The organism is Sphingomonas sp. PAMC 26605, from assembly GCF_000241485.1.
Taxonomy (GTDB): Bacteria; Pseudomonadota; Alphaproteobacteria; order Sphingomonadales; family Sphingomonadaceae; genus Sphingomonas.
Window position 1 is genome coordinate 2,717,661 of sequence record NZ_JH584241.1, and the last position, 106,470, is coordinate 2,824,130.

General features: G+C 66.4%; 108 protein-coding genes, 1 tRNA gene, 1 other RNA gene and 1 other annotated feature. Of the genes, 70 read left to right on the top strand and 40 right to left on the bottom strand.

All coding sequences use genetic code 11. The features are described 5' to 3' along the window. The first annotated feature begins 105 nt into the window (after positions 1-105). The 3 genes from addA to RH90_RS12735 all read left to right on the top strand — a co-directional run bounded on the left by addA (position 106) and on the right by RH90_RS12735 (position 4,320). Positions 106-3,552, top strand: coding sequence for a double-strand break repair helicase AddA (gene addA / locus RH90_RS12725; protein WP_010186087.1), 3,447 nt, complete (start codon positions 106-108; stop codon positions 3,550-3,552). A 65-nt stretch (positions 3,553-3,617) separates the two neighbouring features. Beyond that, a complete protein-coding gene (trxA, locus tag RH90_RS12730) occupies positions 3,618-3,941 on the top strand; it encodes a thioredoxin TrxA (protein ID WP_010186088.1) in 324 nt (107 codons plus the stop codon). A gap of 34 nt (positions 3,942-3,975) precedes the next feature. Then, positions 3,976-4,320: a virulence factor gene (locus RH90_RS12735; protein WP_010186090.1), complete on the top strand. Its 345-nt coding sequence runs from the start codon at positions 3,976-3,978 to the stop codon at positions 4,318-4,320. On the opposite strand, the gene RH90_RS12740 is transcribed toward RH90_RS12735, so the two are convergent. The 3 genes from RH90_RS12740 to RH90_RS22105 form a co-directional block, all read right to left on the bottom strand. Continuing rightward, the gene (locus tag RH90_RS12740; protein ID WP_010186092.1) at positions 4,317-5,222 is read right to left on the bottom strand and encodes a glutathione S-transferase family protein; all 906 of its coding nucleotides are present in this window, start codon (positions 5,220-5,222) and stop codon (positions 4,317-4,319) included. The genes RH90_RS12735 and RH90_RS12740 overlap by 4 nt on opposite strands. A gap of 44 nt (positions 5,223-5,266) precedes the next feature. Beyond that, the gene (gene argJ, locus RH90_RS12745) at positions 5,267-6,493 is read right to left on the bottom strand and encodes a bifunctional glutamate N-acetyltransferase/amino-acid acetyltransferase ArgJ (protein WP_010186093.1); all 1,227 of its coding nucleotides are present in this window, start codon (positions 6,491-6,493) and stop codon (positions 5,267-5,269) included. Between the two features lie 71 nt (positions 6,494-6,564). Next, positions 6,565-7,020 carry a hypothetical protein gene (locus tag RH90_RS22105; RefSeq protein ID WP_010186094.1) on the bottom strand — a complete coding sequence of 152 codons (456 nt, stop codon included), beginning with the start codon at positions 7,018-7,020 and terminating at the stop codon, positions 6,565-6,567. A gap of 255 nt (positions 7,021-7,275) precedes the next feature. On the opposite strand from RH90_RS22105, the gene RH90_RS23490 reads away from it, so the two are divergent. From RH90_RS23490 to RH90_RS12765, 4 genes are all read left to right on the top strand, one after another. Beyond that, positions 7,276-8,100, top strand: a complete 825-nt coding sequence (locus RH90_RS23490) for a hypothetical protein (protein ID WP_010186095.1) — start codon at positions 7,276-7,278, stop codon at positions 8,098-8,100. Positions 8,101-8,196: 96 nt separating this feature from the next. Then, the gene (locus tag RH90_RS12755) at positions 8,197-8,460 is read left to right on the top strand and encodes a hypothetical protein (RefSeq protein WP_010186096.1); all 264 of its coding nucleotides are present in this window, start codon (positions 8,197-8,199) and stop codon (positions 8,458-8,460) included. Positions 8,461-8,546: 86 nt separating this feature from the next. Then, the gene (secA, locus tag RH90_RS12760; protein ID WP_010186097.1) at positions 8,547-11,282 is read left to right on the top strand and encodes a preprotein translocase subunit SecA; all 2,736 of its coding nucleotides are present in this window, start codon (positions 8,547-8,549) and stop codon (positions 11,280-11,282) included. A gap of 108 nt (positions 11,283-11,390) precedes the next feature. Then, positions 11,391-11,639 carry a hypothetical protein gene (locus tag RH90_RS12765; RefSeq protein ID WP_010186098.1) on the top strand — a complete coding sequence of 83 codons (249 nt, stop codon included), beginning with the start codon at positions 11,391-11,393 and terminating at the stop codon, positions 11,637-11,639. 119 nt (positions 11,640-11,758) lie between these two features. Here RH90_RS12765 and mtgA read toward each other — a convergent pair whose 3' ends face one another. Genes mtgA through RH90_RS12785 form a run of 4 tightly spaced genes read right to left on the bottom strand, consistent with a single transcriptional unit; the run spans position 11,759 to position 15,796 of the window. Beyond that, on the bottom strand, positions 11,759-12,502 hold the full coding sequence (gene mtgA / locus RH90_RS12770; protein ID WP_010186099.1) for a monofunctional biosynthetic peptidoglycan transglycosylase: 744 nt from the start codon (positions 12,500-12,502) through the stop codon (positions 11,759-11,761). A gap of 23 nt (positions 12,503-12,525) precedes the next feature. After that, positions 12,526-13,878: a flavin monoamine oxidase family protein gene (locus RH90_RS12775; protein ID WP_010186100.1), complete on the bottom strand. Its 1,353-nt coding sequence runs from the start codon at positions 13,876-13,878 to the stop codon at positions 12,526-12,528. Positions 13,879-13,882: 4 nt separating this feature from the next. After that, positions 13,883-14,788: an RNA polymerase sigma factor RpoH gene (rpoH, locus tag RH90_RS12780; protein WP_010186101.1), complete on the bottom strand. Its 906-nt coding sequence runs from the start codon at positions 14,786-14,788 to the stop codon at positions 13,883-13,885. A 57-nt stretch (positions 14,789-14,845) separates the two neighbouring features. Then, positions 14,846-15,796 (bottom strand): RluA family pseudouridine synthase, encoded by a 951-nt coding sequence (locus RH90_RS12785; RefSeq protein ID WP_029625292.1) that lies wholly within the window; start codon positions 15,794-15,796, stop codon positions 14,846-14,848. A 16-nt stretch (positions 15,797-15,812) separates the two neighbouring features. Between RH90_RS12785 and RH90_RS12790 the strand changes: the two genes are divergently transcribed. The 12 genes from RH90_RS12790 to RH90_RS12840 all read left to right on the top strand — a co-directional run bounded on the left by RH90_RS12790 (position 15,813) and on the right by RH90_RS12840 (position 26,177). Then, complete coding sequence (locus RH90_RS12790; RefSeq protein WP_010186103.1) at positions 15,813-16,208, top strand: Mov34/MPN/PAD-1 family protein; 396 nt, start codon at positions 15,813-15,815, stop codon at positions 16,206-16,208. A 129-nt stretch (positions 16,209-16,337) separates the two neighbouring features. Further along, positions 16,338-16,982, top strand: a complete 645-nt coding sequence (locus tag RH90_RS12795) for a histidine phosphotransferase family protein (protein WP_010186104.1) — start codon at positions 16,338-16,340, stop codon at positions 16,980-16,982. A gap of 102 nt (positions 16,983-17,084) precedes the next feature. Continuing rightward, entirely contained in the window at positions 17,085-19,376 is a 2,292-nt protein-coding gene (locus RH90_RS12800; RefSeq protein ID WP_010186105.1) for a chemotaxis protein CheA, read from the top strand. After that, on the top strand, positions 19,376-19,804 hold the full coding sequence (locus RH90_RS12805) for a chemotaxis protein CheW (RefSeq protein WP_029625293.1): 429 nt from the start codon (positions 19,376-19,378) through the stop codon (positions 19,802-19,804). The genes RH90_RS12800 and RH90_RS12805 overlap by 1 nt, the downstream gene beginning before the upstream one ends. Positions 19,805-19,869: 65 nt before the next feature. Next, the gene (locus tag RH90_RS12810) at positions 19,870-20,235 is read left to right on the top strand and encodes a response regulator (RefSeq protein ID WP_010186107.1); all 366 of its coding nucleotides are present in this window, start codon (positions 19,870-19,872) and stop codon (positions 20,233-20,235) included. A gap of 66 nt (positions 20,236-20,301) precedes the next feature. Then, positions 20,302-21,339, top strand: coding sequence for a chemotaxis protein CheB (locus RH90_RS12815; protein WP_010186108.1), 1,038 nt, complete (start codon positions 20,302-20,304; stop codon positions 21,337-21,339). A 68-nt stretch (positions 21,340-21,407) separates the two neighbouring features. Beyond that, positions 21,408-22,199 (top strand): CheR family methyltransferase, encoded by a 792-nt coding sequence (locus tag RH90_RS12820; RefSeq protein WP_010186109.1) that lies wholly within the window; start codon positions 21,408-21,410, stop codon positions 22,197-22,199. Between the two features lie 62 nt (positions 22,200-22,261). Beyond that, entirely contained in the window at positions 22,262-22,951 is a 690-nt protein-coding gene (locus RH90_RS12825; RefSeq protein WP_010186110.1) for an N-acetylmuramoyl-L-alanine amidase, read from the top strand. An 11-nt stretch (positions 22,952-22,962) separates the two neighbouring features. Continuing rightward, an RNA gene (gene rnpB, locus RH90_RS22180) (RNase P RNA component class A) lies at positions 22,963-23,341 on the top strand. Positions 23,342-23,405: 64 nt separating this feature from the next. Next, a complete protein-coding gene (locus RH90_RS12830) occupies positions 23,406-23,951 on the top strand; it encodes a J domain-containing protein (RefSeq protein ID WP_010186111.1) in 546 nt (181 codons plus the stop codon). After that, positions 23,948-24,319 (top strand): hypothetical protein, encoded by a 372-nt coding sequence (locus RH90_RS12835; protein ID WP_010186114.1) that lies wholly within the window; start codon positions 23,948-23,950, stop codon positions 24,317-24,319. The genes RH90_RS12830 and RH90_RS12835 overlap by 4 nt, the downstream gene beginning before the upstream one ends. A gap of 499 nt (positions 24,320-24,818) precedes the next feature. Further along, positions 24,819-26,177: a sensor histidine kinase gene (locus RH90_RS12840; protein WP_010186116.1), complete on the top strand. Its 1,359-nt coding sequence runs from the start codon at positions 24,819-24,821 to the stop codon at positions 26,175-26,177. On the opposite strand, the gene RH90_RS12845 is transcribed toward RH90_RS12840, so the two are convergent. From RH90_RS12845 to RH90_RS23495, 9 genes are all read right to left on the bottom strand, one after another. Then, positions 26,165-26,572, bottom strand: coding sequence for a SufE family protein (locus tag RH90_RS12845; protein ID WP_010186117.1), 408 nt, complete (start codon positions 26,570-26,572; stop codon positions 26,165-26,167). The genes RH90_RS12840 and RH90_RS12845 overlap by 13 nt on opposite strands. Before the next feature lie 160 nt (positions 26,573-26,732). Next, positions 26,733-26,975, bottom strand: a complete 243-nt coding sequence (locus tag RH90_RS12850) for a hypothetical protein (protein ID WP_029625295.1) — start codon at positions 26,973-26,975, stop codon at positions 26,733-26,735. A gap of 30 nt (positions 26,976-27,005) precedes the next feature. Further along, complete coding sequence (locus RH90_RS12855) at positions 27,006-27,287, bottom strand: hypothetical protein (protein ID WP_010186119.1); 282 nt, start codon at positions 27,285-27,287, stop codon at positions 27,006-27,008. Between the two features lie 185 nt (positions 27,288-27,472). Beyond that, positions 27,473-27,745: a hypothetical protein gene (locus RH90_RS12860; RefSeq protein WP_010186120.1), complete on the bottom strand. Its 273-nt coding sequence runs from the start codon at positions 27,743-27,745 to the stop codon at positions 27,473-27,475. Positions 27,746-27,764: 19 nt separating this feature from the next. Next, on the bottom strand, positions 27,765-28,061 hold the full coding sequence (locus RH90_RS12865) for a hypothetical protein (protein WP_010186121.1): 297 nt from the start codon (positions 28,059-28,061) through the stop codon (positions 27,765-27,767). 34 nt (positions 28,062-28,095) lie between these two features. Next, positions 28,096-28,473 (bottom strand): envelope stress response membrane protein PspC, encoded by a 378-nt coding sequence (gene pspC / locus RH90_RS12870; RefSeq protein WP_010186122.1) that lies wholly within the window; start codon positions 28,471-28,473, stop codon positions 28,096-28,098. A gap of 1 nt (position 28,474) precedes the next feature. Continuing rightward, positions 28,475-28,750: an envelope stress response membrane protein PspB gene (pspB, locus tag RH90_RS12875; protein WP_010186123.1), complete on the bottom strand. Its 276-nt coding sequence runs from the start codon at positions 28,748-28,750 to the stop codon at positions 28,475-28,477. Between the two features lies 1 nt (position 28,751). After that, positions 28,752-29,432 carry a phage shock protein PspA gene (pspA, locus tag RH90_RS12880; RefSeq protein WP_010186124.1) on the bottom strand — a complete coding sequence of 227 codons (681 nt, stop codon included), beginning with the start codon at positions 29,430-29,432 and terminating at the stop codon, positions 28,752-28,754. An 80-nt stretch (positions 29,433-29,512) separates the two neighbouring features. Further along, on the bottom strand, positions 29,513-29,662 hold the full coding sequence (locus tag RH90_RS23495; protein ID WP_157134590.1) for a hypothetical protein: 150 nt from the start codon (positions 29,660-29,662) through the stop codon (positions 29,513-29,515). 159 nt (positions 29,663-29,821) lie between these two features. Here RH90_RS23495 and pspF point away from each other — a divergent pair, with 159 nt between their 5' ends. Together pspF and RH90_RS12890 are read left to right on the top strand one after the other, a co-directional pair. Next, positions 29,822-30,868 carry a phage shock protein operon transcriptional activator gene (pspF, locus tag RH90_RS12885; RefSeq protein ID WP_010186125.1) on the top strand — a complete coding sequence of 349 codons (1,047 nt, stop codon included), beginning with the start codon at positions 29,822-29,824 and terminating at the stop codon, positions 30,866-30,868. 64 nt (positions 30,869-30,932) lie between these two features. After that, positions 30,933-31,538 carry a superoxide dismutase gene (locus RH90_RS12890; protein WP_010186126.1) on the top strand — a complete coding sequence of 202 codons (606 nt, stop codon included), beginning with the start codon at positions 30,933-30,935 and terminating at the stop codon, positions 31,536-31,538. A gap of 376 nt (positions 31,539-31,914) precedes the next feature. Here RH90_RS12890 and ispZ read toward each other — a convergent pair whose 3' ends face one another. The 4 genes from ispZ to RH90_RS12910 all read right to left on the bottom strand — a co-directional run bounded on the left by ispZ (position 31,915) and on the right by RH90_RS12910 (position 36,627). Continuing rightward, positions 31,915-32,529, bottom strand: coding sequence for a septation protein IspZ (gene ispZ, locus RH90_RS12895; RefSeq protein ID WP_010186127.1), 615 nt, complete (start codon positions 32,527-32,529; stop codon positions 31,915-31,917). Beyond that, on the bottom strand, positions 32,526-33,455 hold the full coding sequence (gene ftsY / locus RH90_RS12900; protein ID WP_010186128.1) for a signal recognition particle-docking protein FtsY: 930 nt from the start codon (positions 33,453-33,455) through the stop codon (positions 32,526-32,528). The genes ispZ and ftsY overlap by 4 nt, the downstream gene beginning before the upstream one ends. Further along, positions 33,452-34,813 carry a tRNA (N(6)-L-threonylcarbamoyladenosine(37)-C(2))-methylthiotransferase MtaB gene (mtaB, locus tag RH90_RS12905; protein ID WP_010186129.1) on the bottom strand — a complete coding sequence of 454 codons (1,362 nt, stop codon included), beginning with the start codon at positions 34,811-34,813 and terminating at the stop codon, positions 33,452-33,454. The genes ftsY and mtaB overlap by 4 nt, the downstream gene beginning before the upstream one ends. A gap of 176 nt (positions 34,814-34,989) precedes the next feature. After that, on the bottom strand, positions 34,990-36,627 hold the full coding sequence (locus RH90_RS12910) for a putative bifunctional diguanylate cyclase/phosphodiesterase (RefSeq protein ID WP_037492779.1): 1,638 nt from the start codon (positions 36,625-36,627) through the stop codon (positions 34,990-34,992). Positions 36,628-36,857: 230 nt separating this feature from the next. Here RH90_RS12910 and ffh point away from each other — a divergent pair, with 230 nt between their 5' ends. From ffh to rimM, 3 genes are all read left to right on the top strand, one after another. After that, positions 36,858-38,348: a signal recognition particle protein gene (gene ffh / locus RH90_RS12915; protein ID WP_010186131.1), complete on the top strand. Its 1,491-nt coding sequence runs from the start codon at positions 36,858-36,860 to the stop codon at positions 38,346-38,348. Between the two features lie 112 nt (positions 38,349-38,460). Next, positions 38,461-39,015, top strand: coding sequence for a 30S ribosomal protein S16 (rpsP, locus tag RH90_RS12920; protein ID WP_010186132.1), 555 nt, complete (start codon positions 38,461-38,463; stop codon positions 39,013-39,015). Continuing rightward, complete coding sequence (rimM, locus tag RH90_RS12925) at positions 39,015-39,533, top strand: ribosome maturation factor RimM (protein WP_010186133.1); 519 nt, start codon at positions 39,015-39,017, stop codon at positions 39,531-39,533. Before rpsP ends, rimM begins: the two co-directional genes overlap by 1 nt. Here the strand turns inward: rimM and RH90_RS12930 are convergent. Continuing rightward, positions 39,523-40,428: an NAD(P)/FAD-dependent oxidoreductase gene (locus RH90_RS12930; protein ID WP_029625297.1), complete on the bottom strand. Its 906-nt coding sequence runs from the start codon at positions 40,426-40,428 to the stop codon at positions 39,523-39,525. The two genes, rimM and RH90_RS12930, sit on opposite strands and share 11 nt — an antisense overlap. Positions 40,429-40,521: 93 nt before the next feature. Here RH90_RS12930 and RH90_RS22630 point away from each other — a divergent pair, with 93 nt between their 5' ends. Genes RH90_RS22630 through rplS form a run of 4 tightly spaced genes read left to right on the top strand, consistent with a single transcriptional unit; the run spans position 40,522 to position 42,359 of the window. Then, positions 40,522-40,866: an AbrB/MazE/SpoVT family DNA-binding domain-containing protein gene (locus RH90_RS22630; RefSeq protein ID WP_232280352.1), complete on the top strand. Its 345-nt coding sequence runs from the start codon at positions 40,522-40,524 to the stop codon at positions 40,864-40,866. After that, on the top strand, positions 40,863-41,237 hold the full coding sequence (locus RH90_RS12940) for a type II toxin-antitoxin system VapC family toxin (protein ID WP_010186136.1): 375 nt from the start codon (positions 40,863-40,865) through the stop codon (positions 41,235-41,237). The genes RH90_RS22630 and RH90_RS12940 overlap by 4 nt, the downstream gene beginning before the upstream one ends. Continuing rightward, the gene (gene trmD, locus RH90_RS12945) at positions 41,234-41,965 is read left to right on the top strand and encodes a tRNA (guanosine(37)-N1)-methyltransferase TrmD (protein ID WP_010186137.1); all 732 of its coding nucleotides are present in this window, start codon (positions 41,234-41,236) and stop codon (positions 41,963-41,965) included. Before RH90_RS12940 ends, trmD begins: the two co-directional genes overlap by 4 nt. 1 nt (position 41,966) lies before the next feature. Further along, positions 41,967-42,359 carry a 50S ribosomal protein L19 gene (rplS, locus tag RH90_RS12950; RefSeq protein ID WP_010186138.1) on the top strand — a complete coding sequence of 131 codons (393 nt, stop codon included), beginning with the start codon at positions 41,967-41,969 and terminating at the stop codon, positions 42,357-42,359. Between the two features lie 67 nt (positions 42,360-42,426). Here the strand turns inward: rplS and RH90_RS12955 are convergent, their stop codons facing one another. From RH90_RS12955 to RH90_RS12965, 3 genes are all read right to left on the bottom strand, one after another. Continuing rightward, a complete protein-coding gene (locus RH90_RS12955; RefSeq protein WP_010186139.1) occupies positions 42,427-43,905 on the bottom strand; it encodes a SulP family inorganic anion transporter in 1,479 nt (492 codons plus the stop codon). Between the two features lie 70 nt (positions 43,906-43,975). Next, positions 43,976-44,031: a sequence feature (sul1 is cis-regulatory element that is thought to sense ions involved in sulfur or methionine metabolism; They are found in Alphaproteobacteria), on the bottom strand. Positions 44,032-44,084: 53 nt separating this feature from the next. Beyond that, positions 44,085-44,771 (bottom strand): pentapeptide repeat-containing protein, encoded by a 687-nt coding sequence (locus tag RH90_RS12960; RefSeq protein WP_010186140.1) that lies wholly within the window; start codon positions 44,769-44,771, stop codon positions 44,085-44,087. Between the two features lie 35 nt (positions 44,772-44,806). Then, positions 44,807-45,667 carry an alpha/beta hydrolase gene (locus tag RH90_RS12965; protein ID WP_010186141.1) on the bottom strand — a complete coding sequence of 287 codons (861 nt, stop codon included), beginning with the start codon at positions 45,665-45,667 and terminating at the stop codon, positions 44,807-44,809. Between the two features lie 107 nt (positions 45,668-45,774). Between RH90_RS12965 and RH90_RS12970 the strand changes: the two genes are divergently transcribed. The 4 genes from RH90_RS12970 (at position 45,775) to RH90_RS12985 (ending at position 51,466) form a co-directional block, all read left to right on the top strand. Continuing rightward, positions 45,775-47,133 (top strand): DUF418 domain-containing protein, encoded by a 1,359-nt coding sequence (locus tag RH90_RS12970; protein ID WP_010186142.1) that lies wholly within the window; start codon positions 45,775-45,777, stop codon positions 47,131-47,133. A gap of 82 nt (positions 47,134-47,215) precedes the next feature. Then, positions 47,216-49,444: a S9 family peptidase gene (locus tag RH90_RS12975; RefSeq protein WP_010186143.1), complete on the top strand. Its 2,229-nt coding sequence runs from the start codon at positions 47,216-47,218 to the stop codon at positions 49,442-49,444. Between the two features lie 215 nt (positions 49,445-49,659). Beyond that, positions 49,660-50,376, top strand: coding sequence for an MgtC/SapB family protein (locus tag RH90_RS12980; RefSeq protein ID WP_010186144.1), 717 nt, complete (start codon positions 49,660-49,662; stop codon positions 50,374-50,376). 61 nt (positions 50,377-50,437) lie between these two features. After that, a complete protein-coding gene (locus RH90_RS12985) occupies positions 50,438-51,466 on the top strand; it encodes an aspartate-semialdehyde dehydrogenase (protein ID WP_010186145.1) in 1,029 nt (342 codons plus the stop codon). Positions 51,467-51,474: 8 nt separating this feature from the next. On the opposite strand, the gene RH90_RS12990 is transcribed toward RH90_RS12985, so the two are convergent. Together RH90_RS12990 and purB are read right to left on the bottom strand one after the other, a co-directional pair. Further along, positions 51,475-52,692: a cytochrome P450 gene (locus tag RH90_RS12990; RefSeq protein ID WP_232280353.1), complete on the bottom strand. Its 1,218-nt coding sequence runs from the start codon at positions 52,690-52,692 to the stop codon at positions 51,475-51,477. Positions 52,693-53,294: 602 nt separating this feature from the next. After that, positions 53,295-54,611, bottom strand: coding sequence for an adenylosuccinate lyase (gene purB, locus RH90_RS12995; RefSeq protein WP_010186147.1), 1,317 nt, complete (start codon positions 54,609-54,611; stop codon positions 53,295-53,297). 162 nt (positions 54,612-54,773) lie between these two features. On the opposite strand from purB, the gene RH90_RS13000 reads away from it, so the two are divergent. Then, positions 54,774-55,238 (top strand): EF-hand domain-containing protein, encoded by a 465-nt coding sequence (locus RH90_RS13000; RefSeq protein ID WP_010186148.1) that lies wholly within the window; start codon positions 54,774-54,776, stop codon positions 55,236-55,238. Positions 55,239-55,255: 17 nt separating this feature from the next. Here the strand turns inward: RH90_RS13000 and radC are convergent, their stop codons facing one another. Further along, positions 55,256-55,939, bottom strand: coding sequence for a RadC family protein (radC, locus tag RH90_RS13005; protein ID WP_010186149.1), 684 nt, complete (start codon positions 55,937-55,939; stop codon positions 55,256-55,258). Positions 55,940-56,131: 192 nt separating this feature from the next. Between radC and RH90_RS13010 the strand changes: the two genes are divergently transcribed. The 7 genes from RH90_RS13010 to uvrC all read left to right on the top strand — a co-directional run bounded on the left by RH90_RS13010 (position 56,132) and on the right by uvrC (position 61,074). Continuing rightward, positions 56,132-56,416: an AtpZ/AtpI family protein gene (locus tag RH90_RS13010; protein ID WP_010186150.1), complete on the top strand. Its 285-nt coding sequence runs from the start codon at positions 56,132-56,134 to the stop codon at positions 56,414-56,416. Positions 56,417-56,424: 8 nt separating this feature from the next. Further along, the gene (locus RH90_RS13015; RefSeq protein WP_029625300.1) at positions 56,425-57,207 is read left to right on the top strand and encodes a F0F1 ATP synthase subunit A; all 783 of its coding nucleotides are present in this window, start codon (positions 56,425-56,427) and stop codon (positions 57,205-57,207) included. A 60-nt stretch (positions 57,208-57,267) separates the two neighbouring features. Further along, complete coding sequence (locus RH90_RS13020; protein WP_010164404.1) at positions 57,268-57,480, top strand: F0F1 ATP synthase subunit C; 213 nt, start codon at positions 57,268-57,270, stop codon at positions 57,478-57,480. 16 nt (positions 57,481-57,496) lie between these two features. After that, positions 57,497-57,991, top strand: coding sequence for a F0F1 ATP synthase subunit B family protein (locus RH90_RS13025; protein ID WP_010186152.1), 495 nt, complete (start codon positions 57,497-57,499; stop codon positions 57,989-57,991). Further along, complete coding sequence (locus RH90_RS13030) at positions 57,984-58,538, top strand: F0F1 ATP synthase subunit B family protein (protein ID WP_010186153.1); 555 nt, start codon at positions 57,984-57,986, stop codon at positions 58,536-58,538. Before RH90_RS13025 ends, RH90_RS13030 begins: the two co-directional genes overlap by 8 nt. A 135-nt stretch (positions 58,539-58,673) precedes the next feature. After that, a complete protein-coding gene (locus RH90_RS13035; RefSeq protein WP_010186154.1) occupies positions 58,674-59,000 on the top strand; it encodes a hypothetical protein in 327 nt (108 codons plus the stop codon). 148 nt (positions 59,001-59,148) lie between these two features. Then, positions 59,149-61,074 carry an excinuclease ABC subunit UvrC gene (gene uvrC / locus RH90_RS13040; RefSeq protein WP_010186155.1) on the top strand — a complete coding sequence of 642 codons (1,926 nt, stop codon included), beginning with the start codon at positions 59,149-59,151 and terminating at the stop codon, positions 61,072-61,074. 46 nt (positions 61,075-61,120) lie between these two features. On the opposite strand, the gene RH90_RS13045 is transcribed toward uvrC, so the two are convergent. Further along, complete coding sequence (locus RH90_RS13045) at positions 61,121-61,324, bottom strand: hypothetical protein (RefSeq protein WP_010186156.1); 204 nt, start codon at positions 61,322-61,324, stop codon at positions 61,121-61,123. Positions 61,325-61,557: 233 nt separating this feature from the next. On the opposite strand from RH90_RS13045, the gene RH90_RS13050 reads away from it, so the two are divergent. Then, the gene (locus RH90_RS13050; protein ID WP_010186157.1) at positions 61,558-61,797 is read left to right on the top strand and encodes a hypothetical protein; all 240 of its coding nucleotides are present in this window, start codon (positions 61,558-61,560) and stop codon (positions 61,795-61,797) included. A 68-nt stretch (positions 61,798-61,865) separates the two neighbouring features. Then, positions 61,866-62,750, top strand: a complete 885-nt coding sequence (locus RH90_RS13055; RefSeq protein ID WP_010186158.1) for a bestrophin family protein — start codon at positions 61,866-61,868, stop codon at positions 62,748-62,750. Between the two features lie 7 nt (positions 62,751-62,757). On the opposite strand, the gene RH90_RS13060 is transcribed toward RH90_RS13055, so the two are convergent. Beyond that, positions 62,758-63,756 (bottom strand): 2-hydroxyacid dehydrogenase, encoded by a 999-nt coding sequence (locus RH90_RS13060; protein ID WP_029625301.1) that lies wholly within the window; start codon positions 63,754-63,756, stop codon positions 62,758-62,760. A gap of 97 nt (positions 63,757-63,853) precedes the next feature. Here RH90_RS13060 and RH90_RS13065 point away from each other — a divergent pair, with 97 nt between their 5' ends. Together RH90_RS13065 and RH90_RS13070 are read left to right on the top strand one after the other, a co-directional pair. Then, positions 63,854-64,357 (top strand): SH3 domain-containing protein, encoded by a 504-nt coding sequence (locus tag RH90_RS13065; RefSeq protein WP_010186160.1) that lies wholly within the window; start codon positions 63,854-63,856, stop codon positions 64,355-64,357. Next, positions 64,354-64,821: a GNAT family N-acetyltransferase gene (locus RH90_RS13070; protein WP_010186161.1), complete on the top strand. Its 468-nt coding sequence runs from the start codon at positions 64,354-64,356 to the stop codon at positions 64,819-64,821. Before RH90_RS13065 ends, RH90_RS13070 begins: the two co-directional genes overlap by 4 nt. 46 nt (positions 64,822-64,867) lie before the next feature. On the opposite strand, the gene RH90_RS13075 is transcribed toward RH90_RS13070, so the two are convergent. After that, positions 64,868-66,055: an acetyl-CoA C-acyltransferase gene (locus RH90_RS13075; RefSeq protein WP_010186162.1), complete on the bottom strand. Its 1,188-nt coding sequence runs from the start codon at positions 66,053-66,055 to the stop codon at positions 64,868-64,870. A 121-nt stretch (positions 66,056-66,176) separates the two neighbouring features. Here RH90_RS13075 and RH90_RS13080 point away from each other — a divergent pair, with 121 nt between their 5' ends. Genes RH90_RS13080 through RH90_RS13090 form a run of 3 tightly spaced genes read left to right on the top strand, consistent with a single transcriptional unit; the run spans position 66,177 to position 68,816 of the window. Then, positions 66,177-66,932, top strand: coding sequence for a prepilin peptidase (locus RH90_RS13080; RefSeq protein WP_010186163.1), 756 nt, complete (start codon positions 66,177-66,179; stop codon positions 66,930-66,932). After that, positions 66,929-67,393 carry a hypothetical protein gene (locus RH90_RS13085; protein WP_010186164.1) on the top strand — a complete coding sequence of 155 codons (465 nt, stop codon included), beginning with the start codon at positions 66,929-66,931 and terminating at the stop codon, positions 67,391-67,393. The genes RH90_RS13080 and RH90_RS13085 overlap by 4 nt, the downstream gene beginning before the upstream one ends. A gap of 10 nt (positions 67,394-67,403) precedes the next feature. Beyond that, a complete protein-coding gene (locus RH90_RS13090; protein ID WP_010186165.1) occupies positions 67,404-68,816 on the top strand; it encodes a coniferyl aldehyde dehydrogenase in 1,413 nt (470 codons plus the stop codon). Here RH90_RS13090 and RH90_RS13095 read toward each other — a convergent pair. From RH90_RS13095 to hppD, 4 genes are all read right to left on the bottom strand, one after another. After that, positions 68,797-69,414, bottom strand: a complete 618-nt coding sequence (locus RH90_RS13095) for a DUF1989 domain-containing protein (RefSeq protein WP_010186166.1) — start codon at positions 69,412-69,414, stop codon at positions 68,797-68,799. The genes RH90_RS13090 and RH90_RS13095 overlap by 20 nt on opposite strands. Further along, on the bottom strand, positions 69,411-70,118 hold the full coding sequence (gene gntA / locus RH90_RS13100) for a guanitoxin biosynthesis heme-dependent pre-guanitoxin N-hydroxylase GntA (RefSeq protein ID WP_029625302.1): 708 nt from the start codon (positions 70,116-70,118) through the stop codon (positions 69,411-69,413). The genes RH90_RS13095 and gntA overlap by 4 nt, the downstream gene beginning before the upstream one ends. Positions 70,119-70,181: 63 nt before the next feature. Beyond that, on the bottom strand, positions 70,182-71,465 hold the full coding sequence (gene hmgA / locus RH90_RS13105) for a homogentisate 1,2-dioxygenase (protein ID WP_010186168.1): 1,284 nt from the start codon (positions 71,463-71,465) through the stop codon (positions 70,182-70,184). 123 nt (positions 71,466-71,588) lie between these two features. Further along, a complete protein-coding gene (hppD, locus tag RH90_RS13110; RefSeq protein WP_010186169.1) occupies positions 71,589-72,665 on the bottom strand; it encodes a 4-hydroxyphenylpyruvate dioxygenase in 1,077 nt (358 codons plus the stop codon). 76 nt (positions 72,666-72,741) lie between these two features. Between hppD and RH90_RS13115 the strand changes: the two genes are divergently transcribed. The 13 genes from RH90_RS13115 (at position 72,742) to RH90_RS13175 (ending at position 94,289) form a co-directional block, all read left to right on the top strand. Continuing rightward, positions 72,742-73,194, top strand: coding sequence for a MarR family winged helix-turn-helix transcriptional regulator (locus tag RH90_RS13115; RefSeq protein WP_010186170.1), 453 nt, complete (start codon positions 72,742-72,744; stop codon positions 73,192-73,194). 71 nt (positions 73,195-73,265) lie between these two features. Next, positions 73,266-75,332: a malate synthase G gene (locus RH90_RS13120; RefSeq protein ID WP_010186171.1), complete on the top strand. Its 2,067-nt coding sequence runs from the start codon at positions 73,266-73,268 to the stop codon at positions 75,330-75,332. 137 nt (positions 75,333-75,469) lie between these two features. Further along, positions 75,470-77,467 carry an autotransporter assembly complex protein TamA gene (locus tag RH90_RS13125; protein WP_010186172.1) on the top strand — a complete coding sequence of 666 codons (1,998 nt, stop codon included), beginning with the start codon at positions 75,470-75,472 and terminating at the stop codon, positions 77,465-77,467. After that, complete coding sequence (locus RH90_RS13130) at positions 77,467-81,711, top strand: translocation/assembly module TamB domain-containing protein (RefSeq protein ID WP_010186173.1); 4,245 nt, start codon at positions 77,467-77,469, stop codon at positions 81,709-81,711. The genes RH90_RS13125 and RH90_RS13130 overlap by 1 nt, the downstream gene beginning before the upstream one ends. A gap of 77 nt (positions 81,712-81,788) precedes the next feature. Then, positions 81,789-83,270 (top strand): flavin-containing monooxygenase, encoded by a 1,482-nt coding sequence (locus RH90_RS13135; protein ID WP_010186174.1) that lies wholly within the window; start codon positions 81,789-81,791, stop codon positions 83,268-83,270. 86 nt (positions 83,271-83,356) lie between these two features. Next, on the top strand, positions 83,357-83,995 hold the full coding sequence (locus RH90_RS13140; RefSeq protein ID WP_010186175.1) for a CerR family C-terminal domain-containing protein: 639 nt from the start codon (positions 83,357-83,359) through the stop codon (positions 83,993-83,995). Next, a complete protein-coding gene (locus RH90_RS13145; RefSeq protein WP_010186176.1) occupies positions 83,992-85,215 on the top strand; it encodes an HlyD family secretion protein in 1,224 nt (407 codons plus the stop codon). The genes RH90_RS13140 and RH90_RS13145 overlap by 4 nt, the downstream gene beginning before the upstream one ends. Before the next feature lies 1 nt (position 85,216). Further along, on the top strand, positions 85,217-86,821 hold the full coding sequence (locus RH90_RS13150; RefSeq protein ID WP_010186177.1) for a DHA2 family efflux MFS transporter permease subunit: 1,605 nt from the start codon (positions 85,217-85,219) through the stop codon (positions 86,819-86,821). Then, the gene (locus RH90_RS13155; RefSeq protein WP_010186178.1) at positions 86,818-88,305 is read left to right on the top strand and encodes an efflux transporter outer membrane subunit; all 1,488 of its coding nucleotides are present in this window, start codon (positions 86,818-86,820) and stop codon (positions 88,303-88,305) included. Before RH90_RS13150 ends, RH90_RS13155 begins: the two co-directional genes overlap by 4 nt. Positions 88,306-88,342: 37 nt before the next feature. Beyond that, on the top strand, positions 88,343-89,521 hold the full coding sequence (gene argE, locus RH90_RS13160) for an acetylornithine deacetylase (RefSeq protein WP_010186179.1): 1,179 nt from the start codon (positions 88,343-88,345) through the stop codon (positions 89,519-89,521). Positions 89,522-90,014: 493 nt separating this feature from the next. Continuing rightward, on the top strand, positions 90,015-91,319 hold the full coding sequence (locus tag RH90_RS13165) for an EAL domain-containing protein (RefSeq protein WP_332306565.1): 1,305 nt from the start codon (positions 90,015-90,017) through the stop codon (positions 91,317-91,319). A gap of 264 nt (positions 91,320-91,583) precedes the next feature. Further along, entirely contained in the window at positions 91,584-93,839 is a 2,256-nt protein-coding gene (locus RH90_RS22635; RefSeq protein ID WP_232280354.1) for a sensor histidine kinase, read from the top strand. Positions 93,840-93,899: 60 nt separating this feature from the next. Beyond that, positions 93,900-94,289 (top strand): response regulator, encoded by a 390-nt coding sequence (locus tag RH90_RS13175; RefSeq protein WP_010186182.1) that lies wholly within the window; start codon positions 93,900-93,902, stop codon positions 94,287-94,289. Here the strand turns inward: RH90_RS13175 and RH90_RS13180 are convergent, their stop codons facing one another. Then, the gene (locus tag RH90_RS13180; protein ID WP_029625306.1) at positions 94,290-95,132 is read right to left on the bottom strand and encodes a class I SAM-dependent methyltransferase; all 843 of its coding nucleotides are present in this window, start codon (positions 95,130-95,132) and stop codon (positions 94,290-94,292) included. Positions 95,133-95,176: 44 nt separating this feature from the next. On the opposite strand from RH90_RS13180, the gene RH90_RS13185 reads away from it, so the two are divergent. The 6 genes from RH90_RS13185 (at position 95,177) to RH90_RS13210 (ending at position 97,980) form a co-directional block, all read left to right on the top strand. After that, positions 95,177-95,938, top strand: a complete 762-nt coding sequence (locus RH90_RS13185) for a ComF family protein (protein ID WP_051124799.1) — start codon at positions 95,177-95,179, stop codon at positions 95,936-95,938. 35 nt (positions 95,939-95,973) lie between these two features. After that, positions 95,974-96,231: a glutaredoxin 3 gene (gene grxC, locus RH90_RS13190; protein WP_010186185.1), complete on the top strand. Its 258-nt coding sequence runs from the start codon at positions 95,974-95,976 to the stop codon at positions 96,229-96,231. After that, the gene (locus RH90_RS13195) at positions 96,228-97,049 is read left to right on the top strand and encodes a carbon-nitrogen hydrolase family protein (RefSeq protein ID WP_010186186.1); all 822 of its coding nucleotides are present in this window, start codon (positions 96,228-96,230) and stop codon (positions 97,047-97,049) included. Before grxC ends, RH90_RS13195 begins: the two co-directional genes overlap by 4 nt. After that, on the top strand, positions 97,046-97,516 hold the full coding sequence (locus RH90_RS13200; protein WP_010186187.1) for a DUF1178 family protein: 471 nt from the start codon (positions 97,046-97,048) through the stop codon (positions 97,514-97,516). Before RH90_RS13195 ends, RH90_RS13200 begins: the two co-directional genes overlap by 4 nt. A 91-nt stretch (positions 97,517-97,607) precedes the next feature. Then, positions 97,608-97,684, top strand: a tRNA-Arg gene (locus RH90_RS13205). A gap of 110 nt (positions 97,685-97,794) precedes the next feature. Further along, on the top strand, positions 97,795-97,980 hold the full coding sequence (locus RH90_RS13210) for a hypothetical protein (RefSeq protein WP_010186188.1): 186 nt from the start codon (positions 97,795-97,797) through the stop codon (positions 97,978-97,980). An 89-nt stretch (positions 97,981-98,069) separates the two neighbouring features. Here RH90_RS13210 and RH90_RS13215 read toward each other — a convergent pair whose 3' ends face one another. The 3 genes from RH90_RS13215 to RH90_RS13225 form a co-directional block, all read right to left on the bottom strand. After that, positions 98,070-98,351, bottom strand: a complete 282-nt coding sequence (locus RH90_RS13215) for an SWIB/MDM2 domain-containing protein (protein ID WP_010186189.1) — start codon at positions 98,349-98,351, stop codon at positions 98,070-98,072. A 41-nt stretch (positions 98,352-98,392) separates the two neighbouring features. Beyond that, the gene (locus RH90_RS13220; RefSeq protein WP_010186190.1) at positions 98,393-98,596 is read right to left on the bottom strand and encodes a DUF2945 domain-containing protein; all 204 of its coding nucleotides are present in this window, start codon (positions 98,594-98,596) and stop codon (positions 98,393-98,395) included. Between the two features lie 98 nt (positions 98,597-98,694). Continuing rightward, positions 98,695-101,286, bottom strand: a complete 2,592-nt coding sequence (locus RH90_RS13225; RefSeq protein WP_010186191.1) for a TonB-dependent receptor — start codon at positions 101,284-101,286, stop codon at positions 98,695-98,697. Positions 101,287-101,518: 232 nt separating this feature from the next. Here RH90_RS13225 and folE point away from each other — a divergent pair, with 232 nt between their 5' ends. Genes folE through RH90_RS13240 form a run of 3 tightly spaced genes read left to right on the top strand, consistent with a single transcriptional unit; the run spans position 101,519 to position 103,244 of the window. Beyond that, positions 101,519-102,142, top strand: a complete 624-nt coding sequence (gene folE, locus RH90_RS13230; protein WP_010186192.1) for a GTP cyclohydrolase I FolE — start codon at positions 101,519-101,521, stop codon at positions 102,140-102,142. Beyond that, complete coding sequence (locus tag RH90_RS13235) at positions 102,139-102,891, top strand: SDR family oxidoreductase (protein ID WP_010186193.1); 753 nt, start codon at positions 102,139-102,141, stop codon at positions 102,889-102,891. The genes folE and RH90_RS13235 overlap by 4 nt, the downstream gene beginning before the upstream one ends. Beyond that, the gene (locus RH90_RS13240) at positions 102,888-103,244 is read left to right on the top strand and encodes a dihydroneopterin aldolase (RefSeq protein WP_010186194.1); all 357 of its coding nucleotides are present in this window, start codon (positions 102,888-102,890) and stop codon (positions 103,242-103,244) included. The genes RH90_RS13235 and RH90_RS13240 overlap by 4 nt, the downstream gene beginning before the upstream one ends. A 125-nt stretch (positions 103,245-103,369) precedes the next feature. On the opposite strand, the gene leuA is transcribed toward RH90_RS13240, so the two are convergent. After that, on the bottom strand, positions 103,370-105,028 hold the full coding sequence (gene leuA, locus RH90_RS13245) for a 2-isopropylmalate synthase (protein ID WP_010186195.1): 1,659 nt from the start codon (positions 105,026-105,028) through the stop codon (positions 103,370-103,372). 280 nt (positions 105,029-105,308) lie between these two features. On the opposite strand from leuA, the gene RH90_RS13250 reads away from it, so the two are divergent. Continuing rightward, on the top strand, positions 105,309-105,701 hold the full coding sequence (locus tag RH90_RS13250) for a BLUF domain-containing protein (protein WP_029625307.1): 393 nt from the start codon (positions 105,309-105,311) through the stop codon (positions 105,699-105,701). 44 nt (positions 105,702-105,745) lie between these two features. Here the strand turns inward: RH90_RS13250 and RH90_RS13255 are convergent, their stop codons facing one another. Then, positions 105,746-106,375, bottom strand: coding sequence for a YceI family protein (locus RH90_RS13255; RefSeq protein ID WP_010186197.1), 630 nt, complete (start codon positions 106,373-106,375; stop codon positions 105,746-105,748). Positions 106,376-106,470: the final 95 nt, after the last annotated feature.

Consider the following 106,470-nt stretch of genomic DNA (forward strand, 5'->3'; position numbering starts at 1 on the left):
CTGAAAGGGAGGGGCTGGGGGTGGGTCGGCCCGTGGTCGGGCGGAAGAGTATTACGGAGAGCAACCCACCCCCAACCCCTCCCTTCCAGGGAGGGGAGTATTTAAATGACCGCCCCCCACACCCGCCGCCCGCTGCCGATCCTCAAGGACCAGCAGGCGCGCGCCAGCGACCCCGGCGGGCACGTCTGGCTCTCCGCCTCGGCCGGCACCGGCAAGACGCAGGTGCTCACCGCGCGCGTCTTTCGCCTCCTGCTGACCGGCGTCGATCCGAGCGCGATCCTGTGCCTCACCTTCACCAAGGCGGGCGCCGCCGAAATGGCGGGGCGGATCAGCGAGCGTCTCGCAGCCTGGGTGCGCATGCCCGATCCCGATCTGGCGGGGGATCTCAACGCGCTGGGCGAAGACCCGTCGCCTGCGCTCAAGCAACGCGCGCGCACGTTGTTCGCACGCGTGCTCGATTCGCCCGGCGGCGGGATCCGCATCCAGACGATCCACGGTTTCTGCCAGAGCCTGCTCGCCGCCTTCCCGGTCGAGGCGGGGCTCGTCCCCGGCTTCCGCCCGATCGAGGCGCGCGAGGAAGCGGTGATGGCGCGCGATGCGCTCGCCGAGATGCTTGTCGCGGCCGAAACCGAGGGCCGCGAGGCGCCGGTCGCGACCGTAGGCGCGCTGAGCCTGCGGCTCGGCGAGGGCGAGGCCGAGAAGTTCCTGCTGGCCTGCGCGCGCGCGCCGGCGGCGATGGCCGAACTGCCAATGGGAGACGGCGTGCGGCCGTTTCTGCGCCGCGCGCTCGATTTGCCCCAAGGCGAGATCGAAGCCGAGATCGCGGCGGCGTGCAGCGACGAGTCGTTCGATTTTGAGTCGCTCGACACGCTCGGCGGAATGAACACGTCGTGGGGAACAAAAAAAGGGCTCGAACGCGCGTCGACGATTTCCGCGTGGTTGGATGCTTCTCCCACCGAGCGCGCCGTAACCCTAGGCGAACTCCACAAAGTTTGGGCCACGACCGCACCAGCCTTGCGCTCCTTTGCGAAGGGGCAAGCGCCGCAAGTCCCTGACTATGCTGAGTTGGCCACTGGCCTATACGACACGTGCGACTTTCTGTTGAGCTTGCGGAGCCGCGCCGCTTATGCCGATCTGCTCGCCGATGCACTGGCGGTCGGACGCGACTATGCGGTCACCTATGAGAGGGCGAAACGCCGGCTCGGCGCGGTCGATTTCGACGATCTGATCCGCGCGACGATCGCATTGCTCCAACAGCCCGGGATGGGCGAATGGGTGCGCTACAAGCTCGACCAGGCGACCGATCACGTCCTGATCGACGAGGCGCAGGACACCAATCCCGCGCAATGGGCGATCATCCGCGCGCTGGCGGAAGAGTTCTTCGCCGGCGAGGGGGCGCATGGCGACCGGGTGCGCACGCTCTTCACGGTGGGCGATTTCAAGCAGGCGATCTTCGGCTTCCAGGGAACCGCGCCGAAATATTTCCGGGCGGCCGAACTCCATTTCGAGACGCTCGCGCGGAGTGCCTGGGCCGCGGACGAGGACGAACGCAATCGCACCGGGATCGAGCGCGCGCGGCCGTGGCACCAGCTGTCGCTGACGCAATCGTTCCGCTCGACCCGGCCGGTGCTCGAATTCGTCGATGCCGCGATCGAGGCGCTGCCCGAACCCGGATTGGGCGCGATCGCCGATCGCGAGGTGCATGCGAGCGAAGTGCCGGGGCCGGGCACCGTCACGCTGTGGCCGCTCGTCGTCGCGGGCGGCAGCGACGAGGACGAGGAGAGCTGGATCTCCGATTCGACGCGCGCGCTCGCGCGGCAGATCGCGCGGACGATCAAGGGCTGGATCGGCACGCTGATGCTCGAGAGCAAGGGGCGGACGCTGCGGCCCGAGGACATCATGATCCTCGTCAAGCGCCGCGGCGAGCTCGCCTCGCTGATCGTCGCGCGGCTGTATGCCGAGGGCGTGCCCGTGGCGGGAGTCGACCGGCTGCGGCTTAACGCGCCGCTATCGGTGCAGGATCTGCTCGCCGCGATCCGCTTCGTGCTCCAGCCGGCCGACGATCTGTCGCTTGCCGCGCTGCTCGTCTCGCCGCTGATCGGGTGGAGCCAGGAGCGGCTGATGCGCGCGGCGCCGCCGCGCACCGGGAGCCTGTGGCGGCACATCGCGGCGACCGAACCGCGCGCCGACATCGCGCCGTTGTTTAATATGCTGGCGCGCGCCGATATCGCGACGCCCTATCAGTTTCTGGAAGAGCTGCTGTCGGGGCCGCTCGGCGGGCGGCGCAATCTGGTGCGGCGGCTGGGGCAGGAAGCGCGCGACCCGATCGAGGAACTGCTCAGCGCCGCGCTCGATTTCGAATCGCTCGGCACGCCTTCGCTGCAGCGCTTCCTCGACTGGTTCGATCGCGGCGAGGTCGAGATCAAGCGCGATCCGTCGGCCCCGCTCGATGCGGTGCGCGTCATGACCGCGCACGGCGCCAAGGGGCTGCAGGCGCCGCTGGTGATCCTGGCCGACGCAGCGGTCGATCCGACGCGCTCGCCGCGCTCGACGCTCAACTGGCGCGCGGGCGACATGGCAAACGAATTGCCGGTGATCCGCCCGCGCAAAGGCGAGGCGACCGGGCCGCTGGCGGCGCTGGTCGAGGAGACCGCCGCGCGCGATCTCGAGGAGCATTGGCGGCTGTTCTATGTCGCTGCGACGCGCGCCGAGGAGCGGCTGGTGATCGCCGGATCGGTTGGCCCGAGCGCCAAGGGGCTGGCACCCGAACACAGCTGGTACGCCGCCGCCGACCGCGCGATGGCCGCGCTCGGCGTCGAAGGCGAGGGCGCGCGCGATTTTGCCGGGCGCGTGCCGCAACGGCCCGTCGCGCCCGATCGTCGCGCAGCGCAGGGCAGCTCGGCGGTCGAGCCGGTTCCCGACTGGGCGCTGCGCCCGGCGCCGCAGGAGGCGCGCCCGCCGCGGCCGCTCGCGCCGTCGTCGCTCGGCGAGGATGTCGTCGCCGATGCCCCGCCGAGCCCTGCGATGCGCGCTGCGGCGGAGCGCGGGCGGCTGATCCATGCGTTGTTCGAACGCCTGCCCGCGGTCGCGCCAGCGGTGCGCGCCGACGCGGCGGATCGCTGGCTGGCGCAGGCCGGGGCCGTCGCCTCGGCGCAGGAACGCGCGGCTCTCGTTGCGCCGGTGCTCGCGGTCCTCGACGATCCAGCGCTCGCCGAGCTGTTCGGTCCGCAGGCGCTCGCCGAAGCGCCGATCGCCGCGGTGCTGCGCGACGGGTTCGTCGTGTCGGGAACGGTCGACCGGCTGCTCGTCACGCCCGACCTCATCCGCGTGGTGGATTTCAAGACCGGGCGCGCGGTGCCGGCGGGGCTGGCCGACGTGCCGGTGTACCATCTCAAGCAGATGGCCGCCTATGTCGCCGCGCTCGCGGTGATCTTCCCGCAGCGGCGCGTGGAGGCGGCGTTGCTCTATACCAGTGGCCCCACGCTGCACGTGCTGCCCGACGACCTGCTGGCCACGCACAAGCCTGGCTTTGCGGGCGTGGAGCAAAGCTAGCGGGCAGGCGCTTGAGTGTACGGCGCGCGCATCCTATCTCTGCATCGACACGAAGGAGTTTCACCATGGCGACCAAGAAGATCACCGACGCGAGCTGGGAAGCCGACGTCACCAACGCGACCGGCCCGGTGCTCGTCGATTTCTGGGCGGAATGGTGCGGCCCGTGCAAGATGATCGGGCCGAGCCTCGAGGAAATCTCCGAGGAGCTCGGCGAGCAGGTGACGATCGCCAAGCTGAACATCGACGACAATCCCGATGCGCCCGGCAAGTACGGCGTGCGCGGGATCCCGACGATGATCCTGTTCAAGAACGGCGCGCCTGCCGCGACCAAGGTCGGCGCCGAGCCCAAGGGCCGGTTGAAGGCCTGGCTCGAGGGCGAACTCGCCTGATGGCGTTCGCCGTCGCTTTGCGGTAGGATTGCCGATGGCGACGGCGATCGGACACAATCGAAGCGGCCACCGCGCCAATTTCAGCGGGGGCAGCATGTACGCCATCGTGTTCGATCTTGATACCAATCTGCTCGAGCAGACCTACCCCAATGCGTCCTGGCGCAATGCCTATGCGGATGTGCGGCGCGTGCTTGAGCAGCGCGGGTTCGACTGGCAACAGGGGTCGACCTATTTCGGCAACGATCGTGTAACCGCGGTCGATTGCGTCCTGGTCGTGCAGGAGCTCAAGCGCAGCTTCAATTGGTTTCAACCCTCGGTCCGCGACATTCGGATGTTGCGCATCGAGGAGAATAACGATCTCTCGCCGGCGCTTGATTAGGCCGGCGCGAGGATCTGCCCGATCCGCGGGAAATGGACCGCGACCTGCCCGACCTGCGGATCGTCGCGCAGCAGCACGATCTCACGCTGTGTCAGGCGCAGGAGCGCGCCGGCAACCGGATCCGCACCTGGATCCTCGGTCCTGACGGTGACCGCTTGGCCGGCCGCGAAAATGCTGTCGGGCTGGATGGCAGCGATCGTGGTCGGCGCGGCGTCGCGCGCGATGGCGAGCGCCTCCGCCGCAGACAGGTCGCTCGGCGTGCCATGGCCGATTGCGGTGACGCGCTCGAACCAGGCGGCGAGATGCGGCAGGCGGGCGGTGCGCGCGTCCTTCATCCCGAAAATACCGTGGAACCACAGGTTCATCGCTGCGGCGCAATCGGCATAGCCCGGCGCGTCGCCGCCGAGGAATGCGCGCCCGTCGCTCAGCGCATCGTCGAGCCGCGCGAGCCAGGCGGTGAATTGTGCGAGCAGATGCGGCGCCGCCTTGGCGACGCGCTGGCGTTCGAAGCCGAACAGCTTCTTGCGATCATCGAAGAAGGCGTCGGGGATGCGGTCGAGAAACGGCGCCATGCCCGAGCCGACCGCCTGGCTGAAGGTCGCGCCGCCCGCCTGAAGCGCGAGCACTGCGTGCAACCGCCCGAGCGGGGCGGGGAACAGGCTCGGTCCGGGCAGCGCGGCCTCGATCGCCTCGATCGCGATCGCCGTGTCGCAATAGATGTCGGCGCCGATCTGCAGCACCGGCGTCTTGCGATAGCCGCCGGTGAGCGGGGTGAGATCGGGCTTGGGGGCGATGTCGGGGATGATCACCGAGCGCCACGCCGCCCCCTTGATGCCGAGCGCGATCCGCAGCAGCTCGCTATAGGGCGAGCGCGGATAATGGTGGAGGATGATCTCGGACATCGTGGCTCTCCTGTCGCGCGGCTATGGTGTTTCCCGAGCGAGGCTCAGCTCCGATAGTCCGCGTTGATCGAGATGTAGCCGTGCGTCAGGTCGCACGTCCAGACCGTCGCCTGCCCATCGCCGAGGCCGAGATCGACGCCGATCTCGATATCCTGCCCCTTGAGATGCGCCGCGACCGGAGCCTCGTCATAGCCGACCACCGCGAGGCCGCCTTGCGCGACCTGCGTGTCGCCGAAGCGGATCGCGAGCAAATCGCGCTCGGCCGGTTCGCCGGCCTTGCCGACCGCCATCACGACGCGGCCCCAATTCGCGTCCTCGCCGGCGATCGCGGTCTTGACCAAGGGCGAGTTGGCGATGCTGAGCGCGATCGTGCGTGCGCTGGCGTCGCTCTCCGCGCCCGTCACCGCGATCTCGATGAACTTGGTCGCGCCTTCGCCGTCGCGCACGACAAGCTGCGCGAGTTGCAGGCACAGGTCGGACAGCGCCGCGCGGAAGGCGTCGGCGCCGGCATCCTCGGCATCGGCGAGCGGCGCGTTGCCCGCCTTGCCGGTCGCGAAGGCGAGCACAGAGTCGCTCGTCGAGGTGTCGCTGTCGACGGTGATGCACGAGAAGCTCGCGCGGTTCGCTTCGCTGAGTGCGGCTTGCAGGAAGGCGGGCTCGACCGCGGCGTCGGTGAAGATGAAGCCGAGCATCGTCGCCATGTCGGGCGCGATCATCCCCGAGCCCTTGATGATGCCGACGAGCGTCACGGTGCGCCCATCGATCACCGCGGTCGTCATCGCCGCCTTGGCGAAGGTGTCGGTCGTGCCGATCGTGTTGGTCGCCTCTTCCCAAGAGCACGGCGCGGCGGCGAAGGCCATGTCGAGCCCGGCCTCGGCCTTGTCGATCGGTAGCGGGACGCCGATCACGCCGGTCGAGGCGACGAACACGTCGGACGGCCGGCAGCCGAGCTGCCCCGCCGCGCGCGCCGCGATCGCCTCGACCGCGGCGCGACCGCGTGCGCCGGTAAAGGCGTTGGCGTTGCCGGCGTTGACCACCATCGCGCGCGCCTGGCCCAGCACGAGAGCCGCGCGGCACCATTCGACCTCGGGCGAGGGGCATTTGCTCTGCGTCAGTACGCCCGCGACGCTGGTGCCCGGATCGAGCGTGATCAAGGTCAGGTCGGTGCGCTCCCACGCCTTGTAGCCGGCGCGCGCGACACGCGGCGTGACGCCGGCAATCTGCGGCAGCAGCGGGAAGGGGCGGGCGAGCGGGGAGCGCGGGCTGGTCATGGCGTTCTCATAGATGCCCGACCGCGCGGCGCAAAGGCGTGGCGCGCCCCGAATCGGAGCGCGCCACCGGTTTATTTGGCGAACCTGACCTCGCCCCACAGCGCATCCTCGACGAACTGGCGATACTTCTCGTAGCCGGCGACCGCGGCCTTGCCGTCGGCCTCGCTCATCGTCGCGACGATTTCCTTCTCGATCATCTGGTCGCGCGCCTGATCGGGTTCGAGCATCGCGGCGCTGACATAATGCGTCTCGATCAGCACGCTGGGCGAACCCTTGGCGTAGCCGTAGCGGACGAGAAAGCGATAGTCGTCGATGATGCCGTGCTTCTTCATGATCTCGAAGCCGGGCACGTCGCTGCGCCGCAGCCCGGTCAGATACTCATCGACATGGTTGGGATCGACCTCGACCGCGACGATCTCCCACACGCCCTTCTGCGGCGTGTAATCGACATATTGCTTGGCGATGGCGAGGTTGGACGACAGCAGCGCGGACGTGGCCGCGATGGCACGGATCACTTTGCGAATCATGCGTGTTCCCCTGTTTAAGGAGACCGCTTGATCGCACCTTTTTCGGTTCGTTACGAGATCGTAACATGCGCGTGCCGGTCCGAAAGCGACCGTGCAGCGTTGGCGAAAGGCGCTTGGTGGTGGATCTCGCGCAAAATCACGCAATTGTGCTCGGTTTGTCGCGGCGGACGCTCCGCTCGTCGCAGGTGCAAGCAATCGCCTTCTTGCTGCCCCGTCTGGAGCGACTGTCGTGCGCGTCCCTAGGAGGTTTCGACGATGCGCTTTTTCCTGTTGTCCTGCCTCGCTTTGAGCGTGACCGCCTGCGCAGCGGGCGGCGATCGTCCCGCACCGCGGCACGGCCCTCCGGGCGGCCGGTTCGGTGACCATCGCGGGCCGGGCAACCCGCATGGCGGCGGCGAGCGCGGTCCGCGCGGGCGCCTGTTCGTCAGCCCGATGGGCGAGCCGTTCCGCGCCGAGGCGGGCGGGATCGACCCCGAGACACGCTGGTTCGAAGCGGCCGACACCAATCACGACGGCGTTCTGTCGCCGGTTGAGTTCTCGGCCGATGCGATGCGCTTCTTCGCGCTGCTCGATCGCGCTCATGATGGCGAGGTCGATCCCGACGATATCGACTATTACGAGTCCGAACTGCTCCCCGAGGTCCGCGTTGCCGCAGGGAGCGGCGGCGGTGGCGGCGGCGTGCGCTCGGGCGGGGGCGGCGGTCGTGGCGGCGGCCGGCGCGGCGGCGGTGGTGGGATCGGCGGCGGTGGCATCGGCGGTGGCGGCCGGCATGGCGGCGGCGCTGGCCAGGGTAGCGAGAGCGGCGGGGCTGCGGCTCCGCGCCAACCCGACGATTCGAAGGCGGGCGCGGCGCGCTACGGCCTGTTCGACTATCCCGAGCCGATCACCCCGCTCGACACCAATTTCAACCGCGGGATCAGCGCGGCCGAATTCCAAGCGGGCGCCGAGGCGCGTTTCGCATTGCTCGATCGCGCGCATGCGGGCGTGCTGCATCTCGCCGATCTGCCGCGCGTCTCGGCCGAAAGCTTCGCGCGGCCGCATCGCCCGGGCGGCCCGCGGCCGGCCCGCGACGAGGAATAGCGCCGACGTGCAACGGGCGGCCATGCGGTTCGGACCGTCCGTTGCACGATCCGCCGCTGGACGTGCGCGCGGTTAGCTCCTAGATCGCCCGGAGCCATGCCGTTTCTGCTGCTTCTCTCTGCCCTCCTGACCGCGCTCACCGGCGTGGTAAGTGGCGTGCGGCCGGTCGAGATCAGCGCGCAATGCCCCTTGGCGACCGCCGGCATCCAGCGTCTTGCGGTTACGGTCGCGCCGTTCGTGATGGGCCACCGGCATTTGCTCGGCGCGTTCGGGCTGAACGATAGCTTCGCGCTTGCCGCTTCGCTGCCCGCCCTGCTGTCGGCGGCCCCGCGGCTGTATCTGGATCGCCCACGGGCTTGATCCGGGGGCGCTGACCGCGCTCGCCCGCTCTTCATCCTATTCTGCGCAGCCTCGGCGCGCGCGTTCTTTTCGTACAGGAATTCCCCATGTTTGGTGGCCTTGCCAAAACGCTCTTCGGTTCGTCCAACGACCGCTACGTCAAATCGCTCGGTGCGATCGTCACCAAGATTAACGATTTCGAGCCCGTGATCTCGGCGATGTCCGACGAGGACCTGTCGGCGCAGACCGTGCGCTTCCGCGAGCGGCTCGCCGCGGGCGAGAAGCTCGACGACCTCCTCCCCGAGGCCTTCGCCACGGTGCGCGAAGCCGCCAAGCGCGCGCTCGGCCAGCGGCATTACGACGTGCAGATGATCGGCGGCATCGTGCTCCACCGCGGCGAGATCGCCGAGATGCGCACCGGCGAGGGCAAGACGCTCGTCGCGACGCTCGCCACCTATCTCAACGCGCTGCCGGGCAAGGGCGTCCACGTCATCACGGTCAACGACTATCTCGCCGCGCGCGATGCCGGCTGGATGGCGCAGGTCTACAATTTCCTCGGGCTCACGGTCGGCGTGATCGTCCCGAACCTGTCGGACGAGCAGCGCCACGCCGCCTATGCCGCCGACATCACCTACGGCACGAACAACGAGTTCGGCTTCGATTATCTGCGCGACAACATGAAGTATGACCGCGAATCGATGGTCCAGCGGCCGTTCGCGATGGCGATCGTCGACGAGGTCGATTCGGTGCTGATCGACGAGGCGCGCACGCCGTTGATCATCTCGGGGCCGACCGACGACAAGTCCGACCTGTATCGCTCGGTCGATCTGGTGGTGAAGGAACTCGCCGCCGAGGATTACGAGAAGGACGAGAAGCAGAAGTCGATCATCCTGACCGAGGACGGCACCGAGAAGGTCGAGCGGATGCTCGAGAATGCCGGGCTGCTCGAGGGCGCCAACCTCTACGATTTCGAGAACACCCAGGTGGTCCACCACCTCAACCAGGCGCTGCGCGCCAACATGATGTTCAAGGCCGACACCGATTACATCGTCAAGGACGGCAAGGTCATCATCATCGACGAGTTCACCGGCCGCATGATGGACGGGCGCCGCTGGTCCGACGGCCTGCACCAGGCGGTCGAGGCCAAGGAAGGCGTCGACATCGAGCCCGAGAACCAGACGATGGCCTCGATCACCTTCCAGAACTATTTCCGCATGTACCCCAAGCTCGCGGGCATGACCGGCACCGCGGCGACCGAGGCGGCCGAATTCTACGACATCTACAAGATGAACGTGGTGACGATCCCGACCAATGTCGGCGTCAAGCGCGTCGACGAGGAAGACGAATTCTACAAGGACACCGCCGACAAGTTCGCGGCGATCGCCAAGAAGATCAAGCATCACGCCGATCTCGGCCAGCCGGTGCTGGTCGGCACGGTGTCGATCGAGAAGTCCGAATTGCTCAGCGACTTCCTCGTCAAGGAAGGCGTCGAGCATGCCGTGCTCAACGCACGCCAGCATGAGCGCGAGGCGCACATCGTCGCACAGGCCGGCCGCGCCGGCGCGGTGACGATCGCCACCAACATGGCGGGCCGCGGCACCGACATTCAGCTCGGCGGCAATCTCGAATTCCTGGTCAATGACGAGCTCGCCGACATGCCCGAGGGCCCGGAGCGCGAGGCGGCGATCGCCAAGATCAAGGAACAGATCGCGGCCGAGAAGGCGGCGGTGCTCGCCGCGGGCGGGCTGTTCGTGCTCGGCACCGAGCGCCACGAAAGCCGCCGCATCGACAACCAGCTGCGCGGCCGTTCGGGTCGCCAGGGCGATCCGGGCCTGTCGCGCTTCTACCTCAGCCTCGACGACGATCTGCTGCGCATCTTCGGGCCGGACACGCTGTTCGCCAAGATGATGCGCAACAATATCGGCGACGGCGAGGCGATCGGCAGCAAGTGGCTGTCGAAGGCGATCGAGACCGCGCAGAAGAAGGTCGAGGCGCGCAACTACGACATCCGCAAGCAGGTCGTCGAATATGACGACGTGATGAACGACCAGCGTAAAGTGATCTACGAGCAGCGCGCCGACATCATGGATGCCGACACCGTCGGCGACGTGGTCGAGGATATGCGCGCCGAGACGGTCAATACGATCGTCGGCGGCGCCTGCCCTCCGGGCACCTATCCCGAGCAGTGGAACATCGAGGGGATGAAGGCGCAGCTCGCCGAGACGCTCAACCTCGAGCCGCAGATCGAGGCATGGCTCGAGGAAGAGGCGATCGACCCCGAGATCATCGAGCAGCGCGTCCAGAAGATGGCCGAAGAGATGATCGCCGAGAAGGCCGCCTCGCTCGATCCCGACACCTGGGTGCGCGTCGAGAAGTCGATCCTGCTGCAGAATCTCGACCATCACTGGAAGGAGCATCTCGCGACGCTCGATGCGCTGCGCCAGGTCGTCCACCTGCGCGCGTATGCGCAGAAGACGCCGATCAACGAGTATAAGCAGGAGGCGTTCTCGCTGTTCGAGCGGATGCTCGCCAACATCCGCGAGGACGTGACGCGGACGATCGCCTTCGCGCAGTTCCAGCTCGAGCCTGCGCCCGAACTGCCGACGCTGCCCGACTTCATCACGCAGCATTTCGACCCGTTCACCGGCGAGGACGATACGTACGACCAGGACGGCGCGTCGTCGGGGCACATCACGACCCGGCTCGCGCCGCTGTCGATCCCGCAGCCCGACGGCAGCGAGATCGGGCAGGACCCGGCGCAGTGGGAGAGCACCGTCAGCCGCAACGCGCCGTGCCCGTGCGGGTCGGGACGCAAGTACAAGCATTGCCACGGCGCGGTCTGAGCTCATTCCGGCGCGGTACCCGATAAGGGCGCCGCGCCGGATCGTTCGGAGCCGGAACGAATTGCGAAACCTCGGGTTTGTTTCCCAGACGTAACAGGGAGACGAACAATGAACGACAGAGATACCGACTCGCCGACCGTAACCGTGATCGAGCGCAAGGGCGGCGGTGGCGCCGCAATCTTGATCGGGATCGTGCTGCTCGTCGCGGTTGTGGTGGGCGCTTTCTACCTCTTCAATCGCAGCCAGAACGACAATATCCGCACCGATGCGATCTCGGGCGCGGCGGACAAGGTCGGCGATAGCGCGAAGAAGATCGGCGACAGCGCGTCGAAGGCGACCGACGAGGCTGCTAAGTAAGCGGTCGCCTCTCATCTGCCGTCACCCCGGCCTTGTGCCGGGGCCCACCGTGCCACGCGCACACCCACGGCAATTCGCGCCGCGCGGTGGCCCCGGCACGAGGCCGGGGTGACGGGGGGCTAGCGCAGGCAGGCGTCCAGGCCGTCGGTCCGCACCACGTTCACGCGTCGCGCGATCGTGTTGCCATGACGGCGCGTGAAGCCACGCGGGGCGACCGCCGCGCGCTTCTTCGGCAGCGGTAACACCGCAGCGATCCGGCCCGCCTCATCGGGTGACAAACGCGACGCGTCGTGCCCGAAATAGCGGTGCGCCGCGGCATCGACCCCGTAAGTGCCGATCCCCGTCTCGGCGACGTTGAGATACACCTCCATGATCCGGCGCTTCCCCCAGATCGCCTCGATCAGGACGGTGAAATACGCCTCGAGCGCCTTGCGCGGATAGCCGCCGCCCTGAATCAGGAAGACGTTCTTCGCGGTCTGCTGGCTGATCGTCGAGCCGCCGCGAATCCGCCCGCCCCGGGCATTGCGCGCTATCGCGGTCTCGATCGCGGTGAAATCGAAGCCGTGATGCGCGCAGAAGCGCGAATCCTCGCCGGCGATGGCCGCGCGGGCCATGTTTCGATCGATGTCGGAGAGCGGACGCCAGCTCTTGTCGATGCCGTGCCCGCCGAGCGCGTCGCCGATCATCGTCAGCGTGATCGGCGGCGGGACGAAGCGATAGACGACGACCATCAGCACCGAGAGCAGCAGGAAGCCGATCACCAGCTTGACGATCCAGCCGACCGCCCAGCCGATCCAGCCGCGGCGGCGCGGCGTTCTGGTCCGGTTGGGCAGGGGCGCGCGGGATTGCCTGGTGTCGCTCATCTTCGCGTCTTAGGGCGCTGCGGTCAGCGCTGTCCACCACGTGCGGCAAGCACGGCTTCGGCGGCGGCGAGGCCGGTCGCATAGGCGCCGTGCGCGGTCGAGAAATCGTGGTGCGAGCACGCTTCGCCGGCGAAGAACAGGCGATCGTCGATTGGGGCGGCGAGCACTGCGCGCTGATCCGCGGCACCGATCCGGGCGTGCGAATAGCTGCCATGGATGTGCGGCGCGTGTCGCCAGCGGGTGCGGGCGAGCAGGGTCAGTTTCGCGCGCCAGTCGCTGCCGAGCAGGGCGACCAGTTCGCCGATCGCGAAGTCGGCGGCGGCGCGATCATCCTTGTCCTCGAGCAGTGCCGCGCAGTCGGCGCCGAGAAAGCCTTCGATCAGCGGCGTGCCGAACGGCGCGAGCCGGTAGCTCGCGGTGCAGGCGCTATGGGGATCGCCGATCAGATGGCCGTTACGCGGCAGATCGGCGTCGCTGACGTGGAGGAAGATCTTGTCGGCGAGCCCGAGCGGCAGGTCGGCGGCGGCGGCGTGTTTGGCGGGGAGCGGGGGATCGAAGCGGATCGTCTCGCGCGCTAGCGCGGTGGTCGGAACGGCGACGATGACGTGGCGCGTTTCCAGCGTCCCACGGTCGGTCTCGACGCGGATGGTAGTGCCGCGATGGTCGATCCGCGTCACCACGGTCTGGAGCCGACTTGGCAGGCCGTGCCCATGGCGGGCGATCAGCGTGCCATAGCCTTGCTCGACCGCCCAATTATCGTCGGTCGCGGCATCCTCATACGCCGCCCAGTCGTGCAGCGAGACTTCGTCAAGCGGCGCGCCATTGGCGTAGCCCGAGATCGCATCGATCATTGGGCGCCACGGATCGTCTGTCGCGATGAAGTCGCCAAGCGGGCGATCGGGGCCGCTCAGCGCTGCATGCGCGGCGGTGTCCCAGCGATCCCAGGCGGCGTGATAGGCGTCCTGCTCTTCGCGCGGAAAACCGAGGTCGCGCCACTGGTTGCCCCAATTGGCGGGGCTTCGATCGACGGTGAGGCCGTAGTGGCTCGCGAGCTTGGTCCAGGGGTTACGCTTCGCGGAATGAAGCCAACCGCAGCCGTAATCGACCGTTATGCTCCCCGGCGAAGGCCGGGGCCCAGTCGTGATGTCGCTATTTGGCTGGGGCAGCGGCTGACTATGACCACCTTCGCTACTGGGCCCCGGCCTTCGCCGGGGTGCGTCAGCAAAGGGGAGCTGAAGCGCCACGCTATGCGCTCGGCCACCGATCCGGTCGCCCGCTTCGACCAGAAGAATATCGAGCCCGGCATCGTGCAACACCCGCCCCGCGGCGATGCCAGCGGCGCCGGCACCGACGATGATCGCATCGGCGCCGGCCATCCGCTTACGCCGCGACGAGCATCCGCTGGTCGCCCGCAATCCGCATCATCGCCTTCTGCAGCTTCTCGAACGCGCGTACTTCGATCTGGCGGACACGCTCGCGCGAAACGCCGTAGACCTGCGACAGCTCCTCGAGCGTCTTGGGTTCGTCGGTGAGGCGGCGCTCGGTGAGGATGAACTGCTCGCGCTCGTTGAGATCCTCCATCGCGGCGGTCAGCATCGAGTGGCGAACGTCGGCTTCCTGCGCTTCGGCAACGACGGTATCCTGCAGCGGCGCGTCGTCCTGCAGCCAATCCTGCCACTGGCCGTCGCCATCCTCGCGCATCGGGACGTTGAGCGAGGTGTCGCCGCCCATCGCCATGCGGCGGTTCATGCTCGTCACCTCGGCCTCGGTGACGCCCAAGTCCTTGGCGATCTTCGCGAGATGCTCGGGGCTGAGATCGCCATCCTCGAACGCGTCGAGCTTGGACTTCATCCGGCGCAGGTTGAAGAACAGCTTCTTCTGCGCCGCGGTGGTGCCCATCTTCACGAGGCTCCACGAGCGCAGGATGAATTCCTGGATCGAGGCGCGGATCCACCACATCGCATAGGTCGCGAGGCGGAAGCCGCGATCGGCCTCGAACTTCTTCACGCCCTGCATCAGGCCGATATTGCCTTCGGAGATCAGCTCGCTGACTGGCAGGCCGTAGCCGCGATAGCCCATCGCGATCTTCGCCACGAGGCGCAGATGCGAGGTGACGAGCTGCGCCGCGGCGTCGGTGTCGCCATGCTCCTCGAAGCGCTTGGCGAGCATATATTCCTGCTCGGGCGCGAGGATCGGGAATTTCTTGATCTCGGAGAGGTAGCGATTGAGGCTCGCTTCGCCACCGAGGGCGGGAATCGTCGCGGGGACGTTGCTGCGGGCTGCCATGGATCGAGTCTCCCTTACTAGGTCGGGTGCCGTGAAACGCGGACGCCAGGCCGAATGTTATACCAAGAGGGCGGTGAACAGTTCCTGCATGTCGTCAGGCATTTCGCTGTCGAACGCCAAAGCGTTACAATTCACCGGATGAATGAACCCCAAGCGGGCGGCGTGCAACGCCTGACGTCGGAAACCCAAGGTTTCCAGAAGCGCCTTGTGGCCCTGCTTTGTTCTACCGTAAACCGGGTCACCGATCAAGGGATGCCCAAGCGAGGCCATATGGACGCGGACCTGATGCGTCCGTCCCGTCTCCAGCCGACATTCCACCAGCGCGCCCCCGTTCACCCGTTCGAGCGTAGTATAGTGCGTGACGGCCCGTTTCCCGCCGGGGACGATCGCCATTTTCTTGCGGTTCGACGGCGAGCGCGCGAGCGGCGCATCGACCGAGCCCGCCGTCGGGGCAGGGCGGCCCGAGACGATCGCCTTGTAGCGGCGGTCGATCGAATGGTCGTGGAACTGGCGGGCAAGACCTTCGTGCGCGCGGTCGGTCTTGGCGGCGACCATCAGCCCCGAGGTGTCCTTGTCGATCCGGTGAACGATCCCCGGCCGCGCGACGCCGCCGATGCCCGACAGATTGCCGGCGCAATGATGCAGCAGCGCGTTGACCAGCGTGCCGTCGGCATTGCCGGCGGCGGGGTGGACGACGAGCCCGGCCTGCTTGTCGATCACGATGAGATGGTCGTCCTCGAACACGACGTTGAGCGCGATGTCCTGCGCGGCGTTGGTCGAGGGCGTCGCTTCGGGAATGGCGACGCTGTAGAGTCCGCCGGCCATCGCCTTGCTCGACGGGTCGCTGACGATCGCGCCGCGCGGGTCGGACACTGCGCCGCCCGCGATCAACGCCTTCAGCCGCTCGCGTGAAACCTCGGGAAGGGCATCGGCGAGCGCGCGATCGAGCCGGAGCCCCAAAGCCTTTTCGGAAACGCGCGCTTCGATGGTGACGACCCCCCGGTTCATGCCGTAGAATCTGGGCATGGCGATCGAGATTTCAAGCACTCTCCTGGCGAGACTGCTAACCGAAACGCGAAATTCGCCCGAGCGCGAGATTTGCGGTCTGCTGTTCGGCACGGCGCAGCGGATCGCCGCGGCAACGGCGTGCACCAACGTGGCGGCCGATCCGCATCGCGCGTTCGAGCTCGACCCCGGCGCGCTGTTCGCCGCGCTCCGCGCCGCGCGGATCGGGGGACCGACCGTGATCGGGCATTATCATTCGCATCCCTCGGGGGTGGCGGTGCCCTCGACGCGCGACGCCGAGGGGGCGATGGGGGACGGGGCGCTCTGGCTGATCGTCGCTGCGCATGAGGCACGGTTGTGGCGGACGTCTCAACCGGGCGCTTTCGTCGAAATCGCCCTTATAGCGATCGGGTAAGGCGTCGCGCCCGCACCTTCGTCGTCTTATGGCTGCGGTCCGACCATGCTAGACCCGCTAGCGACTTGCGCGCGACGCCGTGCGTCGTAAGAAGATCCGACACTTCGTGACCCGAAAGCCGCTTATCCCATGACGATGACCTCCGTCGATTTCGCCAGTCTGTTGTGCTCGCGGCTGTGCCATGACCTGCTGAGCCCGGTCGGCGCGCTCAACAACGGGCTCGAACTGCTCGCCGACGAGCACGATCCCGAGATGCGCGCGCGCTGTCTCGAGCTGCTCGGCGAGAGCGCCAGGGCGTCGGCCAACAAGCTCAAATTCTTCCGGCTCGCGTTCGGCGCGGCGGGCGGTTTCGGCGAGACGGTCGATGCGCGCGAGGCGCGCGCCGCGATCGAGGGGCTGTTCGGCGACGGGCACCGCGTCAAGCTCGGCTGGCTGGTCGAGGATGCTACCTTGCCCAAGCCCGCGATCAAGGTGCTGCTCAACCTCGCGCTGATCGCCGGCGATGCGCTGGTCCGCGGTGGACAGCTCGACGTCGGCGCCGAGAGCAACGGCGGACAGGTCGAGATCGTCGTGCGCGCGTCTGGCCCGCGGATCGTGCTCGACGCCGAGTTGCGCGCGGCGCTGACCGGGACGCAGGGCAACGCGGTGATCACGCCGCGCGCGGCGGCGGCCTATCTCGTCCACGCGCTCGTCGCCGAAGGTGGCGGGATCGTCCAGGTCTCCGACCCGGCCGATGCCGTTCTGCTGTTCGGCGCCGCGTTCAAGGTTGGCTGACGGATCGCCGGAACAGATTGCGGCAAAAGGTCGATTTGATCCGCTATACCCGGCCTTAACCATTTTCCGCGCAAGGTCCCCCGTACCGTTTCGCGGGGACCCATGGACGATCTACTACAGGAATTCATCGCCGAGACGCGCGAGACGTTGCAGGCGCTCTCGGGCGAGATCGTCGCATGGGAATCGGCGCCGGGCGACCGCGACCGGCTCGATTCGATCTTTCGCTTCGTCCACACCGTCAAGGGCAGCTGCGGGTTCCTCGACCTGCCGCGGCTGGCACGGCTGAGCCATGCCGCCGAGGACGTGCTCGCCGCGGTCCGCGCGGGCGAACGCACCCCGGATACCGCATTGGTCAACGCCGTGCTCGCGATCGTCGATCGGATCGGCGAACTGGTCGAGGCGATCGATGCGGGGCATGCGATCGATGATTCGGGCGAGGATTTGCTCGTCGCCGCGCTCGATGCCGGCGCGCAGCCGGTCGCGCCGCTCAGCGTCGCGGTGCCGACGCGGGCGCAGACGCGCAGTGTGCGCCTGAACGTCGATCTGCTCGACCGGATGATGAGCGGCATGTCCGACATGGTGCTCGCGCGCAACGAGCTCGCGCGCCGCTTGCGCGACGACGGTGCCGACCCCAGCGTCGAGGCGGCGCTCGAGCGCCTGTCGCTCACCGTCGCCGAGATGCGCGACACCGTCACGCGGACGCGGATGCAGAAGATCGACGCTTTGTTCTCGGCGCTGCCGCGGATGGTGCGCGATACCGCCGCCGAGCTCGGCAAGTCGGTCACGCTGCATATCGAGGGCAGCGACGTCGAGCTCGACCGCGAGATGATCGAGATGATGCGCGACCCGCTCGTCCATATCATCCGCAATTCGATCGACCATGGGATCGAACCACCCGCGCTGCGCCGCCTCGCCAAGAAGCGCGAAAATGGCTGGCTCGCCGTCTCGGCGCGGCAATCGGGCAATCAGATCATCATAGAGATCGCCGACGACGGCCGCGGGATCGACACGGATGCGCTGATCGCCAAGATCGCGCAGGACGGGAGGCGCAGCGAGGCTGAGCTGCGCGCGATGAGCCCGCAGGCGAAGCTCGACCTGATCTTCGAACCGGGCCTGTCGACCAAGCAGGTCGCCACCGCGATCTCGGGGCGCGGCGTCGGGATGGACGTGGTGCGCGCCAATGTCGAGCAGATCGGCGGGCGGATCGACCTGTTCAACACGCCCGGCGCGGGGCTTCGCATCGCGATCCACGTGCCGCTGACACTGTCGATCATGTCGACGATCGGCGTCGGCGTCCGCGACCAGCGTTTCGCCATCTCGCGCCAGGCGATCGAGGAGATCGTCCGCGTTGGCGGCCAGACGATCCGCATCGACCGGATCGGCGACACGCTCACCGCCACCGTCCGCGACCGGCGGATGCCGCTGATCGACCTTGGGGACCTGCTCGGCTTTTCCTCGCGCGATCCCGCCATGCTCGTCATCGTCAGCGTGTCGGGCGGGAGCTACGCGCTCGCGGTCGATGCCGTGCTCGATCACGAGGAACTGGTGATCAAGCCCGCCGCGCCCGCGATCATGGCGACCGGCATCTATGCCGGCCAGACCTTGCCCGACAGCGGACTGCCGATGCTGATGCTCGATTGCGCGGGGATCGCGCAGGTCGCCGGGCTGGTCTTCACCCGCGCATCCGCGGCCGACCAGGAAGCCGAGATCGAAACGGTGCCCGGCGTCCAGGCCTTGCTGTTCGAGGATCTCGACGGCTGCCGCCGGATCGTCCCGCTGTCGGTGATCGACCGCGTCGAACCCGTCGCGGCGGGTGCGATCCGCCTGTCGGCGGGGCGCTTGCGGCTGTCGGTCGAAGGCGGGATCATCCCGCTCGTCGCGCTCGGCGAATGGGCGAGCCTGCCGGCGGTCTCGGTGCTGCGGCTGCGCGACGGTACGACCGAGATCGCCTATGCGATCAAGGAAGCGCTCGACATCGTCGAACTGCCCGCCGCAATCGTCGCCGCGCACGCGGTCGGGCCGATCGCGGGGGTCGTCGCGCTCGACGGCGAGCAGATCGAGGTGCTCGACCTGTTCTGGATCTTCTCGGCGCACGGCGCGGGCGAGGTCGAGGCCGAGGCGCCGCTATGCCTGCTCGACAGCGCCGAATCGGCGTGGATGACGACCTTTCTCAAGCCCGTGCTCGAAGCCGCGGGCTACCGCGTCACCGCCGCGCTGCGGCCGGGCGAGGTGCCACGCGTGCTCGTCCGGATGGAGAGCGACGCCGACCCGGCGGCGAACACCATCCCCGTCGTCCGGCTGCGGCGCGATGCCGAAGGCGCAGGCGACACGATTTTCCGCTATGATCGCCCGGCCGTGCTGGCGGCGGTCGCGCGCTCCGCTGGAGGCCGATGATGCCGCTGTTCCTGATCGCCCAGATTGCCGGCCGCACCGTCGCGATCGAATCCGACCAAGTCGAATCGGTGGTCGATATCGGCACCGTGATCCCGGTGCCGCGCGCCGACCGTCACGTCCGCGGGCTCGCCGCGCTGCGCAGCCGCGTCGTCACCGTGCTCGACACGCGCGCCGCGCTCGGGCTCGAGCCCGGTTCGGGCGACGCGTCGCGCGCGGTGATCACGATCGTCGACGGGCATCATTATGCGGTGCTGGTCGATGCGCTCGACGACGTCGCGCCGTTCGATCTTGCGCCGCTCGCTGCCGGGATCGTGCTCGACAATGGGTGGCTGACCGTGGGGCGCGGGATCGTCGAGCGCGATGGCGAGCCGATCCTTGCGATCGGTCTTGCCGCGCTCATACCGCGCGGGCTCGCGCTGGCGGCGTGAGATTAACGCGACGCTTACGCTTTCTGGATTAGGATCGCCATAGCGTGCTTAAACAGGGTGAATTCATGAAGACCTGCCTCGTCGTCGACGATTCGAAGGTGATCCGCAAGGTCGCCCGCCACATCCTGGAGACGCTCAATTTCCGCGTGACCGAAGCCGGCGATGGCCGCGAGGCGCTCGATTCGTGCCTCGCCTCGGCGCCCGACGTCGTATTGCTCGACTGGAACATGCCGGTGATGAGCGGCATGGATTTCCTGCGCGCGTTACGCGACAGCGCGATCGAGAGCCGCCCCAAGGTGGTGTTCTGCACCACCGAGAACGGCATGGCGCATATCCGCGCCGCGATCGAGGCGGGCGCCGACGAATATGTCATGAAGCCGTTCGACCGCGAAACGCTCGAGAGCAAACTCCAGATTGTCGGCCTCGCCTGAGGGCCTGCGGCGGTGCCGTTGCTGTCTTCCCCCATCGCCGGGTGTAGCGCCGACGACTTGCCACGCGTGCTGATCGTCGATGATTCGGCGGTCGCACGCGCGGTGATCGGGCGGGCGCTCGAGGCGGGACGGTTCATCGTCGCGGGGGCGGTGTCGAATGCCGATGCGGCGCTGTCGTTCCTGCATCGCACGCCGGTCGACGCGGTGGTGCTCGACATCGCGATGCCGGGCACTTCGGGGCTCGCGGCGCTGCCCGAGCTGATTATCGCGGGGCAGGGCGCGAAGGTCCTGATCGTCTCGTCCTCGGCAAGCGACGGCGCGGCGGCGACGATCGAGGCGCTCGCGCTGGGCGCGGCCGACACGCTGATGAAGCCCGGCGTCGGCGATTTCGCGGGGCGCTTCTCGGTCGCGATCGTCGAAAAGCTGCGGCGGTTGCTGGCGATCGAGACGCCGCTCGAGACGCCGATGGCGCTCGCGGCGTACCGCGTCGGTGCCGATCCGGTCGGCGTTGCGCCGGAAACGGCGCACAGCTTCGACATTGTCGGGATCGGCGCATCGACCGGCGGGATCCACGCGCTCGCCACGCTGCTGCGCGAGGTCCCGCGCGGCTTCACGCTGCCGATCCTGATCACGCAGCATCTGCCGGGTTCGTTCATGCCGTTCTTCGCCGCGCAGGTCGCGGTGATGGCGGACCGGCCGTGCGACGTCGCGACCGATTCGATGCGGATCCGCCCCGGGCGGACGATCGTCGCGCCCGGCGACGCGCATATGCGGGTCGTCAGCACCGGCGACGGCGCCGCGATCCGGCTTACCCACGAGCCGGCCAAGAGCGGCTGCATGCCCTCGGTCGATCCGATGTTCGACAGCCTCGCCGAGGTTTACGGCGCGCGTGCGCTCGGCATCGTGCTGAGCGGGATGGGGCGCGACGGCAGCGAGGGCGCCCGCCGCATGGCCGATCGCGGCGGGGTCCTTTTCGCGCAGGATCGCGCCAGTTCGGTGGTGTGGGGCATGCCGGGCGCGATCGCCACCGCCGGGCTCGCCAGCGCGCTGCTGCCGCCGGCCGAGATCGGCCGCTTGGTCGCCGCGCGGCGACGTCCCTCATGAGCCTTACAAGCGACGTTTCGAAACTGCAGCCTTCGCAACAACGGGCGTCCTCAAGCGGGGCCACCGGTGTGCTGACCGCGATCCTCGAGGCGCATACCAGCCAACAGCTCGCGGCCAACCGCGCATGGCGGATCGAAACCGAACTGACCCCGCTGATGCGCGATCTCGGGCTCGACACGCTCGACTCGCTCGCGCTCGCGGCGCAGCGATCCCCGGCGATCGCGGCGCAGGTCGCCGACGCCCTGCTCAATCAGGAAAGCTCGTTCTTCCGCGACGCTCCGATGCTCGATCTGATCGGCAAGGCCGCTGCGGCGATGCGCGTCGATCCCCCCGGGCGACGCCTGCGGGTGTGGTCTGCGGGGTGCTCGGTCGGGCAGGAGCCGTTGTCGCTGGCGATGCTGTTCGCGGAAAATCCGCTGCTGAGCGGCGCGACGATGCCGGAGATCCTCGCCACCGATGTCTCGGAAGCGGCCTTGGCGCGTGCGCGCAGCGGACGCTATTCGCAGTTCGAGATCCAGCGCGGGCTGCCGATCCGACGGATGATCGAGTGGTTCGACAGCGATGGCGGGGATTGGGTCGCCAAACCCGATCTCGTCCGTCGAATCGCGTTTCGCCGGATGAATCTCGTCGGCGATCCGCTCCCGCAGGGCCGGTTCGACATCATCCTGTGTCGCAACGTCCTGCTCTATCTCACTGCGGAGCATCGGAGCGCGATCTTCGAGCGGCTCGCGACGATCCTGCGGCCAGGCGGCCTGTTGATGCTTGGCGCCGGCGAGACGGTGATCGGGCACACCGAGGCGTTCCGCCCCAGCCCCGACTATCGCGGCCTCTACGAACTGACGGCAGCGCCCCGCGGCTGACGGGGTTTCTTGTCGCGCGTGTCCGTGCTTAAGCTCTGGTTTGGCTTGCGCAGGGATTTCCCATGACGATCATCGATACGCCCTCGCCCAATTTCGACGACCGATCGCTCCCCGTCTCGATCATCGTGCTGCATTATACCGGCATGCAGAGCGCACAGGCGGCGATCGACCGGCTGCGGGACCCCGAAGCGAAGGTCTCGGCGCATTATCTCGTCGCCGAGGATGGCCAGGTGCTGCGCATGGTGCCCGAGGACAAGCGCGCCTGGCATGCCGGCCAGTCGTGCTGGCGTGGGATCGAAGACGTCAATTCGGCAAGCATCGGGATCGAGATCGTCAATCCGGGACACGAATTCGGCTATCGCCCCTTCATGGAGCAGCAGATCGACGCGCTGATCCCGCTCGTTTCGGGGATCAAGGACCGCTACCGCATTTCCCGCGGCAATGTCGTCGGCCATTCCGACATCGCGCCGACGCGCAAGCAGGATCCGGGCGAGCTGTTCCCGTGGAACCGGCTCGCCAAGGTGCGGCTCGCTTTGCCGCGGCCGACCAAGAAGCTGCTCGATCCGCTGTGGACCGATGCCGGCTTCCTCGTCGCGCTCGAGCGCTTCGGCTATGACGTGCGCGACAAGCTCGCCGCAGTCGTCGCGTTCCAGCGGCGCTTCCGCCCCGAACTGATCGACGGCGTGATCGACGGCGAATGCCGCAGCATCCTGCTCGCACTGCTGTTGCCAAAGCCGCAAGGGGACGACTAAGGAACCCGCAGCCAGAGGGTCGGGCGGCCGCGGGTATCTTTGGATACGCGAGGAAAGTCCGGGCTCCGCGGAACGACGGTGCCGGGTAACGCCCGGCGGGGGTGACCCCAGGGACAGTGCCACAGAGAGCAGACCGCCGATGTCCTTTTCGGAGGAACAGGCAAGGGTGAAAGGGTGCGGCAAGAGCGCACCGCGCGACGGGTAACCGAAGCGGCATGGTAAACCCCACCGGGAGCAAGATCGAATAGGGATGGCACATGGGCCTCGTTCCGGCTCGTCATCCGGGTTGATTGCTTGAGGCGGCGTGCAAACGTCGTCCTAGAGGAATGGTCGCCTATCCCCGTCGCACGACGGGGGGGACAGAACCCGGCTTACAGACCCTCTGGCGCATTTTCATATGGGTTTCACAAAAGCGTCATGGCGCTATCGCACCGCGATGCTTAGATGGCCCGCTATGGCGCGTACATCATCACGATCGGTCGACTGGGGTTTTCCGCGCTGGCGCGCTTATGGCGAGGCGAGCACCGAAGCGGCGACCGTGCGGCTGTGCGACCGCCATGGCTGCACCGAAAAGGGCGATTGCCCCGCGCCGAAATCGCCCAACAGCCCCGAGCGCTGGTATTTCTGCCAGGTCCACGCCGGCGAGTATAATCGCGGCTGGAACTACTTCGAAGGCCTGAGCGCCGAAGAGGCCGCCGAGCGCGAGCGCGCCGAGACGCAGACCGCCGAGGGCTATACCGAATCGCGCACCAATCAGTGGGCCGGGCCGGGCGACGGCAGCCGCTCGCGCGACGAGATGCGCGCGCTCGAGCTGCTCGAGCTCGAGGTCGATGCCGATTTCGACGCGGTGCGGCTCGCCTGGCGCAGGCTCGCCAAGTCGAACCACCCCGATGTCCGCCCCGGCGACAAGGAGGCCGCGGCGCGCTTCCTGGCGATCCAGGCGGCGTATGACGTGCTCAGGGCCGCCGAGGAGCAGCGGCAGTGGAAGCCCGAAGGGTGAAGACCGTCCGCTCGGACTGGTCGAACACCATTCTGGTCTGCAAGAAATGTTCGAAAAAGCTCGGCGGCGGCTTCGGGGCGAAAGGCAAGACGGGGCTCGCCAAGGCGCCGCGCGAGGAACTCGGCGTCGGCAAGGGGCGCAAGGGGGCGGTCGGGATCATCGAGGTCAAATGCCTCGGCGTTTGTCCCCGCGGCAGCGTGACGGTGGTCAACGGCGCCGCGCCGGGCACGTGGCTGCTCGTCGAGCAAGGCCTGCCCGCCGCTAAGGTGGCGGCCGAACTCGGCCTCGGGCAAACCCGCGACGCGCGCGTCGTCACGGACCCGAACGAGGCCTCACGCCCCGATCCGACAGAGCTTCGTATCGCGTAAGCGGTTACAGAAGGCCGATCGACCAGAAGGCTCCGGCGAACGCCGCTACCGCAATTACGGCCTGACAAATGTGCCAGGCATCGCGCCGATGGAAATTCGACGGGCGTCGATCCTCATTGTGGCTTTGCATCATCACTCTCCTGACCGGCACCATCCTGCGGTGTTCGTATCGTGAGGTAAACTTGGCCAGATCGGCCCTTTCGTCAAGTCGATTTGACACATGTCGCGCGCGATTCGGATGCGCGGCTCGCGCTCAGCGTCTGGTGATTGCGCGATGCAAACGGTACGAATCGCGACCATCGCGCCCAAGCAGTTGATATACCGGCCGCACCACAGTGTATTTGCGTAAGGATCGTCGGCGTTATAGTGTAGCTGATAGTGCGGATGAGCGACTTGTGTGAAAGTTGTGATACGTATGACGACAGCCCTGTGTGAGAGCGTCATTTCAGCACCGAATATGGCGTCACGCTGTTTTGGAGACTCTCGGCTGGCACCGCTGGTGTTCGACAGTATCGACCAAGGCATCTGTTTGCTGTCGTTCGACTTCATCATTCTCGACATCGACGATCGGGCGCTGCGGACCGATGGGCGCCAGCGCGACGCGGTCATCGGCCGATCCTATTGGGACGCTTATCCCGAATGCGAGCACACGGCTCTCGGGCAGTCCATCGTGGAGGCGATGCGTAAGCGCTCGCCGCGGCGAATCGAGCAAGCCCACACCCTGTCGTGCGGCGGCGTTGCCTGGCTTGAAACGCGCTGCGTTCCGGTGCCCGATGGCAACCTTCTGCTGCTGGTCCGCGACATCACCGATCAGCACCGCGAGGCCGAGCGCCTGCGGCACAGCGAGCGCGCCTTTCGGCAACTCGGCGAGACGATCAGCGAAGTCTTCTACATCCACGAACTCGACGAAGCGCGGATCTCGTACGTCAGCAAGGCCTATGAACGCGTCTGGGGGCGACCCCGCGCCGAGCTCTATGAAGATCTGATGAGCTTCACCCGCGTCATCCATCCCGACGATCGAGCGAAGGTCACCGCGGCCGTCGCGCGGCAGCGGGCCGGCTATCCGACCGATACCGAATATCGCCTCTGCTGCGAAGACGGGAGCGAGCGGATCATCCATGATCGCGCGTTTCTCGGGCGTGATCCTGTCAGCGAGTCCACGCGCGTCTTCGGGCTGGCGACCGACATTACCGAATATCGCCGCGCGCTCGCCGAAAAGGACCTGCTCGCGCGCGAGATCGATCATCGCGTCAAGAACAGCCTGATGATCGTCAGTTCGCTGCTCGCGATCCAACGCCGGGCCTCGGCGTCGTGCGAAACGCGGGCCGCGCTCGAGGAAGCCGGCGACCGCGTGACCGCGATCGCGCGCGTTCACGAGCGGCTGCACAAGAGCCACCAGCTCGGCGTGATCGCGTTCGGCGCCTATCTCGAGCAATTGTGCGCCGACGTATCGGCATCCTTGCGGGGCGACGCGGTGGTCGTCGATGTTCGCGCAGTCGCGGTCGAGTTGTCGGCCGAGGTCGCGCTGCCGCTCGCGCTGATCGCGAACGAACTCGTCACCAACGCGTTCAAACATGGCTGCGCCGCGGGCGCGACGCGGATCTCGATCGTCCTCGAGCAGACTTCCGACCGTCTGACGCTGACGGTCGATGACGATGGCGCCGGGCTACCGCCGGGCGCGCCCAGCGGCGCGGGCAGCCTTGGCTTTCGCCTGTTCGGATCGATGGCGCGGCAATTGGGCGGCACCGCGATCTTTCCGCAACCGGGCGGGCGCGCCTGCTTCCGCGTCGAGATCCCGCATATCGGTCGCGAGGTCGCCAATACGGGGTGCGGCGCCCGGCAAGTTCAGGCGGTATAGCGCGCCGCGGTCTCGCGGATCAGCGCGATCATGTTGGGGATGCCCTGCGTGCGATTCGAGCTGAGCTGGCTTTTGAGGTCGAACGGCGCGAGTTCGGCGGGGATGTCGGTGGCGAGGATCGTCGCGGCGGGCCGGTCCTGCACCGCGAGCAGCACGAGCGCGATGATCCCCTTGGTGATCGCCGCGTTCGAATCGGCGAGGAAATGCAGCGTGCCGTCGTCCTTCGCCATCGGATAGACCCATACCGACGCCGAGCATCCCCGCACCAGCGTCGCGTCGGTCTTGAGCGCGTCGGGCATCGGCTCGAGCTCGCGCCCGAGATCGATCAGGAGCCGGTAGCGGTCGTCCGCATCGAGGAAGCTGTAATCGGATTCGAGGTCGGCGAGCGTTTGCATGGGGTGGCTATAGTCGCCTCGTGCCGGCTTCGTCACCTTTTTCGCCCCTCCCCTTTAGGGGAGGGGATGGGGGTGGGGGAGGTCTCACCGAGACTGCCTGCGCACGGTTCGCGGCACGGCCCCACCCCAACCCCTCCCCTGAAGGGGAGGGGCTAGATAGTTACAGATCCACCCCAGCCGCGATCGCCTCCAGCTTGCGGATGCGCTCCTTCAAGTCGGCGATCTCGATCCGCGCGCTCGCGTTGGGCAGCGATGGCGTCGGCGATGGGTCGCCGAAGGCATGCAGCTCCTGCTGCTTGAAGGCGAGCCAGCCGCGCCAGCCGGTCAGCGTGGCGAAGGTCAGCATCGCAAGGCCCGCGAGCCCCGCGGTCGCCATGGTGATGTAGAAGGTCGGGTCGGTCATCATCCCTGCTCCTGTGAAATGCGTCATCGCTTATGGCCGTGGGTCTTGGTGGTCGCGCAGCTTCTCGATCTCACGATCGAGGCGGGCGCCGCTGTCGTTGCTGTCGGTGGCGAGGCGTTCGAGCACGGCGAGCCGCTCCTTCATCGCCCGCAGCTCGTCGCGCAGCCGGTCGTTCTCGGCCTGCGCCGCGGGATCGTCGCGGAAGCGGAGGTCCTCGCCATGCCTGCTGCGGACCACGCCGTAGCGCGCCATCGCGACGCGGCCGATCGTGACGACGACGATGATCGCGACGACCATTTCAAACGGGTTCATAGGGGTCACTCCTGCAAAAGGGTGGAACGGGCTTATTCGGCGGGGACGGCGGCTTCGCGCAGCTTGCGGCGGCGTGGGCGGTCGATGCTTTCGGTCGCCCAGACACCCCCCGCCGTGACGACGGCGAGCACGATAAAGAATGCGATCATGATATCCTCGGGGAGAAAGAGTGCGTTTGTATGGAGTCAGTTGAGCGGTGCGTCGCGCAGCCGGTCGATCTCGTGCGAGAGATCGACGCCGCGGTCGGTGATGATCCGTTCGAGCACGCGGACGCGCTGTTCGAGCCGTTCGGTCTGCGCGGCATATTGTGCGGCTTTCTCGGCGACCAGCGACGCCTCGATCTCCATCCGGCGCTCCTGATGGCGCAGCCACGGGCGGACGATGAAGATGCCGATCACCGCGCAGAGCGGGATGCTGACGGCGAAGATCGGGATCAGCAGCGCGATGTTGAAGCCCATGGCCGTGTCCTTTCGGGTGTCAGCGCAGCGCGTCGATTTCGCGCGAGACACGCTCGGCGGGATCGGTGGCGATGCGTTCGAGCACCGCAAGGCGCTCCTCGAGCCGGCTGATCTGGCCGTGCAGCTTCTCGTTCTCGGCGACCAGCAATTCGGTCTGGCGGCTGGTGGTGAGATCGCCGTCGCGGCCGATCAACTGGCCCTTCTTGGTCTCGATCGGGTAGCCGTGCTTGGCGCGGACCCAGGTGTTGACGGTCCAGGCGATCGGACCGATCGTGATCGCCGCGAGCGGGATCAACATGCCGAGATGACTGCTCATGATATTCTTCCCCTGTTGTGCCCCCCGGATACGATCAGCGCAGGCTGTCGATCTCGTCGGCGAGGCGTGAATTGCGGCTGACGTACATCGTCTCGATGTCGGCAAGGCGGCGGTCGATATCGCGGAACGTCGAGCGGACCTCGGCGGTCGAGCGGGTCGGGTTGGCGCGCACGCCCTGCCAGAATTTCGCGTCCTCGGCGCTGTCGTAGAGGCCGAGCGGCTTCTTGTCGGCGACGCAGGCGATGACGATGTACGCCAGCAACACCCAGCCGCTGGTGACCAGCGTCAGCATCGCGGTACCGACGCGGACGAGCGTCACGTCGATGCCGGTGTAATCGGCGATCCCCGAGCAGACCCCCAGCCATTTGCTGTTCTGCTTGTCGAGGTAGAATTTGGTGCGGCTGGCGGACATTTCAGTTCCTCCGTGCTGGATCGTAAGGGGTGGGCGAAGGCTCGGCGAGCGGCAGGCTGACGCGCCATTCGGGATGATCGGCGGCGATGATCCGCTCGACCGTGCCGAGGCGCTCCTCGAGCCGGCGGGCGAGCGAGTAGAGCTCGTCGAGCAGCTTCTCGTCTTCGTTGGTGATCTTGGGCGCCTGCCGCCACTTGGTGATGTAGTGCAGGATGATCCAAGGCATTCCGATGAAGATCGCGGGGATGACGACGATCGGGACCAAGACGTCCTCCATCTCAGCTGTCCCCGCCAGTGCTCGGGCCGACGCGGGCCTTCATCGCGGCGAGCTCGGCCTCGACCTTCTCGGCCGACTTGAGTTCGGCGATTTCCTCGTCGAGCGTCTTGGGCGGGGCGCCGAAGCCGGCGACCTCGGCGCGGCCTTCGGCCATATCGACGCGGCGCTCCATGATCTCGAAGCGGCTGAACGCGTCCTGCATCTTGGGACCGGCGTAGAGGTCGCGCAGCTTGAAGCGGTTCTGCGCGCTCTCGAGCCGCGTCGCGATCGAGTTCTGGCGCGTGCGCGCTTCGCGCAGCTTGCCGGTGAGCTTGGCGATGTCCTCTTCCGAACCGCGCAGGGCGTCGTCGAGCACGGCGATCTCGCCGCTCAACTGCTCGGCCATGTCGGCGGCCTTCTGCTTTTCGACCAGAGCGGCCTTGGCGAGGTCCTCGCGGCCCTTCGACAGCGCGAGCTCGGCCTTTTCGGTCCAGCTCTCCTGCAGGCTGCCAAGCTTGCCGATGTGGCGGCGCATTTCCTTCTGGTCGGCGATCGTACGCGCGGCGGAGGCGCGGACCTCGACCAGCGTTTCCTCCATCTCGAGGATGATCATGCGGATCATCTTCGCGGGGTCTTCGGCCTTGTCGAGCAGATCGGTGAAATTAGCGGCGACGATGTCGCGGGTTCGGCTGAAGATGCCCATGGTGTTACTCCTTCGGGGGGTACGCGGTCGTTTACGAAAAGTGTGCCGCGGCGGGAGTGGGGCCCCCGCCGCGGATCGCCTCACCCGTGGGGCTGGGCGGCGATCTGGTACGGCGCGGCGCTCGCCTGACCGACGGTGCCGACCAGCGCGACCGACCCGATCAGCATGGTGGCGACGAGGGCGACGGCGATCTGGGCGAGCGAGCTGCGTGATTTGTATTCGGTGGTCATGGCGGGTCTCCTTGGCGGAACAACGGTGCCCGGTGGGGCGATGCCAAGAGCTCTGCAGGGAGCGTGCCAGTTTTCGAAATGGCGGATTTGCGCCGTTCCTAGTGTGGTATAAGAAAAACACACTTGCCAAGGCTTGGGATTTTACGCCAAGCGTTGGCAATGGAACGAACGACCCAGGTGATCGGCCATTCGGGCGCGTTTCTCGATGCGCTCGAACTCGCCAGCCGCGCGGCGGCGCTCGACCGGCCGGTGCTCGTCATCGGCGAGCGCGGGACGGGCAAGGAACTCGTCGCCGAGCGTCTGCATCGCCTCTCCCCGCGCTGGGATCAGCCGCTCGTCATCATGAACTGCGCGGCTTTGCCCGAGACGCTGATCGAGGCCGAACTGTTCGGTCACGAAGCCGGCGCGTTCACCGGCGCCACCAAGGCGCGGGCAGGGCGGTTCGAGGAGGCGCATCGCGGCACGCTGTTCCTCGACGAGCTGGGCACGCTGTCGATGGCGGCGCAGGATCGGCTGCTGCGCGCGGTCGAATATGGCGAGGTGACGCGGATCGGCTCGTCGCGGCCGATGCGCGTCGATGTCCGCATCGTCGCGGCGACCAACGAGCATTTGCCCGACAAGGTCGCGCGGCACCAGTTCCGCGCCGATCTGCTCGATCGATTGAGTTTCGAGGTCGTGACGCTGCCGCCGATGCGCGCGCGGATCGACGACATCCTGCTGCTCGCCGAGCATTTCGGGCGGCGCATGGCCTCCGAGCTGGGTCGCGACAGCTGGCCGGGCTTCACCAAGCTGGCCGAAGCGGCGCTGGTCGCCTACCCATGGCCGGGCAACGTGCGCGAACTGCGCAACGTCGTCGAGCGCGCGGTGTATCGCTGGGATCTCGACGGGCCGATCGACGCGATCCAGTTCGATCCGTTCCACTCGCCGCACCGGCCCGCGACTGCGCAACCGCTTCCCGCGGCGAGCCCCGCCGCGCCCGCGGCTCCGGCTGCCGCGCCGCCCGCACCGGCGCCGGCCGATCTGCCGATGGACTACAAGTCGCGGCTCGCGCGTTTCGAGTGCGAGATGCTGCAGGCGGCAATGGCGGAAAACCGCTTCAATCAGCGCGCTACCGCCGAGGCGCTGGGGCTCAGCTACGACCAGTTGCGCCACGCTTTGAAGCGGCACGGCTTGATTTCCGGTGCCGCGACGGAATCGGTTGCGTAACGAGCCGGCCGGACCCATTTGCCGGGCCTGACGTTTGCGTCTCGAGCTCTAAAGGAGAAGACCCATGGCTTTCGAACTTCCCCCGCTGCCTTATGCCTATGACGCGCTGGAGCCGACGATCTCGAAGGAGACGATGACCTTCCATCACGACAAGCATCACGCGGCCTACACCGCCAAGCTCAACGAAGGCGTCGCGGCCGACCCCAAGCTCGAGGGCAAGACGATCGAGGAGATCCTCGGCATGATCTCGACGCTGCCGCCGCTGGTGCGCAACAATGGCGGCGGTTTCTGGAACCACGACTTCTTCTGGAAGATCATGGCGCCGGCCGGTTCGACCCAGCCTTCGGGTGCGCTCGCCGAGGCGATCACCGCGTATGGCGGCCTCGACAAGCTCAAGGACGATTTCAACACCAAGGGTGCGGGCCAGTTCGGTTCGGGCTGGGCGTGGGTGATCAAGGACGAAAGCGGCGCGCTCAAGGTCGTGTCGACGCCGAATCAGGACAATCCGCTGATGGACGACGCCAAGGACAAGGGCACGCCGATCCTCGGCAACGACGTGTGGGAACACGCTTACTATCTGACCTACATGAACGATCGCCCCGGCTATCTGAAGGCGTGGTGGAACGTCGTGAACTGGGACGAGGCCGGCAAGCGGTTCGACGCGGCCTAAGGCACTGAAAAGGAGCGGAGGCCGTTACGATTGCGTTTTACGCAGTTGGTAGCGCAATCATTGCAATTGCTAAAAGATCTGCTGCACTGCACAAAGACTGTGCCTTTCAGGCATCCTCTCCTAAAACTTTCACGGCCGGTCGAAAGACCGGCCTTTTTTTTGGTCCCGCGCCTGATATAGCCGAATCGCTGTCGTAGCGCCGGATCATAAAAGAAACGATGGAAGAGGTTGGCCGCCGGTAAGACCGGCAACGGCGACACGATCGTGCGGGGGATCGAGCCGGGGGCTCTCCCCCGCGATTTGCAGGTATCCGCCTGAGTATCCACGTCATCGCAACAAGCGCGGGGTGACGGTCAGCTCGCTTGGTCGACGCGGATCACTCCTGCGGCGGGACCGGCGGCTCGTCCTGCGTGCTGAAACCGTGCTTCATCAGCATCGGCACGTTGGCGAAGGCGAAAATCAGCGTCAGCGGGATCACGCCCCACAGCTTGAAGCCGAGCCAGAAGGCATAGCTGAATTCGTGCCGGACGACCTCGTTGAGCACCGCGAGGAAGGCGAAGAATACCGCCCAGTTGATCGTCAGCTTGCGCCAGCCGGTCTCGTTGAGGCCGGGATAGGCCGCTTCGAGGAACAGGCTGAGCAGCGGCCGGCCGGTGACGAGGCCGAACACCAGGATCGCCGACAGCATCGCATAGATCACCGTCGGCTTGATCTGGATGAATTCCTTGTTGTGGAAATAGAGCGTCAGCCCGCCGAACACGAGCACCAGCGTCCCGGTCAGCCACAGCATCGGCGAGATCCGGCCCGTGCGGACCAGCGCGTAGATCATCGCCGCGATGCTCGCGATCATGAACGCGGCCGTCCCCGCTATCACTTTGACTATGTCGAGACCGGGCGTGAGGAAATTGACAAGGAAGAAGACCACGATCGGCCCGATGTCGATCGCCAGGCGCTGGCCCGCGCCGAGCGGCTGCTTGGTGGTGGAGGTCATTTGCGGACCCCTTCCACGCCGGCGATGATCCGTGCAACCTCGTTTGCGTCGAACGGGCGCAGATCGCCCATCCCCTCGCCGACGCCGATCGCGTGGATCGGCAGGCCGTATTGCTCGGCCGCCGCGACGAGCACGCCGCCGCGCGCGGTGCCGTCGAGCTTGGTCATGACGAGGCCGGTGACGCCGGCGTCCTTCTTGAACACCTCGATCTGGCTGAGCGCGTTCTGGCCCGTCGTCGCGTCGAGCACGAGCAGGACGTCGTGCGGCGAATCGACGTTGAGCCGGCCGAGCACGCGGCGGATCTTCGACAGTTCGTCCATCAGCTCGCGCTTGTTCTGGAGGCGGCCGGCGGTGTCGACGATCAGCACGTCGATCCCGGTCGCGGTCGCCTGCTTGACCGCTTCGTAGACGATCCCCGCGGCGTCGCCGCCTTCCTTGCCGCTGATGATCGGAACGCCGGCGCGCTCGGCCCAGGTCGCGAGCTGGCCGATCGCAGCGGCACGGAACGTGTCGCCCGCCGCCAGCATCACGCCGTAATCCTGCTCCTTCAGCAGATGCGCGAGCTTGGCGATCGTCGTCGTCTTGCCCGAGCCGTTGACACCGATCACCAGGATGACGTGCGGGCGCGGGAAGCCGGTGATCTCGAGCGGCTTGGCGACGGTATCGAGCACCTTCTCGATCTCCTCGGCGACGACCAGGCGGATGCCGAGATCCTCCATGTCGCGTTCGAACACCCCGGTCGAGAGGCGATGACGGATCCGCGCGGCGGTCTGCGGGCCGAGGTCGGAGGCGATCAGCGCCTCCTCGATTTCGTCGAGCGTCGCCTGGTCGAGCGGACCGGTGCCGAGCCCGGCGAGATTGCCGAGCAGCCGGTCGGAGGTGCGCTTGAACCCGCCAAGGAGTTTTTCGTGCCAGGTGGGGGTCATGCGGGGATTCCGGTTGATTGATGCTTCCCCGGCGAAGGCCGGGGCCCAGGAGAAACGGCGGTAGTGGGCGAGTGCTGCGCGTCGCTAGGAACGTCCCGCGACTGGGCCCCGGCCTTCGCCGGGGGGGCAGCGAGGGGAATGGCGCGGAGCGTCCTGCCGTCGGTGTCGACGATGCGGAGTTTTTGCACCGTCCCGACGGCTTGCGGATCGAAGCGGATTTCGGCGAAATTTCCAGAGTGCCCGCGGTCACCCGGCCGTTCGACCAGCACGTCCTGCGTTGTGCCGACCAGCCCGCCGAGCCACGCTGCCTTGCGCCGCGCGCCAGCCACGCGCAGCAGCGCCGCGCGCGCCTTGCGGACCGGTACGGGCACTGCCGGCATCCGCGCGGCGGGCGTGCCGTCGCGCTCCGAATAGGGGAAGATATGCGCGTGGACCACGTCGCAATCGTCGATCAGCGCGAGCGTGTCGGCGAACATCGCGTCATCCTCGGTCGGGAAGCCCGCGATCAGATCGGCGCCGATCGCAATCTCCGCGCGGGCCGCCTTGAGCCGCTCGACCAAAGCGACGCTTTCACCACGCGAATGGCGGCGCTTCATGCGCTTGAGGATCAGGTCGTTGCCTGCCTGCAGCGACAGATGGACGTGCGGCATCACCCGCGGCTCCTGCGTCAGCAGCGCGAACAGGCGATCGTCGATCTCGATCCCGTCGAGTGACGACAGCCGCAGCCGCTCGAGCGCCGGCACATGCCGGAGGATCCGCTCGACCAGCAGCCCAAGGCTCGGCGCGCCGGGCAGATCGGGACCGTAGCTGGTGAGATCGACCCCGGTCAGCACGATCTCGCGGTGGCCGGCATCGACGAGACCCGCGATCCGCTCGATCACCGCGCCCGCGGGCACCGAGCGGCTGTTGCCGCGGCCGTACGGGATCACGCAGAAGGTGCAGCGATGGTCGCAGCCATTCTGTACCTCGACGAACGCGCGGGCGTGCGCGGCGAAGGCTGGGGCCAAGTGCGGCGCGGTGTCGCGAACGCGCAGTATGTCGCCGACGATGACGGGGTCGGACGCTTCCCAGGCGTGCGACGTCAGTTTCTCGGCATTGCCGAGCACGCGGTCGACCTCGGGCATCGCGGCGAAGCTCGCCGGGTCGATCTGCGCCGCGCACCCGGTCACCACCAGTTGCGCCGAGGGCCGCTCGGCGCGCGCGCGGCGGATCGCCTTGCGCGTCTCGGCGACGGCGCCGTTGGTGACCGCGCAGCTGTTGACGACGACCAGGTCGCGCCCGCCGACGAGCGCGCGGATCGCCTCGCTTTCGGCGATGTTGAGGCGGCAGCCGAGGGAGATGATCTGTGGGACGGGCATGAGTTGCGCGATCTAGGGGGCGTGGGGTGGTAAGTCCATGGATCGCGCGCCGCCGCGGCGGAAGGGACGGCGCACGACTCGCGTCGCCCCGGCGAAGGCCGGGGCCGCTGGGTTGGACGCGGAGCGGTCGCTGCGCGCTCGACCTAGCGGCCCCGGCCTGCGCCGGGGCGACGGGGTTAGCCCGCGCGCCGCGTGTCCGTGCTGTCAGACTCGACCGACTCGCTCGCCACCACATGCAGCATCCGCCGCTCGGCCAGCATCCGGCGCGTGTTGGCGATGCTCGTCGGGCGCCCGTAGAGATACCCCTGGCCCTTGCCGCAGCCGAGCGCGCGCAGCCGTTCCTCGATCCGGACATCCTCGACCCCCTCGGCGGTGATCGGCAGATTGAGGCTGTCGCCCAGCCGCGTGATCGCGGTGACGATCGCGGCGCTCTCGCTATTTTCGTTCATCGACATGATGAAGCTCTTGTCGATCTTGATCCGGTCGAACGGCAGCGCGCGCAGATGCGCGAGCGACGAATAGCCCGTCCCGAAATCGTCGAGCGCGAGCCGGATGCCCTGGTTCTTGAGGCTGCCGACGATCGACTGGGCGAGCGGGAGATTGTCGAACAAGGCGGTCTCGGTGATCTCGATCTCGAGCCGGCTCGGCGGGAAACCCGTCTCGGTCAGCACCTTGATGATCTTCTGCGCGAGCCAGGCGTCGCGCAACTGGCACGGCGAGATATTGACCGAGAGCGACAGCTCGGCATCCCAATCCTTCGCCGCAAGAAACGCCTGCCGCATCAGCGACAGCGACAGATCGGCGATCAACCCGGTCTCCTCGGCGATCGGGATGAATTTGTCGGGGACGATCAGCCCGCGCGTCGGATGCTCCCACCGCGCGAGCACCTCGAACCCGCTCAGCCGCCCGCTCTGCAGCTCGATCTGCTGCTCGAAATACGGGACGATCTCCTCGCGCGGGATCGCGTTGCGAAGACCCACTTCGAGCTCGTTGCGCGCCTGCAATTCGCGTTCCATCGACAGGTCGAACCAGGCGAGGCGGTTGCGGCCCGAATTCTTCGCGGCGTACATCGCGATGTCGGCGGAACGCATCAGCGCGTCGATGCTCGGGCAATCGAAATCGGAACGTGCGATGCCGACCGAGACCGAGATATGGAGCTGAAGCCCCTCGACGCGGAACGGCTGGGCGAGCTGACTGACGAGCTTCTCGGCGATCCGCTCGACCGTCGCGGGATGCGCCGCGTCGAACAGGAAGGCGCAGGCGAATTCGTCGCCGCCGAAGCGCGCGGTGAGCGCGACGCCGGGCATCGCCGCGGCGATCTCGAGCGCGACCTGCTGGAGCAAGGCGTCGCCGATCGCATGGCCGTGCATGTCGTTGACCATCTTGAAATGGTCGAGATCGAGCATCAGCAGCGCCATCGCCTTGTTGCGTGTCTGCGCGCGGACGAACATCGCCGCGCCTTCCTCGGCGAGGCTGCGGCGATTGAGGAAGCCGGTCAGCGGATCGCGCGCCGCGAGCATCTGCGCGCGTTCCTCGGCGGCGGTGCGCACCGTCACTTCCTTCGCCAGCTCGCGGTGCCGCAGCCAGCCGAACAGGATCAGCGCGACGTTGAGCAGCAGCGCGATCACCAGCGACTTGTCGGTGCCCGCCCCGCCGTTGAAATAGTGGCGCAGCGTCGCCGAAAGCACCGAGCTTCCGGTCCCGACGAACAGCAGGATCGAGGCGACCGTGATCGCGCCGCTGAGCATCTCACGGCGCGGCCGGACGGCGGCCGGTGAGGCGTCCCCTGTTTCGCCGCGTGAGTCGACCGTCATAGAAAAGCTGCCCGCCCCCAGGTTGAGCATCCCCCTTTCCACGCCATGCGTGTAGATGGGGTTAAGCCCGATGGTTGCGTAATCGTTCGAACCGGGGTAGGGCGCTCTCGATCGTGCCTGCGAGGACACGTGAAGGCTGCCCCACGGGGCTACGCCGGCCGACGAGGTTTCGTCCGCCGGCGTTCTTTGCGTTACGCTGCAGCTGCGATGTTTTGGAAGGGTTTTTTCGGATGTTCGAGAGCCTGAGCGACCGCCTTGGCGGTGTGTTCGATCGGTTGCGGGGGCGCGGTGCGCTCACCGAGGCGGACGTGCGCGGCGCGATGCGCGAAGTGCGAGTCGCCTTGCTCGAGGCCGACGTCGCGCTGCCTGTCGCACGCGATTTCGTCGATAAGGTTACCGAACTGGCGGTCGGCCAGAACGTGCTGCGCTCGGTCACGCCGGGGCAGCAGGTCGTCAAGATCGTCAGCGACGCGCTGACCGAGATGCTCGGCGCCGAAGCGGTCGAGCTCGAGCTTGGCGTCACGCCGCCGGCGATCATCATGATGGTCGGCCTGCAGGGCTCGGGCAAGACGACCAGCACGGCGAAGATCGCGCTGCGGCTCGCCAAGCGGCAGGGCAAGAAGGTCTTGATGGCGTCGCTCGACGTCAATCGCCCGAACGCGCAGGAACAGCTCGCGGTGCTCGGGACGCAGGCCGAAGTCTCGACGCTGCCGATCGTCGCCGGGCAGCAGCCCGTCGATATCGCGCGGCGCGCGGTGCAGGCGGCGAAGCTCCAGGGCTATGACGTCCTGATGCTCGACACCGCGGGTCGTCTCCACGTCGACCAGGCGCTGATGGACGAGATGCGCGCCGTCGCCGACGTCGCCAAGCCCAACGAGATCCTGCTCGTCGTCGACTCGCTGACCGGTCAGGACGCCGTCAACGTCGCGCAGAACTTCTCGGAGCAGGTTCCGTTGACCGGGATCGTGCTGACCCGCATGGACGGCGATGCGCGCGGTGGCGCGGCGCTGTCGATGCGCGCCGTCACCGGTAAGCCGATCAAGTTCGCCGGCATGGGCGAGAAGCTCGATGCGCTCGAGGCGTTCGATCCCAAGCGCGTCGCCGGCCGGATCCTCGGCATGGGCGACGTGGTCGGCCTGGTCGAGCGCGCGGCCGAAGCGATCCAGGTCGAAGACGCCGAGAAGATGGCCGCCAAGATGGCCAAGGGGCAATTCGACCTCGACGATCTGCGCGGCCAGCTCAAGCAGATGCAGCGGATGGGCGGCATCGGCGCGCTCGCCGGCATGATCCCCGGCATGGGCAAGGCCAAGGGCATGGTCGATCAGGTCGGCGGCGAGAAGGTGCTGGTGCGGATGGATGCGATCATCACCTCGATGACCGCGAAGGAACGGCGGAAACCCGAACTGCTCAACGCCAAGCGCAAGATCCGCATCGCCAAGGGCTCGGGGACGACCGTGCAGGACGTCAACAAGCTGCTGAAGATGCACCAGGAAATGGCGAACGCCATGAAGAAGATCAAGAAGATGGGCGGCCTCGCCGGCATGGCCAAGATGTTCGGCGGTGGTGGCGGCGGCATGGGCGGTCTCGGCGGCGCGCTCGGCGGAATGGGCGGGATCGACCCGGCCAAGATGCTGAGCGGCGGCGGGGGCGGTCTCCCCGGCCTCGGCGGCGGCCAGACCAAGCTTCCCCCCGGCTTCGAGAATTTGCTCAAGAAGAAATAACCGCCCCCACCGTCACCCCAGCGCAAGCTGGGGTATCAAGCGGCAAGGGCCCGACATTCAACCCAAAGGCCCTAGCGTTCGCTGGGGCGACGATTAACGAAGGAAAATACCCATGGCAGTCAGCATTCGTCTTTCGCGCGGCGGTTCCAAGAAGCGCCCGTATTACCGCATCGTCGTCGCCGATGCGCGCGCACCGCGCGATGGCCAGTTCATCGAGAAGATCGGCACCTACAACCCGCTGCTCGCCAAGGATGACGAGAAGCGCATCGTGCTCGACACCGACCGCGCGACCTATTGGCTCGGCGTCGGCGCGCAGCCGACCGACCGCGTCGCCCGCTTCCTCGACGTGAAGGGCGTGCGCGAGCGCGTCGCGCGCAACAACCCGAACAAGGGCAAGCCCGGCGAGAAGGCCACCGAGCGCGTCGAAGAGCGCCAGAAGAAGCTCGACGACGCCGCCGAGGCTGCGGCCGCCGCTGCCGCCGCCGAGGAAGAGGCCAAGGCCGCTGCCGCAGCCGAGGCTGCTGAAGCCGCCGAAGCCGCCAAGTCGGCGCCGCCTGAGACGGGCAGCAACGAGGAGACCGAGCAGGTCATGGCCGCCGAAGTCGAATCGGCGACCGAAGATGCGACCAACGAAGGCGAGAGCGCCTCGGCACCGGCCGAGGGCTGATGCCGGACAACCCTTCCGCAAGCGGAAGGGGGCCGGACGCCCCCGTCACGCTCGCCGTCATCATCGGCGCGCATGGTGTGACGGGGGAGGTCCGTCTCAAGGTCTTCACCGACGATCTTGGTGCGTACAGCGACTTCAACGGCGGCACGCTGTCGTTGAAGTCGGTGCGCCACGGCAGCAACGGCATGATCGCGCGGATCGCCGAGGTAACCGACCGCAACAAGGCTGAGGCGCTGCGCGGGACCGAGTTGACCGTGCCGCGCTCGGCGCTCCCGCCGCTCGGCGAGGGCGAATATTATCATGCCGACCTGCTGGGGCTTCCTGCCGTCTCGACCACGGGCGAGGCGCTCGGCCATGTCGTCGCGATCGACGATTTCGGCGCGGGCGACGTGATCGAGATCGAACGGCCGGCCGAGGACGGCAAGCCGGGCAAGCGTTTCATGATCCCGATGAACGCCGATGCGGTGCCCGCATGGGATGCCGAGAAGCTCGTCGTCGAACCGGGGTTTATCGTCTGAGCGGCTGACGCTCGTCGAGCAGATTGCGGATCGTCGTTGCGGCGACGCCGGCTTCGCCCATCGCGTGGCTGATCTGGTCGAGACCCTTCACGACATCCCCCGCGGCGAACAGGCCGGGGATCGAGGTGCGCTGATGGTCGTCGACCTCGAGACAGCCTTCGTCGGTTGCGTTCGCGCCGGCGGCCACTGCCAGCTTCGAGCGGATCGTCGAGCCGAGCGCTGGATAGACGCTGTCGAAGCGCAGCGCGCCGCCGGGCGTGGTGACGACGATCTCGTCGTCCTCGACCTGGATCGGCGTGCAGGGGCCGTCGCGATGCACGATCCCGGCTGCATCGAGTTTGGCGAGACAGCTGTCGTCGAGATCGTGCGCACCGCCGGGGGCGATCAGCGTCACGTCCTTGGTATAGCCGCGCAGGAACAGCGCTTCCTTCATCCCGTGGGTGCCGGTGCCGATCACCCCGACTCGCTTGTCGGTGACTTCATAGCCGTCGCAGATCGGGCAATAGCGGATCAGGCCCCGCTCGAGCGCGGCATCGTGTACGGCGTCGTCCATCTTGGGACGGATATTGACCACGCCGGTCGCCAGCAGCACCGAGCGTGTCGGGAAGCTGCGGCCTTCGACCTCGACGGTGAAATCGTCGCCGCTGCAGACGATCGCGGTAACCTCGGCCTCTTCGCGGAGCGCACCAAATTCGGCCGCCTGTTCGCGCATCAGCCGCAGCAGTTCGGTCCCCTTGATCCCGCCGGGATAGCCGGCATGGTTGTGCGTCCGCGGGATCAGCGCAGCGCGGCTGCTCCCGCAATCGAAGAGCCTGATCTGCAGGTGGAATCGCGCGAGATAGATCGCCGCGGTAAGGCCGGCGGGACCGGCGCCGATGATGATGCAATCGTCCATGGCTGCGATACGCGCCGCCGTCACGAGAGGTTCCTTTACAATCGAAACGCCTGTATATACATGACGTATATACGTCATATTCGGAGACTCGCTATGAGCACAGATCGCATGTCCGAGCTTCATCGCCTCTTTGGATCGGCTCCGTGGCTAAAAGTCAGGGAGCGACGGGACTATCGAGTTAAGGTGTTCCAATCTGGCAACTCTGTCGCATTGCGGCTGCCCGCGGAACTTGGCCTTAAGCCAGGACTGGAAATGAACTTGCGCGTCGAAAACGGGGAAATCGTATCGGTCGAGCCCGTGGAACGGCCGAAGCGCAAATTCAATGCCGTAAAAGTGGCGGGGTCGGCGAGCGATCTGACGCTGCTGACCGACGCGGATCGAACGTTCGCGGACCGCCCCCTGTCCTGGCAAGGCAGGGATGAAGGATCGGCGGCATGAAATATTTGCTCGACAGCAATATCATCATCGCCTTGGCGATGGGGAACAGCGACCAACTGACAAACCGTGCCGCGCAGTGCGACGAGGATGAGATCGTCACCAGTGCTGTCGCACTTGCCGAGGTCGTCTATGGGTCGGCCCGCGACAAGCCGCCTGCACTCGATCAACTTCGCGCTTTCATTGAGGAGGTGCCCGTGTTGGCATTCGACTATAAGGCCGCCGTCGCTTATGCCACGCTGCCGTTCAGGCGGGGCGGATATGACCGACTGATCGCTGCCCATGCGCTGTCGCACGACCTTACGGTTGTTACCGACAATCAACGGCATTTCGCGGACATCCCCGGACTACGCGTAGAAAATTGGATGGCATGACCTTCGCCGCCACCATCCTCACGCTCTACCCCGAGATGTTCCCCGGCCCGCTCGGCCTGTCGCTCGCCGGGCGCGCGCTGGGCGAGGGCAGATGGAGCCTCGACGCGCGCAACATCCGCGATTTCGCGACCGACAAGCATAGCACTGTCGACGGCACCCCGGCGGGCGGCGGGGCAGGGATGGTGCTGCGCCCCGATGTGCTCGCCGCGGCGATCGACAGCGTGCCCGCCGGACGCCCTTTGCTCGCGATGACGCCGCGCGGCGCCCCGCTCACCCAGGCGCGCGTGCGTAGCCTCGCCGAAGGCCCCGGCGTCACCATCCTGTGCGGCCGCTTCGAGGGCTTCGACGAACGCATCTTCGGCGCGCGCGAGATCGAGGAAGTGTCGATCGGCGACTATATCCTGTCGGGCGGCGAGATGGGCGCGCTCGTCCTGCTCGATGCTTGCATTCGGCTGCTCCCCGGCGTAATGGGCGCGGCTTATAGCGGCGTGGACGAGAGCTTCGAAACGGGGCTGCTCGAATATCCGCAATATACCCGACCATATGAATGGGAAGGGCGCACGATCCCCGAAGTGTTGCGATCGGGGGATCATGCGAGGATTTCGGCATGGCGCAAGTCGATGGCCGAGACCGAAACACGGCTAAGGCGGCCGGATCTATGGGAGCGCCATGAGGGTGCTCGGGTCCAGTCGCCCTCTGGCGCGCGACGAACGAAGAAGGACGCATGAGATGAATCTCATCCAGACGATCGAAGCCGAGAACATCGCGAAGTTTCTCGAGAACAAGAAGATCCCCGAATTCCGCCCCGGCGATACGCTGAAGGTTGGCGTGAAGGTGGTTGAAGGCGAGCGCACCCGCGTCCAGAACTACGAAGGCGTGTGCATCGCGCGGTCGAACAAGGGCATGGGTTCGAACTTCACCGTACGGAAGATTTCGTTCGGTGAAGGCGTCGAGCGCGTTTTCCCGCTGTATTCGCCGAACATCGACAGCATCGAAGTCGTCCGCAAGGGCGCGGTGCGTCGTGCGAAGCTGTATTACCTGCGTGGCCGCACCGGCAAGTCGGCGCGTATCGCCGAGCGTCGCGACACGCGTCCGGCCAAGACGGTCGCTGCCGCCGAGTAATCGGTCGGTTCGCTGAAAGGCACAGGAAAGGGCGCGGGGATTTCGATCCCCGCGCCCTTTTTTGTGCTTAGGCCTCGGCGCGGACCAGCGGTGCGTGCCGGTCTACCAGGATCGCGCTCGCCGCGTTCAGGCCGATCAGCTCGACGATCGTCCCGTGGCGCCGCATCCTGGTGACCAAATCCTCGAGCGTGCCGACCGCGGTGACGTCCCACAGATGCGCCCGCGTCAGGTCGATCCGGACGGTGCGCGCCGTGTCGCGCAGGTCGAATTGATCGGCGAAGATATCGGCGCTGGCGAAGAACACCTGCCCCGACACGGTGTAGCTGCGCGTATCGGTCGCCGGATCGAACGTGGTCTCGACGCGCAGCAGCTTGGTCACCTTGAAGGCGAAGAACACGCCGCTGAGCAGAACGCCGACGCCGACCCCGGCGGAGAGGTCGTGCGTCACCACCGTCACCACGACGGTCGCGAGCATGACGACGCCTGAGACCTTGGGATGCCGCGCCAGATCGGCGAGCGAGCTCCACGAGAAGGTGCTGATCGACACCATGATCATGATCGCGACGAGCGCCGCGACGGGCACCTGCGCGACCCATGGGCGCAGCGGCACCATGATGACGAGCAGGAACACCCCCGCCGCCAGCGTCGACAGCCGCCCGCGGCCGCCATAGCGGACGTTGCCGACGGTCTGGCCGATCATGCCGCAGCCCGCGATCCCACCGAACAGGCCGGCAGCGACGTTCGCCAGCCCGAGCCCGCTGCATTCGCGCGCCTTCGAGCTGCTGGTGTCGGTGAGATCGTCGACGACGCTCGCCGTCATCATCGATTCGAGCAGGCCGACCGCGGCCATCGCGAAGGCGTAGGGCGCGACGATGCGCAGCGTCGCCCAGTCGAGCGGGACATTCGGCAGAGCGAACGCCGGCAACGACGTGGGGAGCCGGCCGAGATCGGCGACGGTGTGGATCGGCATCGGGAAGGCGATGCTGATCGCGGTGAGCACGACGATGCAGATCAGCGGCGAGGGGATCGCGGTCGTGATGCGCGGCACGAGATAGATGATCGCCAGCCCGCCCGCGATCATCGCATAGGTGTGCCAGGTGACGCCGAGCATCTGCGGCACCTGCGCCGAGAAGATCAGGATCGCGAGCGCGTTGACGAACCCCGTCCGCACCGAGCGCGAGACGAAGCGCAGCAGCACGTCGAGCTTGAGCAGCCCGAACACGATCTGCAGCAGCCCGGCGAGCACCGTCGCGTAGAGCAGGAATTGCAGGCCGTGGCCGTGGACGAGCGCCGCCGCGACGAGCGCGACCGAGCCGGCGGCGCCCGAGATCATCGCCGGGCGACCGCCGACAAAGGCGAGGACGATGCCGATCACGAACGAGGCGAACAGGCCGACCTCGGGGTCGATCCCGGCGACGAACGAAAAGGCGATGACTTCGGGGATCAGCGCAAAGGTGCCGACCAGGCCCGCGAGCAGGTCGCGCCGGGCGCCACCGACGTCGCTGAACCATTCGGCGCGATACCGCGAGAGGGGGGTGCTATTCATAAAGGGAGTGTCCGCAGAAATCGCAGCTGCGCCGTCTCTCGAGAGCGGCGTCAAAAAAGAGTGCGATGTGCGTTGTCCGGCGGATCGGCGGCCGGAATAGCCACCCGGATTTGCACCGGGTCCATACGAGTACGCCCTGGATAGCGGGAATCGTGCTGCGGTGCAACACGCAGCGGGCGTTAAAGGACGCGCAGCTCCAATTCGCCCAGCAACTGCCCGGCTTGCTCGCGCGAGATTGTCGCGCCGCGGAACTGGCGCGCATCTACTAGGGCGATCCCTCCCAGATCGCAGCCGCGCAGATCGGCCCCGTCGAAGCGGCAACCGGCGACACCGGCGTCGCGCAGGCTGCACTCCTCGAACACCGCCGCGCGAAAATCGCTCTTGCGCAGATCGGCCTGGCCGAAGTCGAGCTTGCGCAGCGTCTGCTTGCGGAACGAGAAGCCGGGCAGCTTGGCGTTGATCAGCAGCACTTCGTCGAAGCGCAGATCGAACGTTTTGGCGTCGGTGAGGTCGGCGAAGGTGAGCTTGCAGCGTTCGAAGCTGGCCGCGGTCAGCGTGGCATTGCGCAGGCTTGCATTGTTGAGGTCGCTCGCCTCGAAGCGCGCGTCGGCGAGATCGGCGCGGGTGAACTGCGCGAAGGCGGCGCGACACGACACCCACGCCGTCGCTTCGAGCCGCGCGCCCGACAGATCGGCGCGGCGCAGGCTGCAGCGCTCGACGCGCCAGTGCGACAGATCGAGCCCCGACAGATCGCTGTCGTCGAGATTGCAGTCGACCAGATGCTGCGCGCCGGACGCGACGAGGCGTTCGATATCGGCGCGTTGCAGCGGTTCGACGCTCGACACGGTGGGGAGGGGCGCGGTCATCGCTCTTCCTATCGCGATGCGCCGCGCAGCGCGACCTATTGGAAAGCGATCAGCTTGACGGTGTCGGGAAGCGGCGGGGTGGCGCCTGCGGAATGGTCGAGCCGCGCAGCGATCGCTTCGATGATCGGAGCGATCACCGCGCCGTCGGGATGGTGCCCGGCGCCGCGGATGACCGCGCTGAAGCCGTCGCGCTTGGCGAGGAAGGCGGCCTTGTGGAGTTCCTGCCCCATCGCGGCAGGGACGGTGTCGTCGGCAAGACCGTGGATCAGGAAATAGGGCTCGTCGAGCTTGGGCACCGCGGCGAGATTGTCGTAGCGGTCCGCAATGAAGCTGCGCGCGATCTTGGGCGCCATCGCACGCAGGCCGGTGAAGGTGCCGATCGTCACCAGCGCGTCGAGCTTCTGCCGCATCGCCAAGCCGAACGCGACGCCGCCGCCGATGCTGTGGCCGATAACGATCACGCGGTTGCTTCCGGCAAGCCGTCGCGCCTCGGCGTAGAACGCATCGGCGTCGCGCCCGAGGCCGGCTTCGTCGGCGCGGCCGGGATTGCCCGAATAACCGCGATATTCGGCGGCGACGACGCCATAGCCCGCGGCGACGAGCGGTGCGAACCAGTCGAGCGAGCCCATCGCGCTCGACGCATTGCCGTGGAAGACGAGCAGCGTCGGCTTGCCCGGTCGAGGCGCGATCTCGGCACCGGTGATGGCGAGGCCGTCGCTTGTCTTCACCGTCACCCGCTGCGCGCCTGCGGGAAGCGGCGCGGTGGCGATCGGGGCGGTCGGCGCGGGGTAGATCCGGTCATGGATCAATTGGCTCGACCCGGGGCCGGCAGCCGCGACGAGGAGCGTTGCGCCGAGCGCCGCTTGTCCGAGCAAACGGATTTTACGCGGTTTCATAAGTCTCCTTTGCGGCGCCCGCGCTCCCCGCAAGCGCGATCGTGTTATGGTTGCATAACACACGTCATCGCGCTATACTTTTCGCGCTTTGAGGTCATGGGGGGATCATGTCCGACGTCGCGATCACCACTGCCGCCGAACCCGATGGCGCGCCGCGCATCGTGGTGCTCGATATCCTGCGGGGCGTTGCGATCCTCGGCATCCTGTTCATGAACATCAACGACATGGGGCAGTCGCTCTATGCCTCGTTCGACGACATCCGCCATCTCGGCTGGTCGGCGAGCGATCAGGTCGCATGGTGGCTGCGCGAGGTGTTCGCCAACGGCACGGCGCGCTGCATGCTCGAGATGCTGTTCGGCGCCGGGATGGTGATCCTCACCGATCGCGTCGCCGAGCGCGCAGGCGAGTGGGTCGTGCTGCGGCGCTATTATGTCCGCAATCTGATCCTGTTCGGCTTCGGGCTCATCCACGTTTTCCTCCTGCTGTGGCCCGGCGACATCCTGCACACCTATGGGCTTGCCGCGCTGGTGGCGTTCCTGTTCCGGCGGCTGCGCCCGCGGTTGCTGATCATGATCGGGCTGACGCTGGCGCTGTTCCAGCTCGTCGCCGGCGGCTATTTCGGCTATTACCAGACGCTGCAGACGCGCGCGCAGGTCGCCGCGATCGAGGCGCGGGTCGCGGCGGGCGCCAGGCCGACCGTTGACGAGCGCAAGCTGCTCACGAGCAAGGCGGAGCGAACCAAGAAGCGCGCGGAGAACAAGGCGAAGTCGCGCCGCAACATCGCCGCCGAGGACACCGCGCGCACCGGCAGCTTCGCGAGCTGGGCGGCGGCGCAATGGCACAGCTTCCTCGATCTGGAATCGCAATTCCTCGAATTGCTGTTCGTCTGGGAGGCCGCGAGCGTGATGCTGCTCGGCGCCGCGCTGTACAAGCTTGGCGTGCTGCAGGGGCGGCGCTCGCGGCGTTTCTATGCCTGGACCGCGGTGATCGCCTACGGCGTCGGGATACCGTTGCGCGTGATCGGCGCGCACGAGCAGATGCAGTTCGGCGACGGCCCCTATACCTTCTGGGCGAGCTACGAGATCGCGCGCCAGGCGATGACGCTCGGGCATGTCGCGCTGATCAACCTGCTCGTCTCGACCGCGATCGGCGCGCGGCTGCTGCAGCCGTTCGTCGCGGCGGGGCGCACCGCGCTGTCGATCTATATCGCGCAGACGATGATTTGCTTGTGGGTGCTGTATCCGCCGTTCGTGCTCGCGCTGTACGGCAAGATGAGCTGGGGGCCGCTGATGGTGACCTCGCTCGTGATCGACGCGGTGCTGCTGGTCGGGGCGAACCTGTGGGTGCGGCAGTACGACATCGCGCCGGTCGAATGGGCGTGGCGGTCGCTGGTCGAACGGCGCGTGCTGCCTTGGCGCAAACGCCCGCGCGCGCCGCTGCCGAGCGGTGCGCCCGCGCTCGCCTGACGCCCCTTTACCTCGCGCACGGTCCCCGCGATAAGCGCGCTCAAACGCCCGTCTGGGGCGCGACAGGGACTGGAGATGCGGGATGCGGGCGAGTTGGGCTTTTGCGGGCGTGATGCTCGCCTGTGCGGCGGTGCCGGCGATGGCTGCTGATCCTGCACCCAGCCAGCTCACGCTGAAGGCCGTGTTCGGCAGCCCCGATCTGTCGGGCGTCCAGCCGCGCGGCGTCAAGCTCTCGCCCGACGGGACGCTGCTCACGTCGCTGCGCCCGCGCGCCGAGGAGAAGGAGCGTTTCGACCTGTGGGCGCGCGACACGCGCACCGGCGAAGAGCGCATGCTGGTCGATTCGAAGAAGGTCGGATCTGGCGCCGAACTGTCCGAGGCCGAGAAGATGCAGCGCGAGCGTGCGCGCATCGCCGGCTCGAAGGGCATCGTCACCTATGACTGGGCGCCCGACGGCAAGACGATCTTGGTGCCGATCGACGGCGACCTGTATCTCGCCGGACTCGACGGCACCACGCGCCGCCTGACCAACGCGCCGGGCGATGGCGCGCTCAACCCGGTGATCAGTCCCAAGGGTGGCTTCGTCAGTTTCGTGCGCGGGCAGAATCTGTTCGTCCAGCCGCTCGGCGGCGGCGAGGCGCGCGCCGTCAGCAGCGATGGCGGCGGCACGGTGCATTGGGGCGAGGCCGAGTTCGTCGCGCAGGAGGAAATGGACCGCCGCACGGGCTATTGGTGGTCGCCGCAGGACAGCCATATCGCGGTCGAGCGCTTCGACGAGGCCCCCGTCGGGATCGTCACCCGCGCGGCGATCGGCGCGAACGGGACCAAGGTCTATGATCAGCGCTACCCCGCCGCCGGTACGCCCAACGTCGCGGTCGCACTGTACGTGATGAAGGCGGACGGGTCGGGCAAGGTCAAGGTCGACCTCGGCAGCAACCCCGACATCTATCTCGCGCGCGTCGACTGGACGCCCGACGGCAGCGCCTTGCTCGTCCAGCGCGAGAGCCGCGACCAGAAGACGCTCGACATGCTCAAGGTCGATCCCGCGACCGGCAAGGCCACGGTGCTGTTCACCGAAAAATCGGGCACGCGCAGCTGGCTCAACCTGTCCGACGCGTATCGCCCGATGAAGGACGGCAGCCTGATCTGGCGCTCCGAGCGGACCGGCTTCGGCCACCTCTACCGCTTCGACAAGGGCCAGTGGACCGCGCTGACCAAGGGCGACTGGGTCGTCCAGGCGCTGCTCGGTGTCGACGAGGCCAAGGGCCGGCTGTTCTTCACCGGCAACAAGGACGGCGTGCTCGAGCAGCATCTCTATTCGGTCGATATCGCGCATCCGAACCAGATCACCCGCCTCACCGAGGCGGGCTGGTGGAACAGCGGCACGATGGACGACGCCGCCACGCGGATGATCGTCTCGCGCTCGAGCCCGACCCAGCCGACGCAGGTCTATCTCGCCGATGTGGACGGCAAGCGGCTGTCGTGGATCAACGAGAATGCGATCAAGCCGGGGCATCCCTACTACCCGTATCTCGCGCGCCACCAGCAGACCAAGTTCGGCACGATCAAGGCCGACGACGGGACGACGCTCTATTACGAGATGATCACCCCACCGCTCGAACCCGGCAAGAAATACCCCGTCTTCTTCCAGCACTATGGCGGCCCCGGCACCGGGCAGCAGGTCACGCGCGGCTGGGGCGGGGCGTTGCCGCAATACCTCGTCCAGCACGGCTATATCTATTTCCAGATCGACAATCGCGGCTCGTACAATCGCGGCAAGGCGTTCGAGGATCACATCTACCGCGCGATGGGCACGGTCGAGGTCGCCGACCAGCTCGCCGGCGCGAAGTTCATCAAGAGCCAGCCGTTCGTCGATCCATCTAAGGTGGCCATCTATGGTTGGTCGTATGGCGGCTATATGACGCTCAAGATGCTCGAGGCGAACCAGGGCGTCTATGCGGCGGGCGTGTCGGGTGCGCCGGTGACGCAATGGGAGCAGTACGACACCCATTATACCGAGCGCTACATGGGCTCGCCGGTGGCGGACAAGCAGGCCTATCTCGCGTCGGATGCGCTCGGCAAGGCGCCCGACATCAAGGATCCGCTGCTGCTGATCCACGGCATGGCCGACGACAATGTCGTCTTCACCAACTCGACCGCGCTCGCCGCACGGATGCAGGCGACCGCGACGCCGTTCGAGATGATGTTCTACCCGGGCTACACCCACCGCGTCGCTGGCCCCGGGATCAGCGAGCATCTGTGGGGGACGATTTTGACTTTCCTCGATCGGAACGTGAAGGACAAAAAATAGGGTCAGGCGTTCGCCTTCCCATCGGTCATTCCCGCGTAGGCGGGGATGCCTCCTTACTGTCATCCCCGCGGAGGCGGGGATCCATTGGCAGGGACGCGCTTAATTTGCGAGACCTGCCAGTATGGATTCCCGCCTTCGCGGGAATGACGGAGGAGGGGGCAACGATACGAGTCTACCCCTAGTCCCCACCGCCCCTCTCCCATAAGACCCGCCGCATGCGGTTCCTCACCACCTTCCACCTCTGGCCGTTCCTCGACACGGTCGTCAGTTACCTCGTCGCGTTCATCCTCGGCACGCTGATCGGCGCCGAACGCCAGTATCGCCAGCGCACCGCGGGCCTACGCACCAACGCGCTCGTCGCGCTCGGCTCGGCGGCGTTCGTCGATCTCGGGCAGCGCTTGGGCGGCGACATCGAGTCGATCCGGATCATCGCCTATGTCGTGTCGGGGATCGGCTTCCTCGGCGCGGGCGTGATCATGAAGGAGGGGATGAACGTCCGCGGGCTCAACACCGCGGCGACTTTGTGGTGCTCGGCCGCAGTTGGCGCGATCGCGGGGAGCGACATGATCGCCGAGGCGGTGCTGCTGACAGGCTTCGTCATCCTCGCCAACACGATGCTCCGCCCGCTCGTCGACGCGATCAACCGTATCCCGCTGGAAGGGCGCAGCGTCGAGGCGACCTATAGCGTGACGATCACCACCGATGCCGAGGAAGCCGGCCCGATGGGCGACTTGCTGACCGAGCATCTCGAAACCGCACAGCTCCCGGTCGCCGAACTCGATATCGTCTCGCGTGGCGAGGACCGGGTGGAGATTGTGGCGAAGCTCGTCAGTACCAATATAGCGGTCAGCGAGCTCGACGCGCTGACCGATCATCTCGCCACGGTGCATGGAATAACCCATGCCACCTGGCAGGCGCGCACGCACGATTAGCAAAGCGATTGGACGTGCCGGCGTAATGTCGCTACGGGCGCGATCCGAATTGGAGGATTACATGGGTTATCGGATCGTGGTCGCGGGCGCGACGGGCAATGTCGGGCGCGAGATGCTCAATATTCTGAGCGAGCGCGAGTTCCCGCTCGACGATATCGCCGTGGTCGCCTCGTCGCGCAGCCAGGGCGACGAGGTCGATTTCGGCGAGACGGGCAGGAAGCTCAAGGTCCAGAACATCGACCATTTCGACCCGACCGGCTGGGACATGGCGCTGTTCGCGATCGGCTCGGAAGGGACCAAGCTGCATGCCCCGCGCTTTGCCGCGGCGGGCTGCACGGTGATCGACAATTCGTCGCTCTACCGGATGGACCCCGACGTGCCGCTGATCGTGCCCGAAGTGAACCCCGATGCGATCGCCGGCTACACGCGCCGCAACATCATCGCCAACCCCAACTGCTCGACCGCGCAGATGGTAGTCGCGCTCAAGCCGCTCCACGATTTCGCCAAGATCAAGCGCGTCGTCGTGTCGACCTATCAGTCGGTGTCGGGCGCGGGCAAGGCGGGGATGGACGAGCTGTTCGAGCAATCGCGCAACATCTTCGTCGGCGATTCGGCCGAGGCCAAGAAGTTCACCAAGCAGATCGCGTTCAACGTGATCCCGCACATCGACAGCTTCCTCGACGACGGGTCGACCAAGGAAGAGTGGAAGATGGTGGTCGAGACCAAGAAGATCCTCGATCCCAAGATCAAGGTCACTGCAACCTGCGTGCGCGTGCCGGTGTTCGTCGGGCATTCGGAGTCGATCAACATCGAGTTCGAGAACGAGATCTCGGCGGCACAGGCGCAGAAGATCCTCCGCGAGGCGCCCGGCGTGATGCTCGTCGACAAGCGCGAGGACGGCGGATACGTGACGCCGGTCGAATGCGTCGGCGAATATGCCACCTTCATCAGCCGCGTCCGCGAGGATTCGACCGTCGAGAACGGGCTGTCGCTGTGGTGCGTCAGCGACAACCTCCGCAAGGGCGCGGCGCTCAACGCGGTGCAGATCGCCGAATTGCTCGGGCGGCGCTATCTCGGCAAGGGCGACTGAACCCGAGCCTAGGCGACGGGCTGCGCGGTGACGTGCAGCCCCGTCGTCGAATGCGTCGAGACCTTGAGGCTGACGACGGGCGCGGCGCCCGTCGGCGTGAAATGCAGATCGCGCACCAGTCCCGCGACGATCGTCGCGATCTCAGCGGTCGCGAACCCGGCGGCGATGCAGAGCCGCGGCCCCGCCCCGAACGGCAGATAGGCACCGCGCGGATAGTGCCCCGCCGGTGCGAAGCGGCCGGGGTCGAACCGGTCGGGGTCTGCCCACAACCGGCGATGGCGGTGGATCGCGAAGACCGGGATGATCACCGTCTGCCCGCGCCGGATCCGATGCCCGAGCAGCTCGGTCTCGCGCGTCGCGGCGCGCACCAGCAGCGGGCCGGGCGGGTACAGCCGAAGCGCTTCCTGCACGACCGCGCGCGCGACCGGCCGGGTCGTGTCGTCGGGCGCGTCGGTCGCCTCCGCGCGCACCGCCGCTTGCCAGTCCGGATGGAGCGCCAGCAGATAGAGCGCCCACGCCGCCCCCAGCGCGCTCGTCTCGAACCCGGCGATCATGAAGCCGAACAGATTGTCGGCGAGCGGCCCGACATCGCGGAGCAGGGCTGTCAGGTGGTGCGGCTCGGTCGGCGCGCGCGCGGCAATATCGCGCGCTATGCGGCGCAGCCGCGCTTCGGCATCGCTTCGGCCGGTCCGCCGCAGCCGATCCAGCCAGGCGGCCGGGATCGGCGCCACCTCGAGCAGGCCGAACCGCGCGACGTCGCGCATCACCTCGGGAATGTCGGCGGCGATCGCGTCGCTATCCCAGTCGCGCGCGTCCGACAGCAGCGTCTCCAGCACGATGCGCGCCACGATCCGGCCGAGCGCGGGTTGCAGGTCGACGCTCTCGCCGCACGGCCAGCGCTCGGCGGCGTGGCGGGTGGCGGCGGTCATTACCGGCATGGCGGCGGCGATCGCGCTCGGGCGAAACGCGGGCGCGGCCGCGCGGCGTTGCGCAGCCCAGGATTCGCCCTCGGCGGCGGCGAGGCCGTTGCCCCAGGCGCGCCGCATCAGCGTCCGCAGCGGACGATTGCGGCCGAAGGTCGCGCCCGGGTCGAGCAGGATCGCGCGCACCGCATCGGGCTCGGCGATCACCAGCGGCGAGCGCGGGCCGGGTAGCGCATAGCTCCATTCGTCGTAGATGCTGGCGGGGATGGCCCGTGCCGGGTCGGCGATCGCGTGCCGGAGCATCGCGAGAAGCGACGGCGCGGTTGCAGGAGAAGCGAATTTGGGGATGCACGGGGGCGATTCGGGGCAGGGCTGCATGACGTCCTCGCGGCTCGGGATGACGCCGGGATACGCAACTGGGCAACGCTGTACGCCGACCCCCTCGGCCCTGGCCGCCCCGTCAGAAGAAGGGGCGGGTGGGCCGATGGGTCAGAGGATGAGAACCTCGACCACCAGCGCGACGCCTGCAACGGCGAAAAGTCCGCCGGCAAGGCTCTGAAGGATGCGCATGGTAGGTGTCTCCGATACCGGGCTCGTCCCGGCACGGACGCATTTGGAGATTGTTGCTCATGCGCGCAATTTTATTACGCGCATTCGCAGGTGCAGCATTTGCACGTTGAGATGTGCAAAACCATCGACGAAGCGTTTGAGGCGAATGCGGAGCCTTTCGTCTTCGGCAGTTTCGGGAGGGCGCTGTCCTACAAGGACCGATTCGGCTATACTGAGTCGGCTCTTTGAAATTGTCGGTGTCACGCCTCAAATCGGTACGGAAACGGAAACGATCGCCCCGGACGATCGCACGTCCGGGGGTCAATCGAGTCAAGCCAGCTGCGAACCGGTCGCAATCAGCCCTGTCCGAACACCCGCGCGAAGATCGTGTCGACGTGCTTCAGATGATAGCCGAGGTCGAACTTGTCCTCGATCTCCTGGACCGACAGCGCCGCGGTCACTTCCGGATCGGCCTTGAGCAGTTCCATCAGCGACAGCGCGCCGTCCGAGTCCCACACCTTCATCGCGTTGCGCTGAACGAGGCGATACGAATCCTCGCGGCTGACGCCGGCCTGGGTGAGCGCGAGCAGCACGCGCTGCGAATGGACGAGGCCGCCCATCTTGTTGAGGTTCTTCTCCATCCGCGCCGGATAGACGACGAGCTTGTCCATCACGCCGGTGAGCCGCTGCAGCGCGAAGTCGAGCGTGATCGTCGCGTCGGGGCCGATATAGCGCTCGACCGAGGAGTGCGAGATGTCGCGCTCGTGCCACAAGGCGACATTCTCGAGCGCGGGGGTGACATAGCCGCGCACCATCCGGGCGAGGCCGGTGAGGTTCTCGGTCAGCACCGGGTTGCGCTTGTGCGGCATCGCCGACGAGCCCTTCTGGCCGGGCGAGAAGAACTCCTCGGCCTCGAGCACTTCGGTGCGCTGCAGGTGGCGGACTTCGGTCGCGAGCCGCTCGATCGACGAGGCGATCACGCCGAGCGTCGCGAAGAACATCGCGTGGCGATCGCGCGGGATGACCTGTGTCGAGACGGGCTCGACGGTGAGGCCGAGCTTATCGGCGACATGCGCTTCGACGACAGGATCGATATTGGCGAAGGTCCCGACCGCGCCCGAGATCGCGCAGGTCGCGACATCCTCGCGCGCCGCCACGAGCCGCGCGCGGTTGCGGGCGAATTCGGCATGCGCCTGCGCCAGCTTGAGCCCGAAGGTGACGGGCTCGGCATGGATGCCGTGGCTGCGGCCGATCGTCGGGGTCATCTTGTGCTCGCGCGCGCGGCGCTCGAGCACGACGAGCAGCGCGTCGATGTCGGCGATCAGCAGGTCGCTCGCCTGCGCCAGCTGGACGGCAAGCGCGGTGTCGAGCACGTCCGAGCTCGTCATCCCCTGATGCATGAAGCGCGCCTGGTCGCCGACATTGTCCGCCACCCAGGTAAGGAAGGCGATTACGTCGTGCTTGGTGACGGCCTCGATCGCGTCGATCGCGGCGACGTCGATCGTCGGGTTGGTGTTCCACCATGCCCACAGCGCCGCGGCGGCGTCCTTCGGCACGACGCCCAGCTCGGCAAGCGCGTCGGTCGCATGCGCTTCGATCTCGAACCAGATGCGGAAGCGATTCTCGGGCGTCCAGATCGCGGTCATGTCGGGGCGGGAATAGCGGGGGACCATGGAATATCCTCGAATAGCTGGGTCGGTCGGCACGGAATCGGCACGAGCGCGTGTCGAGCCGCGCGTTAGCAGGGTGGAGGCGCGCCTTCAAATCGGCGGCGTGGAGCGTCGCGCGGCCCGGTGCGTTGGGGGGAAGACATCCGAATCGCACAGGAGAGACCGATGGTGAAATCCGCCTTGCTCGCGACCGCGCTCGCGCTCGCCACCCCAGCCTTCGCGCAGGACGCGCCGCCGGCCACCGAACCCGCACCGCAATCCGCGCCCACCGCGGTCGATCAAGCCGTCCCGGCGACGCAAAGCAGCGCGGCGCGCGATGCCGCCATCCCGGCGTCGATCGTCGCGCCAGAGGCCGAAGCCGCGGCCAAGCCGGCGGCGGCAGGGACCCCCGCCGGCGACATCATCAACCGCGAGTTTGCGGGCTATGACAAGGATGGCGACGGCGTCCTGAACGCGGCCGAGTTCGACGCGTGGATGGTCGCGCTCAAGAAGGCGAGCGATCCGACCACCGACGCCAGCGCGCCCGAGACCAAGAGCTACCTCGCCAAGGCCTTCGCGCAGGCCGACGCAGACAAAAGCAAGACCGTGTCCAAGGCCGAGCTGACCGCGTTCCTGTCGCAGCCGGCCTGAGCACCCTCTCCGCCGGGCTAAAGCAGCCCCATCGCGCGCAGGCTCGAATGTCCGTTCGCACCGATGATGATATGGTCGTGCAGCGCGATATTGAGTCGCCGCCCCGCCTCGGCGACCTTGCGCGTGATGTCGATATCGGCGCGGCTCGGGCTTGGATCGCCGCTCGGGTGATTGTGGACGAGGATGATCGCCGCCGAGCCGAGATCGATCGCGCGGCGGATCACCTCGCGGACATAGACCGCGGCCTCGTCGATCGAGCCGTCGCTCATCACCTCGTCGCGGATCAGCATGTTGCGCGTGTTGAGGTGGAGCACGCGGACGCGCTCGGTGCCGCGATGCGCCATGTCGGCGTGGAGATAGTCGATCAGCGCCTGCCAGCTCGCCAGCACGGGCTGCGCCTTCGCCTCGACCTGCAGGAGGCGCAGCGCCGCCGCCTGGACGATCTTGATCGCCGCCGCGGTCGTCTCGCCCATGCCGGGAATTCGCATCAGCGCTTCTGCATCGGCGCTGAACACGCCGCCAACGCCACCGAATTCCGCCAGCAGCGCCTTCGCCAGCGGCTTGGTGTCGCGACGCGGGATCGCCAGCGTCAGCAGATATTCGATCAATTCGTAATCGAGCAGCCCGTCGCCGCCTTGCTCGATCAGCCGCTGGCGCAGCCGCGCGCGGTGTCCGGCGTGATCGGGGAGGGGCGCGCTCATCGTGCTATGGAATAATCCTCGTGCGAGGTACGCGCAACGCCGCAGCGAGACCGGAGCGGCCACAAGAGTTGACACCCCGAAGCCAGCTTCCTAAACGGCGCGGGAAGCGGGGGTGTCGGTCTCCAACTCTCCGCATATCATCGTCGCGGTGCTGCACGCACGGCGGCGTTTTTCTATCAGGATACACGCCGCTTGGCCGAGAACCGCCCTAACGACGATCTGGACGCCCGCATTGCTTCGGCAAAAGCGGCTGGCCAGGCGCGTGGGTCGGGGCCCTTGCCGCAGGGCAAGGGGTATGGGCAGGGCTCGAAGGTCCTTGCACTGTTGCTCGGCGCGCTGTTCGGCGGCGGGATCATGGGCTGGGCACTCGATCAGTGGCTCGGCACGTCGCCTTGGGCGCTGTTGATCGTGCTGACCCTTGCGATCATCGGGGCGTTCCTCAACATCATGAAGATTTCGAAGGAGCGCCCAGAGTGACTGGAAGCGTGAGCGCCGGCAGAATCGATCCGATGGAACAATTCAAGGTGGAGCCCGTACTGGGCCACCATCTGACGCTGTTCGGCTATGACGTGTCTTTCACCAACTCGGCGCTGTTCATGGTCGTCGTGTTCGTGCTGCTAGCGGTGTTCATTTCGGGCGGGCTCAAGCGCCAGCTCGTGCCGGGCCGCTGGCAGGTCGCCGCCGAGGATGCGGTGAGCTTCATCGACAATATGGTGTCGGTCAACATCGGCGCCGGCGGCAAGAAGTTCGCGCCGTACATCTTCTCGCTCTTCTACTTCATCCTGTTCGCCAATCTGATCGGCGTCGTGCCGCTCGCGATCCTGCCCGGGTTCCACACCTTTGCGGTGACGAGCCACATCACGGTCACCGCGATCCTCGCCTTCCTGTCGTTCGCGATCGTGCTGGTCGTCGGCTTCGCGAAGCACGGCTTCAAATTCTTCTCGCTGTTCGTGCCGCACGGCGCGCCGCTCGCGCTGCTGCCGGTGATCGTGCCGGTCGAGTTCATCTCGTTCATGGTGCGGCCTTTCTCGCTGGCGCTGCGACTGTTCGTCGCGATGACCGCGGGCCACATCCTGCTCGAAGTGTTCGGCAGCTTCGCCGTCCAGGGCTTCACTGCGGGCGGCGGGCTCGGCTCGCTGGTCGGCGTGCTCAGCTTCGTGATGATCATCGGCGTCAGCGCGCTCGAGCTGCTGGTGTGCGCGATCCAGGCCTATGTGTTTGCCTTGCTCACGTCGCTGTATCTGCACGACGCGGTGCATCTGCACTAGAATTTCCAACCACTTACCTACCGTATTCCTAGGGAGCTTATCATGACTGATCTTGGTGCAATGTACATCGGTGCCGGCCTGGCAGCGATCGGTGTCGGTCTTGCCGCACTCGGCGTGGGCAACGTGTTCGGCTCGTTCCTCGAAGGCGCACTCCGTAACCCGGGCGCAGCAGACGGCCAGCAGGGCCGCCTGTTCATCGGCTTCGCGGCGTCGGAGCTGCTCGGCCTGATCGCGTTCGTCGTCGCGATCCTCATCCTCTTCGTCGTCAAGTAAGAAGAGTAGCAAGCCAATGCCGCAGCTATCCCAAATCGGCGAGATCTACGCGTCGCAGCTGTTCTGGCTCGCGATCGTCTTCGCGCTGATCTATTTCGGGATCGGCAAGGCGATGGTCCCCAAGATCGAGGCGACGATCGAAGATCGTAACGGCCGGATCGCGGGCGACCTCGCTGCGGCGGAGGCGGCGCGGGCGACAGCGCTCGCGTCCGAACGTGATTATCAGGCCGGGCTCGACGCAGCCCGGTCGAAGGCGATGATCGCGATCGGCGATGCCAAGGCGCGGGCGACCGCCAGCGCCGAGGCACAGCTCAAGACGAGCGATGCAGGTCTGGCCGCGCATCTCCACGCGGCGACCGGGCGGATCGAATCCTCCAAGACCGCGGCGCTCGCCGAAATCGAGACCGCGACCACCGACGCGGTCGAGCAGATCGTCGCCAAGCTCTCGGGCGTGGCGGTGGATCGTGCGACGGTCGAAACACGCGTGAAAGCGGAATTGGCGCATGGCTGAGTCGAGCCAAGTCTCAACCGTGGCCCATATCGGAGTCGCCGAATTGCATCACGAACCGTCGGTCTTCGGGATCACCGCGGCAGGCTTCGTCGCTTTGTCGATGCTTGTCGTGATCGGCATCATGATCTGGCAGAAGGTGCCCAAGATGATCGCGCGTGCGCTCGATTCGCGCATCGCGACGATCCGCACCCAGCTCGACGAAGCGTCGCAGCTGCGCGCCGAAGCCGAGGCGCAGCTCGCCGAAGCCAAGGCCCGCAATGCAGCGAGCGCCGGCGATGCCGCCGCGATCGTCGCGCATGCCGAAGCCGAGGCGGCAGCGATGCTCGCCAAGGCCGAGACCGATCTCGCCGACCTGATCGCGCGTCGCCAGACGATGGCGGAAGACAAGATCGCCGCCGCCGAGCGCGGGGCAATCGCCGAAGTCCGCGCGCTTGCCGCCGATGCAGCGACGCGGGCGGCGGCCACCATCCTTGCCGAGCGCCACGGCGTCGATGCCGACAAGGCATTGGTCGATCGCACGATCGCCGGGCTTGGGCGGCTCAATTAAGCGCTGCCGCCGGGCACATGCGGAGCAAATCCGCGTGGGATCGCTTGATCCAATCCATTTCGTTTCGCCACTAGCCGGGGTAAACCTTGGTCAGCGGCGATTCGCGCCGCTTTCGCTTTCGAAAGAGGCTCTCTTATGAAGTCCGTCCTTCTGCCCGTGCTCGTCGCGCTGACCGCAACGCCACTCGCGGCCCAGACCGCGCCTGCGCCCGCCGCGACCGCCACTCCGACGACCCCGGCCGCCTCGACCGCCAAATTCACGCTCGAAACACCGATCGAGACGATCGCCGCCGATCCCAAGGGCAAGGCCGTGCTCGACACCGACCTCCAGAACATCACGTCCCATCCGATGTACGATCAGTTCAAGCAGATGTCGCTCGCGCAGGTGCAGCCGATGTCGCAGGGCGCGCTGACCGATGCTGCGCTTGCCAAGGTCAAGGCTGACCTCGAAGCGATCAAGTAACCTGCTTGTCGCCCCGGCGAAGGCCGGAGCCTGTCGAAGCCGGCGCGACCTAGCGTCCGCGCGGTCGCTGACCGGCCCGGCCTCCACCGGGGCGACGAGACTGTCATATTCCGTGGCATCCGGCGCGCGGACTCCCTAGATCAAGCGCATGTCCTCGCCCAACGCGCCTGATCGTTTCAACGAAGAGAAATCCACTTTTGCCGTTCGCGGCGCCGGCGACACGCCCGATCTGCAGACCGGGATTGCCGCGATCCGCAACGTGCTCGCCACGCTGCCGATCCGCCCCGGCGTCTATCGCATGCAGGATGCGCGCGGCGACGTGCTGTATGTCGGCAAGGCCAAGGCGCTCAGGAACCGCGTGACCAACTACACGCAGGTCGAGCGGCTCTCGAAGCGGCTCCAGCGGATGGTGGCGCAGACGCGCTCGATGACGATCGTCACGACCAATAACGAGGCCGAGGCGCTGTTGCTCGAGGCGCAGCTGATCAAACGCTATCGCCCGCCGTACAACGTGCTGCTGCGTGACGACAAGAGCTTCCCCTTCATCCTGCTGCGCGCGGATCACGAATTTCCGCGAATCCAGAAACATCGCGGCGCGCGGCGTGCGAAGGGCAATTATTACGGGCCGTTCGCGAGCGCGGGCTCGGTCAACAACACGCTCAACGCGTTGCAGAAGCTGTTCCTGCTGCGCTCGTGCACCGACGGCTTCTTCAAGAATCGCGACCGGCCGTGCCTGCTCTATCAGATCAAGCGCTGTTCCGCCCCGTGCGTCGGGCGGATCGACGAAGCCGGCTATGCCGAGCTCGTCGCCGACGCAAAGGCGTTCCTCGGCGGCAAATCGACCCAGGTCCAGACCAAGCTCGGCGGCCAGATGGAAGCCGCCGCCGCCGCGATGGATTTCGAGCTTGCCGCGATCCTGCGCGATCGGTTGCGCGCGCTGACCTTCATCCAGGGCAGCCAAGCGATCAACGCCGAGGGGCTGGGCGATGCCGACATCTTCGCGATGGCCAACAAGAACGGCGTGATCGGCATCCAGGCGTTTTTCATCCGCGGCGGGCAGAATTGGGGGCATCGCAGCTTCTTCCCGCAACACACTGTGGACGTGCCCGAAGACGAGATCCTCACCGGCTTCCTCGCGCAATTCTACGAGGAGGTGCCGCCGCCCAAGACGATCTTCCTCGATCGCGAACTGGAGGAGGGCGAGTTGCTCGGCGAGGCGCTGGGAGCAGGGGTAGGTTTCAAGGTGTCGCTGTCGATGCCGCAGCGCGGCACGCGCCGACGCTTACTCGACCAAGCCAAGCGCAACGCCGAGGAAGCACTTGATCGCCGGCTCGCCGAGAGCACGACGCAAGCCAAGCTGCTACGCGAGGTCGCCGAGCTGTTCGACCTCGCCGAACCGCCCGACCGGATCGAGGTCTACGACAACAGCCATATCCAGGGCACCAACGCGGTCGGTGCGATGGTCGTCGCGGGGCCCGAGGGGTTCCGCAAGGGGCAGTATCGCAAGTTCAACATCAAGAACCCCGAGACCAAGCCGGGCGACGATTTCGGGATGATGCGAGAAGTATTCCAGCGCCGCTTTGCGCGCGCGCAGAGCGAGAACCCCGATCGCGATTCGGGCGACTGGCCCGATCTCGTGCTGATCGACGGCGGACGCGGGCAGCTGGGCGCCGCCAAGGCGGTGCTCGAGGAAATGGGGATCGAGGACGTGTGCCTGGTCGGCGTCGCCAAGGGGCCGATGCACGGCCGCGACGGGCGCGAGGTGTTCCATCTGCTCGACGGGCGCGAGTTCCAGCTGCCGGTCAACGCCCCGGTCCTGTTCTACCTCCAGCGGCTCCGCGACGAGGTGCACCGCTTCGTGATCGGCGCGCATCGCGACAAGCGCTCGAAGGCGATCGGCGCGTCGCCGCTCGACGATGTCCCGGGGATCGGCCCGGCGCGCAAGAAGGCGTTGCTCATGCATTTCGGCACCGCCCGCGCGGTGCGCGGGGCGAGCCTGGAGGATCTGCGGAAGGCACCGGGGGTAAGCGCGGGCGTAGCGCAGCAGCTCTACGATTTCTTCCACGCACGTTGAACCGCGGGCGGCCGTATCGGTCGCCCTCGGCTCAGCGGCGAAAGAGTCAGGCTTCGGCGGTGGGCGCGAGCGACAGGTCGTCGCTGGTGGCGGTTTCTGACGGCTCATGACGGCCGACGAGGCGGATGAACCCGACGACGAGCAGTACCGCAGGAACAACGTTGAAATATGCCGGGGCGCTGACGATGTGCAGCGCCGATACCAATACAAGTGCCGCAACCACGGCAAACGACCCAATGCGGTCCATCATCACTCTCCGTCTTTTTTAATTGTCATCAAGCTGCAACGCCACGACTTGGCCGTCAATCGGTAATTTCAAGAACCCGACCACCCCATTTTTAGCGAGGGCATGGTGCTGCTATCGCTTTGCCTTTGCTGCAGACGTTCGCATGCTGCGTCGCAGCAATAAAATGTCATCCTTTGCTAACACTCGATTTGCGAGCGTTTCCCAGCTTGGTGACGTTGCCAACAAGGAGCTTTGCTATGCAGACATCGCCATCCCTCAAGTCGTCGAAGATCACCCCAACGGCGCGTGCGTCGCTGTGCCTGCTGGGATTCGGGTTGGCGCTGCTGACATTCCTGATCGCGATCGATCGCCCGCAATGGTTCGTGCTGCGCCCCGCCTCGGGTACTGCGGCGGCGCTCGCGAAGGCATCGGTCAATCCGGTCGATACACATGAGACGGCGCGCGTCGGCGCGGCCGCGTCGGACGCCATGCCGTGATCCGCGAGATTTGCGAAAGGCACGATTTGGCCCTATCGCAACCCGACAGTTGAGAGCCCAGAGATACGATGATCGTCACCAATAGCCCCGGCTTTCGTCACATCTTGCGCGAGATCTGGCGCCCGGCGGCGTTGCTGTTCGTGTGGGACGTGATCGTCACGGTGACCTATTATTGGGTCCCGTTCACCGCGCCCTCGCTCCCGCTGACGCTGTTTGGAACGGCGCTCGCGCTGTTCCTCGGTTTCCGCAGCAACTCGGCCTATCAGCGCTGGTGGGAAGGGCGCGTGCTGTGGGGGCAGATGATCAACGCCAGCCGCAGTCTGGCGCGGCAGGCGCGCAATTTTCTGCCCGATGAGGCGAAGGACCTGAAGCGGACGATCGTGCTACGCCAGATCGCCTATGTTAACGCGCTGCGCTGCCAGTTACGGCGCCAGCCGGCCGATGGCGAAGTGCTGCGCTTCCTGTCGCGCGGCGAGGCCGATTTCGCGCTCGGCCGCGTCAATATCGCCAACGGGATCGTCGACGGCACCGGCCGCCGGATCAACGGCGCGCGCGCCGAGGGTTGGATCGACACGATCCAGCAGGCGGCGATGGAAGGCATCCTGGTCGATATCTCGAACGCGCAGGGGGGGATGGAGCGGCTCAAGAACATGCCGTTGCCGAGTCAATACCGCTTCTTCCCGACGATCTTCACGCATCTGCTGTGCATCCTGCTGCCGATCGGGCTGGTCGAGACGCTTGGCTTCGCGACGCCGCTCGGGTCGAGCATCGCCGGGCTGATGTTCCTCGTCGTGCTCGCGATCGGCGATGACCTGGTCGATCCGTTCGCCAACAGCGTCCACGACGTGCCGCTGGCGGCGATGTGCCGGACGATCGAGATCGATCTGCTGCAGGCGATCGGCGATCCGGCGCCCGAAGCGTTGAAGCCCGATGCCGAAGGGGTGTTGTGGTAGCCGCGGGCTAGGCCCAGCCCTCGAGCACCTGATCGGGCGGGCGATGGCCGTCGGCCCACATGCGGATGTTGGCGATGACCTTCTCGCCCGTCGCCATCCGCCCCTCATAGGTCGCCGAGCCCATATGCGGCGTCATCACGACGTTGGGCAATGCGAGCAGCCGCGGGTCGATCTGCGGCTCGTGCTTCCACACGTCGAGCCCGGCGCCCGCGAGCCGCTGGCCCTCGAGCGCGTCGATCAGCGCATCCTCGTCGACGATCCCGCCGCGCGCGGCGTTGATGAGATAGACGTGCGGGCGGAGCAGCGCGATCCGGCCGGCGTCGAGCAGGCCCTCGCTATCGGCGTTGCGCGGGGTGTGGATCGTCAGGATGTCGATCGCGCCGAGCATCTCGTCGAGATGGGGATGCCATTGCGCCTGCAGTTCGGCCTCGACCACCTTCGGCAGGCGATGGCGGTTGTGATAGTGGATCGACAGCCCGAAGGCGCGTGCGCGGCGTGCGACCGCCTGGCCGATCCGCCCCATGCCAAGGATGCCGAGCGCCTTGCCGCCGATCCGATGGCCGAGCATCCCGCCCGGGGACCAGCCCTGCCAGGCGCCCGAGCGCACCAGTTTCTCGCCCTCGGCGAGGCGGCGCGGGACCGAGACGATCAGCGCCATCGTCATGTCGGCGGTGTCTTCGGTCAGCACGCCCGGCGTGTTGGTGACGAGAATGCCGCGCGCGCGCGCCGCTTTCAACGCGATATGGTTCACGCCCGCGCCGAAATTGGCGATCAGTTTAAGCCGTGGGCCCGCGCCCGCGATCAGCTCGGCATCGATTTCGTCGGTAACGGTCGGGACCAGGACGTCGCATTCGGCCATCGCCGCAGCGAGTTGGTTGCGCGTCATGCCGATCGGGCCGCGATGGAGCTGCGTATCGAACAGCTGCGTCATGCGCTCCATTACCGCGTCGGGCAATTCGCGCGTCACGGCGACTTTCGGGTTCGGCACGCGTCTCGTTTCGGGCATGGACATGGCTTGGCGGAGCGCTTTGCCCTCGTCAACGGTGTTGAAGCGCGCGTACGAAAGCCCGATAAACGGGCGCGAACACAGACGGGGAAGTTGTATGCGTATCGGGGCCAGACTTTTGCTGGCGGGTGTAGCGATCGCGCTCGGTGGCGGCGCGGTGGGGCCGGCGCTGGCGGGGCTCGTTCAGAAGAAGCCGCCCTATTTCGCGTCCATTTCGGCGGGTAAGGCGCGGATGCGGACCGGGCCGGGGCGCACCTATCCGTCGAGCTGGCTGTATCAGCGCGCCGACCTGCCGGTGAAGGTGCTCGACGTCTACGACCACGGCGCCTGGTACAAGGTGGAGGACCCGGGCGGTACGCAGGGCTGGATGATGGGCACGCTGGTCAGTGAGAAGCGCAGCGCGCTGGTGATGGGGACGGTTGCCGAACTGCGCGATTCGCCGCGCGACGGCGGGCGCATCCTGTGGCGCGCGGCGCCTGGCGTCGTCGGGCGGCTGAGCCAGTGTTCGCGCGGCTGGTGCCATTTCGACGTGCGCGGGCGCGGCGGTTTCGTCGAGGCGAACCACCTGTGGGGTGTCGATCCGACCGAAGAGCTGCCGTGAACGACTGGCGGATCGTCCGGGACGATCTGTCGCATCCCGCCGTGCTTGCCCTGCTCGAGCTGCATTTGCACAGCGCGCACGAAAATTCGCCGCCGGGCAGCGTGTTCGCGCTCGATCTCGAGGGGCTGCGCGATCCGGCGGTGACGCTGTGGACCGCGTGGGAGGGGGAGCATCTGCTCGGCATGGGCGCGCTCAAGCAACTCGACGCCACGCATGGCGAGATCAAGTCGATGCGCACCGCGCCCGAGCAGCTCAGGCGCGGGGTCGCCGGCGTAATGCTCGCGCACCTGATCGGCGAGGGGCGAGGCCGCGGGTATCACCGATTGAGCCTCGAGACCGGATCGAATGCGCCGTTCGCCGCCGCCTGGGCGCTGTACGAGCGCGCAGGATTTGTCGAGTGCGATCCCTTTGCAGCCTATAGCGACCGCATCTTTGCGCGCTATTATACCCGCGCGCTGGAATAACGCCCGCCCCCTCTGCGCAGGGGAAGGGCGCTGTCCGACTTTCGCGTCAGTTCATCATCTCGATCGCAACCGCGGTCGCTTCTCCGCCGCCGATGCACAGCGAGGCAAGCCCGCGCTTCTGTCCGCTACCCTGCAGCGCCGAGAGCAAGGTCGCGAGGATCCGCGCGCCGCTCGCGCCGATCGGGTGGCCGAGCGCGCAGGCACCACCATGAACGTTGAGCTTGTCGTGCGGCAGGCCGAGATCGCGCATCGCGATCATCGCGACGACTGCGAAGGCTTCGTTGACCTCGAACAGATCGACTTGGTCGGCCGACCAGCCCGCCTTGGCGAGCGCCTTGCGCATCGCGAACACCGGGGCGGTAGTGAACAGTTCGGGCGCGTGCGCGTGCGCCGCCTGCGCGACGATCCGCGCGATCGGGGTGAGGCCGAGCTTCTCGGCGACCGACGCGCGCGTCATCACCAACGCCGCCGCGCCGTCCGAGATCGACGAAGCGTTCGCCGCGGTGATCGTGCCTTCCTTCGAGAACGCCGGCTTGAGCGTCGGGATCTTGGCGACGTCGCCCTTGGCGGGCTGTTCGTCGAGGCTCACGCTGGTCGGTCCCTTGCGGCCCGAGACCTCGACCGCGACGATCTCGCGGTCGAACGCGCCAGACTGCTGCGCACGCTGCGCGCGGTGAAGCGACTCGATCGCATACTCGTCCATCTGCTGGCGCGTGAACTGATACACCGCCGCCGTGTCCTCGGCGAAATTGCCCATCAATTTTCCGGGCTGATACGCATCCTCGAGCCCGTCGAGATACATATGGTCCTTGAGCACGTCGTGCCCGATCCGCGCGCCGCCGCGATGCCGCAGCGAGATATAGGGTGCATTGGTCATGCTCTCCATCCCGCCTGCCACGATCAGATCGGCCGATCCGGCGGCGAGCGCATCGGCGGCGAGCATCGTCGCCATCATGCCCGAACCGCACATCTTGTTGACCGTCGTCGCCTCGATATGGTCGGGCAGCCCGGCCTTGAGCGCCGCCTGGCGCGCGGGCGCCTGGCCGAGCCCGGCGGGCAGCACGCAGCCCATATAGATCCGCTCGATCGCCTCGCCCGAGACGCCGGCGCGCTCGACTGCGCCGCCGACTGCGGCCGCGCCGAGCTCGGTCGCGGTCGCGCCGGTCAGCACACCCTGAAACGAGCCCATCGGGGTGCGGGCATAGGAGACGATGACGACGGGATCAGCGGACATTGGCGATCTTTCGGAAGGGAGAAGCGTGGGTGCGATTTAGGAGAGCAGCGGCCGATTTACAAACCTTCAGCGATAGCGGTGTAGCAGGTTCCCGGAGGCGCGAATGGCGGTAAGGGAGGGCATGGTGAAGATGCTTCTTTGGCCGGTCCTGCTCGGCTTGCTCGGCGTTGTGATCGGAAGCTTCCTCGCGACGCTGGTCCTTCGCTGGCCGCAGGGGCGATCGGTGATGCGGGGGCGGTCGCATTGCGACGGTTGTGACGCGCCGCTCACGGCGCGCGATCTGGTGCCGCTGGCGAGCGCGGCGCTCGCGCGGGGCCGGTGTCGGCGGTGCGGCGCGGTGATCGACGCGCGGCATTGGCAGATCGAACTTGGGTGTCTTGTCATCGGCGTGCTGGCCGGCGTCGCCGTGCCGGGGCCGGTCGGGCTGGCGGGCGCGGTGTTCGGCTGGCTGCTGCTGACGCTCGCCGCGCTCGATATCGCCGAATTCTGGTTGCCCGATGCGCTGACCGCGACGCTGGCCGGGGCGGGGCTCGTCACCGGACTGCTCGGCGTCGATCCGCCGCTGATCGATCGGTTGATCGGCGGGGCGGGGGGCTTTGCCGCGCTGTGGGGGATCGGTGCGGCCTATGAACGGATGCGACACCGGGAGGGCTTGGGCGGGGGCGACCCGAAGTTGCTCGGCGCGATCGGGCTGTGGCTTGGCTGGCGTCTGCTGCCAGCGGTGGTCTTCCTCGCGGCGCTGACGGGGCTGGCGATCGTTCTTGTCGGGCTACTACGTGGGCGTGGGGCGGGGCTGGGCGACCGGATGCCGTTCGGGGCGCTGCTGGCGATCGCGGCTTACCCGGCCTGGCTCTTCCTGCTAGGCTCGGGCCTATGAAAGCGCTTCTTCTGCTCGCGCCCTTGTTGCTAGCCGCCGGTCCGAAGGCGGTGCCCACACCGGCGCCTGCTGCGCCGCTGGTATCGGTCGATGGCCTGCCGATCGGCGCGATTCCCAAGCAGGATCTCCCCGCGCACGGCTGCGCCGCCTATCTCTGGACCGCGAGCGGAACGCGCGCGTTGATCGCGATGGCGGGAGCCGACCCGGCGCGCTTGCGCGTGTCGCTGCAGGGCAAGGTGACCGATCTCGACCGCAGCGCGCAGGTCGGCACGAGCGGGTTCGGCTTTCCCGAAAGGGCCGAATACGGCACCGGCGGTCTGGTCGCGAAACTGACGATGAAGGTCGAAACGCGCGAGTCGATCAGCGCGGGCGCGGTCGTGCCCGAAGGCTTGCTCGAGATCGACCAGGCGGGACAGGATACGGTAGTGGTGCCGGTGGCGGGGTTGATCGGCTGCGCGTGAGGGGAATGCGATGACGATGCTTGACGTATTGAACCGGCAGCGCGCTGCCTTCATGGCCGAATTGCCCGTCAGCGTCGCAGTCCGCAAGGATCGGCTCAACCGCGCCGCCGCGATGATCGCCGACAATGCCGACGCCTTTTGCGCCGCACTGAGCGAGGATTTCGGGCATCGCAGCCGCGAGCAATCGATGCTCACCGACATCGCCGCCTCGATCGCGCCGATCCGGCATGCGCTCAAATCGGTCGATCGCTGGATGCGGCGCGACAAGCGCGCGGTGCAGTTCCCGCTGGGCCTCCTCGGCGCGCGCGCCTGGGTCGAATATCAGCCGAAGGGCGTGGTCGGGGTGATTGCGCCGTGGAATTTCCCGGTCAATCTGGTGATGGGCCCGGTTGCCGGAGCCTTCGCGGCGGGCAACCGCGTGATGGTCAAGACCAGCGAGTTCACGCCGCGCACCGCCGCCTTGTTCGAACAGGTCTGCCCGGACTATTTCGCGGCGGACGAACTGGCTTTCTTCAGCGGCGCGGCCGAGGTCGGCAAGGCGTTCTCCGAGCTGCCGTTCGATCATCTGATCTTCACCGGCGCGACCGGGATCGGGCGGCATATCCTCCACGCCGCCGCCGACAACCTTACGCCTGTCACGCTCGAGCTCGGGGGCAAGTCGCCGGTGATCGTCGGCAAGGACGCCGACATCGCCAGGACGACAGAGCGCGTCGCGATCGGCAAGATGCTCAACGCCGGGCAGATCTGTCTCGCGCCCGATTACATGCTGGTGCCCGAGGCGCAGGAGCAGGCCGTGGTCGATGGCCTCAAGGCGGCGGTGTCGGCAATGTATCCGACCTTGCTCGTCAACCCCGATTATACCGCGATCATCAACGACCGGCACCACCAGCGGCTGCAGGAATGGGTCGCCGACGCGCGCGCCAAGGGTGCGACGGTCGAGACGGTCAATCCGGCGGGCGAGGATTTCGCAGGCTCGAACAGCCGCAAGATGCCGCTGCATATCGTGCGCAACGCGACCGACGACATGATCGTGATGCAGGAGGAGATCTTCGGGCCGGTCCTGCCGGTGCGGCGCTATAGCGGGATCGACGCCGCGATCGGCGAGGTTAATCGCCGCGACCGGCCGCTCGGCCTCTATTATTTCGGGCCTGATGCCGAGGAGCGCCGGCGCGTGCTCGACCGGACTATTTCGGGCGGCGTTACGCTCGACGACGTGGTGTTCCACGTCTCGATGGAGGAACTGCCGTTCGGCGGGATCGGGCCGTCAGGGATGGGGTCGTATCACGGCGGGGATGGCTTCAGGACGTTCAGCCATGCCAAGGCGGTGTTCAAGCAGGCGAGGCTCGACGTGGCCAAGCTCGCAGGCCTCAAGCCGCCTTATGGCAAGGCCACTTGGACCAGCATCAGGCGACAGATGAAATAGCTGAGCCCGCTGGATCGATCCGGTAATGGATCGGCTTGAAGCTGCCGCCATTGCTTGCGGGAGCCGAGCAGGCGGTGAGCCCGATGATCAGATCCATCGCCGCGCGAAACACGATATGGTCGCCCGCGGTGCTGATCGGCGGCAGCACCGAGAGCTTGCCGGTCGTCGCATCGACCGGCACGTTCATGAAGCAATTGAACGCGACCGGTATCCGGTCCGGCGTCACACCGTACGGCTCGAGCGCTGCCGCCAGATTGCCGAAGCAACCGCGATGCGGCGGCAGATCGGGGTAGAAATGGTGGAAGGTGTCGTACGAGCACGGCGTCAGCAGGAAGTCGTGCCGCCCGACGGTATCGGCGACGATCTCGAGCATTGGCCGCGACCGGTTCGAATAGAGCTGGTGCCCCGTCGTCAGCAGGATCGTTTCGGCATAATCGAGCGTCCGGCCCGATGAAATGACCTCGTCGATATCTTCCGCGTTGAACGCAAGCAGATCGGCGACCTGCTGCCCGCGCGGGTCGATGACGGTGAGCGTCTCGCCCTGCGCCAGCCGGAACGCCGTCCCGCTGCGCTCAGCGATCTCGATCGTATCACTCATTCGGCGTCGCCGGCGTAGTTGAACGGGCATTTCCATTCCGCGCCGACCACGCGGCCGCTATACTGCCGCGCTTCGCTGACTTCGCCGTGGCGGGCGAGCATCGGGTTGCGACTGCCCGCGAGCGCTTCGTCGCGTACCAGGATCTTCTCGCGCATGCCCTCGTACCGTCCCTGATCGCGGAGCGTAGTGAACTGGTCGTGCAGGTTGAACACCATCGTCGGCTGCGCGAAGCGCCGTGCTGGCCGGCTGGCATTGGGATGCAGGCCGACGATGAAGAACGCCTCGCCGACGAAGCTCAGCGAAAAATGCGGGCTTTCAGGATCGGCACTGACGCCCTTGTCATAGCCCTGACCGCGCCAGACGTCCTTGTCCGAGAGCGATTGCGCGCGCTGCCACAGCGCGGTCTCGAACGCGTCTTCGCTCAGTCCGTCTGGACCGTCGAAGATCACCGCGAAGCTGCGGAACAGACCGGGATCGGCGCGATAGTCGGCGGCAAAATGCAGCAGTCCGTCGTGGATCCGCAAGTCGTCCCATGCACTATCGATCCGATCGCAAGCGAGCACGGACAGCGTTCCCTTGGCGAGCGCAGCCTTAGCGCCGACGCACGGAAAATCCGCTGCCGCGACATGCGCGTCGAGCAGGGCCTGGAAATCGCCTTGCGCGCGGTGACGCCAAGGGAAGAGCGGTGTCGAAGGCATGGGCATGACCGACAAGACGACTCCCCCGACCGAAGGTTCCGAAAATACTGGCTGATCCTAATCAAGCACTTAGGAGATCTGCGCCTTTGGAAACCCACTCCATGCCTGGTCATAGTCGGCATCGAGCTTGCTGGTTTCGCGCGCGAAATCGGTCGGCGAGAAGACCCAGCGGCTCTCGATCATGAACGCCATCGTGCCGTCGAGCTTGTGCGGCTTGAGGTCCGCCGCGCTCGCGCCGCGCCAGCTGGTGACGTCGGGACCGTGGCCGCTCATCTGATTGTGGAGCGACAGCGCGCCGGGGACGAAGCCATCGGCCTTGGCGTCATAGGCGCCGTAGAGCAGCCCCATGCATTCGCTCATCGTGTTGCGGTGGAACCAGGGCGGGCGGAAGGTATCTTCGGCGACGAGCCAGCGCGGCGGGAAGATGACGAAATCGACGTTGGCGGTACCGGGGACATCGCTCGGGCTCGTCAGCACGGTGAAGATCGACGGATCGGGATGGTCGAAGCTGATACTGCCGATCGTGTTGAAGCGCGTCAGGTCGTATTTCCACGGCGCGTAATTGCCATGCCAGGCAACGACGTCGAGCGGCGAGCGGCCGAGCTCGGTGGTCCACAGGCTGCCAAGGAACTTCTGGACAAGTTCGTAGTCGCCCTCGACCTCCTCGAACCACGCGACCGGCGTTTCGAAATCACGCGGATTGGCGAGGCCGTTGGCGCCGATCGGGCCGAGATCGGGCAGACGGAAGGGCTGGCCGTGATTCTCCGCGACATAGCCGCGTGCTGCGCCTTCGGGGAGCGTCACGCGGAAGCGCACGCCGCGCGGGATGAGCGCGACTTCGCCGGGCTTGATGTCGATCCGCCCGAATTCGGTGAGCAGCGTGAGCGCGCCGTGCTCGGGCAGGATCAGCAGTTCGCCATCGGCCGAGGCGAAGGCGCGGTTCTCCATGTCCTTGGTCGCGCGGTAGATATGCATCGCGACGCCGGTCTGCGTCCTCGGGCCGTCGCCCGCCACGACCATCGTCGTCAGGCTGTCGAGCCAGTCGGCGTCGCCGAGGGTATCGAGCGGCTTCCAGCGCAGGCGGTTGGGGGCGAGCGGCGCTTTGGAGATACCGGGCGCGAAAAGCGGAGCGCCTGCATAGCGGGTGAAGGCAGGGTGCGCTGCCGACGGGCGCAGGCGGTAGAGCCAGGAGCGCTGGTTCTCATGCCGCGGTGCCGTGAAGGCGGTGCCGCTGAGCTGCTCGGCATAGAGGCCGAACGCCGGCTTCTGCGGCGAATTGCGGCCGACCGGGAGTGCGCCGGGTACGGCTTCGCTGGCGAAATGGTTGCCGAAGCCGGTCATGTAATCGGTCATCTCGCTCTCCAGCCCCTCCCCTTCAGGGGAGGGGTAAGGGGTGGGGGAGGTCTCGCAGAGCTAAGCGCTCGTTACAGCCCCACCCCAACCCCTCCCCTGAAGGGGAGGGGCTTACTCTCTCGCTTACGCCTCGACTGCGCCGGGCACCACGCCCCGGCGGATCTGGTCGAGCTCGATGCTCTCGAACAGCGCCTTGAAATTGCCTTCGCCGAAGCCGTCATTGCCCTTGCGCTGGATGATCTCGAAGAAGATCGGCCCGACCATGTTCTCGGTGAAGATCTGCAGCAGCAGGCCGCCGCCGGTCTCGGGTGCGCCGTCGATCAGGATGTCGCGCTTGCGCATTTCCTCGACGTCGTGGTTGTGGCCGGGCAGCCGCTTGTCGATCAGGTCGAAATAGGTCTGCGGAGTCGTTTGGAAGCGCACGCCGTTCGCGCGCAACGTGTCGACCGTCTTGAAAATGTCGTCGGTCGAAAGCGCGAGATGCTGGATGCCTTCGCCCTTATAGTCCTTGATGAACTCCTCGATCTGCGAATGTTCGTCCTGACTCTCGTTGAGCGGGATGCGGATCTTGTCGTCGGGCGCGGTCATCGCCTTCGAGAAGAGACCGGTCGCCTGACCCTCGATGTCGAAATAGCGAATCTGGCGGAAGTTGAAAATCCGCTCGTAATAATCCGCCCAATAGGCCATCCGACCGCGCTGCAGATTGTGCGTAAGGTGGTCGAGCGTGTGGAGCCCGACGCTGTTGTCGTTCGCGCCTGCGCCCTCGACCGGCGTGAAGTCGGTCTCGTAGATCCGCGACTTCTCGTCGACCAGATAGAGGTTCGCGCCACCGATGCCCTCGATCGCGGGAAGGTCGAGTTCGTCTGGGCCGACTGCGCCCTTGACCGCGACCGCGCCGCGCTCGACTGCCATCTTGAGCGCTTGCTCGCCATCGGCGACGCGGAACGCCATCGCATTGGCCGAGGGGCCATGCGTGTCGCGGAAGCCCGCAACCTGGCCGGCATCGTCCATGTTGAGCAGGAAGTTGATGTCGCCCTGCGCATAGCGGCGGACGTTCTTCGACTTGTGGTTGCCGACGTGCGTGAAGCCCATCTTGACGAACAGATCGGCCATCGCCTCGGGGTCGGGCGAAGTGAATTCGACGAATTCGAAGCCGTCAAGGCCCATCGGATTCTCGGGCTTGGTGTCTGACGCGGTCATCGGTCTGCTCCAACTGGTTTCAGATGAAACGATATAGCGGGCTTGCGCGGCGCGGTCCATCCCGTATCGATTGTCCATGGCAACGCTCAAGCTCGACGATTTCCTGCCCTATCGTCTGTCGATCGCGTCGAACCGTGTCTCGGCCGCGATCGCGAGCGCGTATCAGGCGCTGTTCGGGCTCAAGATTTCGGAATGGCGACTCGTCGCGGTGATCGCCGAAGGGCCGGGGATGACGCAGCAGGCACTCGGGCTGGCGACACGGATGGATAAGGTCACCGTCAGCCGCGCCGCGGCGGCGCTGGTCGAGCGCGGTCTCGTCGCACGCCAGCCCAATCCCGGCGACCAGCGTTCGCACATGCTCGCGCTGACCGCGGCCGGGCGCGCGCTGTACGAGGATGTCGCGCCCAAGGCGCTCGAGCTCGAAGCAAAGGTTTTCGTGGGATTCTCGCCCAAGGAAATCGCGACCTTCCGCGCGATGCTTGACCGGATCGAGGCATCTGCCGCACCGTTCGACCCGGAGCGGGGTTGATCGCCGGGCCTTCGCTGGCTTAAGCGGCGTTTGCCCTCCCCAGGCGAACCGTGTTTTCCAGGAGGACATCCATGCCCGACATGCTCGATCGCGCCGGCCTTTCGGTGGCGGCGCCGCTCGCCACCTTCGTCGAGGAGCGCGTCCTGCCGGGGCTCGATATCGCACCTGGCGCGTGGTGGTCGGGGGTGGCCGCGATCTATGCCCGCTTCGCGCCCGAGAATGCCGCGCTGCTGCAAGTCCGCGACGATCTCCAGGCGAAGATCGACGCACGGTATCAGGCGGGCGACGCGGTCGACGAAGCGTATCTGCGCGAGATCGGTTACCTGGTGCCAGACCCCGCGCCCTTCACGATCACCACCGAGCATGTCGATCCCGAGGTCGCGACGCTGGCGGGGCCGCAGCTCGTCGTGCCGATCCTCAACGCGCGTTTCCTGCTCAACGCCGCCAATGCGCGCTGGGGCAGCCTGTACGACGCCTATTATGGTACAGATGCGCTGCCGGGCATGGCGGTGCCGGGCGGCTATGATCCGGTGCGTGGACGGCAGGTCGTCGTCGCCGCCAAGGCGTTTCTCGATCAAGCGGTTCCGCTCGCCGATCGCCCGTGGGACGAGCTTGCCGACAACGAGCCGGTGCTGCGCGATCCGACGCAATTGGTCGCGCGCAGGGGCGCGTCGTGGCTGTTCGTCAACCACGGTCTGCACATCGAGGTGGTGGTGGACCGCGACCATCCGATCGGGCGCGACGACCCGTCGGGCATCGCCGACGTCGTCCTCGAATCGGCGCTGACGACGATCTGCGATCTCGAAGATTCGATCGCCGCGGTGGATGCCGAGGACAAGGTCGCGGCCTATGCCAATTGGCTCGGGCTGATGACCGGAACGCTCGAGGAATCGTTCGACAAGGGCGGCAAGACGATCACCCGGCGGCTCAACCCCGATCGTGTGTATGACGATGGGCTGACGCTGCCGGGCCGCAGCCTGTTGTTTGTCCGCAACGTCGGGCATCTGATGACGACGCCTGCGCTTCGGCTCGCCGATGGCTGCGATGCGCCCGAAGGCATCCTCGATGCGATCGTGACCAGCACGATCGCGCTGTACGATCTGCGCCGGCTCGGCGCGTTCGAGAACAGCCGCGCGGGGTCGGTCTATATCGTCAAGCCCAAGATGCACGGGCCGGCCGAATGCGCCTTCACCAACGCGCTGTTCGACGCGGTCGAGGATTTGCTCGGGCTCGACCGCCATACGATCAAGGTCGGCGTGATGGACGAGGAGCGCCGCACCTCGGCCAACCTCGCCGCCTGCATCGAGGCGGTGAAGGACCGCATCGTCTTCATCAACACCGGCTTCCTCGACCGTACCGGCGACGAAATGCACACCGCGATGCGCGCCGGGCCGATGATTCCCAAGGGCGAGATGAAGACCAGCGCCTGGATCAAGGCGTATGAGGATCGCAACGTCCGCATCGGGCTTGCCGCCGGCCTGTCGGGTCGCGCCCAGATCGGCAAGGGGATGTGGGCCGCGCCCGACCGGATGGGCGACATGCTCGCGCAGAAGAGCGCGCATCCGCAGGCTGGCGCCAATACCGCCTGGGTCCCGTCGCCGACCGCGGCGACGCTGCACGCAATCCACTATCACCAGATCGATGTGTTCGCGCGGCAGGCGGCGATCGCCAAAGAGGCGATCCCGCCGCTCGATGCCTTGCTCACCGTGCCGGTGGCGCAGGGACGCAACTGGACCCCCGAGGAAATCCGCGCCGAGCTCGACAACAATGCGCAAGGCATTCTCGGCTATGTCGTGCGCTGGATCGACCAGGGCGTCGGCTGCTCGAAGGTGCCCGACATTCACGATATCGGCTTGATGGAAGATCGCGCGACGCTGCGCATTTCGTCGCAGCACATCACCAACTGGCTGCTGCACGGTGTTGCGAGCGCGGCTGAGGTCGACGCCGCTTTCGATCGGATGGCGGCGAAGGTCGATGCGCAGAATGCCGGCGATCCGCTCTATCGTCCGATGCACGGGCATCCCGACAGCCTCGCGCTGCAGGCAGCGCGTGCGCTGGTTTTCGATGGCGGCGCGCAGCCCAATGGCTATACTGAGCCGCTGCTCCATACCTATCGATTGATGGTAAAGCAAAAGTAGCGAAACCAATGCGCTGCTTGCGCGTTCGTGGGGCAAGTGGGGGCCGTTCGCGCGCGTTTCCTGCGAAGAAGCGGGGAATATAGTCGTTGAGCGTATCGGGGTTTTCGAGTGGGATATTGGCTGTCGCCGCTGCGGGGATGCAGCAGGCGCAGCCTCCGGTAACGCCCTCTGCGGCTCCGGTCGCGGCGCAACAGGCGCCCGAACCGCCAATCGTCCCCGATGCCGAATTCGACAAGGCGCTGCCGCCTTTGTCGAATGACATCAACGCTCCGCTCGAGCCGATGGTGCCTGCAGCGCAGGCGCCGGTCGAAGCCGCGCCGCCCGAACTGACCCAGCCCTTGCCCGCGCTACAGGGGTTCGATTCGACGCCGCTCGTCGACGTCACCGTCAAGGACGCCAAGTCGCCCGAAATCCGCTACGAGACCGAAGTGCGCGGGCTCGATGCGGTCAAGCTCAAGGGCCAGTTCAACGGACTGTCTGCGCTCCGCGGCGGCAAGGGCAAGGCGGCCAATGCGACCGTCGTCTCGGCGCGCGGTCGCGAGGACGAGGCGCTCGCAGTGCGGCTGATGAAGTCGCTCGGCTATTACGACGGGACCGCCGTCTCGACGATCGAGCCGACCCCAGGCGATCCCGGCCGGCTGAAGGCGATCGTCTCGGCGACGCCCGGCAAGCAATACAAACTCGGCACGATCACTGTCAAAGCGCAACCGACCATTCCGGCGGGGCTGGTCGAGAGCCAGCTGCCGCTGAAGATCGGCGATCCGATCGAGGCCGATCGCGTTCAGGGCGCCGAGGCCAATGTTGCGTTGATCCTGCCGCAGCGCGGCTATCCCTTCGCCAAGGTCGGCCAGCGCGATATCCTGCTCGACGACGTGACCGGACTCGGCGACTATACCCTCCCGGTCGATACCGGGCCGCGGTCGTCGTTCGGCACCTTCACCACCGAGGGGCGGCTCGCCTTCGGGGCCGAGCATGTCAGCGTGCTGACGCGCTTCAAGCCTGGCCAGCTCTACGACAACCGTCTGACCGACGATCTGCGCGCCGCGCTCGTCGCGACGGGGCTGTTCTCGACCGTCTCGGTCGAGCCGGTGCGGACCGGCAACATCAACCCCGACGGCACCGAGCAAGTTAATCTGTTGGTCAAGCAGGAACGCGGCAAGCAGCGCTCGCTCGCGCTGAGTGGCGGCTACAGCACGGGGCAGGGGATCCAGCTCACCGGCTCGTTCACCAACCGCAACCTGTTCCCGCCCGAAGGCGCGCTGATCTTGACTGCGGTCGGCGGCACGCAGGAGCAAGGCGCGAGCGCGACCTTCCGCCGCTCGAACGCCGGAAAGCGCGACAAGACGGTGACGCTCGTCGCCTCGGTCGATCGCACCGACTATGATGCGTACAACGCCTTGACCGCGACGCTGTCGGGCAAGGTGTCGTACGATTCGACCCCGCTGTGGCAGAAGAAATTCACCTATGCCTATGGCTTCGAATTGGTCGGGACGAACGAAAGCGTCTATGATTTCGGCCGGGGCGAGCGGCGGCGTGGGACCTATTTCATCGCGGCGCTGCCGGGTCAGGTGCAGTTCGATCGTTCCGACAGCCTGCTCAACCCGACCAAGGGCTATCGTCTGAAATTGAGCGTCAGCCCCGAGACGTCGGTCCGCGGCGCGGTGAGCCCCTACGTCCGGACGCTGATCGAGGCGAGCGGCTATTACCCGATCGGCGACAGCATCGTGCTCGCCGGGCGCGTGCGCGCCGGCTCGATCGACGGCACCAGCCGCGACGACCTCGCGCCGTCGCGTCGCTATTATGGCGGGGGCGGCGGATCGGTGCGCGGGTACGGCTATCAGCGGCTTGGACCGCTCGACCCGCAGGGCAATCCGGTTGGCGGGCGCTCGCTCAACGAATTCGCGCTCGAGGCGCGCTACCGCTTCGGCAATTACGGCATCGTGCCGTTCTTCGACGGCGGCAACGCCTATGAAGGCCCGATCCCCAAGGGGACCGACCTGCGCTACGGCGCGGGCATCGGCGGGCGCTTCTATACCAATTTCGGGCCGCTGCGCGTCGATGTCGCGACCCCGCTCAACCCGCGTAAGGGCGACGGCAAGGTCGCGCTCTACATTTCGATCGGACAAGCTTTCTGATGGCCGAGCAAGAGGTCGTCGTCGTGCGCCGTCCACTGTGGCAGCGTATCCTGAAGTGGATCGCGATCACGCTGGTCGGGCTGGTCGTGCTCGTCGGCCTGTTCGTGTTCGGGCTCGATACCGCGCCCGGGCGGCGCGTGATCGCCAATTATCTCGGCGGCTACAGCACCGCGTCGGGGCTCAACATCAAGGTCGGGCGGATCGACGGATCGCTCTACGGCGCGATGGTGCTGACCGATGTGCGCGTCAGCGACCCCAAGGGGGTATTCCTGAGCTCGCCAAGGATTGCGGTCGACTGGCGCCCGTTCGATTATCTGCACAACCATATCGATGTCCGGTCGGCGCGGGCCGCCTTGATCACGATGACGCGCTCGCCCGCGTTCAAGCCGACGCCGACCGACCCCAACGCGCCGCTGCTGCCCGATCTGAACGTCGATATCGGCCGCCTCACGGTCGATCGCTTCATCATCGGGAAGGCGGTATCGGGCCAGCCGCACATCATCCGCATCGACGGCGCTACGCACATCGCCGACAAGCGCGCGCAAGTCAGTGCCGACGTCGCCGCGTTGACCGGCCCCGGCGTTGCCGGTGGCGACCGCATGACGCTCAAACTCGACGCGGTGCCCGACCAGGACAAGCTCGACCTCGACGCGCGCATCACCGCGCCGGCGAACGGCGTCGTGGCTGGCCTGTCGGGACTCAAGGCGCCGCTCGATTTCACCGTCGGTGGCAAGGGCAGCTGGAAGGCGTGGGTCGGCAAGGCGACGGGCACGCTCGGCGGCGCATCGCTCGCCGATCTGGCGCTCGAGGCACATAGCGGCACCTTCAAGATCCGCGGCACGACCAACCCCGGACTCTATCCCGGCGGCGCGCCGAAGGACAAGGCGACCCCGGTCAACCCGATCGCGCGGCTGACCGCGCCGGCGCTCCAGGTCGCGGTCGATGCAACGCTCGACCAGCGCAAGGTCAACCTCACGACGACGCTGCGGTCCGATGCGCTGTCGCTCGACGCAAAGGGCTTGCTCGACTTCGCGCAGAGCAGCTTCGGTCAGTTCGCGGTCAACGCCAAATTGCTGACCCCAGGCGCGATCGCGCCCAACCTCAACGGCCGCGATGTTGCGGCCCGCGTCGTGCTCGACGGCAAGTTCGCGACGCCGACGGTGAATTACGTGATCACCGCGGGCGTGCTCGGGTTCGGCGAGACCCGCGTCGAGCAGCTCTACGCCTCGGGTCTCGCGCGCGTGAACACCGATCACATCGTCGTGCCCGTCGCCGCGCGTGCCGCGCGGGTCACCGGGCTCAATGCCGCAGCTGGCGGACTGCTCGACAACGTCGCGATCAATGGCGATTTCGCGATCGCCAAGGGCAAAGTCCTGTCGGACAATCTGCGGATCCGTTCGCGCAAGATCGACGCGACCGCGCTCGTCGTCGCCGATCTCGCCACCGGGATGTATCGCGGCGCGATCAACGGTCGCGTCAACGACTATAAGGTCGACGGCTTCGGTATCGTCTCGCTGCGGACGGATGCGAAGCTGGTGACGGTCGCCAGCGGCGGCTTCGGCATCACCGCGCATGTTGCGGCGAAGACCTCGCAAATCTTCAACGAAGGTGCGCGCAGCTTCCTCGGCGGCAATGCGGCGGTGACGGCAGATGTCGGCTATGATCCGAACGGCATCATCACCTTCCGCAACCTTCGCCTCAACGCCCCGCAGTTCCGCGTGACACGCGGGCAGGGGCGCTACGATCCGAAGGGCCCACTGCTCGTCGACGCCGACGCCTATTCGACGCAATACGGCCCGCTGACCGCGCGCGTGACGGGAACCGCGACCAAGCCGGTCGTGCTGCTGCGTGCGGCGCGTCCGGGCGTCGGCATCGGTCTCGTCAATCTCGAGGCGCAGGTCCGCGGCAACGGCACCTCCTATGCGGTGCTCGCCAAGGGCGGGACCAATTACGGGCCGTTCACCGCCGACGTGCTGGTCACGCCATCGCCGCGGCTTACCGCGGACATCCATAATGCGCGCTTCGCCGGCGTCGATTTCAAGGGCCGCGTCGAGCAACTCGCGGCTGGGCCGTTCGGTGGCCGTATCACCTTCGCCGGTTCGGGCATCAGCGGTGCCGCTCTGCTCGCCGCGCAGGGCAAGGTCCAGCGCGTCGATGTCGCAGCGCGCGCCAGCAACGCCAAGATCCCGGGGGCGGCCGACTTCACGATCGGACGGGCGATCATCAACGCGCAGGCGGTGCTGTACCCGAATGCGCCGCAAGTCGTCGCCGACGCCCAAGTCGCCGATCTGCGCTACGGTGCCGCGGTGCTCTCGGCCGCCCGCGCCAAGGTCAATTACGTCAATGGCAGTGGGACTGCGCAGCTGCTCGCGACCGGCTCGAACGGCGTGCCGTTCCGCATCGCCGCCAATGCGCGGCTCAGCCCCAAGCTGTGGCTGGTCGCGACGCAGGGCCAGGCGAATGGCATTGCCTTCAAGACCGGCAATGTCGCGCGGGTCGACATCGACCGCGGCACCTACCGCCTGCAGCCGACGCGGATCGACTTCGGCGCTGGCGCGAACAGCGCGGGCGGCAGCGCGCGCATCGCCGGCGAATACGGCAAGGGCCTTTCGGCGAAGCTCAGGCTCGACGCGCTCGACGTGTCGGTTGCCAATGCGCTCGTGCCCGATCTCGGCCTTGGTGGCACGGCAACCGGCTCGCTCGATTACACCCAGCCACAAGGCGCCTCCGTCCCGCAGATCGCCGGCCAGTTCCGCGTCAAGAACTTCACCCGGTCGAGCCTGTCGAGCGTGTCGCAGCCGGTCGACCTGATCGCGCAGGTCGGACTGACCGACGCCGGCGGTAATGCGCGCGCGCTGGTCCAGCGCGGCGGGACGACCGTCGGGCGGCTGGTCGCGACGCTGCAGCCGCTTGGCGCCGGGAGCAATTGGACGCAGCGCCTGCTCGCCGCGCCGCTGTCGGGCGGGATCCGCTACAACGGCCCGTCGAGCGTGCTGTTCTCGCTCGCCGGCCTGGCCAAGCAGCAATTGTCGGGGCCGATCGCGGTCGCCGCCGATTTCGGCGGGCGGGTCGACGCGCCGCAGCTCAATGGTCTGATCCGCGCCGACTCGCTGACCTATGACAATGAAACCTATGGCACGCGGCTGACCCAGATGAAGATCGCCGGGCGCTTCACCAACGATCGCTTCGAGCTCACCCAGCTTTCGGCGCGCGCCGGCGACGGCACTGTCCAGGCGCAGGGCTCGGTCGGCTTCTCCGCGGCGGCGGGTTTCCCGATCGACGTCAAGGCGACGCTCAACAATGCGCGGCTCGCCAGCAGCGACGCGCTCGGCGCGACCGCAACGGGCACGGTGTCGGTGAGCAACAGCAAGGCGAAGGGCGGGCTGATCACCGGCGACATCCGCATTCCGAATGCGCGCTACGAGATCATCCGCCAGGGCCAGGCCGAAGTCGCTGAACTGACCGGCGTCCGTCGCAAGAGCGATGTCGTCAAGGCAGCGACGCAACCTGCCGCCGAGGCGCCGGTCGGGCTGTTCAAGCTCGATATCCGGGTGCGGGCGGAGAACCAGTTGTTCGTGTCGGGTATGGGCCTCGAATCGGAGTGGCAGGCCGACATGCGCGTCGCCGGCACCTCGGCCGCACCGCAGATTCTCGGGCATCTCCAGATCGTGCGCGGGACATATTCGTTCGCGGGCAAGCGCTTCGACGTGACCAAGGGCGATGTCCGCTTCGACGGCGGCGCATTGGTCGACCCCGAGATCAACATCAGCGCGACGACGACGACAAGCGACGTGACCGTGGTGATCAACATCACCGGTACCGGCCAGAAGCCGCAGATCGCCTTTACCTCGACCCCGGAACTGCCGCAGGACGAAGTGCTCAGCCGCTTGCTGTTTGGTAGCTCGGTCACCAACCTGTCGGCGATCCAGGCGATCCAGCTCGCCTCGGCGCTCAACTCGTTGCGCGGGTCCGGTGGCGGGCTCAATCCGCTCGGCAAGCTGCGCAGCGTCGCCGGGATCGACCGGCTGCGCATCCTGGGTGCCGACTCGACGACCGGGCAGAGCACTTCGCTTGCGGCAGGCAAGTACATCACCAAGAACATCTATGTCGAAGTGATCACCGACGCGCGCGGCTTCACCGCGACGCAGATCGAGGTGTCGCTGACCAAGGCACTCAGCGTGCTGTCGCAGGCCGGGTCGTTCGGCGGGTCGAACGCGACGGTGCGCTACAAGCGCGACTTCTGAGCAAGCGGAACCGCCACACGGCGGTTCCGCTTTCGCTTCGTACGGAAATCGAATATCCGGTATCCCGGAGAGTGACGATGCGCACAGAACATTTCGACGTGGTGGTGGTCGGGGCGGGGCTTTCGGGAATCGGCGCAGGCTATCACCTGCAGACGCTGTGTCCCGATCGCAGCTACGTCATCCTCGAGGGCAGGGCGACGCTCGGCGGAACATGGGACCTGTTTCGCTATCCCGGCATCCGCTCCGATTCGGACATGTACACGCTCGGCTATGCGTTCAGGCCGTGGACCGAGGCGAAGGCCATCGCCGACGGTCCCTCGATTTTGCAGTATGTCGGCGATACCGCGCGCGACTATGGCATCGACCGGCACATCCGGTTCAACCATCACGTCAAGACGGCGCGCTGGTCGACCCCCGATGCGCGCTGGACGGTGACGGCGGAGAGCGCCGACGGACCGGTCAGCTTGACCTGCAATTTCCTCTTCATGTGCAGCGGTTATTATAACTATGCGCGCGGCCACACCCCCGAATGGGCCGGAACCGAACAGTTCGCCGGGCAGATCGTCCACCCGCAATTCTGGCCCGCCGATCTCGACTACAGCGGGAAGGAAGTCGTCGTGATCGGCAGCGGCGCGACCGCCGTGACGCTTGTCCCTGCGATGGCGGAGACCGCGGCGCACGTGACGATGCTGCAGCGTTCGCCGACCTATGTCGTGTCGCGCCCCGCCGAGGATGCGACTGCCAACTGGCTGCGCCGCAAGCTGCCCGCGATGCTCGCGTACCGACTGGTGCGCTGGCGCAACGTGCTGCTGGGGATGGCGTTCTTCAACCTCGCGCGCAAACGGCCCGCGAAGACCAAGCAGCGCCTGATCGACATGGTGCAGACCGAACTCGGACCCGAGTATGATGTCGCGACGCATTTCACGCCACGCTACAATCCGTGGGACCAGCGGCTGTGCCTCGTCCCCGATGCCGACCTGTTCAATGCGCTGAAGCAGGGCAGGGCCTCGGTCGTCACCGATACGATCGACCATTTCACCACCGATGGCATCGTGCTTGCCTCGGGCACCGAACTGCCCGCCGACGTGGTCGTCACCGCGACCGGGCTCGAGCTGCAGTTGCTCAGCGACGTGATGTTCAGCGTCGATGGCGAGCCCGTCGATCTGGCCGAAACCTACAATTACAAGGGCATGATGTATTCGGGCGTGCCCAACATGGCCTCCTCGTTCGGCTATACCAATGCGTCCTGGACGCTGAAGGCAGATCTGACATGTGGCTATGTCTGCCGCCTGCTCAACACGATGACCAAGCGCGGGCTGCGCCAGGCGACCCCCACGCTCGCGGGCGCGGCCCTGGAGGCCAAGCCGTTCCTTGACTTCACCTCGGGCTATGTCACCCGCGCAATGGAAAAATTTCCCAAGCAAGGCGACAAGTCGCCATGGCGGCTGCATCAGAATTACGCACGCGACTTGCTGACGCTGCGCTTCGGATCGGTCGACGACGCTATGGTCTTTTCGAACCCTTCGCCCGCCAACCGCCCAACGGAAATCGCCGCTTAAACCTGGAACTTCGCACTATCGCTGGGGTTTGAGTGTAACGAAGGTTTGCTGTTGCACTGTTCGTTCGAACGAACTATCGGCGCGCTGTGCTGCAGCAGAGGCTCCTCGAAATCGCGATCGCGGAATTCGCCACCAAGGGTTTGGAGGGCGCGAGCACGCGCAGCATCGCCGCCAAGGCCGGCACCGCGATGTCGTCGATCACCTATCATTTCGGTGGCAAGGAAGGACTCTATCTCGCCGCCGCCGATTATATCGCAACGCAGATGGGGGACGACGTCGCCAACGCCGTCCCGCCCGAGGGCATCCCCGCCGGCATCACGCCGCAACAGGCGCGTGCGATGCTCCACGATTTGCTCGCGCGCTTCATCGAGAAGATGGCGGGCGAGCGGAGTGCCGCTTACTCGCTCTTCATCATGCGCGAGCAGATGGAGCCGACTGAAGCGTTCGAACGCATCTACGGCGGCATGATGGGCAAGATGCTCGGCGTGCTGGTCGAGCTGATCTGCACCGCCACTGGGTGGCGCGATGCCACGACTGCGCAGGTCACCGCGATCACGCTGATGGGGCAGATTGTCGTGCTGCGCGTCTCGCGCGCTACCGTGCTCAAGCTGCTCCAGCGCAGCGATATCGATGCCGCCGCAACCACGCTTCTCACCAGGCGTATTGCCGCCAACACCGACGCCATTCTCGACCAACTGATCGCCGAACGACAGGAGCTTCCATGAGCGAAGACCAGAGCAACGCCGCCGAGCCCGACGAAACCGAGGATCGCAAGGCCGACGATGGCCAGGACGATCATGGCGGGAAGTCGGACGACGCGAAGAACAGCGGTGGTGCCAAGGGCGGTTCGGACGATGGCGACGATTCGAAGGACGAGGATTCGTCCGACGAAAAGGCCAAGAAGCCGTCGATCTTCAAGAAGCCGCTATTCTGGATCATCCTGATCGTCGTTGTCGCGGCGCTGGTGATCGGCGGGACGCTCTATTATCTTAACGCGCGGCAATATGAATCGACCGATGACGCGTTCGTCGACGCGCATATCGTACGGATCTCGCCCAAGGTCGCGGGTACGCTCAAGTCGGTCGCCGATATCGACAACCGCCATGTCGAGGCGGGGCGTCTGCTCGCGGTGATCGAACCCTCGGGCCCCGAAGCGCAGGTCGCGGAGGCCGACGCCAATGTGAAGCAGGCGCAGGCGCAGTTCGAGCAAGCGCAGGCACAGGTCACCGCGGCGCAAGCAAACCGGGATCAGGCCGCAGCGCAAGCGCGCGCGCCGCTCGCCACCGCGGCCAAGGCGCAACAGGATCTGGCGCGCTATCTCGCCTTGGTCCGGATCGATCGCAACGCGGTTGCCGCGCAGCAGCTCGATGCCGCACGCGCCACCGCGCGCTCGACCGCGGCCGATGCCGCCGCCGCGCGCCAGCAGATCGACAGTGCCGCCGCCAATATCGCGGTCGCGCGCCGTCAGGTCGCCGCCGCTCAGGCCGTGATAGAAGCGCGGCGCGCCTCGGTCCGCCAGGCGAACGTCACGCTGGGCGACAACCGTCTGGTCGCGCCGGTCTCGGGCCAGGTCGTCAATCGCCAGGTCAATGTTGGCTCCTATGTCGGCCCCGGCACGCAGCTGATGGCGATCGTGCCCGATCACATCTGGGTCACCGCCAATTTCAAGGAGACCCAGCTGCAGCTGATGACGATCGGCAAGCCGGTCGAGATCAAGGTCGACGCCTATCCCGACGTCAAGTTCCGCGGCCATGTCGACTCGATCCAGCGGGGCGCCGGCCAGGCCTTCGCGCTGCTGCCGCCGCAGAACGCCACGGGCAATTACGTCAAGGTCGTCCAGCGCGTGCCGGTGCGGATCGAGTTCGATCTGAAGAACGGCCCCGATCCGCGCAAATACCCGCTCGGCCCCGGCATGTCGGTCGTTCCGACGGTCAAGGTCCGCTGATATGGCGAGCGCTGCCAAGCGCGAGGACGGATGGGATCCGACACGGTCGGCGGCGGGCAGTTACAGCCCGTGGCTGATCGTGGCGATCATCTCGATCCCGACCTTCATGGAGGTGCTCGACACCTCGATCGCCAATGTCGCGCTCGATCATATCGCGGGCGGCCTGTCGGTCTCGAACGATCAGGCGACCTGGGTGCTGACGAGCTATCTCGTCGCCAACGCGATCATTATCCCGATCAGCGGCTGGCTGTCGGACGTGATCGGGCGGAAGCGCTATTTTCTCATCTCGATCGCGCTGTTCACGATCTCGTCGCTGATGTGCGGCCTCGCGCCAAACCTCTCGACGCTCGTCATTGCGCGTGTGCTCCAAGGGATCGGCGGCGGGGGGCTCGCGCCGGTCGAGCAATCGATGCTCGCCGATACCTTCCCGCCAAGGCTGAGAGGCATGGCGTTTGCGGCCTTCGCGATCGTGGTGGTGGTAGGGCCGGTGCTCGGGCCGTCGCTCGGCGGTTACATCACCGAAAATTCGAGCTGGCATTGGGTCTTCCTGATCAACGTGCCGATCGGCATCGTCTCGCTGTTCCTCGTCAATCTGTTCGTCGACGAGCCGAAGGCGATCAAGGACGATCGTGCCAAGCTGCTCAAGCGCGGCATCCGCGTCGATTATATCGGAATCATCCTGATCGCGCTCGGGCTCGGCTTCTTCGAGCTGACGCTCGACCGTGGGGAACGCGAGGACTGGTTCTCGAGCGGCCTGATCATCACCACTGCGACAATCTCTGCGCTGTCGCTGATCGCGCTTGGTTTCTGGGAAACGAATCATCCCGAGCCTGTGCTTGATTTGAAACTGCTCAAGAACCGCAATTTCTCGCTCACGCTGCTGGTGATGGGTGTGACGGGCATGATCCTGTTCGGCACGACGCAGCTGATTCCGCAGATGCTGCAGCAGGTCCTCGGCTACACCTCGTTCCAGGCGGGGCTGGCGCTGACCTTCGGCGGCGTGGCGACGCTCGTCATGGTGCCGTTCGCCGGGCGCTTGTCGGGGGTGGTCGATGTGCGGATGCTGTTGTTCCCGGCATTGCTCGTGCAGGCGTTCGCCTTGTGGAACATGACCCACCTCAACGCCGACATCACCTTCCTCGATGCCGGCGTCGCACGGCTCTATCAGGCGATGGGGCTGCCGTTCCTGTTCGTTCCGATCAGCGCGGTCGCCTATGTCGGGCTGCCGCAGAACAAGACCGCGCAAGCGTCGAGCATGCTCAACGTCGCACGCAACCTCGGCGGCTCGATCGGCATCTCGTCGGCGCAGACGCTGCTCGCCTCGGGGCTGCAGCGTCACCAGTCGGAGCTGGTCAACGGTCTCAGTCCGCTCAACCCCAACTATAACGAGTGGCTCGACAAGGCGGGCAGCGCGTTCGGCGGGGTCGGCGACCCAACCACCACGCCGCTCGCGGTGCTGTATCAGACGGTCCAGCGCCAGGCGTCGATGCTCGCGTTTCTCGACGTATTCCATACCCTGATGATCGTGGTGCTGTGCGTCGCCCCGGTCGTCTTCTTTATGCGCTCCGGCAAGTCCGGGGGCTCCGGTGGAGGCATGGCCCATTGACCCGCTCTCTCGTCACGACCGCGCTGCTCGGCGCGACCTTGCTGGCGGGCTGCACCGTCGGCCCGAACTATCACGCTCCCGCGATACCGGTGCCGCCCGCGTTCAGCGAAGCCCAGCCCGCGGCCCCGGGCGCGACGATCGACCCGGCGCATTGGTGGACCGCGTTCGGTGACCCGACGCTGACGTCGCTCGTCGAGCGCGCGCTGAAGGACAGCCCGAATATCGCCATCGCCGGATCGCGCGTCCGCCAGGCGCGGCTCCAGGAAATCGCGGCGCATGCGATCGGCAAGCCGACGGTCGATGCGACGGGCAACGTCACGCATGTCGAGTTCAGCAAGAACGCGGGCTTTTCGTCGCTCGCCAGCCTGTTTTCGGGTGGCAGTTCGGGGGGAAGCTCGGGCGGTTCCGGAAGCTCGGGCGGGATCGCGCTGCCGGGCAGCGGAATCACCACCTATGCCGCTGGCTTCGACGCGAGCTGGGAGATCGACCTGTTCGGCGGCGGGCGCCGCAGCGTCGAGGGTGCGCTCGCGCGGACTGATGCCGCAATCTGGTCGCAGCGCGATGCCGCGGTCACGCTCGGCGCGGAGGTGGCGCAGGCCTATTTCGCGCTGCGGCTCGACCAGGCGCAGATCGCCGTGGTCGAGGACGAGCTGTTGCGTCAGCGTCGCTCGCTCCAGATTGCGAACAATGTCGCCAAGGTCGGGCTGTCGCCGCAGATCGACGTGACCCGCCAGCAGCAGCAGATCACCACGCTCGAGGCGCGGCTCGAGCCGTTACGCGCCGATTTGCGCGTACGCATCCACGCGATCGGGATTCTGCTCGGTACGCAGCCCGAGAGCCTGACGGCGGAGCTTACCGCGCCATTGCCGGCGCTTCAGGCGGTGCCGATCGTGCCGGCGGGATTGCCGTCGGACCTGTTGCGTCGCCGGCCCGATATCCGCATGGCCGAACGCAATCTCGCGGCGTCGACCGCCGATATCGGGGTTGCGGTCGCCGATCTCTATCCCAAGTTTCAGCTCACCGGCATGGCGGAACTGTTGTCGACTTCGCTTGCCTCGCTTTTCTCGCGCGACAGCATCCAGGCGACTGGCGTCGGTGGGGTGACCTTCCCGCTGCTCGACTGGGGACGCCGCCGCGCGACGGTCGGCGTACGCAAGGAAGATCGCGAGCAGGCCTATCTGCAATATCAGGCGACCGTGCTGGGCGCACTGCGCGATGTCGAGGATCCGCTCGCGCGACTCGACGCCGAGCGGCGGCGCAACGCCGCGCTCCGGCGCGCGGTCGCCGATGCCGAGGCGACCAACCATGCGGTCTATGCACAATATAGCGCCGGCTTCGTCGCGCAGAATTCGTTGATCGATGCCCAAGTCACCGTCCTCAGCGCGCGCGAGCAGCTTGTGGCGAGCGACGCGCAGTTGCGCCAGGATACCGCCGCTCTGTTCAAGGCGATCGGCGGCGGCTGGGAGGAACCCAAAGCGGGATGATTGGCAAGCGGCGTGCGACCAGCCTAGGATCGGTGGCATGGACCTTTCTGACGATCTGCAAACCGCCGCGCTGACGCATCTCGAAGCGCTGATCGGCTTCGACACCACGTCGCGCGATTCGAACCTCAGGCTGATCGAATATGTCGAAGCGTTCCTCGGCGGTCGCGGCGTAGCATCGCGGCGCGTGGCCAATGCCGACGGGTCGAAGGCCAATCTCTATGCGACGATCGGGCCGGCGGTGCCGGGCGGGGTGGTGGTGTCGGGGCATACCGATGTCGTGCCGGTCGATGGCCAGCCGTGGAGCAGCGATCCCTTCACGCTGACGCGGCGCGGCGCCCGGCTGTACGGGCGCGGCACGTGCGACATGAAGGGCTTCCTCGCGCTCGCTTTGGCGGCGGTGCCGGCGTTCGCCCGCGGCGGGACCGCACGGCCGTTGCATCTCGCTTTCTCGTATGACGAGGAAGTCGGCTGCCTCGGAGCGCCGTCGATGATCCGCGAACTGGTGGCCGAGCTCCCCGCGCCAATCGCGGTAATCGTCGGCGAGCCCACCGAGATGGAGGTGGTGAGCGGCCATAAAGGGATCTCGACCTGGCGGGTGACGGTCACGGGGCACGAGGCGCATTCGAGCCTCACGCATCTCGGCGTGTCCGCCAATATGGTCGCGATCGGGCTGATGGCGCAGTTGCGCACGCTGGCCGAGTCGTTCGAGCGGCATCCCGACCCCGATTCGCTTTACCACCCACCGCACGCGACGTTGACGGTCGGGCTGATGCACGGGGGGACCGCGGTCAATATCCTCGCGCGCGAATGCGGCTTCACGTTCGATCTGCGCACCCCGCCGGGGCAGGATCCCGATACGATCATAGCGCCGTTCATCGCGGCCTGCGCCGCCGAGGATCGCGCGCTCAAGCTGCGCTTTGCCGATGCCGGCGTCTCGGTCGCGCGGCGCTCGGCTACGCCCTCGTTCGCGCCCGAGCCAGAGGGCGCAGCCGAGATGCTGGCGCGACGTCTCGCTGGCGACAATGGCCCGGCGCGCGTCGTTCCCTATGCGGCCGAAGCGGGGCAGTTCCAGGGGGCGGGGTTCTCGACGATCATCTGTGGCCCGGGTTCGATCGAGCAGGCGCACCAGGCGGATGAGTATCTCGAGATCGCTCAGTTCGAGCGCGGCGCCGGTTTTATGCGGCGATTGATCGAAGCAATGGCGGTAGATCAATAAAAAACTTCTATAGCCGCCAGTTAAGGGGGCACCCGATATCCACGGGTGCGGCAACCATAGTTAAGCAACGAAGTTGTGGGGCCGCGCGAGCGCTGCAATGTCAGACATTGCCGCATCAGCACTCCCGCTTGGTGACCCGACACCCGCGATAACCTATTTTAAAATAGACTGAATCTCGCGGATATCGGGCCGGTACGAGGATTTAGAAGGGGCGCGACGTTTCGCCGTAGATCAACGCGAGGATAAAACGCAACATTACTTTTCTCCCATATTGCACTCAGTTGAGTGCCAAACATCCTTAATAGATTGTTAAGGATGAAGCAATCGCGTCTTGGCGCGTGGGGAGATCACGGGAGGCGCCTTAACGCTTCTTTCAAAGCTGCCCATTAGCGGAAGGGACATGGCGCGTCCTCAGCAACCCCCGCTACCTCCTCGCCGTCCGGCGCGAGGAAAGCCACGAAGCGTCGCGGTTGAAGCGGGAAGCGCGCCTACCGTGGGAGTGCCGCGCCGCGTCGGGGCAAAAGCCGGCGTGCAGCGTGGTGATACGGGCGGCGACACCGGCGCTTGGCACTTCGTATGTTTGGTTCAGATCGGAAATTTCGCAGCCTTACGCCGTCACCTCGGGCCAGCCCGTGCCGAGGACTTAGCTCGCGTACTCGAAGCCCGCATCGCGCTGGCCTTGCCCGACGCATCGACATTGGCGATCGGTCGAGCAACGATCGAGATCAGGTTCATCGGTCCGGATTTCGCGGCACTCGAGATCGCAGTGGCCGATCTGCGGGCGGCTACCGAGCCGCCGTTCGATATCGATACCGTGTTGCACAGCTTCGAAATTCTCGTGGGCGCGGCCGGCGCCCCGCGCGACACGACCGAGGACGTTCGCCTGGTAGAGGAAGCAGAGGGCGCGCTCGACGATTCGCATGTCGAGCAGGCTACCGTCCTGCGCGACCTATCGGCTGGCACGGCAGCGTTCGATCGCTTGACGCTGACGCGCGAACTGCCCCGCGCGATCGCGGGCGGCGAGATGTTTCTCCAATATCAGCCGAAGGTGAACGTCCGGAAGCAGGAGATTAGTAGCGCCGAGGCGTTGGTACGGTGGCAGCATCCGGTCCGCGGCTTGATCCTGCCCGGCGATTTCATCACCGTTGCCGAAGAGGCCCGGCAAATCTCGGCGCTGACGCTGTGGACGATCGACGAGGTGATCCGCGATCAGCGGACGCTGGCCGCGGATGGCCACGACCTCACGATCTTCATCAATATCTCCGGCCAGTTGTTGGGCGACAAACATTTCGTCGAGGCAGCATGCGCCGCGGTGCGCGCGGGTAATGTCAAGATCGGGTTCGAAATCACCGAAACCGCCGTCATCCGCGATCCCGAATCCGCAATCGCGAACCTACAGATACTTGCTGACCAAGGCATCGTCATCGCCATCGACGATTACGGGGCTGGCTTGTCGTCGCTCGCTTATCTCAAGCAACTGCCGGCGCGCGAACTCAAGATCGATAAGATGTTCGTCCTGCAATTGACCAGCAGCAACCGCGATCCCTTGATCGTACGCTCGACGATCGATCTTGCGCACGCGCTCGATATGGAAGTGACCGCAGAAGGAGTCGAGACCCAAGCGGCGATGGCGCTTCTTTCGGTGATGGGCTGCGATATGATCCAGGGATATCTGATCAGCCGTCCGATCTCGATCGACGCCTTTCGGCGCTTCCTGCACGATTATCGCGCACGTCCCGCGGAAGATCCCCGTAAGTCGATGTTTCAGCGCCCCGCCGCGTTCTGGAAAAGCGCCTGACCATTCACCGCTGGCAGGTTAGCGTGCCTTTAACGGATTAGGCTGCAAAAGGCGACAATGTGGCGCGTGCTTCTCCGAATTATTGCTTGTCTCGCGATCGCTTTCGGGATTCCGCTCGCCGCGGCGGATGGTACCGCGGGGACAAACCATTCGTCGGACAGCAGGGCGTATTCAGCGCTGATTGCCGATGCCAAAACCAAGATGATGACCGATCCAGTGAGAGCGGTCCTAGAAGCCCAGGAGGCGGAACGGGCAAGCGCGCGTATGACCGGTCGCGACAAGATCGTCGCCATGGCGACGGCGCAATGGTTGCAGGGCGAAGCCTATTTGAGGGTCAACGATCTCCAACAGGCAAAGCCGCTGATCGATCACGCCATCAGTCTCGTTGCGACCGGCGGCCCCCCCACAAAGCTCTATGGTGACTTGCTGCTATCGCGCGGCGGTCTGAAAACAGCGCAAGCCGATGTGGCGGGTGCCCTCGCAGCCTATCAGCGCGCGCACCAGATTTTCAACGCAGTCGGAGAGACGCGAAGCGAAGCCATCGCGATAGTGCTGATCGGTGTTCTCTACGAAGAGGCTCAGGATCACGAGCAGGCCCTGAAATATTTCGCCAAGTCTCTCGACGTTTACCGAGGGGATCCGAAAACGTCGTTTTCGGTTTACATAAATCGGGGCATCTCGTTACAGGAATTGCGCCGCATTCCCGAAGCGCAGTTCGAATTTCGCAAGGCATTGACGATTGCGCGCGAGCTCAAGAGCCCGGCCTTGGAAGCCCAGACGCTCCGCAATATCGCCAGAGGGCAGCTTCTCGAGGGGCAGCCGCGCGAGGCGGATCGATCGGTAGCCTTGGGACTCGCCGCGTCGAACGGCGACGAAGCTGCTTCGGCGCGAAATCACTTCCTCGTGCTGTCGGCTTGGTCGGCCCGGTTGCGCGGCCACCTGTCGCTCGCCGAGCGCCTGATCACGCGCGCGTTCGCGAACGTCGACGCCAACGCCCCGACCCTCGACGTCCGCGAGGCGCACCAGACCGCTTACGATATTTTCAAGCAGGCGGGCAATCAGACGCAGGCGTTGGTCCATATCGAGGCGCTCAAGGCGCTCGACGACAAGACGTCTGCGCTCGCGGCGTCGGCCAACACCGCGCTCGCCGCGGCGCGCTTCGACTTCGCCACGCAAGAGCTCGCCATCGAGAAGCTCAAGCGCGCGCAACTGCTGCGAAACATCGAGGATGAGAAGCTGCGCGCGCGCACGCAGCAGACGATTTTCGGCGGCGCAGCGATCGCGACAGCGATCATCATGGCGCTGCTCGCCTTCGGCTTGATCACGATCCGCCGCAGCCGCAACGAGGTCCGCGCCGCCAACGTCGATCTCGGGCAGACCAACGCCGCGCTCGCCAAGGCGCTCGCGGCGAAGACCGAGTTCTTCGCGACCACGAGCCACGAGATCCGCACGCCGCTCAACGGCATTCTCGGCATGACGCAGGTAATGCTCGCCGATCGCGACTTGAACGACGCTTTGCGCGACCGGATCGGCGTGGTGCACAGCGCGGGGATCACGATGCGCGCGCTGGTCGACGACATTCTCGACGTCGCGAAGATGGAAACGGGCAATCTGACGCTCGAGGCCGTGCCCTATGATCTCAAGGCGACGCTGCGCGACGTCGCGCGGTTGTGGGAGGAGCAGGCACGCGCCAAGGGGCTGACCTTCGTTCTCGCGCTCGACGCGTGCCCGGGTCGTATCGTCGGCGATTCGGCACGGGTGCGGCAGATCGCGTTCAACCTCTTGTCGAACGCCCTGAAATTCACCGCGAGCGGTACGATCACGCTTTCGGCGGCGGCAAACGGGTCGAATCTGTCGATCGCCGTCACCGATAGCGGGATCGGCATTCCCGCCGACAAATTGGGAATCATCTTCGAATCGTTCCGCCAAGTCGATGCCGGGACAACGCGGCAGTTCGGCGGGACCGGGCTCGGGCTCGCGATCTGCCAGAATCTCGCCCAGGCAATGGGGGGCACGGTCGAGGTGAGCAGCACGGTCGGACAGGGCTCGACCTTTACGCTCGTACTGCCGCTCGTGGTCGCGGAGGCGTCTGAAGCGCCCGCGGATGCCGTGCTGGCACCCTCAGCGGCGCTCCTGATTCTCGATCGGAATCCGATATCTCGCAGTATGTTGCGGGCGGTGCTCGAGCCGCGCGCGGGCAGCGTCGTATTCGCGTCGTCGGTCGCGGAGGCGGTCTCGCGGATCGAAGCAGGCGGCATAGCGAAAGTGTTGATCGATGACGGCACGATCAAGGCTGAGCCCGACACCGACGCGGCACTCGCAACGCTTGGCGCCTTGCCGATTGCCTCGACGCTGCTATGGGCGACGCCCGACGCCGTCGATCGCGAACGGTTTTCCGTCGCAGGGATCGATCAGATTGTCGCCAAACCGATCGCGGGCGTTGCACTTGCGGCGCTGTTGTTCGACAGCGCGCCCGATGATAGTCGCAGTGTATTCCCCGCGGTCTCGCGAGCGGCGTGAAATAGAGATGCCAGTAATGTCGTATTTTTCCTATCCGTTCCACTGCCGGGTGATGCCGTGATGAACATTCTGTTCATCGAAGACGACCCGATGAACCGGCGGGTGGTGAAGGACATGCTCGACGTCGCCGGCGCGACGATGACGGGCGCGGAAAGCGGAGAGGCCGGGCTTGCGTTGATCGACACGCAGGACTTCGTGATCGTGCTGCTCGATCTGCGCATGCCGGGGATGGACGGTTTCGAGACGCTGCGCCGGATCCGGGCGCGCGGCGACGCCAAGGCCTCGCTGCCGGTGATCGTGCTGACCGCCGACACCGCCGTCGACCTGCGCGAGCGCTGTTTGGCCGAGGGCGCCGACGAAGTGCTGTTCAAGCCGGTCGCGATGGATTCGCTGTTCGATGCGATCGGTCGCATGCTCGCCAAGGGCGAGGGCGACGGGATGATCGGCTGATCAGGCCTCGTCGCGTCCGCCCAGCGCGGTTTTCAACGACGTTTTCGCGCTGCCGCGGCGCGCCGGTTGTGGTTGCGACGGGGCGGGCGACCAGCCGGTAAGATAGACGATATCAAACGTTTCGGCAGTCTTGCCGTCGGGGTCGGCGCGCGCGGCGAAGAGCTCGGCGGCGCGCGCGAGCGTGTCGCGCCGCAACGGGCTCCGGTCGCGCAGAATGTTGGTCGCGCCCATGCCGCGCAAATCGCGCAGCAGCCCGGCGATGCCGCGATAGCGCACGCTCAGCGCTTCGATGTCGGCGACGGGCAGTGCGAAGCCCGCGCGCATCAGCAGGTCGCCCGCCGAACGCACGTCGATCTGCGGATGGATTCGCGCCGCCGGCCGGTCGCGCTCCGCCTCGCGTAAAACGGCGCGAAGCGTCGAGAGCGTTCCCATCCCGCAAAAGGCCGCGAGAAAGAGGCCATCGGGGCGCAAGGCGCGCCGCGCGAGCATCAGCGCGCCGGGGAGATCGTTGACGCTATCGAGGACGCCCGCCGACACCACCAGATCGAAGGTGCCGGCGGCGAAGGGGAGGCGGTCTTCATCGGCCTGGATGCCGCCGGCCCGCGCGGCGAAGACCGCGCCCGCATCGCACCGCGTCACCGTCGCGCCGGGAGGCACCGGCAGCGCGCCGTCGAAACAGCCGAGATCGAGCATTTCGGTAAAGCGATGCGTCACGCTGGCCAGCCGCTCGGCGATCCCCTCGAGCATCGCGGCGCGCAGAAAGTCGAAGGTCGCAAAGTCGGGGGCGGCGCGGTCGCGGCGCCGCTGGCGTGCGGCGCGGTCGAAGATGTCGGGATCGCTCATCGTCGCGCTTGTGCCGCCGCGGCGCGCGGGCGACAAGGGTCGACGTGTCGCGCTGGCTCGCTCCCTTGCGTTTCGTCGCCGATTTCGCGCTCCCGCCGCGCTGTCCGGGGTGCGGCGCTGTGGTTGGGAACGACCATCTCTTCTGTGCCGCCTGCTGGGGCAAGCTGCACTTCCTCGCGCCGCCGTGGTGCGCCGCCTGCAACCGCCCGTTCGCTTATGATCGCGGGGCGGACGCGCGCTGCGCGCGCTGCCTCGCCGATCCGCCACGGCACGCCGGGATCTACGCCGCGGTCGCCTATGGCGAGGTCGCGCGCGGCGTGGCGCTACGCCTCAAATATGGCGGGCGGACCGCGCTTGCCGAAACCGTCGGTCGGCAGATGGCGCGGCTGCTCCCGGCCGGCGCCGATTTGCTCGTTCCGGTGCCGTTGCATCGCTGGCGCTTGTGGGAGCGCGGCTTCAATCAGGCCGCGCTGATCGCAGCCGCGATCACGCGCGCTTGCGGGGTGCCGCACGATCCGCTGGTGCTGCGCCGCGTGCGTGCAACGCCGCCCTTGCGCGCGATGGGCGCCAGGGCGCGCGCGCGCGCCGTCGCCGGTGTTTTCCGCGTCGTCGATCCGCACGCCAGGGTACGCGGGCGGAGCGTGGTTCTGGTCGATGACATCTACACCAGCGGGGCAACGACCGATGCCTGCGTGCGGACGCTGCTGCGGGCGGGAGCGGCGACGGTTTCGATCGTGTGCTGGGCACGCGTGCTCGATGACGAGCGCGACACCAGAGGCTGGGATGCGGATGGCACCGCTCGCTGATTGACAAGCACGGTCTGCGTCCACATCTTTGATCCATGCCAAAGATCGAAATCTATACCAAAGCCTTTTGTCCCTATTGTGCGCGTGCGATGAGATTGCTCGCGTCGAGGGGCGCCACGCCCGAGGAGTTCGACATCACGATGGGCGGTCCCAAGCGCGCCGAGATGCTCGAGCGCGCGAACGGCGGCACCACCGTCCCGCAGATTTTCATCGACGGCCAGCATGTCGGGGGATCGGACGATCTTGCTGCGCTCGAGCGCGCCGGCAAGCTGGACGTTCTGCTCGCGGCATGAAGATCGCGCTGGCGCAGCTGACGAGCGGGATCGACCCCGCCGCCAACGCCAGCACGATTGTGTCGGCGATCGCCGAAGCCGCCGCCGCGGGCGCGATGATGCTGTTCACGCCCGAAATGTCGGGGCTGGTCGATCGTGACCGGAGCCGTGCGGCCAAGGTGCTGTGTCGCGAGGAGCACGACGGCGTGCTCGCCGCGGTCCGCGCCGCTGCGGCGGAGCATCGGCTGTGGGTCCATCTCGGCTCGCTCGCGGTGCTCGGTGATGATGGCCGGCTCGCCAATCGCGCCTTCGTGATCGACGAAAGCGGCGCAATCCGCGCACGGTATGACAAGCTCCATCTGTTCGACGTCGATCTGCCGAGCGGCGAAAGCTGGCGCGAGTCGGCGAGCTATGCGCCGGGGCAGGGGGCGGTCGTGGTCGAGAGTCCAGTCGGGGCGCTCGGCCTGTCGATCTGCTACGATCTGCGCTTCGCCGATCTCTATCGCGCGCTGAGCGATGCCGGCGCGACGGTGCTGGCGATTCCCGCGGCCTTCACCCGCCCGACCGGAGCGGCGCACTGGCATATCCTGATGCGCGCGCGCGCAATAGAGGCGGCGGCGTACGTCGTCGCGGCGGCGCAGACCGGCACGCACGCCGACGGCCGCGCGACCTATGGCCATTCGCTGGTAATCGATCCGTGGGGCGAAGTGGTGCTCGACATGGGCGAGGCGGCGGGGATCGGCTATGCCGAGATCGACCCGGCGCGCGTCGCCGATGTTCGCGCGCGGATCCCGGTGCTGGCGCATCGCCGGCCGATCCCGGAGGTCGCATCGGTGTGATCGTGTTCGATTTGCGCTGTTCGCGTGCGCATGTTTTCGAAGCTTGGTTCGGATCGAGTGCGACATTCGAGGAACAACGCGAACGTGGCCTGCTCGTCTGCCCGGTGTGCGGCGACACTGCGATAGGCAAGGCGGTGATGGCACCCAATGTCGGCGCGAAAGGCAACAGCCGTAATGTGGTCGCCGCCAAGCCTGGTTCGGCTTCCGCGGTATCGCCGACGCCGTCGCCTCAAGCGCTCAAGGCCGCGCTCCAGGCGATTGCCGCGGCACAGGCCAAGGCGCTCGAGACGTCGCGCTGGGTCGGACGGGGTTTTGCGGATCAGGCGCGCGCGATGCATGTCGGAGAAACGGCGTCCGTACCCATTCACGGTGAGACAACCCTCGCCGAGGCGAAGGCGCTGGTCGACGAAGGCGTGCCGGTCGCGCCGCTCCTGCTTCCCGTGGTGCCGCCGGATGCGCTCAATTGAACGATAGCGCGTAAGCCGCCGTGCCCGACTGCGGTAACGCGCCGCCAGCCCGATTGACCGATCGCGCACCGCACAGTACCACGCGCGCGGAGCCCCCGTAGCTCAGGTGGATAGAGCGACGGTTTCCTAAACCGCAGGCCGGTGGTTCGAATCCACTCGGGGGCACCATTGTCATCCGACGGATATCGGGAGCGCCGTCCTAGCCCAACGCCTGCGCTTTTCCTGCCCTTTAACCCAATGAGACGGGCGGATCGCCGCCCGCGGAATCGTGAAATCCTATGACACCCAGCGAAACCTACCGCGCCAACGCCGCTGCGCAGCGCGAAGCCGCGCAAAAGACGACTCTCGCCAACCGTCGCGAAATGCACGAGCGTTCGGCTTATGCGTGGGAAGCGATGGCGGAGGCGAATGAGGCGACCGCGGCCCGCGCGGTGGTCAACGCTGCGGCGAAACTCGCCGGCTGAGCGCGGCAAAATTCTACTGTTCTAAAACGCCCGACACCGACACACGGCCAAGTGTGTCGGTGTCATGGTGCCGGTCTGTCCGATAAGGATCAGGCTTTCATGTGGCCGGCAAGGTGCTTGTTCATCTCGAACATGGTGACCTTGTCCTTGCCGAAAATCTTCTTCAGCTTCTCGTCGGCGACGATCTCGCGCTTGTTCTCCGGATTCTGGAGATCATGCTGCTTGATGTACGCCCAGACCTTGCTGATCACTTCGCTGCGCGGCAGCTTGTCGGCACCGACGATCGCGGCGAGATCGGCCGAAGGGGTGATGGGCGCAAAGATGCCGCCGGTCTTGGGGGCGTCGCTCTTTGCGGTAGGGGTCTTAGCCATGGATATTCCTTCCTGGTGTGCCGTTAAAACCGACATCGGTTTCACGCCTTCGTTAGCGCTGCGCTCTTGTGCGCTGCCTTTCCGCCATTGTCACTCCTAACAATGAACTCGGGATTGTCGGGGGAGGCCGCGACTTTGTGCCCTTTGATCGTGGTCGGCTTGGTCTGCTTCTTCTCGACCACGCCGTGAGCCTCGCCGCCGTGCGACTTCCAGGTGACGTGGTCACCGGCCTTGGGTTCCTTCATCGTCAATCTCCTATCGATCGAGCAAGGAGCGCATGACAGGCCGATTCAGTTGCATCGCCCCGCCACGCCCGCTGGCCGCCAGCCGCCGCCCTGACGCGTCAGAACGCTTTGCGCAGCGTCACGCCATAGGTCCGCGGCTCGTTGATATAGCCGCTGAAGCTGCCGTTCTGAACGACCGTCGCGAAGGCGCCGATGAAGTAATTGTCGTTGCCGAGATTGCGGATCCACCCCTGAATCTCGAACTGATCGGGCAAGTTAAGCCCGATGCTGGCATTGACCGTCTTGACCTCGGCGCTCGCGATCGCGGCGGGGACGGTGTCGGTCAGCGGGGTCTTGCTCGAATAGACGAACTCGCCGCGGACATAGGCGCTGATCCGGTCGGTAATCGTCTGGGTGTACACCGCATTGACGTTCGCCGACCATTTCGAGATCCCGGCGGGCGTCGTGCCGCTCAAGTCGCGGAACTGCGGGGGGAGCGTGCCGGCGGGCGACCCGGCAGGAACCTGGCAACGCGCATCGAACGAGAAGCACGGAGCGCGCGTGAAGGAATCGTATTTCGGGTCGAGATACGTCCCCGACGCATTGATCACCAGCGACCGGAACGGCTTGTACGATCCCTCGACCTCGACGCCGCGGACCGACTGGCTGCCGGCGTTGACCAGCGCGAAGCCGGTGCCGGTGAAGGCGTTCGACTGGAAGCCTTTGATCTTCTCGTCGAACAGCGCGATGTTGAGATAGCCGCCGTGGAACCGCGCCTTCGCGCCGATCTCATAGACTTCGACATTCTCGGGGTTGGCGGTGCGGCCGACGCCGTTGAGCGCGGGGCGGCTGTCCGACGACAGATTGTAGGCGCCTGCCTTCCACCCGGTCGAATAGCTCGCATAGATGTTGATATCGTGGTTGATGTCGAACTTGGCGCGCGCGAGATAGGTGAACTTGTCACCCTTCAGGATGCCGTTCTCGTTCGCGTTGGGGAAGTTGACCGGACCGTGATTGGCGGTGTCGGCATAGAAGAACTGCACCGCATTGAGCCCCGCGAACAGATTGGTCGGTATCCGCAACCCCGCCGGCGCGCCGGGCGCGATGATCGCGAGCGGCAGGAAGCCGAGCTCGGGGACGTTGTTGAGGTTGAGCTGCGAGAAGCGGTCGGTCAGCACGACGTTCGAGACCGCTTCCTTGCGATCATGCAGATAGGCGCCGCCGACGGTCAGCGTCAGCCGGTCGAACAGCTTGTAGTCGGCCTGGCCGAAGACCGAGAAGGACTGATCGTTGAGGCGATAGTTGTCGAAGATCCCGGTTCCTTGCGCGAAATAGGTCTGGCCCGGCACCACGCTGGTATTGCCCGCCGCGCGCTGCAGCGTCTCGAGCGTAAGAATCGGCGGAATCGCACCCGGTGCCGGCAAGCCATTGGCACCGCGCGTGATCGTCACCGCGTCGGCGAAGGCGCGACCGTCGGCGCCATAGAGGATGTTGCGCCCGGTGCGGATGCGCTCGTCCGAATAGAAGGCGCCCAGCAGCCAGTTGAACGGACCGCTGCTATCCGAAGTCAGGCGAAATTCCTGCGTCAGCGTCTTGATATCGTCCGACGTCGTCTGGTTCGAAATGTCGGCGCCGGTGAAATCGACGTCGAGCGTCGTGTCGTTGGTCTGCGTGCGGTACGCGGTGATCGAGGTGAGCTTGGCGAAGCCCAGGTTCCAGTCGATCTGCCCCGAAATGCCCTTGCCGGTCAGCCGGTTGTTGGGCGAGGTGTTGTACACGACCTGGCGGTTGAACGCGGTCGCCGGGTTGCCGATCACGGCGCCGACGCCGGCGATGGCGCGCGGCGCACCGATCAGCTGGGTGACCGGCCCGTTGAAGATTGTGACCGCACCGCAGCACACTTCGTTGATATGGTTGAGATCGGCGATGACGCGGATCGAGAAATCCGACGACGGCTCGAACAGCAGGTCGCCGCGCAATGCGTACCGGTCGCGCCCGTTGACCTGCACCTTGTTGACGAGGTTGGTGTAATAGCCGTCGCGCTGGTTGACGCTGCCGTAGAGGCGGAACGCCAGCGTCTTCGAGATCGGCCCCGTGACCGAGGCGCGCGCTTCGATGTTGCCGAAATTGCCGTAGGTCGCCTCGGCATTGCCGCCCCAGTCGAATTGCGGGCGCTTGGTGACGATCGAGATCGCGCCCGCCGACACGTTCTTGCCGAACAGCGTCGATTGCGGCCCGCGCAGCACTTCGATCCGCTCGAGATCGGGAAGATCGGCGATCGCCGAGGCCGAGCGCGAGCGGTAGACGCCGTCAATGAACACGCCGACCGAGCTTTCGACGCCGATATTGCCGGTGCCGTTGCCGAAGCCGCGAATCTGGAAGCCGGTCTGGCTCGAGCTCTGGAGCTGGTACACCTTCAGCGAGGGCACGCTCGCCTGGAGCGAGATCAGATCGAGGATGCGTGCCTTCTTGATCGTATCGTCGCTGGTCACCGCGACCGAGACGGGGACGTCCTGCAGCGTTTGTTCGCGCTTGGTCGCGGTGACGATGATATCGTCGTTATCGCCGCTGCGGGGATCGACCTGCCGCGCCGCCGAGGTCGCGGCGGGTGCGCCTTGTGCCTGGGTGGTCGGCGGCGTATCTTGCGCCACGGCCGGACACGCGTAGAGCGAAACCAACGCCGATGCAGCGAGCAGTTCGAATTTCTTCATGATGGCATCCCCTATCTCCGCCGCCTCCAGTCTGTGCCGGATCACGGTTTTCGAAGATCAGGTTCGGCATTTGGCGCGGCATAGTCAATGGGCTAAATTGCCTAAAAGCGGGGGAGGCAGCGTGGAGGATGCGCTCCCGTAGCGTTTCAAATAAGGACTAATTCCATGTTGCAGTACGGCGAAACCGATCGTCCGTATCGGCATTGCATGGTCGGATCATGAAGGAAGCAGCGTGGACGAACGCAAGGACGATGATTTCGCCAACCCGAAGGTTGGCGCCGATGGCAAGATCGTGGTGCCCGATCATGTGGCGGACGCGGTCCGCACGCTGATCCGCTGGGCGGGAGACAACCCCGCGCGCGAAGGTCTGGTCGATACCCCGGCGCGCGTGGCGCGCGCGTGGAAGGAATATTGCTCGGGTTATGGCGACGATCCCGCGCGCCATCTGTCGCGCGTGTTCGAGGAAGTCGGCGGCTATGACGAGATCGTCTTGCTCAAGGACATTCCGTTCCAGTCGCATTGCGAGCATCACATGGCGCCGATCATCGGGAAGGCGCACATCGCCTATCTGCCTGGCAATTACGTCGTCGGAATTTCCAAGCTCGCGCGGGTCCTGCAGACCTTCGCACGACGGCTGCAGGTCCAGGAACGGCTCACCGCCGAAGTCGCCGACTGCATTTGGGCCAATCTCAAGCCGGTCGGCGTGGCGGTGGTGATCGAGGCGAGCCATGCCTGCATGACCGCGCGCGGCGTGCGGACCCAGGGTGTGACGATGGTGACCAGCCGGATGATGGGCGTGTTCCGCGACGACGAGCGCAGCCGCAAGGAAGTGCTCGCGCTGATGGGGCGGGGATGAGCGCTGCGCGGACCGTTCTGGTAACCGGCGCGGCGCGCCGGCTCGGCGCGACGATCGCGCGGCATCTGGCGGGGCAGGGGTGGCGGGTCGCGATCCACCATCACCATTCGGCCGAGGATGCCGATGCGCTCGCCGCAGAATTGCCGGGCGCGATCGTCCTTTCGGGCGATCTTACCGATCCTGACGTTCCCGCGGCGCTCGTCACGGCGGCACGCGCCGCTTTCGGAGGACCGCTTGTGGCGCTCGTCAACTGCGCGTCGCTGTTCGAGTATGACACGCCGCCCATGGTCATGTCCGCGTCGCTGCGAGCGCACGGCGCGGTCAATCTCGAGGCGCCGGTGCTGCTTGCGAGCGCGCTTGCCGCGCAGGACGATCTCGTAAAGGGGGCGGTGGTCAATATTCTCGACCAGAAGGTCGCCAACCTCAATCCCGACTTCTTCTCGTACAGTTGCGGCAAGATCGCGCTGACCGGCGCGACGACGATGCTAGCCCAGGCGTTGCGCCCGCGGATCCGGGTCAATGCGGTGTCGCCTGGTCTATCGCTGCCGAGCGCCGATCAGACCGAGACGGAGTTCACCGCGGCCGCCTCGAAGAACCTGCTACGGCGTCCGGTCGATCCGTTCGATATCGCGCGCGCGGTCGGTTTTCTGGTAGAGGCCGACGGGCTCGACGGGCAGAATCTCTTCGTCGATTGCGGCCAGCATCTGCTCAAGCGCGACCGCGACGTGATGTTCGAGGGGCGGGCATGAGCGCGCGCTTCACGACGCTCCTTGAGGGGCTCGAGGTGGTGATGGGGCTCGGCATCCATCCCGAAGAACTCGCCGCGCCGCAGCGGGTGATCGTTTCGGTACGGATGGAAGTGGTCTATCCCGCGCCACCGAGCGAGGACCGGATCGACGCGGTGCTCGATTACGATTTCGTGCGGGCGGGGATACAGGCGCTCGTGGCCGAGCGGCACTTCCATCTGCAGGAGACGCTGTGCGAGGCGATTGCCGCCTTGTGTTTGCACGACCGGCGTGTCGAACGCGTTACGGTACGGACGTCCAAGCCCGATATCTATCCCGACGCGGCGGTCGGATGCGAGATCACTCGGGGCCGGTGAGACGCGGTCCTCCCCGGCACGGGGAGGTGCCATGCGCAGCATGACGGAGGGGGGCCGCCGCGGGCGCAGCGTTTGCGGCACCCCCCTCCGTCGCCTTCGGCGCCACCTCCCCGTGCCGGGGAGGATCAGCTTCTATTCGCGGCGCTGAGCACCGCGCGCACCGACGCGGTCGCGATATCGGCGTCGATCCCGACGCCAAACACCGTGCGCCCGTCTGCGGTGCGGCATTCGACATAGGCGGCCGCCTGCGCATCGGCGCCGTGGCCGATCGCGTGCTCGCTATAGTCGACGACATCGAGCTGCGGCCCGGTCGTATCCCCCAGCGCCGCGATCACGCCCGAGATGAGGCCGTTACCACGCCCGGAGATCGACCGTTCCTCCCCGTCGACCGCAACGTGCCCAACGAACAGCCGGTCGCCGACACTGCCGCTCTCGCTGTAATCGAGCAGGCGGAAGCGATCCTCGCCGCGCGCGAGATAGGTCGCCTCGAACAGGCCCCAGATGTCGCTCGCATTCATCTCGCGGCTGGTCTCGTCGGCGAGGCGCTGGACGTGCCGGCTGAAATCGGCCTGGAGCCGTTTGGGCAGCTTTAGGCCCTTGTCCTGCTCGATCACCCAGGCGACGCCGCCTTTGCCCGACTGCGAATTGACGCGGATCACCGCTTCGTACGAACGGCCGAGATCCGCCGGATCGATCGGCAGATAGGGGACTTCCCACAACGGGTCGTTTTTGGCTGCCTGCGCGGCAAAGCCCTTCTTGATCGCGTCCTGATGGCTCCCCGAGAACGCCGTGAAGACGAGGTCGCCGGCATAGGGCGTGCGCGGATGGACCGGCAGTTGCGTGCAATAGTTCACGGTGTTGACGATTGCGTCGATGTCCGAGAAATCGAGCCTCGGATCAAGCCCTTGCGTGTACATGTTGAGCGCGACCGTCACCAGATCGCAATTGCCGGTACGCTCGCCATTGCCGAGCAGGCAGCCCTCGACACGGTCGGCGCCCGCCATCAGGCCGAGCTCGGCGGCAGCAACGCCGGTGCCGCGGTCGTTATGCGGGTGGAGGCTGAGCGCGACGGTGTCGCGGTTGCGGATGTTGCGGCTGAACCATTCGATCTGGTCGGCATAGACGTTGGGCGTCGCGCATTCGACCGTCGCGGGGAGATTGAGGATCAGCTTGTGGTCAGGCGTCGGGCGCAGCACCTCCATCACAGCTTCGCAGACCTCGAGGCTGAAATCGAGCTCGGCGGTCGAGAAGGTCTCGGGGCTGTATTCGAAGAACCAGTCGGTGTCGGGCTGGGCTGCGGCCTGATCGCGCAGGATCATCGCGCCGTCGATCGCGATCTGCTTCACTTCGGCGCGGGTCATGCCGAACACGATCTTGCGCCAGGCCGGGCTCACGGCGTTGTAGAGATGAACGATTGCCTTTGGTGCGCCGCGCAGCGAGGCGAAGCTCGTTTCGATCAGGTCGCGGCGCGACTGCGTGAGGACCTGGATCATCGTGTCGTCGGGGATGCGGCCGTCGCGCACCAGCCCCGAGATGAAATCGAACTCGGTCGCGCCCGCCGCAGGGAAGCCGACCTCGATCTCCTTGATCCCGACCTTGACGATCAGGTCGAACATCCGGGTCTTCTTCTCGGCGTCCATCGGGTCGATCAGCGCCTGGTTGCCGTCGCGCAGGTCGGTCGACAGCCAGCGCGGCGCGGTCGTGATCGTCTGCGACGGCCAGCGGCGGTCGGGCAAGTCGATGGTGGGGAAGGGGCGGTATTTGGTCGACGGGTCACGCAGCATGGTCGGTCTCGCTCGGCAATCGCGGTTTTGTGGGCGCGGTTTCTGGGGCGCTGGTCGCTAAGGGCGGTGGAACCTCAGGCGCGCCGCGCTGGCCTCGATCGGCGCGCGGCAGTGTACACGCCTAAGGGCGCGTAAGTCGAAGCGAGGCGAGGCCGGGTGCGAAGATCACCCGTAACGAATAGCGTGTGCGACGCTGCGCTGTCCAGCCTGAAAGCATTGGTGCAGCGCTAGTAGATCTCGATCAATTGCATGGATTTATCGCGGGGGGTAAAACGCGAACATGCGACAAGTGATTTATACGAGTATCACAACCAATCCGAGCGGGTGTGCCAAGGACGATTGCGTGCCGATCTTACGGCAGGCCGCCATGCGCAACGGGCTCGATGGCATTACCGGACTGCTCTACTCGCAGGATGCCGAGTTCCTGCAGGCGCTCGAGGGCCCCGAGGACAGCATCGCCGATCTGATCACGAGCCTCGAGGCCGATCCGCGCCATCGCGATCTGCGCATCCTGCTCGACCGTCACACCGACGCGCGCGAGTTCGGCGACTGGATGATGGTGCATCGCGAACGGCGCGAGAGCGTCGATTCGTTCGACAAGCGGCTGCACGCCCTGTTGCTCGGCGTCTCGCCGGAAACGGCGGAGTATTTCCGCGCGCTCGTGCCGGCCTGACGGCGGATGCCGATGGCGACTCGGGTCGCCATCGGCACGGCGCATCACTGCAGCTCGAACGCCGCGTTGATGACGAGCACGGTCTCGTCCGAGACGACGGGCACGTATTTGGTCACGCCGAACTCGGAGCGATGGATCACCATCCGGCCGAGAAAGCCGATCGACGCCTTCTTGCTCATCGGGTTGGTCGCCGCGCCGAACAGCTTGGCCTGGAAGCTCACCGGTCTGGTCACGCCGTGGAGCGTGAGCGTGCCATCGACCTGCACCGCGTCGGGGCCGATCTGCGCGACCTTGGTCGAGCGGAAGGTCGCGGTCGGGAATTTGGCGGCGTCGAACCAGTCGGCGCTCTTGAGTTCGCCGGTCAACACGTCGCTCGTCGTCTGGACGCTGGCGATCGGGATCGTCACGTCGAGCTTGGTCGCAGCGGGCTTGGCCGGATCGAGCTGGAGGGTGCCCGATGCGCCCGAGAAGGTGCCGGCGAAGGGCGAGATGCCGAAATGGCTGACGCTGAAGGTGACCTGGGTGTGGTGCGGCTCGACCTTGTAGCTGCCGGCCTTGACGTCGGCGGCAGTGCCCGCGCCGTGGAGCATTTCGGGGCGGGTGGTCTGCGCGAGCGCGGGCGCGGCGATCAGCAGCGCTGCGGTGGCGGCGGCGTGGAGGAAGGTAATACGCATTAAATACTCCTGTTAAGAAGTATCCAAGTGCGATGCGCGCTCGGCAGCGTCAAACCCCGTTTCGGCAACGAACCGTTTCGTTTGGATAAGCCCCT

Coding starts and splice junctions, on each gene's coding strand:
- addA (WP_010186087.1), top strand. CDS start 106: ATGACCGCCCCCCACACCCGCCGCCCGCTGCCGATCCTCAAGGACCAG.
- trxA (WP_010186088.1), top strand. CDS start 3,618: ATGGCGACCAAGAAGATCACCGACGCGAGCTGGGAAGCCGACGTCACC.
- RH90_RS12735 (WP_010186090.1), top strand. CDS start 3,976: ATGGCGACGGCGATCGGACACAATCGAAGCGGCCACCGCGCCAATTTC.
- RH90_RS12740 (WP_010186092.1), bottom strand. CDS start 5,222: ATGTCCGAGATCATCCTCCACCATTATCCGCGCTCGCCCTATAGCGAG.
- argJ (WP_010186093.1), bottom strand. CDS start 6,493: ATGACCAGCCCGCGCTCCCCGCTCGCCCGCCCCTTCCCGCTGCTGCCG.
- RH90_RS22105 (WP_010186094.1), bottom strand. CDS start 7,020: ATGATTCGCAAAGTGATCCGTGCCATCGCGGCCACGTCCGCGCTGCTG.
- RH90_RS23490 (WP_010186095.1), top strand. CDS start 7,276: ATGCGCTTTTTCCTGTTGTCCTGCCTCGCTTTGAGCGTGACCGCCTGC.
- RH90_RS12755 (WP_010186096.1), top strand. CDS start 8,197: ATGCCGTTTCTGCTGCTTCTCTCTGCCCTCCTGACCGCGCTCACCGGC.
- secA (WP_010186097.1), top strand. CDS start 8,547: ATGTTTGGTGGCCTTGCCAAAACGCTCTTCGGTTCGTCCAACGACCGC.
- RH90_RS12765 (WP_010186098.1), top strand. CDS start 11,391: ATGAACGACAGAGATACCGACTCGCCGACCGTAACCGTGATCGAGCGC.
- mtgA (WP_010186099.1), bottom strand. CDS start 12,502: ATGAGCGACACCAGGCAATCCCGCGCGCCCCTGCCCAACCGGACCAGA.
- RH90_RS12775 (WP_010186100.1), bottom strand. CDS start 13,878: ATGGCCGGCGCCGATGCGATCATCGTCGGTGCCGGCGCCGCTGGCATC.
- rpoH (WP_010186101.1), bottom strand. CDS start 14,788: ATGGCAGCCCGCAGCAACGTCCCCGCGACGATTCCCGCCCTCGGTGGC.
- RH90_RS12785 (WP_029625292.1), bottom strand. CDS start 15,796: ATGAACCGGGGGGTCGTCACCATCGAAGCGCGCGTTTCCGAAAAGGCT.
- RH90_RS12790 (WP_010186103.1), top strand. CDS start 15,813: ATGGCGATCGAGATTTCAAGCACTCTCCTGGCGAGACTGCTAACCGAA.
- RH90_RS12795 (WP_010186104.1), top strand. CDS start 16,338: ATGACGATGACCTCCGTCGATTTCGCCAGTCTGTTGTGCTCGCGGCTG.
- RH90_RS12800 (WP_010186105.1), top strand. CDS start 17,085: ATGGACGATCTACTACAGGAATTCATCGCCGAGACGCGCGAGACGTTG.
- RH90_RS12805 (WP_029625293.1), top strand. CDS start 19,376: ATGCCGCTGTTCCTGATCGCCCAGATTGCCGGCCGCACCGTCGCGATC.
- RH90_RS12810 (WP_010186107.1), top strand. CDS start 19,870: ATGAAGACCTGCCTCGTCGTCGACGATTCGAAGGTGATCCGCAAGGTC.
- RH90_RS12825 (WP_010186110.1), top strand. CDS start 22,262: ATGACGATCATCGATACGCCCTCGCCCAATTTCGACGACCGATCGCTC.
- RH90_RS12830 (WP_010186111.1), top strand. CDS start 23,406: ATGGCGCGTACATCATCACGATCGGTCGACTGGGGTTTTCCGCGCTGG.
- RH90_RS12845 (WP_010186117.1), bottom strand. CDS start 26,572: ATGCAAACGCTCGCCGACCTCGAATCCGATTACAGCTTCCTCGATGCG.
- RH90_RS12850 (WP_029625295.1), bottom strand. CDS start 26,975: ATGACCGACCCGACCTTCTACATCACCATGGCGACCGCGGGGCTCGCG.
- RH90_RS12855 (WP_010186119.1), bottom strand. CDS start 27,287: ATGAACCCGTTTGAAATGGTCGTCGCGATCATCGTCGTCGTCACGATC.
- RH90_RS12860 (WP_010186120.1), bottom strand. CDS start 27,745: ATGGGCTTCAACATCGCGCTGCTGATCCCGATCTTCGCCGTCAGCATC.
- RH90_RS12865 (WP_010186121.1), bottom strand. CDS start 28,061: ATGAGCAGTCATCTCGGCATGTTGATCCCGCTCGCGGCGATCACGATC.
- pspC (WP_010186122.1), bottom strand. CDS start 28,473: ATGTCCGCCAGCCGCACCAAATTCTACCTCGACAAGCAGAACAGCAAA.
- pspB (WP_010186123.1), bottom strand. CDS start 28,750: ATGGAGGACGTCTTGGTCCCGATCGTCGTCATCCCCGCGATCTTCATC.
- pspA (WP_010186124.1), bottom strand. CDS start 29,432: ATGGGCATCTTCAGCCGAACCCGCGACATCGTCGCCGCTAATTTCACC.
- RH90_RS23495 (WP_157134590.1), bottom strand. CDS start 29,662: ATGACCACCGAATACAAATCACGCAGCTCGCTCGCCCAGATCGCCGTC.
- pspF (WP_010186125.1), top strand. CDS start 29,822: ATGGAACGAACGACCCAGGTGATCGGCCATTCGGGCGCGTTTCTCGAT.
- RH90_RS12890 (WP_010186126.1), top strand. CDS start 30,933: ATGGCTTTCGAACTTCCCCCGCTGCCTTATGCCTATGACGCGCTGGAG.
- ispZ (WP_010186127.1), bottom strand. CDS start 32,529: ATGACCTCCACCACCAAGCAGCCGCTCGGCGCGGGCCAGCGCCTGGCG.
- ftsY (WP_010186128.1), bottom strand. CDS start 33,455: ATGACCCCCACCTGGCACGAAAAACTCCTTGGCGGGTTCAAGCGCACC.
- mtaB (WP_010186129.1), bottom strand. CDS start 34,813: ATGCCCGTCCCACAGATCATCTCCCTCGGCTGCCGCCTCAACATCGCC.
- RH90_RS12910 (WP_037492779.1), bottom strand. CDS start 36,627: ATGACGGTCGACTCACGCGGCGAAACAGGGGACGCCTCACCGGCCGCC.
- ffh (WP_010186131.1), top strand. CDS start 36,858: ATGTTCGAGAGCCTGAGCGACCGCCTTGGCGGTGTGTTCGATCGGTTG.
- rpsP (WP_010186132.1), top strand. CDS start 38,461: ATGGCAGTCAGCATTCGTCTTTCGCGCGGCGGTTCCAAGAAGCGCCCG.
- rimM (WP_010186133.1), top strand. CDS start 39,015: ATGCCGGACAACCCTTCCGCAAGCGGAAGGGGGCCGGACGCCCCCGTC.
- RH90_RS12930 (WP_029625297.1), bottom strand. CDS start 40,428: ATGGACGATTGCATCATCATCGGCGCCGGTCCCGCCGGCCTTACCGCG.
- RH90_RS22630 (WP_232280352.1), top strand. CDS start 40,522: ATGAGCACAGATCGCATGTCCGAGCTTCATCGCCTCTTTGGATCGGCT.
- RH90_RS12940 (WP_010186136.1), top strand. CDS start 40,863: ATGAAATATTTGCTCGACAGCAATATCATCATCGCCTTGGCGATGGGG.
- trmD (WP_010186137.1), top strand. CDS start 41,234: ATGACCTTCGCCGCCACCATCCTCACGCTCTACCCCGAGATGTTCCCC.
- rplS (WP_010186138.1), top strand. CDS start 41,967: ATGAATCTCATCCAGACGATCGAAGCCGAGAACATCGCGAAGTTTCTC.
- RH90_RS12955 (WP_010186139.1), bottom strand. CDS start 43,905: ATGAATAGCACCCCCCTCTCGCGGTATCGCGCCGAATGGTTCAGCGAC.
- RH90_RS12960 (WP_010186140.1), bottom strand. CDS start 44,771: ATGACCGCGCCCCTCCCCACCGTGTCGAGCGTCGAACCGCTGCAACGC.
- RH90_RS12965 (WP_010186141.1), bottom strand. CDS start 45,667: ATGAAACCGCGTAAAATCCGTTTGCTCGGACAAGCGGCGCTCGGCGCA.
- RH90_RS12970 (WP_010186142.1), top strand. CDS start 45,775: ATGTCCGACGTCGCGATCACCACTGCCGCCGAACCCGATGGCGCGCCG.
- RH90_RS12975 (WP_010186143.1), top strand. CDS start 47,216: ATGCGGGCGAGTTGGGCTTTTGCGGGCGTGATGCTCGCCTGTGCGGCG.
- RH90_RS12980 (WP_010186144.1), top strand. CDS start 49,660: ATGCGGTTCCTCACCACCTTCCACCTCTGGCCGTTCCTCGACACGGTC.
- RH90_RS12985 (WP_010186145.1), top strand. CDS start 50,438: ATGGGTTATCGGATCGTGGTCGCGGGCGCGACGGGCAATGTCGGGCGC.
- RH90_RS12990 (WP_232280353.1), bottom strand. CDS start 52,692: ATGCTCCGGCACGCGATCGCCGACCCGGCACGGGCCATCCCCGCCAGC.
- purB (WP_010186147.1), bottom strand. CDS start 54,611: ATGGTCCCCCGCTATTCCCGCCCCGACATGACCGCGATCTGGACGCCC.
- RH90_RS13000 (WP_010186148.1), top strand. CDS start 54,774: ATGGTGAAATCCGCCTTGCTCGCGACCGCGCTCGCGCTCGCCACCCCA.
- radC (WP_010186149.1), bottom strand. CDS start 55,939: ATGAGCGCGCCCCTCCCCGATCACGCCGGACACCGCGCGCGGCTGCGC.
- RH90_RS13020 (WP_010164404.1), top strand. CDS start 57,268: ATGTACATCGGTGCCGGCCTGGCAGCGATCGGTGTCGGTCTTGCCGCA.
- RH90_RS13025 (WP_010186152.1), top strand. CDS start 57,497: ATGCCGCAGCTATCCCAAATCGGCGAGATCTACGCGTCGCAGCTGTTC.
- RH90_RS13030 (WP_010186153.1), top strand. CDS start 57,984: ATGGCTGAGTCGAGCCAAGTCTCAACCGTGGCCCATATCGGAGTCGCC.
- RH90_RS13035 (WP_010186154.1), top strand. CDS start 58,674: ATGAAGTCCGTCCTTCTGCCCGTGCTCGTCGCGCTGACCGCAACGCCA.
- uvrC (WP_010186155.1), top strand. CDS start 59,149: ATGTCCTCGCCCAACGCGCCTGATCGTTTCAACGAAGAGAAATCCACT.
- RH90_RS13045 (WP_010186156.1), bottom strand. CDS start 61,324: ATGATGGACCGCATTGGGTCGTTTGCCGTGGTTGCGGCACTTGTATTG.
- RH90_RS13050 (WP_010186157.1), top strand. CDS start 61,558: ATGCAGACATCGCCATCCCTCAAGTCGTCGAAGATCACCCCAACGGCG.
- RH90_RS13055 (WP_010186158.1), top strand. CDS start 61,866: ATGATCGTCACCAATAGCCCCGGCTTTCGTCACATCTTGCGCGAGATC.
- RH90_RS13060 (WP_029625301.1), bottom strand. CDS start 63,756: ATGCCCGAAACGAGACGCGTGCCGAACCCGAAAGTCGCCGTGACGCGC.
- RH90_RS13065 (WP_010186160.1), top strand. CDS start 63,854: ATGCGTATCGGGGCCAGACTTTTGCTGGCGGGTGTAGCGATCGCGCTC.
- RH90_RS13075 (WP_010186162.1), bottom strand. CDS start 66,055: ATGTCCGCTGATCCCGTCGTCATCGTCTCCTATGCCCGCACCCCGATG.
- RH90_RS13080 (WP_010186163.1), top strand. CDS start 66,177: ATGGTGAAGATGCTTCTTTGGCCGGTCCTGCTCGGCTTGCTCGGCGTT.
- RH90_RS13085 (WP_010186164.1), top strand. CDS start 66,929: ATGAAAGCGCTTCTTCTGCTCGCGCCCTTGTTGCTAGCCGCCGGTCCG.
- RH90_RS13090 (WP_010186165.1), top strand. CDS start 67,404: ATGACGATGCTTGACGTATTGAACCGGCAGCGCGCTGCCTTCATGGCC.
- RH90_RS13095 (WP_010186166.1), bottom strand. CDS start 69,414: ATGAGTGATACGATCGAGATCGCTGAGCGCAGCGGGACGGCGTTCCGG.
- gntA (WP_029625302.1), bottom strand. CDS start 70,118: ATGCCCATGCCTTCGACACCGCTCTTCCCTTGGCGTCACCGCGCGCAA.
- hmgA (WP_010186168.1), bottom strand. CDS start 71,465: ATGACCGATTACATGACCGGCTTCGGCAACCATTTCGCCAGCGAAGCC.
- hppD (WP_010186169.1), bottom strand. CDS start 72,665: ATGACCGCGTCAGACACCAAGCCCGAGAATCCGATGGGCCTTGACGGC.
- RH90_RS13115 (WP_010186170.1), top strand. CDS start 72,742: ATGGCAACGCTCAAGCTCGACGATTTCCTGCCCTATCGTCTGTCGATC.
- RH90_RS13120 (WP_010186171.1), top strand. CDS start 73,266: ATGCCCGACATGCTCGATCGCGCCGGCCTTTCGGTGGCGGCGCCGCTC.
- RH90_RS13125 (WP_010186172.1), top strand. CDS start 75,470: ATGCAGCAGGCGCAGCCTCCGGTAACGCCCTCTGCGGCTCCGGTCGCG.
- RH90_RS13130 (WP_010186173.1), top strand. CDS start 77,467: ATGGCCGAGCAAGAGGTCGTCGTCGTGCGCCGTCCACTGTGGCAGCGT.
- RH90_RS13135 (WP_010186174.1), top strand. CDS start 81,789: ATGCGCACAGAACATTTCGACGTGGTGGTGGTCGGGGCGGGGCTTTCG.
- RH90_RS13145 (WP_010186176.1), top strand. CDS start 83,992: ATGAGCGAAGACCAGAGCAACGCCGCCGAGCCCGACGAAACCGAGGAT.
- RH90_RS13150 (WP_010186177.1), top strand. CDS start 85,217: ATGGCGAGCGCTGCCAAGCGCGAGGACGGATGGGATCCGACACGGTCG.
- argE (WP_010186179.1), top strand. CDS start 88,343: ATGGACCTTTCTGACGATCTGCAAACCGCCGCGCTGACGCATCTCGAA.
- RH90_RS22635 (WP_232280354.1), top strand. CDS start 91,584: ATGACCGGTCGCGACAAGATCGTCGCCATGGCGACGGCGCAATGGTTG.
- RH90_RS13175 (WP_010186182.1), top strand. CDS start 93,900: ATGAACATTCTGTTCATCGAAGACGACCCGATGAACCGGCGGGTGGTG.
- RH90_RS13180 (WP_029625306.1), bottom strand. CDS start 95,132: ATGAGCGATCCCGACATCTTCGACCGCGCCGCACGCCAGCGGCGCCGC.
- grxC (WP_010186185.1), top strand. CDS start 95,974: ATGCCAAAGATCGAAATCTATACCAAAGCCTTTTGTCCCTATTGTGCG.
- RH90_RS13195 (WP_010186186.1), top strand. CDS start 96,228: ATGAAGATCGCGCTGGCGCAGCTGACGAGCGGGATCGACCCCGCCGCC.
- RH90_RS13210 (WP_010186188.1), top strand. CDS start 97,795: ATGACACCCAGCGAAACCTACCGCGCCAACGCCGCTGCGCAGCGCGAA.
- RH90_RS13215 (WP_010186189.1), bottom strand. CDS start 98,351: ATGGCTAAGACCCCTACCGCAAAGAGCGACGCCCCCAAGACCGGCGGC.
- RH90_RS13220 (WP_010186190.1), bottom strand. CDS start 98,596: ATGAAGGAACCCAAGGCCGGTGACCACGTCACCTGGAAGTCGCACGGC.
- RH90_RS13225 (WP_010186191.1), bottom strand. CDS start 101,286: ATGAAGAAATTCGAACTGCTCGCTGCATCGGCGTTGGTTTCGCTCTAC.
- RH90_RS13235 (WP_010186193.1), top strand. CDS start 102,139: ATGAGCGCTGCGCGGACCGTTCTGGTAACCGGCGCGGCGCGCCGGCTC.
- RH90_RS13240 (WP_010186194.1), top strand. CDS start 102,888: ATGAGCGCGCGCTTCACGACGCTCCTTGAGGGGCTCGAGGTGGTGATG.
- leuA (WP_010186195.1), bottom strand. CDS start 105,028: ATGCTGCGTGACCCGTCGACCAAATACCGCCCCTTCCCCACCATCGAC.
- RH90_RS13250 (WP_029625307.1), top strand. CDS start 105,309: ATGCGACAAGTGATTTATACGAGTATCACAACCAATCCGAGCGGGTGT.
- RH90_RS13255 (WP_010186197.1), bottom strand. CDS start 106,375: ATGCGTATTACCTTCCTCCACGCCGCCGCCACCGCAGCGCTGCTGATC.